This is a genomic window from Dactylosporangium sp. CA-233914, assembly GCF_050942935.1.
Taxonomy (GTDB): Bacteria; Actinomycetota; Actinomycetes; order Mycobacteriales; family Micromonosporaceae; genus Dactylosporangium.
In genome coordinates this window covers 3,122,852-3,236,278 of sequence record NZ_CP192030.1, presented here as the reverse complement: position 1 = coordinate 3,236,278, position 113,427 = coordinate 3,122,852, and the positions used below count along the sequence as shown (strand labels likewise).

Here is a 113,427-nt window from a genome sequence, read left to right as displayed (position 1 = left end):
GTGGAAGCCGATCGCGACGATGGCGAGGGCGTAGAACAGTGTCACGTACCAGCGCGACGCCGCGAAGTCGGCGACGACGTTGGCGTGCGGGTGCTGCTTGTCCCCGACCGGGTTCAGGGTCCCGGTGGTCAGGTCCAGGATGTGGAAGACGACGAAGAGCAGGATGATCACGCCGCCCCAGCGCATGGTGCGGGCCGCGTAGCTGCCCTGGACCTTGGGGCGGTGGGCGTAGCGGACCGGCCGGGCGGCGCGGGCCCGGCGGGCGAGCACGACCGCCGCGAAGATGTGCGCGAGGACGGCGACGGTGAGCCCGCCGCGCTGCAGCCACAGGAAGCCGGTGTGCGGCAGCAGCGGCGCGCCGAGGTCCCGCAGCCAGTGGCCGTAGTGGTCGAACGCCTCGGCCCCGACGAAGATCTTCAGGTTGCCGGCCATGTGTGCGAACAGGAACAGCACCAGCAGGATGCCGGTCGCCGCCATCAGGATCTTCAGGGCGACGGACGAGGCTCTTTTGTTCCGATTCTTCGGAATCGCCGGAGTCGCCCGTTCTGCCGTCATTACCGCCACTCCGCCGACGCTAAGGGCGACCTTTGCGATTCGTCCAATGCATGAGAGTCGCAGTGCTGATAGCCATAGGCTATGAGGGTGCAGCTACAGCAGCTTCGATACTTCGTAACCGTCGCCGAAGTACGACATTTCACCCGCGCGGCCGAGCGGCTCGGTGTGAGTCAGCCGACACTGAGTAAACAAATTCACACGCTGGAGTCAGCCCTCGGCGCACCCCTGTTCGACCGGTCCCGCGGCACTGTCGTGCTCACCACCGCCGGCGAGACGCTGCTGCCGCTCGCGCGCCGGGTCGTCGCCGACGCCGACACCGCGCGCGACGCGGTCCAGGAGGTCGTCGGCCTGCGGCGCGGCCGCGTCCGGCTGGGCGCGACGCCGAGCCTCTGCACGTCGCTGGTACCCCTCGTGCTGCGTGACTTCCACGCCGAGCACCCGGACATCGAGCTGCACGTCGACGAGGGCGGATCGCAGGACCTGGTCGCCGAGCTCGTGGCGCACACCCTGGACCTGGCCCTGATCGTGGAGCCGGCCCATGGCACCGACCCGGCGCTGGAGACAGTGGCGCTGCTGCGCGAGAGCCTGGTCGTGGCCTCGGTCGAGCCGCTGTCGGAGCGCATCACCCTGGCCGAGCTGCGCGACACCCCGCTGGTCATGTTCCGCACCGGCTACGACCTGCGCGACACGACCCTGGAGGCGTGCCGCCGGGCCGGGTTCGCGCCCCGCTACGCCGTCGAGGGCGGGGAGATGGATGCCGTACTCGCCTTCGTCGAGGCCGGCCTGGGCGTGGCCCTGGTGCCGAGCATGGCGCTGGTCAACCGCCCACTCCTGCACGCCGCGCCCCTGGTCGCCCCGGGCGTGCACCGCACGATCGCCCTGGCGCAGCGGCGCGAGTCGGTCCTGCCGCACGCCGCCCAGGCCATGCGCGCCACGCTCCTGACCCACGTGGCGCGCGGCCCCCTCCCCGTCGGCGTGCAGGCGCTGTGACGAGCCCCGGACCGGGGTCCCGCCGGCGGGGTGCCAGTCGATCTCGTGGGGCGCAGGTCACCAGGTGGATCCCACGGCGCGCGGGAACCGGGCGGACCGGCGATACTTGGCGATCGTGGAGACCGCACGGACTGAACGGACCCAGCAGTGGCTGGCCGCACACGACCTCGACACGGAGGGTGATCCCGAAGAGGCCGCCCGTGACCTGATGCCCGAGATTCTCCGGGACGAGGAGCTCGCCCCGGCCGACAAGCTCGAGCTCGGGCTGGGCCTGCTGGAGATCCTCGACACGTACTGGGCGACGGTGGAGCTGCGCTGGTTCGTCAACGCCGCGCAGGACGAGGCGCTGCCGGCCACGTTCTGGCAGGCGATCCGCGAGCACCTGGAGCAGCCGAAGGCCAGCGAGGCGGTGCTGCAGTCGCTGTGGGCCGACTGGTTCGAGGACATCACCACCGTCGAGCGCGCCTTCACCGAGGTCCTGGCCAAGGACACGGCGGCCCTCGGCGACGCCGGCGACGCACTGCTGCACCGGGCCGCCGCGGTGCTGAAGATCAGCGGGCCGGTGCCGTGGAAGCTCAAGTATCCGATCTACACCGCCGCGCTGGACGTCGAGCGCCTGCGCCCGTTCGTGTACTTCGGGGTGCTCTACAGCTTCCACGACGTGTACGGCTCGCTGGAGATCGCCCCGGCGCTGGAGTTGCTGGACCGCCTCGACCTGCCCGAGGACACCGAGCACCTGGCCGACCTGCGCACGGCGCTGCAGGAAGGGCACGCCAACCACCACCGACGCTAATTTCTCAGGTTTGATCCGGTAAGTTCGCCAGCGGCGTATCGGCCGCTGGCGAGGAGGAACGGGCGTTGCAGATCTGGGAAGCGATCGTGCTGGGGATCGTCGAGGGGGTCACCGAGTTCCTCCCGGTATCCTCGACGGGGCACCTGACCATCACCGAGAAGCTGATGGGCATCCCGATCGACGACAAGGGCGTCACGGCGTTCACCGCGGTCATCCAGGTCGGGGCGATCCTCGCCGCCGTCATCTACTTCCGCAAGGACATCGTCCGGTTCATCATCGCGCTGGCGAAGGGCCTGTTCAAGGCCGAGAACCGCAAGGGTGAGGACTGGCGGATGGCGATCAACGTCATCGTCGGCTCGGTCCCCATCATCATCGTGGGCCTGGCGTTCAAGGACGTCATCGAGGGCGCCCTGCGCAGCATGTGGTTCGTGGCCGGCGGCCTGGTGCTGTGGAGCCTGGTCATGGTCGCCGGCGACCACGTGGGCAAGCAGCGGCGCGGCGAGGCCGAGGTGACCTGGAAGGACTCGCTGCTCATCGGCCTGGCCCAGTGCATCGCGGTGATCCCGGGCGTGTCCCGCTCGGGCGCCACGATCAGCGCCTCGCTGTTCCGCGGCCTGGACCGGGTCACCGCGACCCGGCTGTCGTTCTTCCTGGGCATCCCGGCGCTGACCGGCGGCGGCGTGCTCGAGGGCGTCACGCAGTCGAAGGAGATCGCCAGCACCGTCGGCTGGACGCCCACCGCGATCGGAATCGTGATCAGCTTCGTCGTGGCGTACATCAGCATCGCGTGGCTGCTGCGCTACGTCGCCGGCCACACCTTCGCCGCGTTCGTGTACTACCGCGTGGCGGTCGGCGGCATCATCGTCGGCCTGCTGTCGGCCGGCGCGATCACGGCCACCTGAGCCGCCCGCCCCTGGTCCGCGCGACCATCTCGACGAGGACCAGGGGCACCACGCCGGCCGGATACCACCAGACGTCGATCCAGTCGAAGGCGTCACCGAGCACCAGGCGAATCAGGATGCTGTACTTGGACAGCTCGTGCGGTACACCCGTGAGCTGGAAGAACTCCAGCGCCCAGCAGGCACCGACGGCGATGAGGCCCGCCATGGCCGGCCGCATCCGGGGGGCGAGGAAGACCACGCTGGCGTAGACGGCCGACGCGTAGAGTGCGGTGCCGGTGTTCTGCTGCAGCGCGCCGTTGCTCATCAGGGTGCCGCCCGCGAGCGCCCGGATGCCCAGCGCGAGCCCGACCGCCGCGACCGCCGTCAGGACCGCGGCCACGCGTACCGCTCTCGTCGTCTCCAACACCCCGGCGATCGTAGGCGCTCGTGTCGAGCACCCGCGCTCGCGTGCGGTTCGTTCAGCGGCGGGCGGGCGCGCGGCTACGCTCCTGTCATGGCGTCGGAGCATGCGAGCCCGCACCGTGCGGCACTCGACCGGCTGGACCGGCGGGCCGATCACCGGGACGCGGAACGGGCACTGCGGGCCGCGGGGTGGACCCCGTGCGGCGCCGGCGACTGGGCGATCGCGCTTCGCTCGCCGGACGGCACCGCGGCCGCGCGGATCAGCCCGTTCGACCCGACCGGGCCGTACTCCGCGGCACTGTACCGGGAGGCCGCGCACACCCGGCAGGTCCCGGCGCTGTTCGCGTACCGTCGCCTGACCGGCGGCGGCGACCTGCAGGTGCTGGAATGGCTCCGGCCCGTCCCCGAGAACGAGGCCCACGCGTTCCACCGGGCGATCGCCACACGGGCCCCGGAGGTCGCCGACCTCGTCGACGTCGTGCGCCGCGTCCACGAACGGGCCCGGCGAGAGCTGCCCTGGTGCGGACCGCTGGACGACAACCCGGCCAATGTCATGCGCGCCGGGGACGGACGACTCGTCGTCGCCGACCTGTTCTACGCCGACGGCCCGAGCCTCTACGCAGCCGCGGCCGCGGCCCCCGATCGTGTCGTCGCGCTGATCCCGCGAGCCGAACGACAATTCATCACCGAGATACCCCTGGCCGTCTCCGGGCCGTGGGAGCCCGGGGCCCGGGAGGCGATACGCGCCGCGCTCGCGGCGGCCGACGCCCGCGCGGCGAGCGCCTGACCCGCTCTGCCCAGCCCGGACGGCTCGGATCAGAGGTAGATCTCGGCCAGGCGCGGGTAGCGGGCGCGCACCTCACTGTCATCGTCGTAGTCGAAGTCGTCGCCGAGCAGCGGCCCGTTGAACGTGTCCGCGGGCAGCTCGGCGCGCGCCGCGTCGAGCGCGGCGTAGAAGGCCTCGTCCTCGTCGAACGCCGCCCGCCCGACGCTGAGCATGTGCTGGCACCCGAGGAAGTCGTCGTCGGGATCGATGCCGAGTTCGGCGAGCGTGTCCGGGTCCCGCACGGCCCGCTCCCAGGTGCTGCGGCCCTGCGCGACGAGCCAGCCGCGGAAGTAGTCGAAGGCGTCGTCCGAGCAGCCCCCTCTCATGAGGTAGGCAGCACCCCAGAGGGTCGAGTCGTACGACTCCACCTCGAGCGCGTCATACCGCAGGCCGAACGCGACGGCCGCCTCCCCGCCCAACTCGGTGAGGCGATCCCCGATGCGCCCGGCCACCTCCTCGGCGCCTTCGCCGGTCCGGGTGTCGTCCACGCCCTCGCGGGCCCGGCCGACGATCGCCCAGAACTCGTCCCGATCCATGATCGCCATGCCCGCGATCCTGCCACGCGGACAAATCCGGGGGCCCGATGCGTCGGGGGGATGGCGTCGGGACTGGGGACTTTCCAGGGTTCGAAGGCAATGGCCGGCGTGGTGCCCTGGTGTGCGGCCGGCGGCGCGACCCGCGCCCGGCCCGATCGAGGAGGCGACCATGACCACGCACACTCCCGTCATCTTCATCCACGGGCTCTGGCTGCACGCCACGTCGTGGAACTCGTGGATCGAGGCGTTCGAGCAGGCCGGCTACGCGGCCTCGGCGCCCGGCTGGCCGGGCGACCCGGGCACCGTCGCCGAGGCGCGTGCCAACCCGCAGAGCATCGCCGACCACGGCATCGACGACGTCGTCGCCCACTACGCGAAGATCATCCAGGGCCTGGACACGAAGCCGATCCTGGTGGGCCACTCCTTCGGCGGCATGATCGCCCAGAAGCTGCTCGGGCAGGACCTCGCCGCCGCCGCGGTGGCCATCGACGCCGCGCAGATCAAGGGTGTACTGCCGCTGCCGCTGTCGGCACTGCGGGCCACGCTGCCGGTGTTCAGGAATCCCGCCAACCGGCACCGGTCCGTCTCGCTGACGGCCGAGCAGTTCCGGTACGCGTTCGGCAACGCGATCTCGCCGGAGGAGTCCGACGAGCTGTTCGAGCGGTGGGCGATCCCGGCGCCCGGCAAACCGCTGTTCGAGGCGGCCGCGGCCAACTTCGACCCGCACTCGCCGGCCGCGGTGAACACCGCCAACGAGATGCGCGGGCCGCTGCTGCTCATGATGGGCGGCCGCGACCACACCGTCCCCGAGGCGGTCACCCGGGCCACGCTCAAGCAGTACCGCCACTCCAGCGCGATCACCGAGATCATGGACTTCCCGGACCGCGCGCACTCCCTGACCATCGACCACGGCTGGCGCGAGGTGGCCGACGCCGCGCTGGCCTGGCTGCACACGCACGCCGACTCGATCGCACGGCCGGCGTCGTGACCGGCCGCACCCGCGCGGCGCGGCGCTGGTCGGCGGCCGCGGCCGTCGTGCTCGCGGCGCTGCTGCTGACCCCGCTGGCACCCGCCGCGGCCGGTCCGCCGAACGGCCGGCTCGTCGCGGACCGGCGTGTCCCGGCCGGGTTCACCGAGCGGCAGACGAGGGTCGGGCAGATCCGGATCAACTACGTCCGCGGCGGGCACGGCCCGACCCTCGTGCTCCTGCACGGTTTCCCCGAGACGTGGTACACGTGGCACGAGGTCATGCCGGAGCTCGCCCGGCACTACACGGTCATCGCGCCGGACCTGCGCGGCTCCGGCCGCAGCGACGCACCGCCGGGCGGCTACGACAAGGCGACGCTGGCCGCCGACGTGCACGGGCTGCTCGTCCAGCTCGGCCTGAACCACGGCATCCGCCTGGTCGGCCACGACATCGGCACGATGGTCGCCTACGCCTACGCGGCCGCTCACCCGGACGAGGTCACCCGGCTCGTGCTCAGCGAGGCACCCATCCCCGACCTGAGCATCTACACCTTCCCGTCGCTGTCCGCGGACGGCCCGAAGGCGTGGCACTTCGGGTTCTTCAACCTCACCAACGGCCTGCCCGAGGAGCTCATCCGGGGCCACGAGGAAGCCTGGGTGCGGCTGTTCGTCGACTCGCTCGAGGTGCGCAAGGGCAGCGTCGGCAAGGCCGATGTCGAGGAGTACGCACGGTACCTGCGCGACCCCGCGCACCTGCGGGCGGTCCTGACGTACTTCCGCACGTTCCCCCAGGACATCGCCGACAATGAACGCTACAGCGCGACGAAGCTGGCGATGCCCGTACTCGCGATCGGCGCCGCCGGCAGCCTGAAGGACTTCGTGCCGACGCAGGTCGCCGGGTACGCCACGAACGTCACCGGCGTCGTCGTCCCCGACTCCGGCCACTGGATGTACGAGGAGCGGCCGGCGGAGCTCACCGCCCTGCTGCTGCGCTTCCTGCACTGATTTGTGGAGGTCACCATTGGAACTGCACCTGAGCGGCAAGGTCGCGATCGTGACCGGCGCGAGCCGTGGCATCGGTCTGGCCGTCGTCCGGGCCCTGGCCGGCGAAGGCGTGCGCGTGGTGGCCGGCGCCCGGACCGTCACCGGCGAGCTGGCCCGGCTCGCCGGTGACGGCGCCGTGCGGCCCGTCGTCGTCGACCTGTCCACCGTCGACGGGCCGGGCCGGCTCGTGGACGCCGCCGTGGAGGCGTTCGGCCGCGTCGACCTGCTCGTCAACAACGTCGGCGCCGTCCGTCCGCGCCCGGCCGGCTTCCTGGCCGTGCCGGACGAGGACTGGATCGCCACGCTGAACGTCAACTTCCTCGCCCATGTCCGCACCGTGCGCGCGGCCCTGCCGCATCTCTACGCCGCCGGTACCGCGGCCATCGTCACGATCGCGTCGGTCAACGCGGCCCTGCCCGACCCGCTCGTCATCGACTACAGCGCGGCCAAGGCGGCGCTGGTCAACTTCTCGAAGGCGCTGTCGAAGGAGGCCGGGCCCAAGGGGGTGCGGGTCAACACGATCAGCCCCGGCCCGGTCAGCACCGACCTGTGGCTCGGCGCCGACGGCGTCGCGGCGACCCTCGCCCGCGTCGGCGGCGGCGACCCGGACGCGATCGCCGAGCGGGCGGCGCACGAGTCCGTCACCGGCCGGTTCACCGAGCCGGAGGAGGTCGCCGGCCTCGTGCTGTATCTCGCCGGCGACCTGGCCGCCAACGTGACCGGCGCCAACCTCGCCGTCGACGGGGGCCTCGTCACCAGCCTGTGAGGCCGCCGACGATCGAGTGCAGCTGCGCCCGCGCCGTGATCCCCAGTTTGGGGAAGATGTTGTGCAGATGGGTGCTGACGGTGCGGTGGGAGAGGTACAGGGCCTGGCCGATTTCCCGGTTGGTCAGGCCCTGGGCCGCCAGCTGGGCGATCTGCAGCTCCTGCGGGGTGAGCTCGTCGCGGCCGGTGGCGGGCCGGACCCGGCTGGCCTCACCGGCGGCGCGCAGCTCCTGCCGGGCCCGCTCCGCCCACGGCGCGGTGCCGAGCGCGTCGAAGGTGTTGCGGGCCGCCCGCAGCGGCGCCCGCGACTCGACGGGGCGGCGCTGCCGGCGCAGCCACTGGCCGTACGCGAGCTGGGTCCGGGCCCGCGAGAACGGCCACCGGCTCGTCTCGGCGCTCAGGGCCTCGCGGAACAGCGCCTCCGCTCCGGCGTCGTCGGCCAGCACCGCCCGCGCGTAGCGCAGCCCGGCGTGCAGGGCCGGCGACGACGTCCGGCGGCCCTGCGCCTCCAGTTCGGACACCACCTCGGCGACGGCGTCCCGGTGCCCGCTGTGCGCGGCCGCCTCCACCAGGTCGGTCAGGGCGAAGCAGCGCATCCCGGCGTGGAACGACGGGTCGCCCGGGTCGTGCATCCGGCGCAGCTCGCCGTACGCATCGGCGTGGCGACCCTCGGCCAGCGCGCTGCGCCCCCGGGACAGCTGGACGGTGGCCAGTACGGGCCGGACGGCGGCGGCGACGCCGCGCTGCTCCGCCTCGGCCGCCAGCGCCGCCGCCCGCTCCGGGTGGCCGCCCAGCGCGGCCATCACCGCGGCGGCCGCCCGGGCGATGCCGAAGAACAGTGGCTGCGACGTCTCCAGCGACAGCCGGGCGGCCTCCTCGGCGGCGGGAATGCCCGCGCTGAGGTCGCCCTGGTGGGCCGCGCACCAGGCCAGCGCGGCCAGCGCCCGGGTCAGCGAGCCGAGCCGGCCCTGGGCCCGCAGGCCGGGGACCGACGCCGTGCAGCCCGCCTCGGCCTGGTCGAAAGCGCCGATGATGAGCGCCGCGCTGCCGAGCAGGCGCAGCGTCTGCGCGTCCGCGCCGGCGCCGGCGGAGACCTCGCGCAGCCCGTTGATGACGGCCGAGCCCCGTCCAACCGGTGCCGCGAAGGCGAGGATGGCCAGTCGCTCGGGGTCGTTCGCCGCGGTGGGCAGCGACTCGGCCACGGCGACGACCCGGTGCCCGGCCTCTTCGTCGGCCTCGGACCAGAAGCAGCGCAGCGCAGCGCTGTTGAGCAGCCGCATGGCCAGCCGGATGTCACCGGCGCCGGCGACCCGCTCGGCGACCTCGGCCACGGCGACCGGCCCGGTCTTCGGGTCGCGCAGGCCGTCGCCGAAGCTCGACTCGATCCACAGCCGCTGCGCCTGCTGCACGAACGACAGGCCGCAGGCCTCCGCCTCCCGCAGCAGCCCGCCGACGACGTCGTGGCGGCCGAGCTCGACGGCGAGCTCGGCGGCTCGCAGCAGCCGGTCGGCCGAGCGCCCCGGGTCGACGGTGAGCTGCCCGGAGCGCTGCAGGGCGGCGACCGCGGTGACCATGGCGCCGCGGCGCCGCGCGTGGAGGGCCGCCGCCTCGAGCTCGTCGGCGACGTCGTCGTCGGACCCGAGGCACGCGCCGGCCCGGTGCCACACCCGCCGGTCGGCCTGCCCGCGCACGACGCCCGCCAGTGCGGCGTGGGCGGCGAGGCGCTGCGCCATGGTGGCCCGCTGCTGGATCGCCGAGCGCATCAGCGGGTGCCGGAAGCGGATGGTGGTGCGGCCGACGTCGACGAGCTGGGCGGCGACGGCCGGGGTCAGGTCGTCGACCGTCGCCGCGGCGCCGGCGACGGCCGCGGCGTCGAGGGCCTCGGCCAGCGCGTCGCCGTCGTTGACCGCCGCGACCAGCAACAGCGCCTGGGCCGGCTCCGGCAGCCCGGACACCCGCGCCGCGAACGCCTCCTCCAGGCGCGCGGTCAGGGGCCGCCACTGCGGCTCCAGCGGGTCGGGGCCGAGCCGCCAGGCCGCGGTCGGCAGCTCGACCAGCGCCAGGGGATTGCCGGCCGCCTCGGCGAGCAACCGCCGCCGCACCCCGTCGGCCAGGCCCGGCGCACGGGCGTCGAGCAGGGCGGCCGCCGACGCGTCGTCCAGCCGGTCCACGCGCAACTGTTCGATGGCGGCGCCGAACCCGTCGGCGTATCCGTCCCGGATCGCCGCCAGCAGCACGATCGGGTCGGAGTCCAGGCGTCGGGCGACGAACGCCAGCACGTCGGCGCTGGGCGGGTCCAGCCAGTGCGCGTCCTCGACGAGCAGCAGCGCGCCGGTCTCGGCGGCCGCCTCGGCCAGCAGGTTCAGCACCGCCAGCGCGATGAGGAACAGGTCCGGCGCGGCGCCCGGCGCCATCCCGAACGCCGCCAGCACGGCCGCGCGTTGCGGTCCAGGCAGCTCCTCGGCCCGGCCGAGGACGGGCCGCACGAGCTGATGCAGGCCCGCGAACGGCAGTCGCGCCTCCGCCTCGGTCCCGGTGGCCGTCAGCACCAGCAGGCCGTGGCCGGCCGCGACCCGGCGGGCCTGGCGCAGCAGCGCCGACTTGCCGATGCCGGCCTCGCCGCGCACCACGAGCGCGCCCCCGCGGTGGCGGGCCGATTCCACCAGCGCGGCCAAGCGCCGCGACTCGTGCTCACGCCCGAAGAGCGTCGTGCCGGTGCTGTCGACCGTCATCGCCCATCCGCCTTCCGCGGCAACCGGCACCATCCTGCCCAACCCGGCGGGCCGGCGCCAGGGCCCAGAACCGTCACGTGACGTATGGAGGCCGCCCGCCGCGCCGCCCTACGCTACGCAACGTGATCGCGCGGTCATTGGCACCGGCCGGTCCCCGGCCGCTGCCGCTGCACGGCCGGCACGACGAGCGCCTGGCCATCGATGAGTTCACGGCGACCGTCCGCACGGGCCTGAGCGCCACGCTCGTGCTCGTCGGCGAGGCCGGGATCGGCAAGACCCGGCTGCTGGAGCACGCGGCCGGCTCCGCCGCGGACCTGCGGGTCGCCCGGGTGGCCGGGGTGGAGCCGGAGCACCGGCTGGCCTACGCCGCCCTGCACCGGCTGCTCCGGCCGTTCCTGGACCGGCTCGATCGGCTGCCCGGCCCGCAGCGCGACGCCCTGGCCGGGGCGTTCGGCCTGCTCGCCGGCGCGGCGGCGGACCGCTTCCTGGTCGGCGTGGCCACCCTGACCCTGCTCGCCGACGTCGCCCGGATCCTGCCGCTGGTCTGCCTCGTCGACGACGCCCATTGGCTGGACCGGGAGACCGTGGCCGTGCTGGCCTTCGTCGCCCGGCGGCTGCACGCCGACAGCGTCGGCCTGCTGATCGCCGCGCGCGACGAGCCGGGCCTGGTGCCGGCGCTGGACGGCCTGCCGACGCTGCCCATCGCCGGCCTGCCCGACCAGGCCGCGCGCGACCTGCTGGCGCTGGCCGCCCCCGGCCGGATCGCACCGCTGGTCGCCACGCGGATGGTCGCCGAGACGCGGGGCAACCCGCTCGCGCTGATCGACCTGACGGCGCAGCTGTCGGCGGACCAGCTGGCCGGCGGGGGCTCGCTGCCCGACCGGCTTCCGCTGAGCCACCGCATGGAGGCGCACTTCCTGCGGCGCGTCCGTACGATGCCGGCCGCGACGCGGTCGCTGCTGCTCATCGCCTCGGTGGCACCTCCGGACGACGTCGCGGTCATCTGGCGTACCGCGGCGCTGCTCGGCCTACCGGCCGACGCGTCCGACCCGGCGGTCGCCGAGGGCATCCTCATGGCCGCGTCCGCGTTCGCCTTCCGGCACCCGCTGATCCGCTCGGCGGTCTACTGGGGTGCCCCGGCGGCCGACCGGCGCCGGGTGCACGCGGCGCTGGCCGAGGCGATCGACCGCGACGCCGACCCGGACCGCCGGGCCTGGCACCTGGCCGAGGCCACCGCCGGGCTCGACGAGGACGTCGCCGCCGAGCTGGAGCGCGCCTCGCCGCGGGCCCGCGCCCGCGGCGGGTACGCGACGCTGGCGATGTTCCTGTCCCGCGCGGCGGAGCTGACCCCGGATCCGCGGCACCGGGCCGGACGCCTGCTCGGCGCCGCCCGGGCGCACCTCGCCGCCGGCGACCCGGTCGCGGCCGGCCGGCGCCTCGAGCAGGCGACGTCGGGGCTCCACACGCCCACGATGCGGGCGGCCGCACAGCAGACGAGGGCCACCCTTGCCTGGTTCGGCGACGGGATGGCGACGGTGGTGCCGGCGATGATGCTCGAGGCCGCCACCGATCCCGACCTGCCCGCTGAGCTGAGCCACGGCCTGCTGTTCGAGGCCCTCACGGCCGCGATGCTGTCCCGGCAGCACACCGCCGGCACCACGATCGCCGACGTGGCGCGCGCGGCGCGGCGGGCACCCGGCCGCGGCCGGGCCCCGGCCTCCACGACGCAGCTGCTGCTGGACGCCTTCGCGACCCGGGTCCTCGACGGGTTCGCGGCGGCGGTACCGCACCTGCGCGCGGCCGCGGCGGCGCTGTGCACCGACCGGGAGCCGGCCCACGGGAGCATCCCGTACGCCATGATCGGCGGCTGGGTGGCGGAGGAGCTGCTCGACGACGAGGGACACGAGGCCATCCTGCGGCACGCCGCGTCATTGGCCCGCGAGCGAGGGGCACTCCACGCGCTCGATGCCGCGCTGCACGGCCTGGGGGCGTGGGCGACGTGGGTCGGCGACTTCGCGCAGGCCGATGCCGTCTACGCCGAGGCGGCCGGCATCGGCACCATGATCGGGACCGGCGACAACGGCGCGGCGGCACGGCAGATCGAGCTGCTGGCCTGGCGCGGCCGCGAGGCGCCGGCGCGGGCGGCCGCCGACTGCGCGTTCAACGACTGGGAAGCGCGACGCGGCTTCGCCGTCGTGGGCAGTCACGCCCGCTGTTCGCTGGCCATCCTGGAGCTCGGCCACGGCCGGTATCAGCAGGCGCTGGCCTGGACGCTGCCCGGCTTCCACGACGACGTGGTCGGCCAGGGCAACCGCATGCTTCCCAACCTCATCGAGGCGGCCGTGCGCGCCGGGGACCGGCGCAGCGCACAGGCCGCGCTCGCCCGGCTGGCCGAGCGGGCGAGCGCCAGTGGCACCGCGTGGGCGCTGGGGGTGCTGGCGCGCAGCCGCGCGCTGCTGGCCGGCGACGACGGGGCGGACGCCCTGTACCGGGAGGCGACCGAGCACCTCGCCGGCAGCCGGATGAGCACCGAACTCGCCCGCACCCACCTGCTGCACGGTGAATGGCTGCGCCGCCGGAAACGCCGGACGGAGGCGCGCGAACACCTGCGCCTCGCGCACAGCGCCTTCACCGACATGGGCGCGGCCGCGTTCGCCGAGCGCGCCCGGGTCGAGCTGCTGGCCACGGGTCAGCACGCTCGCCCCCGTGCCGTCCCGGCCGGTCACCACCTCACGTCCCAGGAGGCCCGGGTCGCCGCGCTCGCCGCGTCGGGGGCCACGAACACGGAGATCGCCACCCAGCTGTTCGTCACCGCCTCGACGGTCGAGTACCACCTCAACAAGATCTTCCGGAAGCTCGACATCACCTCCCGGCGGCAGCTCGCACGCGCGCTCCCGGCGCGGCCTGAGTGATCGCCTCGCCGGCCGCTCAGCAGGGCCGGTTGCCGGCGTTGGTGCTGCCCCAGATGCGGTAGTCGCCGGGCTTGGTCAGCGAGTACGTGACGTCCCAGCGGGTGCACGTCTCCTGCTCGCGCCCCTTCGGCCCCTTGCCGGCGCCCTGCTGGCTGCGGAACGTGACGCGGGCCTGCAGGATGCCCTTGCCGGTCGGGTCGGGGCCGAGCGCCAGCAGCAGGATGTCGTCGTCGGTGCTGGTGCTGATGCCGTCGCTGAACCGCTTCACGGCGGCGGCGTCGCCCTGGTTGATGGAGCCGTTGGGGTCCATGACGGCGAGCGCGGCGCCCGCGTTGCGGGCGTTGACGGCGGTGAAGTACTGATCGAAGACGGCGGCCACGGCCGGAGCCTGGGCCGGGTCGAGGCTCGGGTCCAGGCGGACGCTGCCGACCGATGCCGGCAGCGTCGGCGGGCCTTGCGTCGTCGGCGTCGGCTGGGCCGTCGTCGCGGTCGGGGCCGGGGCGGCCTTGGTCGTCTCGGGGGTGCCCGTCGTGGCAGTGACTGTGACCGGGGCCGGGCCGGGGCCTGCCGCGTCGCCGCCGGAGAGGATGCGGTCGCGCAGGACGAAGCCGACGGTGCCCAGCGCCAGCAGGATGACGGCCGCGACGATGGCGGGGAAGATCCAGACAGGGCGGCGGTGGCCGGATTCGATGATCGGCTGCGGGCCCTGCGGGTTCCAGGGTTGTGGCGACGCCGGCCATGACTGCGTCCCCGGCTGACCGGGCAGAAGCGGCTGCGCGGCGCCGGGTGGGCCGGGTTGAACCGGTTGGCTCGGGTGGCCCGAGCCGCTCTGGGGCGCGCCCGGGGGTGCCGGCACCGGGGGCCATTGGGCCGGGAGCGGCTGGAGGTCGGCACCCGGGCCGCCCGGCCACGGGACCGGCGGAATCACACTCGGCGGATTTATCGGATTTGCCGGATGTGTCGCGCCGGACGCCGGGGCAGCGGCCTCCGGCCCGGATACCGACCAGGCAACGCCGCCCTCAGGGGCCGGGGCGGGATTCTGCCCCCAGCTCGCGCCGGCACCAGGCGCGGCCGCGGCCGGGGACCAGGAGCCGAACTCGTCGGCGGGGGCGGAGGCGGGCCACGATACCGGCGGGTCGGCCGGCATGGCTCCCGGCGGGCGTCCGTCGCCCACGGGCATGCTGCCGCCGGCCTGGCCCTCCGCGGGCGCGGTGCCGGGCGGGGGCCACGCACCGAGGCCCTGGGCAGCCGGATCCGGCGACGGGCGCCGAGCACCGCAGGACGAGCACGCCACGCCGTCATCGGCGTTGCTCGCGCCGCAAACCCCACACTGCCACATGGACCTAGACCGAACCGTAGATCGACAGCGGATGCCATCGGCGCATCGCCCGACATCGTCCGCCGTTCGTGCCGGGCCACCTCGATCGACAGTAGCGCCCCCGCGCACACCCCCGCCGGCGGCGTCAGGCGGTCACGAGGTACGAGGCCGTGGCGCTCTTCTTGCTCGTCCTGCCCTGCAGCGTCACCACGACCTGGCCCGCCTTGGTGCCCGGCGCGGCCACCACCAGGTTCGTCTCGGCGCCGCCGTTGTCGTCGGCGGTCAACGTGGTCAGCTGCTTGGTGCCCGCCCGGACGTCGATGCGTTCCCCAGGGGCGAATCCGCGCGCGCTCAGCTTCACCGTCCCGCCCGCCCGGCCGCTCGGCGGCTGCAGCTGAACCGTTGCGGGTTGGGGGCTCGGGGACTGTGGCGTGGCCGGGGCGGACGCGCTCGGGCTCGGGCTCGGGCCGGCGCCGAACAGGGACTCGACCTTGGCCTTGCCGTCGTTGAACAGGCCACGACCCCACGGCGTGAGGGTCATGATGAGGACCCACGGCAGCAGGGGCAGGGCCGCGAAGCGCAGGCGGCGCAGCACTCCCCCGCCACCGCGCCGGCGGCGGGGACGCGGCGGCGGCTCGTCGGCGGCGGGCGCCCGGCGGGGCTCGTCGTCATCGTCGTCGGGCATGAGGGAGTCGTCGCCGTACACGGCCACGTTGCCTTGAATCGTCACGCCCGGGCCGATGATGACCGACGGGCGGCGGGGGCGCTGCGGTGGTACCGGCGCAGAGGCCTCGGGCGGAGCACTGACCGGCGCGCCCGGGTAGGCGCTCACCGGAGCCACGGGATGGCCGTGGCCGGGCGCGCCCGGGTAGCCGCTGGCGGGTGCGGCCGGGAAACCGCTCGTCGGGGCGGCGGCCGGGACCGGAACGGACGCGGTGCCCCCATACACAGCGCCGGTCGAGGTGCGATCGGACGGCATCGCCGACACGGGCGAAGCCGGGATCGCGGTGGATGTGGTGGGTGTGGGCTGCGGGGTGTCGTTGGCCAGGAGGAGGGCGCCGAAGGCCACCGGGAGCTCGGGCTGCTCCGGGACCACCGGGGCCAGGCCGAAGCGGGCGTGCAGGCGGCTGGCCACCAGGGGCAGGCGGCTCGAGCCGCCGACGAGGACGATCGCGTCCAGGACCGCCGGGGTCACACCCGAGCGTTGCAGCACCCGGCGGGTCTCGTCGACCGCGCGGTCGACGAGCGGGCCGGCGACGCGGTCCAGCTCCTCGCGGGTCAGGTGCGTCGCTCGGTCGCTGCCGGGGACGTGGACCGGGGCGGAGGCGGCGCGGGAGAGCATCTCCTTGGCCTGGCGTACCTCGGACCAGAACGTGCGGCGGTCGCGCAGCTCGGCCAGGGTCTGCGGGGCGGCCAGGCGGCGCCAGAGCTGCGGGTCGGCGGCGGCGACCAGGTGCCCCAGGTGGCCCACGAGCGCGTCGTCGACGTCCGTCCCGCCGAGGTCGGCCAGGCCGCCGGTGGCCAGCACGCGCAGCCCGGCGCCGGTGGCCTCGACAACCGTCACGTCCAGGGTGCCGCCGCCGAAGTCGAAGACCACCGCGCAGCGGCCCGCGGCCAGGCGGCCACCCAGGGCGCGGACGCAGTACGTCGCCGCGGAGACGGGCTCGTCCAGCAGTGTCACGCGGCCCAGGCCCGCCCGGGCGGCCGCCTCCAGCAAAACCCGGCGGCGGGTGTTGCCCCAGTCGACGGGGCAGGTCAGGACGGTGGCGTCGATGACCGGCACGCCGGTCTGCAGCGCCTCACCGGCGGCGCGGCGCAGGACCGCGGCCAGCAGTTCGGCGACGGGCACCTCACGGTCGCCGAGGAGGATGACGCCCTCGTCGACGCGGCCCTTCGGGTTGGGCTCGAAGCGGGCCGCGTCCGTCATCATGAGCCGCTCGGCGTCCCGGCCGACCAGCAGCGCGCCCGAGGCGTCGGCGAACACGGCCGAGGGCAGGACCGGGCTACCGTCGAACAGCAGCGGACGGGGCGTGCCGTCGCCGCGGTCGACGACCGCGACGGTGTTGGACGTCCCGAGGTCCACCGCGAACCGGAAAGGCATCGCGGAATCCTACAAGTGGCAGGCCGCTACACGTGCCAGCGGAGCGGCACGACCAGCTCCGCGGACAGGCCCGCGCCGATCTGGGCCGCCTCGCCCGGCTCGGCGTCGGGCAGCGCGACGAGCGGCACCTCGTCACGCTCGGGGCGGCGCACGACGGCGAACAGGCGGATGTACTCACCGACCTGGCGGGCCTCGATCGCCTCGATCGGCGCGGACATCAGCCGGGCCCGGGCCAGGACCGCGGGCAGGTCGGCCGCGGCGAAGGGCGGCAGGGAACCGTCGGATTCGAGCAGCTCGCGGCGCCACTGCACGGTCTGCCGGCACGCGGCCAGGTCCGGCTTCTCCTCCAGGTCGCAGTCGTCGCGCTTCAGCCGGATGCTGTCGCGGACCAGCTGGATCGGGCGCACCCCGTTGCCGGCCGCGAGCTCCTCGTCGACCCGGGCCCGCACGTCGTCCGGCAACAGCCCCCACAGATGATCCACTCGGACCACGGTACACGGTTGCGGATCGCCTACTTGGCGCTCGGCGTGCCATGGCAGGCGCACCGCATCACGTTGCGGGGTGACGTTCCCGCAGGCCCAAACGATTGAGCACGGCGTCCAGGCCGAGGCCGGCGGCGGAGGGCAGGACCAGATCGGCCGCGGTGAAGCGGGACGGGTCGGCGTACGGGTTGGGGATCGCCACGCACCGCAGACCCGCCGCCTTCGCCGCGGCCGTGCCGTGCGGGGTGTCCTCGAACGCGACTGCCCGCTGCGGCGGCAGGCCCAGGCGCGCCAGCGCCAGGCGGTAGACGGCCGGGTCGGGCTTGTACGCGGCCACCTCGTCGCCGAAGGCGCGCACCTCGAAGCGCTGGAGGTCGCCGGTGCGGCTCAGGTGCTCCTCGACCCAGGCGCGGGGCGAGCTGCTGGCCACCGCCATCCGCAGGCCCAGCGCCTCGGCCCGGTCGAGCCACTCGCGGATGCCGGGCGCCAGGCCGAGGCAGGCGAGCAGGGCGTCGCGGTACGCGATGCGGCGCGCGTGGCTCTCGGCGCGGTCGTAGCCGGGGCCGACGGCGGCGGCGAGCTCGGCGTAGCGGGCCGCGGTGATGTCGCCGCCGTGGTCGGCGAAGAAGCCGGACTCGTCCAGCCGCAGGCCGTGGTGGCGCCACTCGGCCCGCCAGCCCTCCAGCAGGGTGCTCTCGGTGTCCATGAGCAGGCCGTCGAAGTCGAACACCAGCGCGTCCACCATCGCGACGGTACGCGCCGCGACCACGCTGCGACAGGATGGACGTCACGTCCGGTGACGGGCCGGTCCGCCGATTCCCGAGAGTAGCTCGCATCCAGTACGGTTCCTGCGTGAACGACGGGGAGCAGCAGGTGGGGGCGCCGGTCGAGGAATCGGCCGCCTTCATTCCGCGGCAGCGGGGTCCGCAGATGTATGTGCCCGCGCAGCCGCTTCCCCCGCCGCTGCCGCCGGCCTACTGGCCCACCCCGTCCACCGGTCCGGTGCCGACGCCGATTCCGGCCCGGCGACGCCGCTGGCCGCTGGTCTCCGGCGTGGTCGTCGCCACACTGCTCGTGCTCGCGTTGCTGGTCTGGATCGCCTCGCTGGGGCCGGGTGGGCAGACCGTCACGCTGCCCGGCCACGGGTTGGCGGGGCGCTCGGGTGCGCCCGCCGGGGCCGCGGCGACCGCCAAGGGCGAGCCGACGGTCTCGGACAAGATCCTCGACGCGCTCGGGAAGCAGTCCAAGGCGCTGCTGGCGGGGGACAAGGACGGATACCTCAAGGGGCTCGGTGCCGGGCTGCAGGACGGGTTCGCCAGGCGATACGGCTCGCTGCACGCGATGGGCGTGCAGTCGTGGAAGCCGACGCTGGTCGACAAGCCGTCGCAGAACGCCGACGGCACCTGGTCGGTGCTGGTGCGCTTCGACTACTGCTTCGGGCAGGGCTGCACCCAGCTGTTCCCGCAGGTCGTGCAGACGTCGTGGACGATCGCCGGCGACACGGCGACCGTGGCGAAATACGAGCAGACCTCCGAGCCGTGGGATGCCTCCGCGCTGCAGGCCCTCGCCGGGCGGCGGGTCATCGTCGCGGGCTCGGCGGCCAACGCCGGCAAGCTGCAGCGGGTGCTGACCAAGGCCGACGCGGCCGCCGACGTCGCCGACCGCTATGCGCACTGGGACCCGGCGCCGAAGTGGTACATCGTGTACGTCGCCGGCGAGGGCGAGTGGAAGTCGTGGTGGGACAACGGCGACATCGGCGCCTCTTACGACGGCTACTCCACCGGCCCGCGCGGCATCGTCATGCAGTCCGCCGACGCGACCCAGAGCTGGCTGCAGACCCTGCTCACGCACGAGTTCGGCCACGTGGTGACCGTGGGCGAGGACTACGGCGGCGCCGAGGACTGGTGGCTCATCGAGGGCATCGCCGACTACATCGCCGACCGGGACGGCTCCACCACGCGCGGGCGCCTGCCCGACGTGCGGAAGTTCGTGAAGAACGGCTGGGACGGCAAGATCACCATGGGGCCGCCGCCGGAGAAGGCGTCCAGCGCGGAGATCGACGCGCGATACGGCATCGCCCTGCTCGCCGTCACGTGCCTGGCGAAGAAGTTCGGCGAGCCGAAGATGCTGGACTTCTTCGGCGCGGTGGTGCGCGAGAAGAAGCCGCTGGAGTCCTCGTCGAGCACGATCCTCGGCGCCGAGTGGTCCGGCGTCGCCAGCGGGTGCGCGACTCAGGTGCGCAACTCGTAGCCCTCGGCGAAGGTGTATGCCTCCTCGAGGTGCGGGTAGCCCGACAGGATGAACTCGGAGATACCGATCGCGCGATACTCCTCGATGCGTGCCCGCACTTCGGCGTGGCTGCCGACCAGGGCCGTGCCCGCGCCGCCGCGGACGAGGCCGATGCCGGCCCACAGGTTCGGGGCGACGACGAGGCGGTCGCGGTCGCCGTGGTGCAGGTCGAGCATCCGGCGCTGCCCCTCGGACTCGAGCGCCCGCAGGCTCGCCTGACGCTGGCGTACGACGTCATCGGAGAGCCCGGCGATCAGCCTCTCGGCGTCGTCCCACGCCCGGTCGGCGGTGTCGCGGGTAATCACGTGCAGGCGGATGCCGAAGCGCAGCTCCCGCCCGTGGCCGTCGGCCTCGGCGCGCACCTTGGCGATCTTCTCCGCGACCTGCTCGACCGGCTCGCCCCAGGTCAGGAACACGTCGGCGTGGCGGGCGGCCAGGCGCATCGCGGCGGGCGAGGAGCCGCCGAGGTACACCCGCGGGATCACCGACGGGGGCTCCCGCAGGAGTCCTCCGGTGATCTGGAAGTGCGGGCCGGTGTGGTCGAAGCGCTCGCCGCGCCAGGCCGCGCGGACCACGTCGAGGAACTCCCCGGCGCGCTCGTATCGGGCGTCGTGGCCGAGCGGGTCGCCGTAGCCGCGCTGCTCCTCGGCGCTGGAGCCGATGACGACGTTGAGCAGCAGCCGCCCGCCGGACAGACGCTGGAACGTCGAGGCCATCTGCGCGGCGAGCACCGGGGTGATCAGGCCGGGCCGGAACGCGACGAGGAAGCGCAGGCGGCGGGTGTGGGCGATGAGGGCGGCGGTGGTGAGCCAGGCGTCCTCGCAGTGCACGCCGGTCGGGGTGAGCACGCCGGCGTAGCCGAGGCGGTCGGCGGCGCGGGCGATCTCGGCGAGGTACTCGAGCGTCGGCGGGCGCCCGGCGGGCGGCGCGGACGCGGGCTCGTGGGCGCCGATGATCCCGCCGTGGCTGGCCGCGCTCACCGCCCGGTCGTCGCCGCCGGTGGGCAGGAACCAGTGGAAGACCGGGTCGCTCATAGGATCTAATCCTATGGGCAAACTATGTAATAGGCCAGGGCTCAGCGTTCGCCGGCGCCGCCGAGGACCGGTTTGACGTCCAGGACGGGAGTGCCGTGGATCGCCTCGATGCCGCCGACCCGCACGCGCAGCCCGTCGACCGCGAGGATCTCGACCCCGTGCAGGCCGATCGGGTTGGGCCGGTCGGGGGCGCGGGTGCTGAACACGCCGGTCTCGGGGCGAGCGAGGTCGCCGCGCGGGTGCACGGCGAGCACGCCCCGGTCGGCGCGGTGCAGCCAGGTCAGCAGCAGCACGCGGTCGCCGGGCCGCAGGTCCGCCAGCGCCGGCGCGACCCGCTCCTCGAACACGATCCACGCCTCCGGGGCGCCCTCGTCGCCCTGGCGCGGCGCGCCGGCCCGGTCCGTCAGCGGCGACTCGACCCGGCCGACGGGCCGGACCACGAACCCGTCATGCTCCACGAGCCCGGACCCTACACCAGGTGCCCTTTTCCGGAACTTGGCCCAACGAAGTTGCGCGGGAATTGGAACTTCCGAGGGCCAACACGCCCGGCTTGAATGGAGGGCGTGACGATCGTGGACATGTGGTTCGACCCGAAGTGCCCCTGGGCGTGGAACGCCTCGCGCTGGCTGCTGGAGGTGGAGCGGGTCCGCCCGGTGCGGGCCCGCTTCCACGTGATGAGCCTGTGGCTGCTCAACAAGAACCGGGAAAGCCTCGAGGATTGGTACCGCACGTGGCTCGCCGACACCCTGGGCCCCGTCCGCGTGCTGATCGCCGCCGAGCATCGCTACGGCACCGACTCCCTGCCCGACCTCTACACCGAGATGGGCAACCGCATCCACCACGACAGGATGCCGATCGGCCCGGACCTGTACCACGCCACACTGTCCACACTGGACCTCGACCCGTCCCTCGCCGCGGCCGCCGACACTGATCAGCACGACGAGGCCCTGCTGAAAAGCCACCACGCGGGCCTGGACCCGGTCGGCGACGACCTCGGCACCCCGGCCGTCCACATCGGGCAGACGGCGTTCTTCGGCCCGGTGGTGACCCCGGTCCCGCGAGGCGAGGCGGCGGGGAAGCTCTTCGACGGCATGCTGCTGATGGCGCAGACCCCGGGCTTCTACGAACTGAAACGCGGCAACCGCGTCTCCCCGACCGTCGACTAGGACCTTAAAAGCTTAAGCTCATCCACCGCGAAAGTTTCAGGCCTGACGCCATGTAAGCACGGCAGCGCGCACGCACGCCTTGACTTAAATGTTTAATCTCGTCACGTTCCTAGGCGCACCGTCCATCGACGATCACCTCAGGAACGAGGAACCGTATGAGTCATCGCAGAGCCGCGCTGGCGATCGGCGCCGTCGGCGTGCTCGCGGCCGCCGGGGTCGCGGCCGTGACGCTCCCGGCCGCGGCCGCCACCTCCGGCTGTTCGGTCACGTACAGCAATCTCAGCGCGTGGCAGTCCTCGCCGACCTCCGGCGGCTTCAACACGAGCCTGGCGATCACCAACCTCGGCGACCCGATCAGCCACTGGACCCTCACCTTCACCATGCCCAGCGGCCAGACCCGCTCCGGCGGCTGGAACGCCGGCTTCGCCGGCACCACCAGCGTCACCGCCACCGACAGCGGCTGGAACGGCTCGATCGGCACCGGCGCCACCAACACCACCGTCGGCCTGCAGGGCGAGTGGACCCGCTCGGCCTCCGGCAGCACCCCGCCGAGCCCGTTCCCGCAGCCCACGAACTTCGTGCTCAACGGCGTGGCCTGCACCGGCACCCCGACCAGCCCGAGCCCGTCGAGCAGTTCTCCCGGCCCGAACAAGCCCCCGACGGTCAGCCTGACCAGCCCCACCGCGAACCAGGCCTACACCGCCCCGGCGACAGTGAACTTCGCCGCGACCGCCGCGGACACCGACGGCAGCGTCGCCCGCGTCGACTTCCTGTCCGGCTCGACCGTCGTCGGCTCGGACACCACCGCGCCGTACACCTTCGCCTGGAGCGGCGTCGCGGCCGGCACCTACTCGCTCAGCGCCCGCGCCGTCGACAACGCCGGGGCGACGGCGACCACGACGCCGGTCTCGATCAAGGTCAACGGCAGCGGCACCGGGAGCGCGGCGCCGGCCCTGCACGTGTCCGGCAACAAGCTGCTCACGGCCGCCGGCACGCCGTACCGCCTGCTCGGGGTGAACCGCTCCAGCGGCGAGTTCGCCTGCATCCAGGGCAACGGGATGTGGGACGGCCCGGCCGACCAGGCCTCCATCGACGCGATGAAGACCTGGAACGTGCACGTGGTGCGCATCCCGCTCAACGAGGAGTGCTGGCTCGGCACCGCCGACGTGCCGTCGACCGGCACCAGCGGCGCGGCCTACCAGCAGGCGGTCAAGGACTACGTGAACCTGCTGGTCGCAAGCGGCATCACGCCGATCGTGGAGATGCACTGGAACTACGGCCAGTACTCCGGGGCCGGCGCCGGCTGCTCGGACGTCAAGGCGACCTGCCAGAAGCCGATGCCGGACGCGCAGTACGCGCCGACGTTCTGGACCCAGGTCGCCACCGCGTTCAAGGGCAACAACGCGGTCATGTTCGACCTGTTCAACGAGCCTTACCCGGACGCCGCGAACAACTGGACGGACGCGGCGGCGGCGTGGACGTGCCTGCGCGACGGCGGGACCTGCACGGGCATCGGGTACCAGGTCGCCGGCATGCAGAGCCTGGTCAACGCGGTGCGGGCGACCGGTGCCACGAACGTCATCATGACCGCCGGGCTGACCTGGACCAACGACCTGACCCAGTGGCTGACCTACAAGCCGTCGGACCCGACCGGCAACCTCATGGCGTCGTGGCACACGTACAACTTCAACGCCTGCGTCACCACGGCGTGCTGGGACACCCAGATCGGCACGGTCGCCGCCCAGGTGCCGGTGGTGGCCAGCGAGATCGGCCAGAACACCTGCGCCCACGACTACATCGACCAGGTGATGACCTGGGCCGACGCGCACAACGTGGGCTACCTGGCCTGGACGTGGAACCCGTGGGGCGTGTGCGGAAGCGTCGGCAACGTCCTCATCACCGACTGGAACGGCACCCCGACCAGCACGTTCGGCGAGGGCTTCAAGGCCCACCTGCTCACCCAGAACCCGTAATCACCCCCAGCGGAGCCGGGCTGAAGTTCAGCCCGGCTCCACTGAAACCTTCAGCTGGAGAGACCATGCGGGAGCTTTCGGCGGCGGTGCTCGTCGTGTTCCGCTCTCCGCAACGGTTCCTGTACAGCGGGCTCACTGCCGGCGCGACGAAATGAACGCACCGGGGCCGAGCGGCTACCGTGCACGCATGCCGGCGAAACGCCCCACCATCCAGCAGATCGCGGCCCGCGCCGGGGTGTCGATCGGCGCGGTGTCGTATGCGCTGAACGGCCGCCCAGGCGTCTCCCCGGAGACCCGGCGGCGGATCATCGACATCGCCAACGAGATCGGCTGGCGGCCGAGCGTCGCGGCCCGGTCGCTGTCCGGGTCCCGCGCGCACAGCGTCGGCCTGGCCCTGGCCCGGCCTGCAGACACCCTCGGCGTCGAGCCGTTCTTCATGCGCTTCATCGCCGGCCTGGAGCGCGAGCTGTCGACGCGGCGGGTCGGCCTGCTGCTGCAGATCGTCGAGGACCACCGGGCGGCGATCGCGGCGATGCGGCTGGCCTGGGCCGAGCGGCGGGTCGACGGGATGGTGCTGACCGACCTGTGGGAGCACGACATCCGGCTCGGGGTGATCGAGGAGCTGCAGATCCCGACGGTCGTGGCGGGCCGGCCCCGCCCCGATACGGGCCTGCCCGCGGTGTGGACGGACGACACGGCGGCGGTCAACTCGGTGGTGGATTACCTCTACGCGCTCGGGCACCGGCGCATCGCCCGGGTCGCCGGGCTGGCGGCGCTGGACCACACCCAGGTCCGCATCGCGGCGTTCCGGGAGGCGATGCGCGAGCACGGCCTCGTCGAGGACAGCGTCGTGGAGACCGACTACAGCTGGGAGGAGGGCGCCCGCGCGACCCGGGCGCTGCTGTCGCGCCGGGCCCGGCCGACCGCCGTCGTGTACGACAACGACCTCATGGCCGTCGCCGCGCTCAACGTGGCGGCCGAGATGGGCGTCGCGGTGCCGGAGCAGCTGTCCATTGTGGCCGGTGACGACTCACAGCTGTGTGTGCTGACCCGGCCGGCGCTGACCGCGTTGTCGTGGGACATCCAGGCCTACGGCGCGCACACCGCCGGGGTGCTGCTCGACCTCATCGACGGCGGGGCGCCCGAGTCGTTCCAGGAGCGCCCGGCCGGCCTGGTGGTGCGGGGCAGCACCGCGGCCGCCCCGCACTGAGCAGTTCACGCTGGACACCAGCATCGGCAGTCCGAACGGCGTCCCGGGACTCAGTTGATGTACCGGAACGCCTCCACCGTGTTCGTTCCGCGCAGGCCCGTCGCGGTGTTGTAACCGCCGGCCGCGTAGACGGTGCCCTCCGCGGCCGCGACCGCCATTCCGGCCCGCGGCGTCGACAGCTTGGGCAGCCTGCCGGTCTTCTCGCCCTGCTCGCACCACCAGTCGTAGACCTCGCCGCCGTTGTGCCCGCCGAGCACGCACAGCCCGATGCCGGAGATCACCAGCGCCGAGGGGCCCTCGCGCGGGTGGTCGAGCTTGAGGTTCGTCTTCGTGTCCATCTGGCGATGCGACATCACGTCGATGGTGTCGTACGTCTTACTCTGGTTCAGGTACGCCCCGCCGATGAACCAGACCGTCCCGGTCCGGTCGCTCGTCGCCGCGAGCTTCTCGCGCGGCACGGACAGCGTGCCGATCTGCGACCAGGTTCCGTTGCTCAGCGCCCAGACGTTGTCCGTGGGTGCGTTGGTGGCGGGGTCGGTGCCGCCGGCGTAGATGATGCCGCTGCCGTCGAAGGCCGCGGCGCCGGAGTTGCGCTTCACCGGCAGCTTCGGCCCCTCGACCCAAGCGTTGGCGCCCGCCTTGAGCGTGTAGACCTCGTCCGAGGCGCCCTTGTCGGTGAGCCCGCCGATGACCCAGATGGTCCTGTTGTTGTCGAGCACGACCCCCATGTGGCTTTTCGCCTTGGGCAGACTCGGCCCGCGGATATACGAGCCGGAGATCAGGTCGAGAATCCACACCGCGTCGGTCGCGCCGCGGGGGTCCTCGGCGGTGTAGCCGCCGATGATGTACAGCTGCCGGTCGAGCACGGCCGCCCCGGCGCCCTCGATGCCGACGCCACCCGGGATCTGGTTGAGCCGCTCCCACTTGCCGATCGGCGACTGGGCCTCGTTCTTGTACGCCTTCAGCGCGAAGAATCCGCCGGCGGCCAGCAGTACCACTGCCGCGATGCTCGCGATGAGCGCCGCGCGCCTCCTCCCGCCCGCTGGCGGCCCCTCCATCGTCGGCGGCTTCGGCGGGGCGACGACCGACATGCCCGCCACGGCCGGGGAGACCGGGGCCGCGGAGACCGGCGCGCCCGAGACCGGGGGCGCCGACATGGGCAGCCCGGAGACCGGGACCGGCATCGAGTCGGTGCGGTAGACCCCCGCGCCGCCGACCGGCGGGGCGCTGACCGAGGCGACGCCGGTGGCGACGGCGAAGCGGCCGTCGGCGGTGAGCTCCGCGGGGTGTACGACGGCGCCCTCGGCGACCGGGATCTCCGGCTGCTCCAGGACCGTCGGCACGACCTGCAGTTCGCGGTGCAGCATCCGGGCCACCAGCGGCACCCGGGACGAGCCGCCGACGAGCAGGATGCCGGCGAGCTTGTTCGGGGCCAGGCCGCAGTCGCGCACGACCCGGGCGGTCTCGGTCACGGTCCGCGTGATCATCGGCCCGATCGTGTGCTCGAGCTCCTCGCGGGTCACGTGTAGCGCGGCCTCGACGCCGGGCACGGTGACCGGGGCGACCGTGGTGCGCGAGAGCATCTCCTTGGCGCCGCGGATGTCCTCCCAGAACAGCCGCCGGTCGCGGCGATCCTGCGAGGTGCGCGGGTCCCGCAGGCGCCCCCACACCTCGGGCTGCGAGGTCTGCAGCACGCCGCCGAGCAGCTCGACGAGGGCCGCGTCGAGGTCGAGGCCGCCGACGTCCTCGAGGCCGCCGGAGCCGATGACGGTGAAGCCCTGCGGGTCGTTGCGGACCACGGCGATGTCGATGGTGCCGCCGCCGAAGTCGTAGACGACGACCGCCTCGCCGGGCGGCAGCGGGTGGTTGAGGGCGCTGATGAAGTACCGTGCCGCCGCCACCGGCTCCGGGATCATGCTGACGTCGGTCCAGCCGGCGGCGATCGCGGCGTCGTAGAGCATCTTGCGGCGGGTCTGGCCCCACGAGGCCGGGTACGTGAGCACGACCGGCGGCGCGTAGCGGGTCACCTCGGCGACGCCGACCGCGACCGCGCGCAGCACCGCGGCGAGCATGTGCACGGTGGTGATCTCGGCCGAGCCGAGCAGCACGGACTGCTCGTCGATGCGCCGCTTGGGGTTGGGCTCGTAGCGGCCCGGGTCGAGCTGCGCCAGCCGCTGCGCGTCGCGGCCGACCGCGAGCTGCCCGTTGTCGGTGAGGAACACCGCCGAGGGCATGAGCGGGGCGCCGTCGAACAGCACCGGGCGCCGCCGCCCGTCGGGCGAGCGGATCACCGCGACCGTGTTCGACGTGCCGAGGTCGATGCCGACGACGTAGCCGCCGGGCGTCGGGCTCACCACGACGACCTGCTCATGGATGCTCCTCAGTAGGTATCAGCCGCGCGGCGGCAATGCTAGTTCGGGGCCGTGGCGGGGGCACTAGTTCGATCGGGAGCCCGACGCAGCCGGGGTCGCGGCCGCCGTAGCCAGGGTCCGGCGGGGCACCGAGTCGGGCGTCCAGTGCGCGTCGAAGTACGGCTGGGCGATGCCCTTGGCGAACGCCGCCGAGGCGGCCGGGGAGGCCGCGATGCGCCAGTCGGTCTCCTTGACCGACTCGTACCACAGGAACCCGATGATCTCCGGATGCTTCGGCAGCGTCTGGAGCAGGTCCGTGATCCAGTCGGCCTTGCGCCCCCGCTCGTCGGTGGCCGCCGTCTCGGTGACGACGATCGGGCGCTTGCTGAGCGTCTTGAGCTCGGCGAGCGTCCCCCGGTAGATCTGCTCGAACGTCTGGTACGTCTCCATGCCCGCCGTGCCGTAGTAGCCGGACAGCCCGACCCAGTCGACGTAGTCGTCGCCGGGGTACAGCCGCGACAGCGGTGTGGCGTTCTCGTAGACGACGTTGGGGCTCCAGACCCAGATGACGTTGGTCGCGCCGAGCCCCTTGAACAGGTCGTGCACGTGGCGGTAGGCGGCCACGTAGTCGCCGCGCTGGTTGCCGTTGGCGGACTCGCACCACGGGTACCAGTAACCGTTCATCTCGTGCGCGAAGCGGATCGCCACCGGATAGCCCAGCTCCTTGATCCCCTTGGCCCACTCGGTGATGTACGCGTCGAAGTCCCCGCCGCTGATCCGCGCGAGCTGGTACTTCGGCTGCGTGCCCCGGTCCCGGTCCGTCTTGGACGCGGCGCGGTAGTCCCACGGCTCCCAGCCCAGCATCGGCAGCATGCCCCGGTTGACGATGCGGTCGAACGGCTGCCGGTCGAAGTGCGGCTGCGCGCCCCAGCCCGAGGCGAACATCATCACCTGCGGGTTCTTGCCCGCCGCCTGCACGAAGCCGTTGTAGTCGGTGAGGTCGCCGGGGCCCTTGTCGGTGAAGACGCCGAAGAAGCCGGTGCCCGCCGCGGGGAACGTCGGCGCCTTCCTGCCCGGCGCGCTCGGTGCCGGCGTGAAGCTGGGCCGGGGCTCGGCGAGCTTCTCCTGCCACTGCGCGCTCGGATTGACGTAGGCATCCACGCGCGGGGCGACGACGAAGACGTACCCGCCGATGATCACGAGCGCGGCGAGCATGATCCGGGGCAGCGTGATCATGCGTGGCTCCCCTGCCGCTGGGCCTGGTGCGGCATCGGGAACCCCGCGTGCGGCACGGCCGGGAACCCGCGCACCGTCGGCAGGTCGTCGATCGACATCGCGCTGGCGGCCGTCGCGCGGACGGTGACGACCAGCCCGGCGGTCACCGGGTCCTCCTCGGGCACCTCGGTGCCGCGGCTGCGCAGATGCGCCCCGTAGGCGATCAGGGGCGGCACGAGCCCGACGACCATACTGACCGCCGCCCAGAAGCGAAGGGCGATGGAGTCGTACCCCATGAGCGCGCTCGTCGCCAGCAGCGCCGTGCCGACCAGCGCCCACAGCAGGTGCGTGCGGAACGTCTTGGGCCCGTCCACGCTGCGCAGGCGCCCCTTCGCGGTCACCGCGTACGCCAGCGGCCGGCGCAGCAGCGCGGCGAACCCCGCCGCCACGTAGACCGGCACGGCGAACAGCGCGAGCAGCATGCCGTGCACGCCGATCTCCTTGCGCTCGTGCCGGGCCAGGTTGAACCTTCGCAGCCACAGCCACAGCACGACCCAGGTGCCCATGCTCGCCGACCACAGCGCGAGCCACCACTGCCACTGGATCGTCGCGGCGTTGATGCCCAGCCCCAAATACGTGCCGGTCGCCACCACACCGGAGACCGCCGACAGCGCCACACTCGGGTAGTACGACTGCACCAGCCCGTAGCACAGCCGCTGCCGGGCGCCGAGGTGCTTCAGGTGCGGGCGGGAGCGGCGCAGCAGGATCTCCCACACGCCGTACGCCCACCGCTTCTGCTGGTTGAAGTAGTCCGTCCAGCTTGTCGGCCCCTCGCCGACCGCGATCACGTCCGGCGTGTAGACGCCCTTCCACTTGCCGTCCGTCAGCGGGTTCTTCGCCCCCATCACGACCATGCTCGTCAGGTGGTCCTCGATGATCGAGTCCTGGTACCCGTCGATCAGCGCCCACGCCAGCGGCCGGTAGAGGTGGTTGGTGCCGATCAGCAGCGGCGCGTCGAGCCCGTTGCCGCCCCGCTCGATCAGCCCCGAGAACAGGTACTGTTGCACCGAGGCGCCGTGCACGACCCAGTTGTCGTACATGTTGCCGTACACCTGCGGCGCCACGACGAACGCCACGTCCGGGTCGCGGAAGTACCCCAGCGTGCGCTCCAGGAAGTCCGGCAGCGGCACGTGGTCGGGGTCCATCTGCGCCACGACGTCGTACACGTGCTCGTGCGTGGCCCGCCAGGCGTTGTGGTTGCCCGACTTGGTCTTGGCCCGGAACGCCCCGTGCTCCTGGTTGAACTCGGGCCGGCCCTTGCGGCTGAAGTGGTGCACGCCGAGCCGCTTGGCCATCGCCTTGACCCGCGGGTCGTCGCCCTCGTCGAGAATCCAGATGTCGACCCGCCCGTCGTGGCGCACCCGCTGCATCGCCCGCAGCGACCGCTCCACGACGTCGATCGGCTCCTTGGCCGGCACGATCGTGGTCAGCATCGCGATGCGCAGCCCGCGCCCGGGCACCATCGGCACCGGGTCGCGCGCCTTCCACGCGAACACCCACACCGCGAAGTTCTGCAGCATCCGCACAGCCTCGACCAGCACCACGAAGCAGAACGCGACCCGCGCCATGATCACGTGCCAGTCACCGGCCCCGAGGGTGTCTCCCCTGGCCCCCGGGATGTGCTCCGGCAGCAGCAGCCACCCGACGAACACCAGCCCGGTCAGAAAGTTCGCGGCGATCAGCAGCGACAGCATCACCCGCCGCCACGGCCCGCCCACATACCGGTACACCACCGGATGCTGCGCCTGCCCCGGCGTGGTCAGCGCCCCGGTGATCGCCTTGCAGTCCTCGTACGCGCGATGCGTCTCGGCGAGCTTCGCCCGCTGACGCTCCCGACGCCGCTCAAGACGCCGCCGACGGCGGCTCGAATCAACCCCGGCGCCGCCCGCAACGTTCGCGGCCGTCACCGATCGGGGCACGGCGGTGTCCAGCAACGACCCGGCCTCCGATCTTCCAGAACTCGTCGGGACGCCACCGTAGATGCCGTTCCCGCGCCGACTTCGACATTGCCGATCGTAGGCACAGAATGCGATCTTAAGGACCGCCCGAACGGCTGGCCATAAATCCTTCCTATTTGATCGTTCCCGCAGCTAAAAGCCGTGTTCAAACCCCTTCCGAACGCCGCCGGCCCACCCGGAATGTAACGGATCCGACAGCCCCAAGCCAGATCTCTTTCTTGAACAACTCCAATAGCGCCGGACCACGTTCACCAGAGCACTCAACAATACGTTTAATTCTGTCAACTAACCGACATCGAGCAACAGTTGTTTTTCAGTCCCCCGGTTCCAACTAACGCCAAATACACCCTTCTCCCAAAAACACCGCCCCGGTCCCACGCCACCCGCCCCACCCGAGCGACACATCAACGCGGACGCAAACCAGCCCAGCTCACCCCTCGCCGCTCCCACCCCGCCAAGCCACTCCCACCCGGCCACCCTCCCGCGCCCAGCGCCCTCCTCCGCCCAGCCCATCCCGCCCACCCCATCCCGCCCGACCCACGCTCACCCGGGCCGGTCCACTCAATTCGCCTCGCTTCCTCGACCCGGCCCAGTTCTCCCGTCTCCCTCCACTCCCCTCTGCCGGCACCCCAATCCGTCCACCGCGGCGGTCGCGGTCGTCGTCGAGGATCGCCGCCCAGATGCCGCGCATCCACGAGCCGACCGGCGTGCTCCATCCAGCCCAGCCCAGCCCCCGCCCGGCCGACGCTCCCACCTGAACCGCCTTCACACCTCCACGCCTCGCGCCTCGCGCCCTCACACCTCCGCACCCTTACGCCGTCGCACGGAGCCAGCTCACCTCAGGCTCAGGTGCCGCCGGGCCCTGCTGAAGCGCGCGGCGCGGCCGGGCGAGGCGGGGTTCGGCGAGCAGCAGCAGGACGGCGGCGGCCGTGATCGCCGCGCCGACCAGTGCCACGGACCGGACCCCAGCCTGATCGACGATGACGCCCCCCAGGAACGACCCGGAGGCGATGCCCACGTTGAACGCCGAACTGCCGCCGGCCGAGGCGAGGTCGGTGCTGCCCGGGGCGACGATGAGGATGCGGTTCTGCACGGCGGCGGCCATGGCGCTGTACGCGAAGCCATTGGCGGCCAGGGCCATGATCGCGACCGGCTTCAGGGTGCCGAGCGAGTAGAGCACCAGCAGCGTCACGACGATGAGTGCCAGCGGGGTGACGAGCGCCAGCCACGGGCGCCGATCGAGGAAGCGCCCGACCACGACAGTGCCCAGGAATCCGGCCGCGCCGGTCACCAGCAGCAGCGGGCTGAGCGTGGCGGCGGCGAAGCCGGTCACGTCCAGCAGAAAGGGCGTCACGTAGGTCTGGGCGGTCAGCGCGCCGGTCACGCCGATCGCAGTGCAGAGCACCAGCAGAACGTATCGCCGCCGGTCCGGGGCCGCGCCGCGCGACGCGGCTTCAGCCTCCGGCGTGGCGCCCGGGACCAGGGCCACGACGACGGCACAGGTGGCGACGCCGATGACGGCCATGACCAGGAACGCGAAGCGCCAGCCCACCTGCTGACCGAGCCAGGTGCCCAGCGGCACGCCGAGCACTGGGGCCAGGGCGGCGCCGATGGACATGCGAGCCACCGTGCGGCCGCGCTGAGACGGCGGGAAGAGGCCGGTGGCGCTCGAGGCGACGATGGACCAGAACAGTGCCTGCGTGAGGCCGACGACCAACCGCGCACCGAGCAACACCCCGTAGCCGGGTGCGAGGGCGGTGACCAGCGTCGCGGCGGAGAAGACGCCGAGCGTCAGGCCGAGCAGGAGCCGGCGCGGGACCCGCTGGGTGAGGCGTGCCAGCGGGAACGACATGAGCACGACCACGACGGCGTAACCCGTCATCAGCAGCCCGATCTGCGATCTGGACCGGTTCAGGTCGTCGGCCATGAGGGTGAGCAGCCCGACCGGGAGGATCTCGGTGGTGACGAACGTGAACGTCGAGATGGATAGGGCAGCCAGGGCCAGGTTCGCGCGTCGGTGTTCGAGCATAAGGGCTCTCCCATCCCGATGATTCCGGTTAAAGCGAGTACGGTGGTAGCATCGCACACATGGAGTCGACGGACAACCCGGTTCTCCGCCTCGTCGGCGGGCACACCGGGCTCGACCTGGTCAACACCGTCGAGCCGCGGGTGCCCGGCGGCACGCCGGAGAAGGAGCACCTGGGCACTCCACAGGAGTTGCTCGACTGGGCCGTGCGCACCGGCGTCGTGGAGCCCCACGAGGCACCCGATATCCAACTGACCTGGTCCGGGGAGCAGGCCCTGGCGGCGGCGCTGGCCCTGCGGGAGGCCCTCTACACGGTGCTCGCCGTGCGCCTGGACGAGGAACTGAAGCCGAAGCTGCCGTATCAGTCGGCGCTGGAGCAGTTGGGCACGCGCTACTCCGCCGCGGTGGCCAGAGCGGGCGTCACGCTGGCGTTCGACAGCCCGACCGCCGGGCGACTGCAGATCGGCGACGTCGCCCCGTTCGCCATTCAGGACCGCCTCGCCGCCATCGCCGTCGACCTGCTGACGACCGAGAACGTCGCGGACCTACGCGTCTGCCCCCTGGAGGAAGGCGGCTGCGGCTGGCTGTTCCTCGACCGCAGCCGCAACCACTCACGACGGTGGTGCGCGATGGCTGACTGCGGGGCGCGCGTGAAAGCCCGCCGGCTCAACGACCGCCGACGGGGCAGACAGCTACCACCGAACAGCATTACGATGGGAGCATGAGCATGGCACTCGTCCGCTGCAACTTCTCCTCCGAGACCCTCGGGTTCGGCACGTCGATGACCGTGCTGCTGCCCGAGCAGACGCCCGGCCCGCTCCGCGGGTTCCCGACCCTCTATCTCCTGCACGGCCTCAGCGACGACGACACCGCCTGGACCCGCCAGACCTCCCTGGAGCGGTACGCCGAGGAGGCCGGACTCGCCGTCGTCATGCCGCAAGTCCACCGCAGCTTCTACACCGACGAGGCATGGGGCCGTCCATATTGGACGTTCGTGTCCGAGGAGTTGCCACGGATCGCCCGCCATCTCTTCCGCCTCACCGACGACCCGGCGAAGACGTTCGTCGCGGGTCTGTCCATGGGCGGATACGGCGCGTTCAAGCTCGCCCTGCGCCACCCCGGCCGGTTCGCCGCCGCGGCCAGCCTCTCCGGCGTGCTGGACATCGCCGAGAGGACCCACACGATGTCCACGCCCGAGGATCCCCGGATGTGGCAGCGCATCTTCGGCGACCCGCCCACCGTCGAGGGCACCGAGGACGACCTGCTGCACCTGCTCGGCAAGGTCGAGAGCCCGCCGCCGCTGTATGTCGCCTGCGGCACCGAGGATGTGCTCTACGAGTCGAACGTGCGCTTCCGCGAGGCGTGCGCGCAGCGCGGCATCCCGCTCACGACGGACTTCTCCCCCGGCGATCACGACTGGGCCTTCTGGGACGCCCAAATTCGCAAGGTGCTCGCATGGCTGCCGTTGCCATGATCCCCGACACCGCGATCGGGCGACGCCGACCATGGCTGGGGTCATTCCGCTGGCGCCGCGCGAGCGGCAAAGTCGCCAATCGGCACGATTTCTGGGCACTCGGCGGTGCTGTCGGCAACCTGAGGCGTGTGGTCCTGCGAGCACTCCGCACTGGCCTGATGAAGGGTGGCCCAGCGACACAGACCGGGCGCTACGCACGTGCGAATGATCTTGACTCGTGGCGGCGGAACCACCGCATCGCCGAACGGGGCTTGACCCATGCCTGGGTTTCGCGGGTCGGTGATGGGAGCGGAGAGGACTTCTTCCTGGATACCGTCGGCCGGCCCGTAGGGGCCCAGCCCGAGAGGGGCGAGCCGCCCGGGAGGGGCGATCGCCTGGCGCCACGCGCTCGTGGTCGGGCACTGGGTCAGGGGACGGACTGAGCCGCCAGGTTCAGGGCGGCCGCGACGGTGAAGTTCTCCATTTCCTGCAGCAGGCGGTGGAGACCCTCGATCGGGAGGTAGGCGGTGTCGATCTCGGTCGTGATCTGGATGGTGTCCGGGACGTCGTCGATGTTGATCATCAGCTTTTCGTTGAAGTACGGCAGCGGGGTCTCGCGGATCAGGGTCGTCGCCGGCAGGAGGGAGCGGATGGCCGCCTCGTCGGGCGTGCTGGCCGGAGGGCGGAGGGTCATGCGGCGCTCGTTGTAGAAGACCTGCAGGTCCAGTGGTTCGCCGCGGTCCTTGCCGATCTGGTCGATCAGGGCCTGGCGGGTCGCCGGGTCGTAGTAGGCGTACTTGGAGGCGCTCATCGACGACTGGCGGGCCCTTGACACCGCCTCCGCGGCCGTGGTGTCGCGGGCCTCGAAGACGACCAGGCCGTTCTGGGCCAGCGGGGAGACCACGTCGGCCAGGCCGGGGCGGAAGCGGTTGCTGACGATGACCTGGGTGGCGAAGGGGCCATCGCCGACGACGCGGGTGAAGGCCACGCCGTAGGCGGCCAGGAGGATGGGGGCGGAGTCGATGGAGAGCAGGGCCGCCAGGCGTTCGCCGGCGGCGTGCAGCGCCGGGGACTGCCAGACGAGCTGGCGGAATCGAGGGGCGGGGGGCTCGTTGAAGCCGGCCGGGAAGCGTTGGGGAGCGATGGCGCGCAGCTGAGTTTCCCAGTAACGCATGGCGTTGTCGGTTTGGCGGGTCGAGGCCTGCTGCAGGGCCACGAGGTCCAGGTGGGACGTGGCGGCGTGGGGGCCGATCGCGTCGCGCTGGGCGAGCTCGCGGACCATGGTGGCCAGGCCGCTGCCGTCCGCGGCGATGTGGCAGACCATGACGACGACGTGGATGACCGGGCCGCCGGGGCCCGCTTGGACCACGGCCATGCGGATGGGCCACTCGGTGGTGTAGTCGAAGTTGCGGGCCTTCCAGCCGGCGTACACCTCGGCGGCCAGTGTGCCGGCGGCCTCCAGCAGCGGTGCGGGCAAGGAGTCCTGGGAAGGGGCAGGCGCGGTGCCCACGGAAGACGCGGGCGCGGGGTCAGGGGAAAGAGCAGACGCGGGGTCCGGGGAAGGAGCAAGCGTGGGGTCCGGGGACGACGGTGAGACGGCGGGGGCGGAGGACTGGGGGCCGGGAAAGCGGACCGTGTGGACCTCGAGGAAGGCGTCGCCGGAGGGGAAGGTCTCCTGGGTGGTGGTGCCGTCCTCGGCGATGCGGAGCAGGGTGCGCATCGACGGGTAGCGGGTCATGAAGAAGCGGAGCTCTTCGGCGAAGTCGGACACGGTGCGGGCGTCGTGGACGGGGACCACGCCGCCCATGCTCATGGAGGTGCCCACCTCGATCATCGCCTGCCAGACCTGGTGCTGGCCCCACGTCAAGACACCAGCGCCGGCGCCTTCGCCCTCGAAGGGCACCCTGATCCGCTCCATGGGAGCTGATCGTGCCTCGCGGAGATCGACGAAGGCAAGGAGGCCGATGGAATGCGAATACGAAGGTTGGAGCCATATATCGGCCGTCAGGATGAGTGCTGGACCGCCAGGGCTGCGAAGGCGGGGAGCCGATCGCCCGGGTCGCGATGGCGTCGGCAGTGGCGCGCAGAGCTGGATGGCCACGAGGCCGGCGACGAACTGCTACAGGCGGTCGCGGGGCGGCTCACGCACTGCGTGCGGACCGAGGACACCGTCGGCCGGCTCGGCGGGGACGAGTCATGGTCGTCAGCTGGGCCAGGTCGTCGCGCTGACGGGCCCGGAGCTGTCCGACGAGTGGGTCGTGGTCCGGTTCGCCGAGGGATCCCGAACCTGGCGGCGGCGGTACGCGTCGCCCGACGGACCGTGCGAGCGGTCGACACGCCGATCGTGGTGGACGGCCGGTTGCCGCCGGCGAGCGCGAGCGTCGGAGTGGCGCTGTCCGATGACGCGTCGCTGCCCGACGAACTGCTGCGGCAGGCGGACAGCGCGATGTACACCGCAAGAAGGGCGCGTATCACGTCCACCACGCGGCGTGATCGCCCGAATTCAACAGGACTACAGCACGGCGGCGACCTGCTTTACGTGGCGCAGCGCCGGGACCGACTCAAGGCGCTCCACGCCCGGCAGCGGGCCGATGCGGTGGGTCACGTAGTCGTACAGTGACGCCACGTCCCGGCAGATCACCGTGGCGAGCAGGTTCGTCTCCCCCGTCGTCGCGGCCACGAACACCACCTCCTCGTGCCGTGCCACCTGCGTCCCCACCGCCTCCAGGTGCGCCGGCGCGACCGACAGCCACAGCAGGAACCGGGCGGTGTAGCCGAGCAGCGACGGGTCCATCTCCACGTCGAAGAAGATGGCCCCGGTCGCGCGCAGGTGCTCCAGGCGCCGGCGGACCGTCGACTCCGACATTCCCGTGGCGGAGGCGAGCTGCGGGTACCCGAGCCGGCCGTCCCGGTTGAGCGCGGCCAGCAGCGGCCGGTCCTCGTCGGTGAGCACGGCCACGGTGCCGGGGGCCGGCGGGGGCGGGCGCAGCCGCGCGGCCTGTTCCTGGCTCAACTGCGTGGCGCGGGCCTCGCCGCCGACCGGGCCACCGGCGAAGTGGTGCATCAGGCAGAACGCGCGCACGGAGACCAGGCGCGGCGTGCGGGGCAGCTTCTGCAGCAGGAGTGACTCGCGGTCGGCGGTGCCCGGATTCTGTACGACGCAGGTGACCTCGGTGCCGCCCGAGCCCAGCGTGACCCAGGTGGTGTCGGGGCGGCGAGCCAGGGCGTCGGCGATCGCGCCGGCGCTGTCCGGCGTGGTCTGCAGGCGGATGAGCCACATGTCGTAGCCGAGGCGGACGCCGTCGGGCAGGGCCGCGACCCGCAGGCCGCCGACTCGCAGCCTGCGGTATCGGCGCGCCACCGTCTGGTCGGAGACACCCAGGACCTCGGCGAGGGTGCTGAACGGGACGCGGCCGTCGAGGCGCAGCGCATCGACGATCGAGTGGTCCAGCGCGTCGATTTCCACCATCCCACGGTAAACCGTGTCGAAATCCGCCGCCATGACGGTGGCGAGTACCTGAAAGCCGACGGCGACCAGACATTGGACCGCATGCGCAAATGGTCCGCACTCACCGCCGTCTCCATCGGCACGTTCATGCTGCTCGTCGACGTCACCATCGTGACGGTCGCGCTGCCGGCCATCGCCCGGGACCTCGGGGCCACGCTCGGCGGGCTGCAGTGGGTCCTCGACGGGTACGCCCTCGCCCTCGCCGCCGTCCTGCTCGCCTCGGGCGCGCTCGCCGATCGGCACGGGCGCCGCCGGGTGTACCTCGCCGGTACCGGCGTCTTTGCCGCCGCATCGCTGCTGTGCGCGGTGGCACCCAACGCCGCGTTCCTCGTCGCCGCCCGGCTCCTGCAGGGTATCGGGGGCGCGGCGATGTTCGCCACGACAGTGGCGATCCTCAGCGTCGCCTACACCGGACGCGACCGCGGCGTCGCGTTCGGTGTCTGGGGCGCGGTCAACGGCGCCGCGGCCGCCGCCGGGCCGATCGTCGGCGGGCTGCTCACGGAGCACTTCGGCTGGCGCTGGATCTTCCTGGTCAACCTGCCGGCCAGCCTGGTGGCGGTGTGGTTCACCGTGCGCGGCGTGACCGAGTCGCACGGCCGCCGCGACGCCCGGCTCGACCTGCCCGGCACCGTCACGTTCACGCTCAGTGCCGCCGCCGTCACGTTCGCCCTGATCCGCGGCGGCGACGCCGGCTGGACCGCGCCGAGCACTCTGGGCGCGTTCGCGCTCGCCGCGCTCGCCCTGGTCGCGTTCATCGTTATCGAGCGGCGCACCGATCACCCCATGCTCGACCTGCACCTGTTCGCCAAGCCGTCGTTCGGCGCGCTCATGGTCGCGGCCGTACTCGCCCAGGCCGCCGCCTTCGCCTACCTGCCCTTCACCACCGTGTGGCTGCAGCAGTTCCGCGGGCTCGGCCCGGTCGACGCCGGCCTGCTCGGCGCCCTGCCGCTCAGCGCCGCCTCGTTCGTGGCGGGCGCGTTCGCGGGCCGGTTCCTGCAGAAGGTGCCGCCGCGCTGGACGATCGGCGTGGGGATGCTGCTCATCGGCGCCGGCGCGCTGATCCAGGCCCGGCTCACGCCCGCCTCGAAGGACACCGCGCTCATCCCCGGCCTGATCGTGGTCGGCCTGGGCGTCGCCGCCGTCCTGCCGACGATGGCCTCGGCGGCCCTGGCAGCAGTACCGCACGAGCGCAGCGGCATGGCCGGCGGCGCGGTCAACACCTTCCGCCAGCTCGGGTTCGCGCTCGGCGTGGCGATCTTCGGCGCCATCTTCTCCGACCGCCTGGCCGCCCACCACCCGCCGACGGACGCGGTGAACCACGTGGTCGCCCTGGCCGGCTGGATCGCGCTCGCCGGCGCGGTGCTGGTGCTGCTGGTGGTACGGACGGGCCGCCCGGCCTGGGAGGCGCCGAAGCAGCCCGCCGACCAGCCCGCCGTGACCGAGCCCGTATAGAGCGGCCGGGCGACCCACGGCCGGGCGACCTGGCCGGACAGCCTACGGCCGGGCAGCCCACGGACGGGCGCCCACGGCCGGAAGGCACTCGGCGGCCGGGCGGCCTACAACCGTGACGCCTACGACCGGAAGGCACTCGGCGGCCGAGCGGTCCGGCGGGCGAGGCCGTCCGAGCGGTCCGGCGGGGCGAGGCCGTCCGAGCGGCGGCCGGGCCGGGCGTGCCCATAATGGCTGGGTGGACATCACCTGGTGGGGGCACGCGACTGTGGCCATCCGCGAGCGCGGGGTCACGATCCTGACCGATCCGGTGCTGCGCAACCGGCTCGCGCACCTGCACCGGCGGCGCGGGCCGCTGCCCCGGCTCGCCCACGCGCCCGACGCCGTGGTCGTCTCCCACCTGCACTCCGACCACTGCGACCTGCCGTCGCTGCGCGGCCTGCCCCGGTCGACCCGGCTGATCGTGCCCCACGGAGCGGCCTCCTTCCTGCGCTCGCGGCTCGGTGAGCGGGACTTCACCGAGCTGCGGGCCGGGCAGGAGACGCGGGTCGGGGACGTGACGGTCCGCGCGGTGCCGGCCGCGCACGACGGCGGCCGGACCCCGAAGTCGCGCATCCGGGCGGTGGCGCTCGGCTACGTCGTCGCCGGCGACACGTCGGCCTGGTTCGGCGGCGACACGGGGCTGTTCGACGAGATGAAGGAGATCGGGCCGGTGGATCTCGCGCTCGTACCCGTCTGGGGCTGGGGCTGGACGCTCGGCCCCGGGCACCTGGACCCGGCCCGGGCCGCCGAGGCGATGCGGCTGGTCGAGCCCGCGCACGCCGTGCCGATCCACTGGGGCACGCTGTGGCCGGTCGGCTGCGGGCGGGTGCGCCCGGACCGGTTCCACCGCCCGGGCGACGAGTTCGCCGAGCATACCCGCGGCGCCGCCCCGCAGACCGACGTGCGCGTGCTCGCGCCCGGCGAGAGCCTGACGATTTCGTGACCACGTTCGCAAGCCTGGTCGCCGCGCTGGCGATCACGTTCGGGATCGTCGCGCTCGGCTCGACCGTGCCGGTCCTGCCGACCGGGGCGGCCGTCAGCGCCACCGCGGTCCTCGCCGCGCATTACAACCCGCTCGCGGTGCCGGCGGTGATCGCGGCCGGCGGGCTCGGGGCGTACAGCGGCGACGCCGTCACCTTCGCGATCTGCCGGGCCGGCGGCGAGGCGCTGACGCGACGGCTGCGGCTGTTGCGCCGGCCGTGGCGGCTGGCGGAGACGGTACGGCAGCGGCTGCAACGGCGCCCGGTGATTGCGCTGCTGGTGTCACGCCTGGTGCCCGGCGGGCGAATCCCGGTGCTGCTCACGGCCGCGATCGTCGGGCTGTCGTGGCGGACGTTCATCGTCTCCAACATCGCCGCCTGCCTGCTGTGGTCGGCCACGTACTCCGCGATCGGCCTGCTCAGCCGCAACGTCTTCCCGCAGCCGTGGCAGGGCGTGGTCTGCGCGATCGTCATCGTGCTCGCCGCCGGGCAGATCGCCGGCTGGATCGAGCGGCGCCGGGAGGACAAGACACAGGACGGCGCCGAGATCCGGACCATGCCGTAGCAGTGCGAGCCCCGGACCGCGCCGAAGCAGCCCGAGTCTCGGACCGCGCCGTAGCAGCCGCCCGAGCCCGGACCGCGCCGAACGCAGCGCGGGATCCCGCTGCGTTCGGCGGGCGGCCGGTGCGCCGGGCTACGCCGTGGCCTCGACGTAGATCGTCTCGTCGTTGCGCAGGACCTGGTCGAGATCGGCCACATCCTGGCGGGCGCCCTCGCGGTAGGCCCGCACGACGATCGCCTCCTCGGCGAAGCCCGCCGACGTCAGCGCGTAGGTGAGCTCCTCGAGGTCGTAAAGCCAGCGGTGGCCGTACACGTAGAAGAGCTGGTTGAACATGAACGCCCCGCGCGCGGGCATGGCGGGCGCGACGCCGGTGAGGGCGCGGTTCATCCGGCGGCGGTGCTTGGCGAAGAAGCCGTCACCCTTGACGTAGCTCTCGGCGTACACCTTGAGGTCCGGCGTGGTGAGCCGGAGCAGACCGCCGGGGCGAAGGATCCGCTTGACCTCGCTCAACCAGGCGATCCCGGCTCGCAGGGTGACATGCTCGATGAGATGCTCGGCGAAGACCCAGTCGACGGTGTCGTCGGCGACCGGCAGCGCGCCGGTGATGTCCATCTCGGCGAAGCGGGCGGTGCCGTCGACGAGGTACACCCGGCCGCGCTCGGTCGTGGTGCCGTCGGCGGCGACGAGCGAGACGAGGTCGGTGCCGAGGGCCTGCGGGTGGCTGGTCTTGAACGCGGCGAACTCGACGCCGGTCAGGCCGAGCCCGTCGAAGTGCGAGCGGTCCAGCACCGCCGCGCTGAGCTCGGGCTCGAGCGTCTCGACGCGGGCCAGGTCCTCGGTGAAGGAGTCCACCGTGGCGGCCAGCTCCTGGGGGTCCTCCCAGTTCCAGGGGCGTAACGCGTCGTCGGCCATCTCGCGCGGCTCCTCGTCCTGCGGCATGCGAAATCCTGCGGGCGTGCGAAATCTTGCGGGCGTGCGAAATCTTGCGGGCGTGCGAAATCTTGCGGGCGTACGAAATCTTGCGGGCGTACGAAATCCGGCGGCGTGCGAAATCAGGTAGTCGTGCCAGCCGCCAACGCCATGACCGCAATCAACCCACGTTGACGCTGATCAACGTGGGTCGAGAACACGGTCAGGCTAGTTGATCTAAACACCTCGAACTCTCGCCGACAAGGGAAGATCGTCATCGCGCGGCGCGGGCACCGCCGCGGGCGCGCGCAGGCCCAACTCGTCGAGCCAGGCGACCAGCTGGCGGTGCACGTCGACCGGCCCGCGCGGCTCGGCACTGAGCACCGGCCACTCAGCCGGATGCACCAGCACCGCCTCGGTCTGCCAGCCGCCGATCCCGCCGTGCGAGCCGACCAGTTCCTCGAACGCGGCGACCTCGTCCGTGCCCGGGTCGACCCGGCTCACCACGACCAGGTCGCCGACGTGCGCCATCTCGGAGTGGGCGAGCAGGTCGGCGGCGGCGAGCGGGCCGTACGGCGGCAGCGGGTCCTCGCCCTCCACCCGGCCGTCGCGCAGGTGGTGCCGCCCGGCCGGGCCGATCGCCACCGGACCGTCGGGGCCCTCCACGACGACCAGGCCGATGCCCGGGTGCTTGGCGAGGCCGTCGACCAGGCCGGGGCGCAGCTGCTCGATCATCGCGAGGCCGGCGCGGCCGGGCACGTCGGTGAGGTACAGCATGGCGAGGTTCCCCGAGGCGATGGTCACCACCTCGCCGCGGGGGCGGTGGGTCTCGGGGCCGCACGAGCGCGTCTGGTGCGACACGCCGGCGAGCAGGGTGTTGGCCCGGCCCCAGTCCTCGTCGTCGGGGCCGCCGCTCGCGCTCTCGCTGCCGTTGCCGGCCAGATCGCCGACGAGGCGCTCCAGCGTCACGCCGTACCGCTGCGAAAATGTCGCCCCCTGGCTCTGCCCGTGATCGGACAGGACCACGATCTGATAGTCGCGGCCGGCGACCCGGGCGAGCTTGTGCAGGGTCCCCAGCACCCGGTCGAGCCCCTCCAGGGTCTGCAGGGCCTCGGGGCGCAGCGGCCCGGCGTGGTGGGCGACCTCGTCGTAGTCGACGAAGTCGCAGAAGATCACCGGGGCGCCCCGGCTCATCTGCTCGGCGATGAGGGAGACGTTGAGGTCCCGTAACAGCACGTTGGTGACCGCGCGCAGGGCGACGTAGGCGGCCGTGCGCGGCACCCGCGGGAACACGTCGCGAAACCGCTGCCGGCGGGCCTGCTGGATCTCCTTGAGCATCTCGCCGACGGAGAGCACCAGCGCCCGGGCGAAGCCGTAGGGGCTGGCGACGAAGGCGAGGTAGCCGCGGGCGGAGCGGCCGGGCAGGGCGGCGTTGCTGAACGTGAGCAGACTGGTGGGCGCATCACCGGAGAAGACGTTGCTGATGCTCACACCGCCGTCGGCGAGCAGACCGCGGCCGGTGGAGACGCGGGCCTCGACGTCGGCGGCGTCGCGGGGCCGGTTGGTCACCACGAGCCGGCCCGACTCCTTCTCGTACCACCGGAAGGCCGGGATCTGCGAGAAGTCGCCGTGCAGGATGCCGGCCTGGCTCGCCGGGGTGGTCGCCGGCATGCCCGTGTGCCAGGGGATCATCGCGTGCGTCCCGGTCCGCAGCCACTTGCCGAGGTTGGGCAGGTTGCCGGCCTTGACCGCCCACGACAGCAGCGGCGAGGAGAGCCCGTCGAGCTGCACGACGAGCACGCCCGGCTCGGTCGCCGGGGTGCCGCGGTGGCGGCGGGCCATCTGCCGCAGCGCCTGGCCCAGGAACACGTCCTCGCTGCCGGCGTCAGCGAGCCAGTTGATGAGCGCGGTGAGCACCGCGGCGAGCCAGCTGGCCACCCACGCGTCGGCGAACGAGTCGACGCTGACGCCGTTGGCCAGGCGCAGCGCGGTGAACATCACCAGGGCCTGGATGACCACGCCGAGGGCGAGCACGCCGACCCCGCCGACGATGACCGCGACGCCGAGCAGCACCAGGCGCATCAGGGTGCCGATGGCGGCGAGCAGGATCGTGAGCTCCACCAGGGCGACGGGCCCGCCGCTGGCGCGCACGCCGGGCAGCACCCAGAACACCACGGCCAGGACGACGACGCTCGTCACGCCCGAACGCAGCAGTGACTTGCCCCACGCGACGGTGAGCCGCCAGTCCCGCAACAGCCGGATCGCGAAGCGTACCCGCTGCCTGACGACCCTCACGGCACAAGGTTACGGGTGCCCGGAAGCCCAGGTCACACCGGCGCGGGCTCGAGCAGGGCCCCGGCGGCCCGCCCGTACCGGTCCGCGGCGCGGACCGTCTCCTCGGCCGCGGCACGGCGCTCGCCGGGGTACACCGGGCGGGGCGCGGAGAGGACGTGACGGAGGGCGGTCAGCTCGGCCAGGTGCGCGTCGAGCAGCGCGAGCAGGTCGTGGTGCACTTCTCGTTTATCCCACGTTCATCTTCGCGAGGTGACCCGTTCACTGCGAGAATGGAGTACATGGCAGGAAAGTTGGAGATCGAACGCAAATACGAGCTGCCGGACGGCTTCGCACTGCCCGACCTGGCCGGGATCGGCGCCGTGGCGAGCGTCGGCGACCCCGACGACCAGCGGCTCGACGCCGTCTACTACGACACCGTCGGGCTGCGCCTGGCCCGCGGCCGGGTGACACTACGCCGGCGCACCGGTGGCAACGACGCCGGGTGGCACCTCAAGCGCCCCACCGGCGGCGAGCGCAGCGAGCTGCAGATACCCGCCAACGCCCGGCAGCGCACCCCGCCCCGGGCCGTCGCCGACCAGGTCCGCGCCCTCACCCGCGGCGAGAAGCTCGCCCCGGTGGCCCGCATCCGCACCCACCGCGTCGAGCGGGCCCTGCGCGCCGCCGACGGCACCACCGTCGCACTCCTCGCCGACGACCACGTCAGCACCGAGTCGCTGCGCGGCGGCGCCGCCCGCGAGTGGCACGAGCTGGAGGTCGAGCTCGTCGACGGCGCCGGCGAGGACCTCGCCCGCCTCGACGCCGCCCTGCGCAAGGCCGGCGCCCGCCCCGCCGCGAGCCCGTCGAAGCTCGCCCAGGCCCTCGGCGAGGACTACCCGCCGCCCGCCGCCGACACCCCGCGCGGCTCCACGGCCCGCCGGGCGCTGGCCGCGTACCTGTCCGAGCAGCGCGACGCCCTCGTCGAGCACGACCCGCAGGTGCGCGAGGGCGACGCCGAGGCGGTGCACAAGATGCGGGTGGCGACCCGGCGCCTGCGCTCCACGCTGCGCTCGTTCGCCCCGCTGCTGCCCGAGAGCGCACCCGGCGACCTCGACCGCCTGCACGAGGAGGTGAAGTGGGCCACCGGGCTGCTGGGCGAGGTGCGCGACTGCGACGTGATGAGCGAACGCCTGGCCGGCCTCGTCGCGGCGGAGCCGGTGGAGCTGGTGCTCGGCCCGGTCGCGGCGCGCATCACCTCGCTGCTGGCCGCCCGCGCCGCCGAGGCCCGGGAGGCGCTCATCGCGGGCCTGGACAGTCCGCGGTACACCTCCGTGCTCAACGACCTCGACGCGCTGGTCGCGGCCGCCTCCGCCCCCGGCCGCATCCCCCGCCGCGACCTTCTGCGCCGGGCCGGCAAGGCGCTGGACCGCGCCGACGCGCGCATGGCCGCCGCGACGACCGACGAGCAGCGCCACGAGGCGCGCAAGGCCTACAAGCGGGCGCGATACGCCGCCGAGCTGGTCGCCCCGGTGGCCGGCAAGCCCGCCACGCGCCTGGCCGCGCGGGTCACCGACCTGCAGGACGTGCTCGGCGCCCACCAGGACGCCCTGGTCACGTGCGACCTGCTGCGGCAGTACGGCATCAGCGCGCACGGCGCCGGCGAGAACGGCTTCACGTTCGGGCTGCTGCACGCCCGCACCGACGAGCACGGCCGCCGCGCCCTGGACGCCCTGCCCAAGGCCCGCCGCAAGGCGAGGAGGGCGGGCCGCGCGCTGTTCGGGTGAGCGCCGGGTGACAGGGGATGCGGCGGTTCGATAAGGTTCGAAGTCCGCATCCCCTAGCATCCCGGGTTGACCAGTGCAGCTGCAGATCCACCTCGAGCCCCTCGGGGACGGCACCGCGCCCGACGTCGACACGCTGCTCGGCCTGCAGCGCTGGCTGCTGGGCGAGCCCGGCGTCGTGCAGTCCGAGATCGGGCTGTCGACCGCGGCGCTCCCCGGTGAACTCTCGGGTGCCGTCGAGATCATCAGCCTGGTGCTCGGCACCGGGCTGTCGGTCGGGCAGCTGCTGCTGGCGATCTCCAACTGGCGCCGGACCCGGCCCGAGGCGCCCGCGGTCATCCTGACCCGCACCGACCCCGACGGCGTGTCGGTGCGCATCGAGTCCTCCGACCCGGCGGCCGTCGCCGCCGCGGCGCGGGCGCTCACCGGCTGAGCCCCGGGGCCGGTCAGGTGGCGGAGCTTTCCGACCCGCGCGCGTCGCGGGCAGTGCTCGTGGGCGGGGCGCGCTACTCGCAGCTGCCCGAGGTACCAGCGATCACCCGCAACCTCAACGGGCTCGCCGGGGTGCTGCAGGACCCGGACCTGTGGGGGCTCGCGCCCGAGCACTGCACGGTGCTGCACGACCCCGACGACGCCCGCGAGGTCAGCCGGGTGCTGCGGCGCGCCGCGGACGAGACCGCCCCGGAGGGCATGCTCGTCGTCTACTACGCCGGCCACGGGCTGGTGGACCCGGTCGACAGCAGCCTCGTGCTGGGGCTACGGGGCACCGATCCGGCCGTACCGTACGAGGCCGGTCTGCCCTTCGAGCACATCCGCCGCGCCGTGGCCGGCAGCCGCGCGCACCGCCGCCTGGTGATCCTCGACTGCTGCTACGCCGGGCGGGCCAGCGGCCACCTCGCGGCGGGCGAGTCCGGCACCCAGGCCGTGGCCGACCAGGCCGGGACGGACGAGACGTGCCTGCTGGTCTCCGCGCCGCGCAACCGCACCGCGCAGGCCCCGCCCGGCGAGCCGTACACCGCCTTCACCGGCGAGCTGCTGCGCGTGCTGCGCGGCGGCCTGCCCGACCGCTCCGCGGTGCTCGACGTGCGCACCATCTGGCGGGAGGTCACGCTGCGGCTGCGCGAGCGCGGCTTCGAGCTGCCCGAACTGCGCTCCGCCGGGGATGAGCTGCCGCTGGTGCACAACGCGGCCCGCCACCACCGCGACCTCGTCGGGCGGATCGTCGTGGCCACCGCCGCCGTCGAGGACCGCGACCTGCGCCAGGCGGCGGTGCTCGTCCTGCGCCACGACCGCGCGCGCGGCGCCGTCGGCGTGCGGATCAACCGCCCCACCCACGACCCGCTGCCCGCCGACATCCCGCCGGGCTGGCGGCGGCTGCTGACCACGCCCGCGGTGCTGTTCGACGCCGGGCCGCTGAGCCGGTACGAGGGCTTCATCGCCGTCGCCCGGCTGCGCCCGGACGTCGAGCCGCCGCTGCGTTTCCGGCCCGTCCGCGACCGGCTCGGGGTGATCCCGCTGTCGGCCGACCCACAGCCGCTGGCGCCGGTGATCGCCGGGCTGCGGCTGTTCTCCGGGTACATCGGGTGGGGCCCCGACCAGCTGGAGGCCGACATCGACGGGGGCCTGCTCCTGCTCAGCGACGCCGACGTGCGCGAGGCGCTGTCCAGCCGCCCGCGCGACCTGTGGACGACCCTGCACGCCCGGGCCGCGGGAGAGTGAGAATGGAGCTCAGGCTCATCGAGGAGGTCGTGTCCGCGATCCGCCACGGCGGCACGGTCACGCTCATCCTCGGCGCCGGCATGACCATGCCCGCCGTGCCCGGCCTCGAGGAGCTGGTGGAGCTGGCCGACCGCTACGCGGCCGGGCTCGGCGACGACGGGGAGCTGATCCAGGCGCTGCACCAGGCCCGCGCGGCGCTCGGCCCGCACGCGCTGCCGATCGAGGTGTACCTCGCCTACCGGCGCGTCTTCACCGCCCGCCGCTCCCCCGGCGAGTTCGACGTGGTCGTCCAGCAGGCGGTGCTGGCCGGCTACCGGGCGCCGGACCTCGCCTCCTCGCCGCTGGCGACCCACGGCATCTGGCAGCGCGTCGACCTGCGCCTCGGCGAGCGGGTCGAGAACAGCCTCGACTGGTGGGAGCTGCCGGCCGGGGTCCGTGCCGTGGGCCGTCTGCTGGCGGGGCGGCCGGACGAGTTCGGCAACTGCATCCTCACCACGAACTTCGATCCGCTGTTCGAGGTCGCGGTCCGCCAGACCGGCCGCCAGGCGCTCAGCGTGCCGGTCGCGCCCGACGGCCGCCCGGACCGCCGGCCCGAGGGTGAGGGCGCGGTGCAGGTCTTCCACCTGCACGGGTTCTGGCGGCCGGTGAGCGAGGAGGCCCGCTCGCCGCTGCTGCACGACCCGGCCCCGGACGCCACCGCCCCGGAGTCCTCCCGCGCCCTCGCCGAACTGATCACCGGGGATGTCGTGGTCGTCGTGGGGTACACCGGCTGGGACGACATCGTCACCGGCGCCCTGCGCGAGGTCGGCGCCGCCCGCCCGGTCCGGGTGCTCTGGGCGCTGCACGACGCCGCGCCGCTGCGCCTGCCCGACCGCCTCGAGGGGCTGGTCGAGTTCTTCACCGACATCGACGGCGACGACCTGTTCACCGGGCTGGCCGACCGCCTCGAGGTCCCGCCGGCCGGCCCGCGGGTCGACCCCCGCCGCCGGGTCCGGCACCTGGAATGGGAGCGCGAGCTGTTCTCCCAGCCCGGCAACACCGCCCCGGAAGGTGTACTGCCCCTGCTTCGCCAACTGGAGCGGCGCTACGGCTGGGGCGTGGACTGGGCCGGCGAGCCCCAGCGGCCGAGACTGCTGTTCTGGCCGGTGCGGCTGCGCTCCCGCGCGTCGCTCATCAACGCCGTCCAGGCCCTCACCGCGGCCGCCCTCAGCGCCCGCGGCGTGCGCGTGGCCGTGTGCCTCGACGACTTCGGCGTCACCGGCCGCGAGCAGCTCAGCGCCGCGTTCGTCGAGGACCTGCGCCGGTGGATGCGCCGGGTCGACCCGGCCGCGGACCCGCAGGTGGCGTCGCTGCAGGACTATGTGACGTCGGCGCCGGCGCACTCGCCCGAGTCGCTGCTGCGCCCGACGGACCCGTGGTCGGTGGCGCGGATCTTCTACGGGGAGCGCAACCCGTCGCTGTACAGCGTGCTGGCCGCGATCAAGGTCGTGCCGCACCTGGCCCTGCACGACCTGGAGCGCAACGCCGGGGCGATCGTGCAGACGCTGCTGTCCAAGGACGCCAACCGGCTGCTGACCCCGCTGACGACGTGGTCGTACCTGCACCACCTGCTGCAGACCGAGCCGGCGGCCGAGGTGATGGCGTACGCGGGCAGCGACGAGCGGCTGCTGTGGGAGCAGTTCCGGGAGCATTTCGGCCTCGGCGGGACGCTGCTGTACAACCCCTACATCCGGCACCTGACGAACGAGTCGCGGATGGTGCGCTGGTCGAGCCCGGCGGAGCTGCGGGCCTACCTGAACTCGACCCGGGGCCTGCCGGGGTGGGGCGAGGAGGGCGGCTACGTGCACTGGCTGGTGCAAAATGCCTTCCTGCTTCCCCGGTACCTCACCGGCGCCGACTTCCCCGAGGCCGGCGGCTACCACCTGGACTCGTGGCCGGCGTTCGCGGCCGCCCTGGACGGCGGGGTGCCGGTCCTGGACCTGCTGGCCGAGGACGTCTCCGCCTTCTACCTGCCGCCGCCGGCCTGATCGGGGCTCGCCGGGCTGGCTGGCAGCGGGTAGCGTTTGATCCATGACGGTGGGGGTCCTGTCGGCGAGCGGCGTCGATCGCTGCGTCGCGTTGCTGGGTGAGGAGCTGACCGCGTACATCGCGGGCGCTTCCACCGTGGGCGAGTTTCAGCGCTGGCGCGGCGACCGGCGGCGGTGGGCCGAGTTCGCCGGGCGGGTCCAGGGCGCCGTCGAGGTGGCCGACGCGTTCGCGCGGGCCAACCGGCTCGGCGCGGCGGCGGGGTGGCTGCGCGAGGTCGGCGCGGCCGGGATCGCCGGACGCTCGCCGGCCCGGATGCTGCGCGAGGCGACCGGGGACACGCTCAAGCGGGTGATCGAGGCGGCCGATCGGTTCATCCGGCGGCCGGCCGCGCGGTAAAGGCCGGACGAAACGCCGGGGTTGGCGCATGCCGCCCCGGGCGGCTGTGGCACGCTCTGTGGTGTCGGCGGCGCGCGGCGCCGCGCACTCCACCGCGAACACACACAGGGATGCGCCGTGGGTGACACCTCGCTGCTGCAGCGCCTCGACATCGCCGAGACCCTCGACCGGGTCACCGCTGGGGTGCGGGCCGGGCACATCCGCCCCTACCGGCACGTGAACGGATTCACCAAGATCGTCGTGGCCGGATACGCGGACGGCAGCCGGCTCACACTGCACTACTGGCCGGCCGACCCGCAGCGGGGCGAGCACGTCTCGCGGCCGCACGACCACCGCTTCCCGTTCCGCTCGATCCTGCTCGGCGGGCGGCAGCACTTCGTCGAGCTGGAGGAGGCCCCGGGCGGCGCGCCGTGGCGGCGGTTCACCTACCGGCCGTACCTGAGCGGACGCCTCGCCCGTGTCGTCTTCGACGGCAGCGTGGAACTGGCCCCGGTCCGCCGGGTCGATCGGGCGCCGCTGCGGGGGCAGTACGAGACGACGTCGAGCATCATCCATCAGGCCGTCACCGACCGGGGGCAGGCGTGCGCGACACTGGTATTGCGCGGACCCCGGGAGCGGCTGCGCTCGCAGGTGTACTACCGCCCGGACGAGCCGCCGCCGCGGGGCGGGGTGCAGCTGGGCCGCCGCCTCGAGCGCGCCGAGGTGCTCCGCCAGCTCGACGACGTGGCGGCAATGATCAGCCATTAGCGCGATCGGCCGGTAGGGAGGTGCGGCATCCTGTCGCCGCGGTTCACCGACGCGCTGGCGTTCGCCGCGTCGCGCCACGGCGGGCAGGTGCGGCACAACACCGGCACGCCGTACGTCTCCCATCTGCTGGCGACGTGCGCGATCGTGCTCGAGGAGGGCGGCGGCGAGACGGCCGCGATCGGCGCACTGCTGCACGACGTGCTCGAGGACTCCCCGACGGACCGCGGGGCGCTGCGGGAGCGCTTCGGCGACGAGGTGTACCGCATCGTGCACGACTGCACCGACGCCGACGCCGCCCGGCGCGAGCGGATGACCTGGTGGGAGCGCAAGCGCGAGCACCTCGGGCGGATGCGCGACGAGGCGGGACCGCAGTCGCTGCTGGTCATCGCCGCCGACAAGGTGTGCAGCCTGCAGTCGCTGGTCGACGACCTGCACCGGTTCGGCCCCGGGCTGTTCGAGCGCAGCGCCCGCACCGCCACCGAGCTGCTGTGGAACTACCGCGAGGTGCTGGGCGTGCTGGAGCGGCGCCTCGGCGGCCGGCCGGTCGTGGTGCGGCTGCGCCGGCTCGTCGGCGAGTTCGAGACGCTTGCCGTCGATCAGTGACGATGACAAGATCGGCCGGGTGCGACTGGACCTCGGGCCGCTGGAGGCCTTCCGCGGCGAGCTCATCACCCCCTACGACCCCGCCTACGAGGGCGCCCGGGTGCTGTTCAACACCCGCGTGCGGACCCGGCCGGCGCTGATCGCGCGCTGCGCCGACGCCGGCGACGTGTCCGCGGCGATCCGCTTCGCCCGCGACCGGGGCCTGCCCCTGTCCGTACGCGGCGGCGGCCACCACGCCAGCGGCCTGTCCCTGGTGGAGGGCGGCGTCGTGGTCGACGTCGGCGGGATGCGGGACGTGGCGTTCGACCCGGACGCGCGGATCGTCACCGTCGGCCCCGGCATCGGCTGGCGCGACATCGACCAGGTGACGTACGCCGGGCACACGTTCACCGGTGCCGACGGGCTGGAGTACGGGCTGGCCGGGCCCGGCGGGGAGTGCCCGACGGTGAGCAACGCCGGCTACAGCCTCGGCGGCGGCTACGGCCCGCTCGGGCGCACCTACGGCCTCGGCTGCGACCACCTGCTCGCCGCCGAGGTCGTCAACGCCGGCGGCGAGGTGCTGCGGGCGAGCCAGGACGAGCACCCGGACCTGTTCTGGGCGCTGCGCGGGGCCGGCGGGGCCGGATTCGGGGTGGTCACCAGCCTGACGTACCGGCTCAACCCGCTGCCGAAGACCGTCGTGGGCGGGATCATCGCCTGGCCGTTCGAGCGGGCCCGCGAGATCTTCGCCGCCTACCGGGACCTCTACGCCGGGCGCGCCGACGAGCGACTGGCGCTGTGCCTGCTGCTGACCACCGAGCCGTACCCGGACGGCGAGCCGGTCATCGCGATGTACGGCATGTACGTCGGCCCGCCCGCCGAGGCGCAGGAGGCGTTCGCCCCCGTGCTGGCGCTCGGCGAGCCGCTGTTCAGCACGATCGGCGAAACGGACTACCTCGACATGATGACGGTCATGGGCGAGGAGATCGTGTACGGCCTGCAGTCGAAGTGGCTCGGCGGGTACTTCTCCCCCGAGGGCTTCGACGAGGCCGCGTTCGACGTGATGGCCGAGCACTTCAAGCGGTCCCCGTCGGGCTTCTCGATGGTGCGCTTCGACCTGCTCGCCGGGGGCGCGATCGCGCGGGTGCCCAAGGACGCCACGGCGTTCGTGCACCGCGATGCCCTGCACTACGTGTCGGTCATCGCGCAGTGGCCGGGCGACGAGGAGACGGACGCGAACGTAGCCTGGATCGACGACTTCGCCGAGGCGCTGCGGCCGCACCTGACCGGCGAGGTGTACCAGAACTACGCCGACCGCGACCTGCGGCAGTGGCCCGCCGCCTACTACGGCGCCAACTATCCGCGGCTGCAGCAGGTGAAGGCGGCGTACGACCCGCAAGACGTCTTCCGCACCCCCCAGTCCATCAGGCTGCCGTGATCAGGCGGCCGTGACGGCGGCCGCCTCCAGCTCGCGGGCGAAGCGCTCGACCGCGGCGGGGGCGATCGCGTGGGTGTCGGCCCAGATGCCCAGCTGGACCGCGCCGCCGTCGGAGTCGACCTGCACGTAGAGGCTGCCGTCGTAGGTGGGCAGCTCCCGCTCCCACCGCAGCGTGCTCTGCCCGAGCGCGGCCCGGGCCGCCTCGCCCGTCGGGGCGGCCCCGGACGTTGACTGGCCACGTCGATCGTTGACGAAGCACGACAGGTCGACTGGCTCACCTCGCTCGGCGGCAAGCTGGTCCAGCATCGCGCGGTGCGCCCGCGGGTCGTAGTAGCCGTGCAGGTACGCCGCCGTCGCCGCCGTCCACACCCGCGCGACGAGCTCGTCGAACGGCACCGGCGCCGACGGCGGGCCGGGGTCGGCCACGACGATCCCGGGCTGGGTCAGGTGGCACACCGCGTCGGCGCAGCCGGGCCGGAAGCGGTTGCTCACCAGCACCTGCGCGACAACGGGCCGCAGCCCGGTGACGCGGGCCAGGGCCACCGCGTAGGCGGCCAGCAGCACGTGCCCGGTCTCGGCCCGGGTCCGCGCGGCGACGGCGGCCAGGGCCAGGTGCAGCGCCGGGGAGCGGAAGACGAGCTCGCGGAAGCGGGGCGTGCGCGGGTCGGCGGAGCCGGCGAGCCGGGCGGCCGGGACCCCGGCGAGCTGGGTCCGCCAGTACCGCAGCGCCTTCTCGCTCTGCCGCCGCCCCGCCGGGGAGTGCTGGCGCGCGGCGAGCTCGAGCGGGCTCAGCCCGGACGGCGGCGGTGGGTGCTCCGCGCCGTGGTGGGCGAGGTCTCGCACGATCGCCTCGATGCCGGCCCCGTCCACCGCCAGGTGGCTGTACTGCACGACGAGGTGCGTCAGCGCCCCGCCGCGCCCGACCACGCCCCACCGCACCGGGTGCTCGCGGGCCAGGTCGAACGGCGTGAACTCGTACCGGCTGCGCAGCGCCTCGGCGTCCGCGTCGGTGTCGCCCTCCACAACCTCCAGGTGCACCTCGCCCGCGGCGTCGACGACCTGGCGGACGGGCTCGCCGCGCTCGTCGAACGCGAAGCGGGTGCGCAGCGCCGGGTGGCGGCCGACGAGGTAGGCGAGCATCGACGCGTATTGCTCCGCCGTCGCGCCCGGCGGCACGGCGACGGCGCCGCCGATGTTGAGCGTCCGCCCGGTGCGGCGCATCGTGTGCCAGATCTCGTGCTGCCCCCAGGTCAATTCCCCCGTGCCGCTCCCATCGCCGTGAAAGCGGATCGGAAGGCGCGTTACGACGACGTTGCGCATTGACGCTCTCCAACTTTACCGACGATTGTGAGGGTCGCTGAAAGGGTGCCCGAGCATTTGTCCGTTTGGACCCTGATGACCGTGTGGCGGGCACATCCCGGGCGTCCGCAACGAAGCCTAGCGACCCCAGGCCACCGGGAGAAGTGCAGGGCATCGATCCACTCCAATGATCATCTCCGATGGTTTCGGATATGCCCGGTTCTCGCCGAACCGCCGCGAATGCACTCTGGTTGACACGCCCCCGACCTCGGGTGAAGCTGTTTTCCGGCCATCAACTACGGACGATCCGTGAATGGCCGAATCCCCGGCGTTCCACGCCCTTTCGCCGCCCGGTCCGGTCGGCCGGCGCAGGGCGTCGCCGGCGTGCGCACCAACCGTAGGAGGTGAGAATCCATGGCGAACATCTCGAGCCGCAAGAACATCTCCAGCCGCAGCATCTCCGGCTGACCCCGGCGAACGTTCCACGGGCGGCCCGGCGAGCCGGGCCACCCGCTCACCCCTGGACCCGTGGAGGGCAGCGCGTGGAGACGTACCCCGCGACCGTCGGCCAGCTGTCGGTCTGGCGCGACCTGGAGAAGATTCCCGACGAGCGCCGGTGGGAGGCCAACCTGCAGTTCCTGTGGGACCTCCCGGCCGGCACCACGGCCGAGCACGTCTGGGACGCCCTGGCCCGGCTGGCGAACCGGCACGGCTCGCTGCGCACCCGGTACGTCGTCGACGAGCAGGGGTTCCCCCGCCAGTGGCCGCTGAAGGACGCCGGGGACACCGAGGCCGCCGTCCACGACCAGGTCCGGGCGGGCACCGCCGGCCTGGACGAGCAGGCCGAGGCGCAGCAGCGCGAGCTCAGGACCGCCATCAACGTGACCGAGCGGCTGCCGTGGCGGGCGCTGCTGCTGCTCGACGACGGCCGCCCGGCGCGGCTCGTGGTCACCGTGCAGCACATGGCCGCCGACGGGGCCGCGGCCCTCATCATGCGCGAGGACTTCCTGCGCCTGCTGGCCGGCGAGGAGCTGCCGGCGGCCCGGGGCCCGCTGGAGGTGGCCCTGGAGCAGCAGGGCGCGGGCGGCAGCCGGCTGCGCAACGCCGAGCGCCACTGGCGGCGCACGCTCGCCGCCGCGCCCCGGCTCGCGGCCGACGACCCGGCCGGGGTGGAACGCGAGCGCGTCGGCGCGACCCTGCGCACCGGCATCCCCATGCCACGGGCACACGCCGCGGCCGCCGTGACCGGGGCCAGCCTGTCCAGCGTGCTGCTCGCCGTCTACCACCGGGCGCTGTGCACGGTGACCGCCGAGCCGGTCCACCTGATGTTCTCGATGTCGAACAACCGCTACGACGACGGCCAGGCGACCGTCGTCACCAGCCTCAACCAGTGGGTGCCGCTGCTACTGGACGCCGAGGTGTCCGATCCCGCCGCCCCGCTCGTCGAGGTGGCCGGCAAGGTGCACTGGAAGCACTTCAGCGCCCTCAAGCACGGCGTGTGCTCCCCCGACGCCATCGTGGCCGCCCGCGCGGAGCACGCCGACGCCGACCCCGGTTACTACTACAACCCGATGCTCGCCCCGCCGGGCTTCCCGTCGCTGGACGCCCCAGCACCGTCCACTGTGGAGTTCTACGAGCCCGCCCGGGTGACCGGCCCCGGCTTCTACCTCATCGCCCGCGGCCTGACCTCGCTGGAGCTCGAGCTCCGGGTCAACCGCCCCGGCTGGAACCGCGCCCGACTGGAAGCCTTCCTGGACAAGCTGACCAGCGAGCTGACGACCACAGTTAAGTCAACTACCCGGCCCTAAGGGCCAGGCTTGCAGGTCTCTTCCTCGCTGGCTGCGAGGTTAGGCCGCGTGCGGGCGGGTTGACTGCGCCCCAGTCCTCGACGCCGCGCCGGGCGATGTTGAGGGCTGCATTGTGGTCGGCGTGGGCAACGACCCCGCACGACCGACAGGCGAATGTTCCCTGGTCGGGGCGGTTCCGCTTGTCGCGGTGCCCGCACCGGTGGCAGGTCTGGGAGGTGTACCGCGGGTCGACTTCAACCAGCGGTACACCCGCCCGGCGAGCCTTGTAGGCCAGGAACGCGCCGAGTTGGTGGAAAGACCACGAGGAGAGAGTGACCCGTTGGGGCTTTCGGAGCCGGACCCGGTCGCGGATGCCCGTCAGGTCTTCGACGGCGACTCCGCGGCCGGTGCGTGCCGCCTCGGTCACGATGGTCTTGGCGATGATGTGGTTGACGTTCGCGGCGTGCCGCGCTTCCTTACATCGGCGCCGGGCCAGCAGCCGCCGAGCCGACTTGGTGTTCCTCTGCTGCAATCGCCGGCGCAGCCGCACTTGCCTGCGGCGGTAGCCGTTGAGCCGGGTTCCGGCATGCCGGTTGCCGTCGGAGTCGTAGGCGATGTTGGCGATGCCCATGTCCACGCCGAGAAACCCGGCCGGGCCGATCAACTCAGGTTCGGGCACCTCGACGGTGGCGTAGAGGAACCACATGCCGTCGCGGTGCACCAGGTCGGATTCACCGACCGGCATGGTCGCGACGGCCTTGATCTGGTCGGACGAGCCAGTGAACGCGACACCCTTCAGCCGGCCGGACACCGTCCAGATCGACACGGTCCGGGCGTCGTGCTGCCAGGACAGCATCCGCGCGTCGTACGGCTGGGCGGCGTCCCAGCGGAACGAGACCGGGTTGGTCTCGGCGTTGCGGCGGCGTTTCGAGCCCGGCTTACCGAGGTTCCCGGCACGAATGTTCGCCGCCAGGGTCTTGTAGGCGTCGCAGACCTTCTTGATGACGTGCTGCGCGGCCTGCGCCCCGAGCCGATGGTCGTCCTTGATGCCCTGGTAGATATGCCTGCGCAGGTCGTAGTTGCGGTAGCAGCCGATCTCGCGGGCCGTCGCGGCGACGTCCGAAGCGGCCGTGTTGCAGGCGCGCAGGGTGGCCTCCAGCGCCGATGCCTGCTCGGCCGTCGGCAGGAGCTTCACCTGCACGACCAGGTTCACGTGATCACTGTAGACTCGCTGCGAAGAGATCATGCGGGCGGTGTGCGGACTTCGGCGCCAACTGCGCGAGTTCAACGGCGAGACCAACCACGTCCACCTGCTCGTGCACTACCGGCCCGCTGTCGCCCCGTCAAAGCTGGTCAACAGCCTCAAGGGCGCCTCATCCCGCTACCTACGCCAGGAACACGGCTCTCACCTACGCCGGTATCTGTGGGGCGGGCACCTGTGGTCGTCGTCGTACTTCGCAGGATCATGCGGCGGAGCACCACCCACCGTGGTCAAGGAGTACATCGAAACCAGAAACGTCCCGCTGGGTGAAGGCTCTCCTCCCGGCCCTGAAGGGCCAGGGTTCCATAAACTCCTTTGTTAACTGAAAATTCCGCTGTTGACACCCCCGCGCCACGCGACGATGCTCGTTTGCGAACGGCCCGGCAGCCGGGCGCGCCAAGGTTTTCACGTTCCGCGCTTCGCGCGGGCGCGGGCCTGGCGCGGTTCGGACCGGCCGCCGGCCGGAAACCCCGCACCGAAGCCGGGATCGCCGCGCTCCCTCGAGCGGCGGACCTCCTCCGTGCCGCGTCACGGACGACGGGCGGCCCCCACGACCGGGCTCGAAGGGCCGCCCGCCCGGGGTTCACGCCGCCAGGGACCGTGCCCAGACCCGGCGAAAGGCCGCCCGCAGCCGTCAGGTCGCGGCCGGCACGAAGAGGGACCGGGCCGGCCGGGCGCACGCTGAGGTGGCGCAACAACGCGTACGTGCTCAGCAGCGCAGCGACCCGGGTCTTCTTCGGCGGGGAGATCCAGGACGTGGGGCTGCTGCACGACTATCGTGCCCGCCGGGACCGGGCCGACGTGGCCCTGCTGCCGACCAACGGGTTGCGGCCGCTGATCGGCCCGCCCCTGGTCATGGGGCCGCGGGAGGCGGTGGCGGGCGCGGTCGCCCTGGGCGCGCGAGTCCTCGTGCCGGTGCACGACGCCCACGCCGACGACCTGCTGTCGCTGTTCTTCCGGCGTCACGGGTCGGCGGCCGATGCCGAGGCGACGGCGCCGGACGGGCTCGACGTGGTCCGCCTGCCGCCAGGCCGGCGCTGGGAGTACCCGCGGTGAGGCCGAAGCGTGCGGCGAGGCAAGGCTTTCATGCAGCCGGGCCCCGCAGCACGCTACGCCGGGACACGTCGGGGACGATCCCCCTGGGCGACGCTCAGTCGCGCAGGGAGCGGCCCGTCTTGGTGAGGAATACGTCGTCGAGGGTCGGGCGGTGCAGCTCGATCGTGGACAGGGGTACGCCCGCGCCCTCCAGGGCCCGCATGATCTGCGGGATCGCGGTGTCGCCGGCCTCCACGTTCAGCCGCAGTTCGCCGTCGTCGCGGGCCTCGACGCCCTTGGCGAACGGCTGGTCCTTGAGCACCTCGGCGGCCTTCTCCGACAGCTCACCGACCCCGATGGTCACCACGTCGCCGGAGATCTCGCGCTTGAGCGCCTCCGGGGTGCCCTCGGCGACGATCTCGCCGTGGTCGATGATGCAGATGCGGTCGCACAGGGCGTCGGCCTCGTCGAGGTAGTGCGTGGTGATGAAGACCGTCATGCCCTCCGAGCGCAGCCGCCGGACCTCGTCCCACATGTGGGCACGGCTCTGCGGGTCCAGGCCCGTGGTCGGCTCGTCGAGGAACAGCACCTGCGGGCGGTGGATGACGCCGAGCGCGATGTCGACCCGGCGGCGCTGGCCGCCGGAGTACGTCTTGCATTTGCGGTCGGCGAAGTCGCCCAGGTCGAACCCGGCGATGACCTCCTCGGCGCGCTGGGCGGCGTCGGTGCGGCTCATGCCGTACATCCGCGCCTGCAGGATCAGCTCCTCCCGCGCGGTGACGTCGTCGCTGGTGCCGCCGCCCTGTGCGACGAAGCCGATCGCGCGGCGCACCGCGCCCTGCTCGGTGCGCAGGTTCGCCCCGGCGATGGTGGCCTCGCCGTCGTCGGGCGGGATCAGCGTGGCGAGCATCCGCAGCGTCGTGGTCTTGCCGGCGCCGTTCGGGCCGAGGAAGCCGAAGATCTCGCCCTCGGCGACGTCCAGGTCGACGCCCTTGACCGCCGCGACCTCGGTCGTCGTGCGCTTGTGCTTGGTCTTGTAGGACTTCTTGAGCCCCTTGACCTTGATCATCGAAAGTCCCCTAACCTACTTGACCGAGCGCGCGAAGAGGCTGGCCGACCAGGCGACCGCGACGACGACGAGCGCACCGCAGAAGACGATGGAGCCCCACACGTGGACGTCGCCGGGGTGGCCGGCGTAGAGGGCGCGCATGCCGGTGACGGCCCAGTTGAACGGGTTGTAGTCGGCGACGGTGCGCAGCCACAGCGGCGCCAGCGCGAGCGGCAGCAGCGTGCCGGACAGCAGCATCAGCGGCTGGGCCACGTTGTTGATGACCTGGCCGAGCACGTTGGGGTTGTTCACCTTGATGGCGATGCCGTAGGAGATCGCCGCCGCCGAGAGGCTGATCAGCGCCAGGATCGCGTAGCCGAGCAGGATGTTGCCGATGTTGAGGATCAGCCCGAACGGCAGCGACAGGATGGTGATGATCACCGACTGGACCAGGACCGTGACCGTGTCGCGCAGCGCCCGGCCGAGCAGCAGAGCGACCCGGCTGACGGTGGTCACCCGGGAGCGCTCGATGACGCCGTTGGCGAGGTCGCCGAGCAGGCCGAAGCCGACGTAGAGGCCGCCGCCGATGGCCAGGGCGACGAGCATGCCGGGGACGTAGACGCGGTAGGCGTCGAGCATCGTCGAGCTGCCCAGCGCGGGCTTGAGCAGCGGGGCGAACAGGATGAGGTACACCACCGGCTGCGCGATGCCGAGGAAGACCCACAGCGGCGAGCGGATCATGAGCAGCATGTGGCGCTGGAAGATGAGCCAGGTGTCGCGCAGTACTTTCACGGGTATCGCCTCAATCGTTGTGATGGTTCTCGAGGATCTGGGCCGCCGCCTCGGCTCCCCCGCCGGCCTGCAACCGGTCGCCCTCGGCCCGGGCCGCCGCGGCGTAGGCCGGCTCGTCGAGCAGGCGCAGCAGCCGCTCGCGCAGGGCATCGGGCCGGATGTGGTCGAAGGAGACGCGCATCCCGGCGCCGGCCGCCTGGATGGCCTCGGCGTTGAGCGCCTGATCGCCCTTGATCGGCGCGACGAGGAGCGGGACGCCGTGCACGAGCGCCTCGGAGACCGTGTTGAGCCCGCCGTGCGCGACGACGGCGTGCAGGTGCGGCAGCAGGTCGAGCACCGGCACGCGGCGGCGGACGAGGACGTGGCCGGCGGGCTCGGCGAGGGTGCCCTCGGGCGCGACGACGATCGCCTGCAGCCGGTCGCCCAGCGGCGCCAGGGCCGCCTCGACGCGCTGGTAGAAGCCCTTGGCCAGGTCCATCGACAGGGTTCCCATGGTGACCAGCACGTGCCGGCGGCCCGGGTCGAGCCAGTCGAAGGGGAAGTCCGGGTCGGGCGTGCGCTCCGCGAGGCAGGGGCCGACGAGGTCCACATTGGACGGAAGATCGGCCGGGTCGCCGGCGAGCGCGCCGGCGGTGAAGGCGATCACCCCGTGCGGGGAGAAGCGCAGGTCGTACGGCGGCTCGCCGGGCTGCCCGGCCGCGCTCCACGCCGCCGCCAGCTGCGCGCCGATCCACGCCTCGACGTTGGGCAGGCCGCGGCGGAACGGGCGGGTGAGCTCCATGGTGGTGGGCGCGACGCTGACCCAGCGCAGCCCGTGCGCGTGCGCGACGATGGCGCCCGCGATCGCGTGCTGGTCGACGACGAGCACGTCGGGGGCGAACTCGGCGACCGCCGCCTCCACGCCTTTTCGGGTGCTCTTCGCGTGCGGGACGATGTAGCCCTCCCACCGCGAGCGGGTCGCGTCCAGCCCGCGCTCCGCCTGGCCGCGGTGGGCCCGCAGCGGGATCGGGTGGATGCTCGCGTCCTCGCCCAGCAGCGGGCGCAGGAACGACTCCGAGCCGGCCCACAGCACCTCGTGGCCGCGCCGGCGCAGGGCCGCCGCGACCGCCGCCATCGGGTTGACGTGCCCGGTGAGCGGCAGGGACAGGAACAGAAAACGACTCATGGCGTACCGCGAGTGCTGTCCACATAGGACGATACGTCGGCGACGCTGAGGCCCAGCAGCGCCTCCAGCTCCAGGCCGGCGATGTGCCCGGCGAGGTCGACGCCGGGCCCGAACCGCGCGGCCAGGCGCTCGCTCAGCGCGGCCAGCTCCAGGCTGTCCAGGAACAGGTCGCCGTCGAGCCGGGTCGCCGGTCCGAGGCCGGCGAGCCACTCGGCGTCCTCGCCGGTCACCTCGCGCAGCAGCTCGACGACGGCCAGCTGCGTCGGCGTCGTCATCGCTTCAGTCCCCACCCGCTGAGCCGGCGGACATGACCGCTGAGCCGGCGGGCTGGACCGCTGAGCCGGCGGGCTTGACCGCTGAGCCGGCGGGCTTGACCGCGCGGACCGCGCCGTAGGTCACCGCGCCGGTGCTGAAGCCCTTGAGCATCAGCGGGCCGGCGTAGAAGAAGCCCAGCACGTCCACACCGCGGTCGCGGGCCAGGTCGCGCATCATGGCGCGGCCGTTGTCCAGCTCGCGGACCTGCGCGAAGGTCGGCTCCCAGGAGTTGGCGACGTTGGCGCTCCAGTCCACAGAGGACACCCCGGTGAAGCCGGCCGCGGTGGCGAGCCGCTCGTGCTCCTCCAGCGAGGAGAAGCTCGGCATCACCTGGTGACGCAGGATCTGTTCGACGACGCGGTGCTCGTCGGGCGTCAGCTCGCCGTCGCGCACCGACCAGGTGGCGATGGCCAGGATGCCGCCCGGGCGCAGCAGGCGCATCGCCTCGGCGAAGAACGCGGTGCGGTCGGCGATGTGCATGAGGCTCTCCACGGCCCACAGCGCGTCGAAGGACGCGTCGGGGTAGCCGTTGGCGAGCGCGTCGCGCTGGTGGAAGCTCGCGCGCTCGGCGAGGCCGGCCGCGGCCGCCTTCTCGTTGGCGCGGGCCGCCTGCGCGGCACTGAGCGTGATGCCCTCGACGGTGCAGCCGAGCGGGCCGGCCAGGTGCAGCGCCGGGCCGCCGATGCCGCAGCCGACGTCGAGGACGCGGGCGCCCGAGGGGATGCCGGCGTACGCGACGAGCTCCCGGACCAGCCGGTCGGTCGCGGCGTGCCGCTCCTCGTCGTTGCCGGGGCGCTCGCCGGCGTCCCAGAACCCGTGGTGGACGTGTTCGCCCCACAGGTCCTCGTACAGGTCGAGCGTGGTGTCGTAATAGCGCTCGACCGCGGCGTTGAGCCCCGGTCCGGCGGGTGCGGACGGGTATGCAGAACCGGTATCGGCTTTCACAGGCGCAAATCTCCGAAAGGGCACTACCGGGGAATGGGGACGCGACCATAAAGGCGGCGCAAGCCCGGTCATTGTATGAACGCAGCGCCGACGCTTGTCAATGACCCGCGTAGGTTCCGGAACAAGGTCTTACGCGTGGGCAACCGCTGTACCGGCCGTACCGGGATACCCGCCCAGTCGGTATATCCGCGGCGCACGTACTGAACGCGCGTTCGTTGATCCCGTTGCTGCGCATACCGAATAGCTCGACCCGGACTGGGCGAACCTGCGGCGAATGTCCGGTTGTGCGCCGGATGCGCGGGGCCGCAACCGGCCCTGACCAGGGAGTCTTCCGAAACGGGGACCGTATCGATCCAAACGATTTTTCCCGGGGCGTGGTGTGACAGAACGGACATCCCGTCACATGCTCATGCAGCCCACTCTTGTAAAACGAGTTCGATTGCGTAAGGTCTATGCCTAGTCGAGGTGCCCATTTTTTGCTGCAATGCAGCTCGCGGCGCTTGAGTTCCGACAACGTCGACGGACTTCGGGTGCCACACACCCTCGGCACTTCGCAGTGTGTTCATCCGGGGGTTGTGCACGCTGATCGGCGACAGTCGGCCCGGTCAGCCGTTCAACCCTGCGCACGGTGTGCCCCAGCGGCCCCGGCGCGCCGCTTCCGCCATGGCCGGCGGCCGCGGCGCCCCCGGCTGCGGGCTCGTCGTGCCGAAACGAGGAAAGGGGTGTCGCGGTGAGCGCACCGGCCCTCGACCCGAGCTGGGTCGACGAGGTCCTGCTGGCGGACGGCCCGGACCGCCCGGCCGGTCGGCCCGCCCTCGTCCTCGACGCCCCGGTGACCCGCGCGGAGCTGCGCCGCCTGGTCGAGCAGAAGCAGGCCGTCCTCGCCGCCGCCGGCATCGGGCGCGACGGCCCCGGCGACTCGGTCGCGATCTGCCTGGCCCCGTCCCTGGCCTTCGTGGCGAACCTGCTGGCCTGCTGGCGCCTCGGCGCGCGGGCGGCGCTGCTGGACCACCGCCTGACCCCCTACGAGATCGACAACGCCCTGCAGCGCCTGGCCCCGCAGGCGGTCGTGTCCGCCAAACACGCCACCGGCGGCCCGCTGCGCGGCTTCGCCGACGTGCAGGAGCGCGTCGCCACCTACCCCGGCCGACCGGCCGACACCCCGCACGCGCTGGTCCAGCTCAGCTCCGGCTCGACCGGGCCCTCGAAGGTCATCGCGCGCACCGCCGCGAACCTCGTCGAGGAGCTGGAGCGCTACGTGGCCATCGGCGCCGGCGTCCCCCAGCCCGGCGAGCGCATCGTCTGCCTCGCCTCGATGGTCCACGTGCTCGGGCTCGTCGGCGGCCTGCTCTACGGGCTGCACGCCGGCGCCGAGCTGGTCATTCCGGCCCGAATGACCGCGGACGGCATCCTGGCCGCGGTCGCCGCCGGCCCCGAGCCCACCACGCTGCTGGGCGTCCCCTTCCACATCGAGCTGCTGTCCTCGGGGCCGACGCCGCCGCGCCTGCCCCAGCTGACCGGAATGACCACCGGCGGGGAGCTGGTGCGCGCGGCCGTCCATGAAACTTTCACGGATCGCTTCGGCATCCGCCTGGGCAACATGTACGGCATGACCGAGGTCGGGGTCATCGCGACCGACCTCTTCGGCGAGCACCGCCCCGCCCTGACCGCGGCGCCCGGCCTGCGGGTGCGCGAGGAGAACGGCGAGCTGCTGGTGTCGCTGGCCGCGTCGCCGTACCTGGGCCTGTCCGACCCGACCCGCTGGGCCGACGGCTGGCTGCACACCCGCGACGCGGGCACCGTCGATCCCGGGACCGGGCGGTTGCGCATCCTCGGGCGCAACGACTCCCAGGTCTCCGTCGGCGGGCTGAAGGTCGACCTCACCGAGGTCGAGCACACCCTCGCCGCGCTACCCGGCGTCGTGTCGGCCGTCGTGACCCACGACAAGGCGATCGAGGCGTACGTGATGCTGCGTGCGGACGCCACCGCGGAGCAGGTGCAGGCCGAGCTCGCGCAGCGGCTGGCCGCCTTCAAGCGCCCGCGCGTGCTGCACGTCGTCGAGCAGCTGCCCCGAACGGCCACCGGCAAGCTCGTCCGCGACCGCGCCCTGCTGGTCGCGGCGTCCGTGAAGGAAGGAAACGCCTGAGCATGAGCGACGAAACCAACGAGATCCGGCAGTTCTTACTGGACTCGCTGACCGAGATGAACTACAGCACCGACGACATCGACGACGACACCGCGCTCGGCCCGGCCGGCGCCGACCTCGAGTCGCTGTCCCTGGCCGAGCTCGCGGTCCGCGTCGAGGACCGCTTCGGGGTGCGCTTCGACGACGACGAGGCCGAGAAGCTCGCGGGCATGACCGTGGGCGAGTTCATCGCCGCCGTCGCCGAGCGCCGGGCCGCCGCGGCGACCGCGGGCAGCTGAGCGTGACGCAGGCAACGGGGGCGTCGCCGGCGCCCGGCCTGGGCCGGTCCGCGCCGGGCATCCCGAGCCAGACCGGGCCGAGGACCGCGGCGGAGGCGGGTCCCCCGGCCGCCCCGACCCGTGACGAGGTCGTCGCGATGCTGGCCACCTACGGTGACCGGCGGCCCGAGGACGTCGCGGAGGGGATCGACTCGCTGGAGCTGGCGTGGCTCATCCACCAGCTGGAGCAGCACTACGGCACCGCGCTGGACCTCTCCGACGAGGAGCTGGCCCACATGTCCACGGTCGCCGGTGCCGTCGAGGTCCTGGCCGGGCTGAAGGTCGAGACGGGCTCCCGGTGACGTCGTGAACAACAGTGGTACCCCCGGCGTGCTGATCACCGGCCTGGCCGTGCTCAGCGCGTTCGGCCGGGGCATGGGCGCGCTCGCCGCCGGCCTGGACGCCGGCCGGCCGGCGTTCGCGCCCGTCACCCGCTTCGACGTCAGCGCCCGCCGGGTCGGCGTCGCCGCCACGGTGCCCGGCGACCCCGACCTGCCCGGCGAGCTGCACTCGCTCGCCGTCGAGGCGTGCGACGAGGCGAAGCTGAGCACGGCCGAGCGGGCCGGCGCGCCGCTGTTCCTGGCGGTGCACGGCGACCCGCGGCTGGCCCGCTCGGCGCCGGCGGAGCGGGCCACCCACGGCGGCTCGGCCTTCGCGGCCGCGCTGAGCGAGCAGACCGGGCTCGGCACGCCGCGCGCCTACACGTCCGCGTGCGTCGCGGCCAGCACCGCGATCGCCGACGCCGCCGGGCTCATCGCCCGGGGCGAGGCCGAGCGGGTCGTCGTCGCCGGCGGCTACCTCGTCGAGGCCGACCAGTACGCCCTCTTCGACGCCGGCCGCGCGTTCGCCACCGACGGGCAGGTCCGCCCGTTCAGCGCCCACCGCCGCGGCCTGCTGCTCGGCGACGGCGCCGGTGCCGTGGTGCTGGAGTCCGCGGACTCGGCCCGGGCCCGGGGCGTCGAGCCCGTGGCCCGCCTGGCCGGCTGGGGCCGCGCCGGCGACGCCTACCACCCGTGCCAGCCGCACCCGCAGGGGCGCGGGATGGCCCGGGCCATCGCGGGGGCGCTGCGCCGGGCCGGGCTCACGCCGGAAGCCCTCGGCTACGTCAACGCGCACGGCTCCGGCACCGCCCAGAGCGACGCGGCCGAGGCCCTCGCCCTGCGCGCCGCGCTCGGCGAGCACGCGGTGAGCGTGCCGGTCTCCTCCACCAAGGCCCTGCACGGGCAGGCCCTGGAGGCCTCCGGCGTGCTGGAGCTCGCGGTCACCGTGCACGCGCTGCGCGGCGGGCGGCTGCCGGTCAACGCCGGCTTCCTGGAGCCCGACGAGCAGTGCGCGCTCGACCTCGTGCTCGGCGAGGCCCGCCCGGCCTGCCCCGCGCACGTGATGACCCTCAACGCCGCGTTCGGCGGCGCCAACACCGCTTTAGTACTGAGCGCGCCTCAATGAACGGCTGCGGAGCATGACGGACTTGGCGTTACGAGCGGCGGCGACGGGCCTGGAGGTGCTCGCCGAGGCCGACTGGCCGGGCGGCGAGACTCCGCCGCGCCTGGCCGGGTTCGTGCACTCCGACTTCAACCCCCTCGTCGCCGCCGTCGCCGGTCGCTGCCTGGACGGAGTGTCCACAAGCGACACCGACACCGCCGTGGTGCTCGTCAGCGACCTCGGCGACGTCGGCAGCGCCGCCCACGTGGCCAAGGCCGTGGACGACGGCGCCCGGGTCGGGCCCCTGTTCTTCTTCCAGTCCGTACCCAACGCGGTGCTCGGGCACATCGCGGCGAAGTGGGCGCTGACCGGGCCGGTGAGCTGCGTGTGCGACGCCGCCGCGGGCCTTTCCACCGCCCGCGGCCTGCTCGCCGACGGCGACGCGGACCGGGTCCTGCTCATCGAGATCGACCACGACAGCAACGGCGACGCCGCGGCAGCGGTACTCGTTTCAGAAGGAGCATCATGAGCGCGCACGCGGCGGTCGTCGGGATCGGACTCGTCACGCCTGTAGGGAGTACGGGCGCCGAGGTCTTCGACGCGATGTGCGAGGGCCGTTCGGGGCTGTCCAGCCCGCCGGAGGGGCATCCGCTGGCCGGCTCCGTGGACGTGGCCGCGTTCGGGCCCGCGATCGACCCGCTCGAGGTGCTGCCCGGCCCCGACGCGCGCCTCGTCGACCGGTACATCGTGATGGCGCTGCGGGCCGCCGAGCTCGCCCTCGCCGACGCCGGGATCGTCGCCGGCCGGGACGTGGACCCGTATCGCGTCGCCGTCATCGTCTCCGGCACCGGGGGCCTGGCCACCCTCGACGCCCAGGCCGTCCAGCGCGACAAGCGCGGCCGCGCCGGCGTCAGCCCCTACCTGCTGCCCGGGATGCTGCCGAACATGGGCGCGGCCCGGGTGGCGATGAAGTACGGGCTGCAGGGGTACAGCTCCTCGATCGGCACCGCGTGCGCGGCCGGCGCCCAGTCCATCGGCGAGGGCCTGCGGCTGCTGCGCGCGGGCGAGGCCGACGTGGTCGTCTGCGGCTGCAGCGAGGCCCCGCTGTTCCCGACCCTGGCCGACACCTTCGGCAACGCCCGCGCCCTGGCCCGCGGCTGGGCGAACCCGGCCGAGGCGAGCCGCCCGTTCGACCGGCGCCGCAACGGCCTGGTGCTGGGCGAGGGCGCCGGCGTGCTCGTCCTGGAGCGGCCCGAGCACGCCGACGCCCGCGGCGCCCGCCGCCACGCCGACCTGCTCGGCTGGGGCGCCACGAACGACGCGCACCATCCGACGACGCCGCGCCCCGACGGCTCCGCCGCCGCCGAGTGCATGCGCCGCGCCATCGTGGACGCCGGGCTTTCCCCCGCCGACATCGGGTACGTCAACGCGCACGGCACGTCAACGAAGCTCGGCGACGTCGCCGAGTCCCTCGCGATCCGCGCCGTGTTCGGACCGCACCAGCCGCCGGTCAGCTCCACCAAGGGCGTCACCGGGCACATGCTCGGCGCCTCCGGGGTGGCCGAGGCGGCGGTGACGGTGGAGGCGCTGCGCCGCGGCGTGCTGCCGCCGACGCACAACCTCGACGAGCCCGACCCGGCCTGCGACCTGGACCACCTGCGTGCACCCCGCACCGCGCCGGTGACCCGTGCGCTGTCCAACTCCTTCGGCTTCGGCGGGCACAACGTGAGCCTCGTCTTCGCCCCACCGGCCGGGGAACGGGCCAAGGCAGGCTGACCCGCCCGAAACACAACCCGAAAGGGAAGCAGGCAATGGAGATCCTCGACACCGACCACATCGAACTGTACGTCGGCGACGCGCGCGCGGCGGCCGCTGCTCTCTGCGCGCAGTACGGCTTCCACGTCTACGGGCAGGGCGGCCCGGAGACCGGCCTGGCCGGCCAGCGCAGCGTGCTGCTGGGGCAGCGCGACATCCGGATCCTGCTCACGTCCGGCCTCAGCGGCGGGCACCGGGCCAGCCGGTACGTGGCCCAGCACGGCGACGGCGTGGCGATCGTCGCCTTCGGCTGCACCGACGCCGAGGCGGCCTTCGCCGAGGCGGTCGCGGCCGGCGCGACCCCGGTCGAAGCGCCGCGGCGCGTCGAGCACGACGGCTCGTGCGTCGTCATCGCGGAGGTCTCCGGCTTCGGCGACGTGACCCACCGGCTCATCCAGCGCGACCACGCAGACCCGCAGTTCCTCCCCGGCCTGATCGACATGGGCGACGCGCTGAACAGCCCAGCCGGGATGGGCCCGGCGACTGACGATCTGCTGTACGAGATCGACCACGCGGCGGTGTGCCTGGCGGCCGGCGAGCTGGACAACACGGTCGCCTACTACGAGCGGGTCTTCGGCTTCGAGATGATCTTCCAGGAGTACATCGAGGTCGGCGAGCAGGGCATGCAGTCCAAGGTGGTGCAGAGCCCGTCCGGTGGGGTGACCTTCACGCTCATCCAGCCCGACATCAGCCGCCGAGCCGGGCAGATCGACGACTTCCTCGCCTGGCACGAGGGCGCCGGGGTGCAGCACATCGCTCTGAGCACCACCGACATCGTCCGCGCGGTGCGCACGCTGGGCGAGCGGGGCGTCGACTTCGCGCAGACCCCCGGCTCGTACTACGACATGCTCGCATCGCGCCTCGGCGAGGAGACCGAAGTGCCGGTCGAGGACCTGCGCCCGCTGGGCATCCTCGTCGACCGCGACCACTGGGGCCAGATGTACCAGATCTTCGCGAAGTCGACGCACATCCGGCGGACGTACTTCAACGAGCTCATCGACCGCCACGGCGCGCGGACGTTCGGCACGAGCAACATCCCCGCGCTGTACGCGGCGAAGGAGCGCGAGCTGGCGGCGGTGCGTGACACCACTCTCTCGGAAGGAACCGCACTGTGACCATCTCCGTGACTCCGGAATCCGCGCTGTCGGAGGAGGACCTCGCGCTGCTGCCGACCGACGAGGAGGTCGAGCAGTACGCGCGCACCGGGTACTACCTGACCCGCAAGCTCTTCACCGACGGGGAGGTCGACGAGCTGGTCGCGGCCAGCGAGCGCTTCTACGCCGGCGAGCGCTCGCGGACGTTACCGGTCCGCCCGTCGCGGCTTGCGTACTGGACGCCGGAGAACGGCCCGGTCCAGCGGCACAACGACTACATCCACTACGAGAGCGACGACATCGCGAAGATCCTGCACAAGCCGATCGTCGGCGCTGTCGCGGCCCGGCTCGCCCAGGCCGGCGAGATCCGCATCTTCCAGTCGACGCTCATCTACAAGCCGCCGATCGCCGGCGAGCCGTCGAACATCGTGCCGTGGCACTTCGACCGCCACTACTGGCAGTCGTGCTCGTCCGACGACATGCTCACCGCGTTCATCCCGTTCCACGACTGCGGCACCGAGATGGGCACCATCACCATGGTCGAGGGCAGCCACCGCTGGTCGGAGATCGGCGCGGACGACTCGACCACGAGGCACTTCGCCGATCGCGACAACGACGACCTGGAGCAGATGCTCGCGCGGAACGCGGCGCACAACAACGTCGAGATCCGCAAGGTGCCCATGATCATCCCCAAGGGACACATGAGCTTCCACCACTGCCGGACGTACCACGGCAGCGGGGCCAACGTCAGCGATCGTCCCCGCCGGGCGATCTCGTTCCACCTGCAGCCGGGCTCGAACGAGTACCGGGCCTACCAGCTCTCCACCGGGGACGTCGTGACCTACAACCACGACGTGCTGGTCCGCCGCACCGCCGACGGCCGCCCCGACTACGCGGACCCCGAGTTCTGCCCCGTGCTGTGGCGGAACGCTTAACACCGAAGGAGTTCAGATGTCCCGTTACGACTGGGGCCAGCGACACCCGGGGATCGACCGCCTCGAGGAGCTCATCGCGCAGGCCCGCACCGAGGTCGTCACCCACCCCATCTACGCCCGGCTCGACGACCTGCCGGCCGTCAGGACGTTCCTGGAGCACCACGTCTTCGCGGTGTGGGACTTCATGTCGCTGCTCAAGTCGCTGCAGCGCAACCTCACCTGCGTCGACGTGCCGTGGATCCCGACCGGCCCGACCGGCAGCCGCCGTCTCATCAACGACATCGTGCTGGTCGAGGAGTCCGACGAGCTGCGCGGCGGCTTCATCAGCCACTTCGAGCTGTACCTCGAGGGCATGAGCGAGGCCGGCGCCGAACGCGGCGTCATCGACGGCTTCATCGACCTGCTGCGCGCGGGCACCCCGGTGCCGGCCGCGATGGAGCGGGCCGGGGTGCCGGCGCCGGCGGCCGAGTTCGTCGCGCTCACCTGGCACCTCATCGACACCGCGCCGATCCACTGCCAGGCGGCCGCGTTCGCCTTCGGCCGCGAGGACCTGATCCCGGACATGTTCCAGCAGGTCGTCAAGGTCAACGAGCAGGTCGGGCAGCTCGACACGTTCGTGGACTACCTGGCCCGGCACATCGAGGTCGACGGCGAGGAGCACACGCCGATGGCCATGCAGATGGTCACCGACCTGTGCGGCGACGACGAGAACAAGTGGAGCGAGTGCGCCGAGACGATCAACCTCGCGCTCGCGGCGCGGGCGAAGCTGTGGAGCGGCATCCTCGCCGAGATCGAGGCCCGCGCCGCCGCCGAAGCCGTCCCGGCCTGAGCAAGCAAGCAAGGGAGCAGCAACGTGACTGACGCCGCCGGGCTGTACCGGACGGTCCGCCTGATCCGCCGCTTCGAGGAGCGGGCCATCGAGCTCGTGCGCGACGGCACGATCGTCGGCGGGATCCACCCGTACCTCGGGCAGGAGGCCATCGCGGCCGGCACCTGCGCCGCGCTGCGGCCCGGCGACGTCATCACCAGCACCCACCGCGGGCACGGACACGTGCTGGCCAAGGGCGCCGACCCGGCGCGGATGATGGCCGAGCTGGCCGGGCGCGCCACGGGGCTCAACCGCGGCCGCGGCGGGTCCATGCACGCGGCGGACTTCTCGCTGGGCATTCTCGGGGCCAACGCGATCGTCGGCGCCGCCGTGCCGATCGCGACCGGGGCCGCCTGGGCCGCCACCCGCGCCGGGCTCGACCGGGTCGCCGTGACCTACTTCGGCGACGGCGCGATCAGCCAGGGCGTGGTGCTCGAGGCGTTCAACCTGGCCGCGCTGTGGCGCCTGCCGGTCGTGTTCGTGTGCGAGAACAACGGCTTCGCGACCACCACCCGCATCGCCGACGCCCAGGCGGGCACCGTCACCGGGCGGGCCGCCGCGTTCGGCATCCCCGCGGTGACCGTCGACGCCACAGATCCGCAAGTTGTACTGCATGAGGCGCGCCGAGCCGTCGAGCGCGCCCGGTCCGGTGGCGGACCATCCCTGGTGGAGTGTGTGGCGTACCGCTTCGACGCCCACCACACCTGGGAGCACGCCGCCCGGCCCCGCTACCGCACCGACGCCGAGGTCGCCGCGGGCATGTCCCGCGACCCGGTGGAGATTCAGGGCGCGCGGCTGGACCCGGCCGAGCGGGCCGCCGTCGACGCCGAGATCGAGGACCGGCTGGAGGCCGCCGTGCGCTTCGCGAAGGACAGCCCGATGCCGGACGCGGCCGGGGCCCTCGAGCACCTCTACGCGGACGGCCTGCGGGCCCGGGCGGGGGCCTGATGACGATCCTTTCCTACCTCAAGGCGCTCAACCGGGCGATCGCGGCCGAGATGGAGCGCGACCCGGCCGTGTGCGTGTTCGGCGAGGACGTGCGGGTCGCGGTGAGCAACGTGACCACCGGCCTGGTCAAGAAGTTCGGCCCCGAACGGGTCATCGACATGCCGATCTCCGAGCAGGCGTTCACGAGCTTCGCCACCGGCGCGGCGATGAGCGGCCAGCGCCCGCTGATCGAGTTCCAGATCCCGGCGCTGCTGTTCCTGGCCTTCGAGCAGATCGCCAACCAGGCGCACAAGTTCTCGCTGATGACCGGCGGGCAGACCAGCGTGCCGGTGACGTACCTGCTGCCCAGCTCCGGCTCCCGGGGCGGCTGGGCCGGCCAGCACTCCGACCACCCGTACAGCCTCTTCGCCCACGTCGGCGTGAAGACCGTCGTGCCGGCCACCCCCGAGGACGCCTACGGCCTGCTGGTCACCGCGATCCGCGACGACGACCCGGTCGTGGTCTTCGCCCCCGCGGGCGCGGTCGGGGTGCGCGCCGACGTCGACCTGAGCGCCCTCGCCCCGATCCCGTTCGGCTCCGGCCGGGTGCACCGCGCGGGCGAGGACGTGACCGTGGTCGCCGTCGGCCACCTGGTCCACGACGCGCTCGCCGTCGCCGAGGAGCTCGCCGGCACCGTCTCCGTGGAGGTCTTCGACCCGCGGACCCTGCACCCGTTCGACTGGGACGGCCTGGCCGCGTCGCTCGCGCGCACCGGCCGGCTCGTGGTCGTCGACGACTCGAACCGCTCCTGCGGCATCGCCGGGGAGATCCTCGCCTCCGCGGCCGAGGGGATGCACCTTCTCGCGCCGCCGCGGCGGGTGACCCGACCGGACGGGGCGGTGCTCCCGTTCGCCCGCGAGCTCGACCTGGCGCTGCAGCCGACGCGCGCGCAGATCCGGGCCGCGATCGAGGACGTCGCCAAGCTCGGACAGGAGGCCTGAACATGGTCGCTCTCGTCACGGGCGGTGGCGGCGGGATCGGGGCCGCCATCTGCGCGCGCCTGGCCGCGAACGGGCACGCGGTCGTGGTGGCCGATCTGGATCCGGACGCCGCCGAGCGGGTCGCCAAGGAGGTCGGCGGGACCGCGGTGCGGGCCGACGTCGCCGATCCGGCCGGCAACGCCGACATGGTCGCCCGGGCCCTGGACACGTACGGCTCGCTGGACCTGCTCGTGCTCGCCGCCGGCATCCAGTCCGACGTGCCGCCCGACCCCGGCGTCGACCTGGTGCGCTACCGCCGCGCGCTGGGCGTGAACCTCGACGGGGTCGTCTTCGGCATCGACGCGGCGCTGCCCGCGCTGCGCAGCGCCGGCGGCCAGGTCGTCGCGGTCGCGTCCCTGGCCGCGCTCGGCCCCGAGCAGGCCAATCCCGTGTACGCGCTGACGAAGGCCGCCGTCGTCGGGTACGTGCGCGCCCTGTCCACGCCCCTCGCCGCGCGCGGGGTGCGCATCAACGCCGTCTGCCCCGGCTTCACCGACACCCCGTTCCTCGGCATCACCGGGCGGCTGCTGCGCAAGCAGAAGATCCCGCTGCTCAGCCCGGACGACGTGGCCGCCGCCGTCGAGGCGGTCGCGGCCGGGGACGGCACCGGCGAGGCCTGGGCGCTGGTCCCCGGGCGCCCGCCGGCCCGCTACGAGTTTCCCGAAGTGCCGGCCGGCCTGCGCGCCGACGGCACCGAGGTGGTCCTGAAGCCCTTCCTGTCGGCGAAATAAGGAGACACCATGGCGTCGAAGAACATCCGGGCGGTGCTGGCCGCCGACCCGACCGTCGGGGCCGGCAACGTGCTGCACAAGCTCGTCGAGCACGGCGCGCCGCTGGACGGGCCCGGCATGGCCTTCGACACGCCCGTCGACGGCATCCCGGCGTGGCAGGGGCTCACCCTCGGCGAGCTGTACACCCGCGCCGCGGCCCGCGCCGCGTGGCTGCACGCGGCCGGCATCCGCCGCCGCGACCCGGTCGCCGTCTACGTGACCACGGCCGCCGACTGCTTCCTCAACTGGATGGGCCTGACCTGGCTCGGCGCCGTCCCGGCGCTGATGAACCCGAACATCCCCGGCGAGATCGCGGCCGAGTACATCCGCAAGCTGCGCGGGGTCGCGCTGCTCACCGACGAGGCCCACCGCGAGCGCCTGGCCGGGCAGGACCTCGGCGGGATCGCCGTGCACGACGTGGCCGAGACCGGCACCGCCGACCCGGCCCAGGCGCCGGTCGCGTTCAAGCACGCCCCGGACGACCCGATCGCGATCACCCACTCCTCCGGCACCACCCGGATGCCGACCGCGGTCGTGCACTCGCACGCCAGCCTCTTCCACGCCACCCGGAAGATCCGGCTCAGCGGCCCGCGCGCCCAGGGCACCGAGCGCATCCTCAGCGCCCTGCCCGCGCCGCACGCGGCCGGCATCATGACCATCAACCACGCCCTGAGTAACCGCTCCGAGCTGCTGTTCCTGTCCCGGCAGGACGACGGCGGGGCGGTACTGGAGGCCATCAAGCAGTGGAAGCCCACCGGCGTGTTCGGCTTCGCCGTCACCTGGGCGGAGCTGGCCCGCTACGACCTGCCGGCGCAGGACATCGACTCGGTGTCGCTGTGGTTCAACACCGGTGACTGCGCGCACGAGCCGCACATCCGCAACCTCGTCAACGCCGGCAGCCGCAACGTCGTCACCCGCGAGGGCGTCACCCGGGTCAAGGGCTCCAGCTTCGTCGACGGCCTCGGCTCGACCGAGATGGGCCACTCCGCCTTCCACATCACGCACCGCGCCGACACCGAGCGGTACGGCCGGTGCGTGGGCGTGCCGCACGTCTTCGCCGACGTGGCGCTGCTGAACACCGAGACCGGCGAGGAGGTCCCGGTCGGCCAGGTGGGGCACTTCGGCCTCAAGTCGCCGACGCTGGCACCGGGCTACTGGAACGACCACGTCAACACCTACCGCAACCGCCTCGGCGGCTACTACCTGACCGGCGACCTCATGTACCGCGACGAGGAGGGCTACTTCTACCACGTCGACCGGGCCGTGGACTCCATCGACCTCGGCGGTGGCGAGTTCCTCTACACCGCCATGTCCGAGGAGCGGATCCTGCGGGCGGTGCCGCAGGTGCGCGACTGCACGGTCGTGTCGGCCCGCACGCCCGAGGGCGAGGTCGTCACCGACGTGCTGCTGTCCCTGCACGCCGGGGCCGACCCCGCGGCCGACCACACCGAGGCGGTGCGCGGCGCGCTGACCCCGGCCGCCGGCGCCACGCTGCGCAAGGTCGTGGTCTTCGGTGAGGACGACATCGTGGTGGGCCCGACCGGCAAGGTCCGCAAGTTCCTCATGCGCCAGCGGCACCTCGCCGCGATGGCGAATGCCTGAGCTGACCAACCCGCCCCTCGCGCTGCGCCCCGCCCTCCGCCTCCCGGTGCGGTTCGCCGGGGCGGGGGCGGGCCTCGGCGAACTGTCGTGGGGTCAGCGCGAGATCTGGCTGACGATGCTGCGGCAGCGCTCCTGGCTGCCCATCGGCGGCTGGTCGCGGCTGGCCCCGGGCACCACCCTGGCCGACGTCGCCGGCGAGCTGCGCTGGGCCGTGGAGCGCTACCAGCCCATGCGCACCCGGCTGCGGCTCGACCACGGTGGACGGCCGCTGCAGAGTGTCGCGGACCGGGGGACGGTCGGGCTGGACGTGTACGACTGCCCGGACGGCGAGGACCCCGAGGCGTTCGTCATCGCGCTGGACGCCCGCGACCGGGCCCGCCCCTACGACTTCGTCGAGGAGTGGCCGGTGCGCATGGGCGTGGTCCGGCACCGTGGCGCGCCCACGCACCTGTCCACGGTCATGACGCACCTGGTCACCGACGGGCTCGGCGGCCGCATCTTCCTGGCCGAGATCGCCGACCGTCGCAGTGCCCCCGCCGCGACGGGGACGCCGCCGCTGGAGCAGGCGCGCTGGCAGGCGGGGCCGGCCGGGCAGCGCCAGAACGCCTCGGCGCTGCGGCACTGGGCCCGCGTGATCGCCCTCCTGCCGGCCCGGTCCACTATGGACGAGGGGCCGTTCCTGCGCGGGGAGTTCCGGACCACCGCGCTGCCGCTCGCCGTACACGTGCTGTCCGAGCGCGCCGACGTCGACTCCTCGCAGGTGCTCATGGCCCTCGTCGCGGCCGCACTGCCCGGGGACTCCCCGGCGGTGCTGCGGCCCATGGTCAGCAACCGGTTCCGCCGCGGGTTCGAGCGGGTCGTGGCGATGGTGGCGCAGCGCGGGATCTGCGCGGCCGACGTCGCCGGGGTACCGTTCGCCGAGGCGCTGCGCCGGGTCGGAGCGGCGGCGATGGCGGCCTACAAGTACGCCTACGTCGACCCCGACGCCGTCGGCGAGCTGTTCGCCGCGGCCGGCGCCGACCCGCACGCCGGGGTGTGGTTCAACGACCGCCGGGTCGCCAGCCGCCAGGGCTTCGCCGGGCCGGTGCCCGCTGACGAGGCCCTGCGGTCGGCGCCGCCGGGATCGCTGCGGTGGACGGTGGCCCAGGAAGACCCGTTCGACCCGCTGAGCATCGACATCGATGACGACCATGACGGTCTACTGCTCACCGTGTTCACCGACGCGGCGCGCCTGCCGGCGGCCGGGGCCGAGGCGCTGGTGCGCCGGGTCGAGGAGCTGGCGGTGCGGGAGGCCGTGGCGATGCTGGAGGAGGAGCCATGACGACGCTGGCCGCCGTGGGAACGTTCGTGCCCACCGACCGGGTGCCGATCGAGTCCTACGCCGAGGCGTTCGACCTGACCCCGATGCAGGTGCGGGTCTTCCGCCGCTACCACAAGCTCGGCTCCGCGGCGCGCTCCGCCGAGACGCTGACCGGGCTGCTGCGCCTGGCCCTGGCCGACCTGGCGCTCAGCGACGAGCAGCGGGCCCGGGTGCGCTACGTGCTCTACGCGCGCACGTTCCCGGTCGTCGTGCCGTACCCGCACAATCCCCTGCACCAGGCCCTGCAGGACGCCGGGCTCGGGCACGCCCAGGCGTTCGGCGTCGGGCAGCAGGCGTGCGCGTCCGGGCTGCTCGCCGTCGACCTGGCCGGGCGGCTGCTGGAAGCCGACGGCGACGACGGGCTCGCGATCGTCCTGGCCGGGGAGAAGGCGTTCACCGGCGAGGCCCAGTTCGTACCGGAGACGTCCATGTTCGGCGAGGGCGCCTCGGCGTGCCTGGTCGCCGCGTCCGGCGAGCGGGACCGGCTGCTGTCCTACGTGGCCCGGCTGCGCGGCGAGTTCGACGGCGACCTGGAGGAGGTCGCCGCGGAGTTCCAGCGCATCTACCACGACGCGCTCGGCGAGGCCGTCACCGCCGCCGTCGCCAAGGCCGGCCTGGCCCTCGACGACATCGCGGTCGTCCTGCCCCACAACGTCAACCAGGTCGCGTGGCAGCGCACCTGCAAGCGGATCGGCTACCCGCTCGAGCGGGTGCTGCTGTCGCACGTCGCCGACTTCGGGCACGTGTTCTGCGCCGACGCGTTCATCAACCACCGGACCGCGGTCGAGCGCGGCCTGCTGCGGCCCGGGGACCGCTACGTGATCGCCGCCGCCGGGGCCGGCCGCGGCGCCGCGTTCTCCGCCATGGTCCTCGAGCACTGAATTCATTGGAGGGTTCCCGTGACCGATACCGCCACCATCGACCCGGCGCTGCGCACGCACGTCGTGGAGACGATCTGCGCCCTGCTGCCCCGCGTGCTCAAGCGGGAGGTGCCCGACGCGTCCGAGGGCACCACGCTGATGGACGACCTGGGCATGAGCTCGACCACCGGCCTGGAGCTGGTGCTGGAGCTGGAGGACCGTCTGGAGCGCGAGATCAGCGTCGAGGACCTGGGCCGCGACGACTTCGAGACGGTCGGCACCCTCGCCAGCTACGTCGCCGGCAACCTGCTGCCGGAGGAGTGACGGTGCCGTGGGGCCTGCGCCGCGCGGTGGCGCGGCGGTTCGCGGACCCGGCCGAGCAGGCGGCCGACCCCGCGCACGCCGCTCGCCTGGCCACGTACCTGACCGATCTGCTGGCGCCCTACGGGCTGGGTGAGCCGGCGGCGATGCCGGGCGGGCAGTCGTACGGCGAGATGGCCGCCGCCCTGCTGCCGGACGAGCCCGTCGACGCGCTCGTGCTCGCCTACGACATCCCGGACATCGCGCCCGGGCGGGCGACGGCGACGTGGCTGAGCCACGTGTGCCCCGGCGGCCCGATGGCGTTCGCGGTGTCGGACCAGGGGCGGGCGGGGGCGCACACGGCGCTGCGGCTGCTGCGCGACTACGCCCGCGCCGGTGTGTACGAACGGGCGCTGCTGGTCGTGGCCGAGCAGTCCGTCCTGCCGTACGACCCGGGCGTGCCGGTCGAGGTGCCGGCCGCGCACTGCGCCGTCGCCGTCCACCTGGGACCGTCCACGATGGAGGCCTCGGTGCCGCGGATCGTGCGCGGCGCGGCCCCGCAGGACGTCGTGGACCTGCTCGGCGACGTGGGCCCGGCCACGGTCGTGCTCGGCGGGCATCTCGCGGGCATCGACGTGAAGGCCGATACCGTGGTGCTGGCCGACCCGGCGCAGCCGATGACGGGCGTCTGGGCGGCCCTGTCCACCGTGGACGGTCCGGTCGTGCTGGCCGACTACGACCCGCTGCTGCGGTACCTCTGCGTCAGTTCGTTCGGATGGTGAACGGTTCCGGGCCGGCCAGCGCGACAGCGGCCCGGAACCCCTCCGGCGCCGGCAGGTCGGCGACCGTGTAGACGGTGGCGTCGTGCACGACCGGCGGCGGCGGGTCACCGGCCACGGGCAGCGGCAGGCCGCGGGTGAGCCGGCTGCCGGCCGCCTTCACCACCGCCTCCTTGCGCGCCCACAGCGCCGCGAACTCCCCCGCCCCGTGCTCGGCGACCAGGTCGGCCTCGGCGGGCGGGAACCAGCGGCGGGCCATCGCCAGGTGGTCGAGCCCGGCCACCAGGTCCTGCAGGTCCACCCCGACCGGCCGGGCGTCGGTGACCGCGATCGCCGCCCAGTCCCCGGCGTGGGAGAGGTTCACCTGCAGGGCGTGGCCGCGCAGCGCCGGCTTGCCGTTCGGGCCGCGCACCCAGACGACGTCGGCGAACCGCTCCAGCAGCACCCGGCGCAGCGCCGAGTGCGCGGAGGCGAACCGCCGCCGGTCGCCGGGGTTTCGCAGCGTGTCGCGGCGCCGGACCTCCTCGGCGTCGAGCAGCTCGGCGAAGGGCTCCCGGGTGTCGACGAACCAGACGTCGACGATGCTCACCGCAGCAGGAGGGCCGCCAGCCGGCGCACGCCCTCGTCGATGCGGTCCGGCTCCAGGGCGCTGCACGACAGGCGGATCGCGTGCGTGCCGCCGCCGACGACGTAGAAGAAGCGCATCGGGGTCCACAGCACGCCGTATTCGCGGGCGGAGACCTCCAGCAGCTCCTCGCTCGCGTCGACGGGCACGTCGGCCACGACGAAGAAGCCGCCGCTGGGGCTGTTCCAGCGCACCGGGGTGCCCGTGAAGTGCCGGCGCAGCGCGGCCAGCAGCGTGGTGAGGTTCTGCCGGTAGAAGGCGATCTTCGCCTGGTTGACGGCGCGCAGGCTGAAGCCGGAGTCGATGAGCATGCCGCCGACGACCGCCTGGGACAGCGCCGAGGTGTTGACGGTGAGCATGCTCTTGACCGTGGACAGCTCCTCGGCGAGCAGCGTGTGGCGGCCCGCGGCGTCGACGACGGGCTGGTCGGCGACGAGGTAGCCGACGCGGGCGCCGGGGAAGTACGACTTGGCGAACGAGCCGAGGTAGATGACCCGCTGGTCGCCGTCGAGCGCCTTGAGCGTGGGGCGGGGCTCGTCGTCGAGGCCGAAGAGGCCGTACGGGTCGTCCTCGAGGATCAGCAGGTCCTCGTCGGCGGCCGCGGCGAGCAGGGCCCGGCGCACGGGGACCGGCAGGGAGACGCCGGAGGGGTTGGCGAAGTTCGGCACGAGGTAGAGCGCCCGCGGCCGTTTCCCGCGCGCCCGCACGGCGGCGGCGACCTCGCGGACCGTCTCGGGGCGCAGCCCGTCTTCGGACTCGGGCACCCCGACGACCTCGACGCCGAGGATCCGCGCGGCGCCGGTGAGCCCGACGTAGCAGGGCTCGGCGGCCAGCACCACGTCGTCGGGGCCGGCGCACAGGCCGCGCAGCGCGATGACCATCGCCTCCTGGCAGCCGGTCGTCACCATCACCGCGGCCGCCGGGACCTGGATGTTCTCGTCGACGTCGAGCATCCGGGCGATGAGGTCGCCGATGTGGCCGTTGGTCCGGCCGTACTGGGTGAGTAGCTGCCGGCTCGCGGCCGCGCTCAGGCCCCGCTCGCGCAGGTGGTTGAGGTACGCCTGGATATGCTTGTCGATGTCGCTGACCTCGTGGAACTCGTCGAACGGGCGCCCGGCGGCCAGCGAGATCGCGTCCGGGAACCGCCCGGCGACCTCGTTGAGGAAGTTCATCGACGCCGACACCGGGTCCACGACGGACGCGTGCAGCTCCTCGCGTTTCAGGGCCACCATCAGGCATCGCCTCCAGACAACGACGACAGGCGTACGGCGCTGCGGTCCAGCGCGGCCAGCGTCGGCCGCCCGGCGAGCACCATGGCGTGGGCCAGCTCCTCGGTCGCGGCCCGCAGCACCCCGGCCACACCGTCGGCGCCGCCGGCGGCGAGCCCCCACAGCGGCGGCCGGCCGGCCAGCACCATCCGGGCGCCGAGGGCGATGGCGGCCAGGGCGTCGACGCCGCGGCGCACCCCGCCGTCGAGGAGCACCGGGACCTTCCCGCCGGCCGCGTCGACGACCTCGACGAGCGCGTCGAGGCTGGCCACGGCCCCGTCGAGCTGCCGGCCGCCGTGGTTGGAGACCACGATCGCGTCGGCGCCGTGCTCGACGGCGAGGGCCGCGTCCTCGGCGGTGAGGATGCCTTTGAGCACCAGCGGCAGCCGGGTGATCGAGCGCAGCCAGGCCAGGTCGGCCCAGGTCAGCGACGGGTCGAACGAGTCGGCGGTGTGCCGGGCGATCGCCGAGGATCCCTCGTCGCGCCGGTGCGCCGAGGCCATCACGGCCGGGTCGATGTTCACGGCCGCGACGCCGCCGCCGATCGCGAAGCCGTTGCGCATGTCGCGCCAGCGCCGCCCCATGCGGGGCACGTCGACCGTGAGCATGATGGCGCCGTACCCGGCCGCCTCGGCCCGCTCGACGAGATTGCGCATGACGTCGCGGCGCCGCAGCCAGTACAGCTGCAGCCAAAGGCTCGAAGCGGACGCCTCGGCGATGTCCTCGATGGTGCGGCTGGCGAACATGGCCACGACGAAGAGCGCGCCGGCCTGGCCCGCGCCGCGCGCGGTGGCGACCTCGCCCTCGTCGTCGATGAGACGGTGGTAGGCGACGGGCGCGATGGCGATCGGGGTCGTGAACCACGTGCCGAAGAGTGAGACGTTCGTGTCGGCATCCGGGACGCCGGCGAGCACCCGCGGGCGCAGCCGGACGCGCTCGAACGCGCGCAGGTTGGCCGCCAGGGTGCGCTCGTCCTCGGCGCCGCCCTCGATGAAGTCCCACACGTCCGGTTCGACGAGATTGTGCGCGCTGTGCCGGTAATCCGATGCGGTGAGGAGCGGCGGGCCGGTTCGCAGTTGTGTCACCGACGGATCCCCATAGGCGTTAGCCTATCGGTACACCACCCGCCGCCACATGAGCCGAAAGGTCTACATGCCAACGGAGTATGCGCACCCGTGGCGGCGCTACGCGGTTCTGGGCGACAGCGTGGCCGAGGAGCCCGGTGGCTTCGCCGAACTGGTACGCGACGAACTGGCGCCGGAGGCGTTCGTCAACCTGGGCCGGCGCAACCTGCGCGCCGCCGAGGTCCGCGATCTGCAACTTTCAGCGGCGCTTGCGTTCCGGCCCGACCTCGCGATGGTGGTGTGCGGGGCCAACGACGCCATGCGGCCCGGCTACGAGGCGCGGGCCGACGCGGTCGACGAGGTCATGGCCGGCATCATCCGCCCGCTGCAGGAGGCCGGTGCCTGTGTCATCACGGTCTCCGTGTTCGTGATGCCGCAGTACCCACTGATGCCCGCCTGGCTCGGCGCGGGCTTCTCGCACCGGATGGCCCTGCTCGCCCGGCACACCAACACGCTCGCGGCCCGGCTCGGCACCATCCACGTCGATCTGTCCGAGCACCCCGCCATCGCCGCCGGGGAGGCCCTCACGGGGAAGGACGGGCTGCACGGCAACGCTCACAGCCATAGGATCGCCGCGACGGCCGTGCTTCAGCGGCTGTCGGCTCTGGTTTAGAGGGAGGCGCGTTCGATGCCGCTCGACCCGCAGGTGCAACAGATGCGCGACGCCAAGGAGCGCGACGGGGTCGCCCCGCTCTACACGATGACCCTCGATGCGGCCCGCGCCGCCGACCTCGCCTCGATCCGGGCCGCCGGCGGCAGCCCCGAGAAGGTCCACGACGTCAGCGAGCACTGGCTGCCCGGCCCCGGCGGCAAGGTGCTCCTGCGCGTCTACCGCCCCAGCGCCGAGGCGAACCTGCCCGTGCTCATGTACTTCTTCGGCGGCGGCTGGGTGCTGGGAACCGTCGACACCGCCGACGCCCTCGCCCGCGCCCTCGCCAACGCCGCCGGCTGCATCGTCGCCGTGCCCGGCTACCGCCTCGCCCCCGAGCACCCGTTCCCGGCCGCGGTCGAGGACTGCTGGGCCGCCACCGAGTGGGTCATCGCCAACGCCGCCGACCTCGGCGCCGACCCGGCGCGGGTCGCCGTCGGCGGCGACAGTGCCGGCGGCAACCTCGCCGCGGGCATCACCCTCATGGCCCAGGAGGCCGGCGGCCCCGCCCTGCTCGGCCAGCTGCTGATCTACCCCAACACCGACCAGGTCGCCGACGACGAGTCGATGCGCGCCAACGACGACCCGTACCTGTTCAACCACCACTCCGTGGCCTGGTACCGCTCGCACTACTTCGTCGACCCCGACGACGCCTACAACCCGCTCGCCTCCCCGCTGCAGGCCGAGAGCCTCGCCGGCCTGCCGCCGGCGCTGGTCATCACCGCCGAGTACGACCCGCTGCGCGACCAGGGCGAGCGCTACGCCGCCCGCCTGGCGCAGGAGGGCGTGCCGGTGGCGGCGACCCGCTACGAGGGCATGATCCACGGGTTCTTCGCCATGGCCGGCACGCTGGAGGCCGGCAAGCTCGCCCAGGCCCAGGCGGCCAAGCAGCTGCGGGAGTGGTTCGGCGGGTGACCTCGCCGGGGCCGTCAGCCGCGGGGCGGCCCAGTGGCACAGCCGCATCCCCTCGGCGAGCGCTGCAGGCCCCCGTCCTCGGCGCGCAACTGCTCCAGCCGCAGCAGCAACCAGCTGGAATATCCGTTCCGGACCTCCATGATCGCCGTGGCCGCACTGTAGCGGTGGCGTTGCTGACATCACCGGCCAGCTCGAGAAGGCAGCGCGCATCACCGCAGATCGGTGCCTCCGCGCGCTGTTCAGGTCGGCTGGTAAGGCGATGGCCGTGGACGGGCCACCGGCCATAGAGTGCTGTCGTGCGCAAGGTGCTGCCGCTGTCAGTGTGCGGCCTGGTGTTCAACGTGGCCGTGCTGGCTGCGCTGTTCGTTCCGGGCGCGTCGTACGCCCACGCGGTCTCCTGGCTGCCGTTCATCCCCGCGTTCCTGACGTTCGGCTCCGCGCTCTTCGTCATCAACGGAGGGCGGCTGGGGCAGCTGGGGTGGGACCGGCTCTGGGACGCGCTCGTCACACTGCCGCGCTGGATCCAGGCCGGGCTGGGGCTGCTGTTCGTGGCCGCCGTCGCGTCCATGCTCACCTCGCAGGTCGGCACGCAGACCGAGCTGAGCTTCGAGCGCACGTTCACCGTCGCCGCGGTGTGGATCACGGCCGTGGGGACGGCGCTGCACTACGGCATCCAGCAGGGGCAGGAGCCGGGAGCGGGCCGCCGGTCTTACCGGATCGCACTGGTGATCTTCTTCGTCGTCGGCGCGGCCCTGGCCGCCGCCTCGTTCCTGCTCGGCAACGACCCCATCAACGACGAGACGGCGACGCACGACCGGCTGGCTTCGCAGTTCGGCGACGCCTCGTGGTACCCGCACCTGGTCGCCGCGAACACCTATCACGGGGCGTTCATCGTGTACCTCGACACCCGGGACGCCGCGGTCCAGGCCAACACCTGCACCGACCTGAAGCCGGTCGCGGCCGGGCTCGGCCGCGTCCCCGACCTGTACTACGCCACTGGCGGCCACGGCCGATTCGCGCGGTCCTGTTGACCCGCGCCGCCGGAACGTCTCCGAGATGAGCGAGTAGCTGTGGCTTGATCTTGGCGCTGTCGCGGGCCACTTTGCCGGTGGAGAACCGGGGAACCCCGTGCGGCCGGGCTGGGGGGCTTACTCACGACGGGATGGATGACAACCGGCACGGCTGCCAGGAAGGTCAGCCGCGTGAGCGCGGCCAAGCGGCGGTGCGGCAACTTCGGGAGCAGGGACTGGATGCGGCGTTCCTGCCGCTGGATGTCACCGATCAGTCGAGCATCGATGCGGCGGCGTCTGCCGTCGAAGTTCGGCCGGCCGACGGCTTCGTCGACGAGAACGGCATCGTTGCCTGGTGAGGGCCCAACGCTTACGCAACGGCGTTGCAGCAGGTGCCCTCCCCGGCAACCACCGAGGCGCACCCCCGAAAGGGTCTCCTCGTGGCGGCCGTGACAGGTCCATTTCGAGCCGGCGCCAGGGGTGGTTGGCGACTTGGTGGCACGGAAGGTGAGGACGGCGACCGTCTGGGCCCTGCGGGTGGCGAGGGCCGTGGTGGTTGTGCGGCACCCGGGTCACCGTCCGGGGTCTCGACCTCCGCCTCGACGGAGCCGGGCGCGGCCGAACACACCTCTCCCGGCCGCCGCAGCGCCGCCTCGTGCCGATGGGACCGACCACTCGCCCACCGGCCGCGTCACAGCGCGGACCGTCGACACAGCACCCGCAAACAACCAGACCAAGCCCCCGCCTACACGACCACCCGCTCCCCCACCGGCCGCGTCACAGCGCGGACCGTCGACACGGCACCCGCGAACAACCGGACCAAGCCCCGCCTACACGACCACCCGCTCGCCCGCTGGGCGCGTCGTGGCGTGGGCTGTCGAGGCGGCGACCGTGGTCAGCAGGGTCAGGGTCAGCAGCCAGGTCAGGGGCACGGCCGGGCCGGTTGGCCAGTGCGGCAGGGGCAGGGCGGGCATGGGTTCGCCGAAGACCGGCAGGGCCCAGCCGGTCAGGCGCCAGGCGATCAGGGCCGTGGCCAGGCCCGGCGGGGCGGAGGCCAGCACCAGGGCCGGATACGTCCACAGCGCGACCCGCGCGGCCGCCCGGCGCGGCAGGCCCTGGGTGCGCAGCGCCGCCAGGTCGGCGCGGCGGTCGCGGCGGTCCACGGCGATGACCAGGGCCAGGCCGCCCGCGGCGAGCAGGACCGCCAGGGCGCCGGCCAGCACGTGGAACCACAGCGACAGCGCCGGGCCCTGGGCGGCCAGGCGGGCGCGGGTGTCGGCGATGCCGGTGTCGCCCACGACGACCAGGCCCTGGGCGGCCAGCCGGTTGAGCACGTCCGGCGGGGTAGCCGGGCCGAGCCAGACCTCCGGCTCGCGGTCGATGCCGGAGTCGGTGGCGACGCGCTCGGCGTATTCGAGGTCGACGAGCGTCCCGTCGGTGCCCAGCCGCGGCAGGGCGCCGAGGCGCGCGGTGACGGAGACGGGCAGGTCCAGGCCGTCGAGTCCGGAGATCGACGCGGCGGGGGCGGGCGAGGCCGCGGACAGGGTGCGGGAGGTCGTCGCCACGGGCAGCGGCAGCGGTACGTCCGCCGGCTGCACCCACACCCCGTGCGGCAGCCCGTCGGGGGCGTCGACGCCGATCCGCAGCCCGTCCGGCGCGGCGGTCAGCGTGGCCTCGGCCGAGCGCCACCGGGCCGGGTCGGCCAGCTGCGGGCCGGTGGCGGCGGTGGCGGGCGGGTTGATCGTGCGCACGGCGTTGAGGACCACGGTGATCCGGGTCGCGGTCGCCGCCGGCTCCTGGTTGCGCAGGTGGACGCCGACGAGCCGGCAGCCGGTCCGGCAGTCGGCGACGCGCTGCTGGTAGGTCCCGGGGCCGTTGTGCACGTCGCCGAGGTCGATGACGGCGCGGCCGGTCGGGGTGGAGAACACGAGGCTGAGCCCGATCGGGTTGTCGCTGCGGGCGCCGGTGACGGTGGCGTCCACGGCCAGGTCCTGGCCCGGGATCGTGAGCCCGGCGTCGCGCACCGGCGGGCGCAGCAGCTCGGCGAGGCGGGCGGGGTCGGCGTCGCCGTAGGCCGGCAGCCACGCCGAGGCCGCCGCGAGCCGCGTGGTGTCGACGGCGAGCCGCGGCGACTCCCGGGCCGGCCCGGGGCAGCTCGACGACGGCCATCGCGTATTCGCCCCGCGGGTCGGCGGCGCGCACGGCCCGCAGCAGCTGCTCGCGCCCGACGGAGGCGACGGTGAGCACGCGCGGCGCGCCGGTGGCGATCTGCGCGGCGAGGGCACGGTCGCGGGCGGCGAGGTCGGTGGCGCTGACCGCGTAGCCGAGCACGCCCACGGCCGCCACCAGCAGCAGGATCAGCCGCTGCGCCCCGGGCCGGCGGGAGAGCTGGAACGCGGCGAGCGCGGTGGCGAGCCGGCCCCGCCGCAGCGCCCGGGCCCCCACGAGCCGGGCCAGCGGCGTGACCGCTTTCGCGGTGGCGAGCGCCAGCGCGAGGATGACCAGGGCCGGGGCGACGATCGCGACGCCGGTGAGCGAGCCGCCGGTGAGGAAGAGCTGCGCGGTCGCGGCCGCGGCGAGCACGGCGACGACAGCCTCCGCCGCCCGCACCCGCCAGCCGGTCGCCCGCCCGGTGATGCGGCGCAGTAGCCCGGCGACCGGCGCGGCGAGGTGGCGCCGCTGCGCCACGAGCACGGCGACGACGGCCCCGAGCAGCGCGGCCGGCGCATACTGCACCGCGTCCACTGTGAACACCGGCGCCCCCACCCCGGGGAACCGCCAGGCCACGACCGCGGCGACGAGCAGCTGCCCGGCCACGCACCCGGCCAGGCCGCCGGCGACGACCGCGGCCAGGCCCTCGCCGAGGGTGAGCCACCACCGCGTCCACCACCGGGTGCCGCGCAGCGCGACGACCGCGAGCTCGGGTCGCCGGCCTTGGGTGGCGTAGTCGGCGGCGATGAACAGCACCGCGTAGGCGAGCAGCAGCAGCGGCGCCGCGCCCGCGGGGACGCTTCGCCGCGCGAGTTCCCGGCTGCGGTCGATCCGCTCGAACAGCTGCGGCATCTGGGTGGTGACGACGATCGCGACCCCGAGCCGGGTGCCGCGGGACTTCAGCTCGGCCAGGCGCCGGCGGGTGTCGGGCAGCCCGGCGGCGGACAGGGCCCCGGGCCCGGCGGTCAGATCGATCGAGACCGCGGTGGACCCGTGGTCCACCGCGGCCATCGTCGCGGCCCCGGCGAAGACCGGCTCCTCGGCCCGCCCGCCCGTGCCGGGGTCGAAGAAGCCGTGCCCGCCCCAGTACGTCTCGGCGGGGTCGGCCGCCCGGTAGGTCCCGGCGACGGTGAGCCGGGCCGGCACGCCGTCGGCGACATACACCGGCTGCGAGTTGCTCCCGCCGAGGGCCGCGAACGTGAGCACGATCGGGTCCCCGGGCGCGAGCCCGAGCCGCGCGGCGGTCTGCTCGCCGAGCACGACGTCGCCGGCCCCGGCCAGGCACCGCCCGGCCACGACGACGAGGTGGGCGCAGACGTCCTGCCGATAGGTCACCCGGGTCGCGTGCACCACGTCGGGCTCGATGCCGATGGCGAGGAACTCGCTGCCGTAGACCTGGTCGAACCCCGGCAGGTCCACCAGCCCGCCCGCGACGTCGCCGAAGTCGAACCCGTCGTCCTTGCGCGGGTCCACGGTGGCGCTGACGGTCAGTGACCGCTCCCGGGCCGAGGCCGTCGCGACCTGCCCAGCCACGATCGACCGGTCCACCGCCCGCAGATAGGCCGGCGCGGCCACGGCCGCCGCCACCGCGAACAGCGACAGCAGCGCGAGCACGACCGCCTGCCCCCGCCGGGCCCGTAGCATCGCCAGCAGCAGCGAGATCATCGCGCTCCTCCCGTGGTGGTGGACGACCGGCCGCCGGCGGTGGCCAGCCGCCAGACGAGCGCCAGCAGGAGCAGGGACACGAGCGCGGTGGCCAGCAAGGGCAGCGCGGGCAGCGGATCGGGTGGGGTGGGCGGGCTCCAGCCGTCCGCGAAGTACGGCAGCGGCGGTCCGGACGCGAACCGCGCGACGATCGCGGCCAGCAGGCCGGTCAGCGCGCCCGCCAGGACGACGGCACCGGAGCCGGCGCGGGCCGCCGAGGTCGCGACGCGCGCCGGGAGGCCCTGGTGGCGCAGCGCGCGCAGGTCGGCGGCACGCTGGCGGCGCTCCGCGGCGACCGCGACGGCCAATGCGGCCGCGGCGGCCAGCAGGCCCACGACCGCCGAGAAGAGGCGGAAGCGCTCGGCCATCGCGGGGCCGCGGGCGGCGAAGCCGGCGGCGCGGGCCGCGGGGCTGTCGGCGCCGAGGACGATGAGGCCGGCCTCGCGCAGGCGCTCCTCGATGGCGGGGCCGGCGCTCTTCGACAGCCACACCTGGCCGGCGCCGGTCGCCGAGCCCATGGCGGCGAGGCGCTGGGCCGCGTCGAGGTCGACCAGGACGCCGGCGGTGCCGAGGACCGGCAGCAGCGGGGCGGTGCCGGCGACGCGGACCGGGACGGGGCCGCCGCCGAAGAGGTCGAGCGTGGGGTCGCCGAGGCGCCACGCCGGCGGGGCCGGGCCGGCGAGGACGGCCGGCAGCGGCAGCGCGGCGGACGTGAGGAAGACCCGGTCGTCGAAGTTCCACGAGGCATCCGGCAGGGACAACGTCAGCGCGCCCCGGCGGGCGTTGACCTGCATCGCCGGGCCCCTCACCCCGGTCCGCCACTGCCGCGGATCGCCCAGCCGCGCGGCATCGAGCACCGCGGCGGCCGGCCCCTCCTGCCGCAGTTCGGTGATGGTGAGCGAGGCAGCCACCGCGTCGCTGCCCGGGGCGTCCGCGCCCGGCCCGCCGCCCGCGCCGCCGCTGCCCGTGGACCCACCGTTGCCGGTGGACGCGCCGCCGGAGCCGGTGCCGGCGGGGCGGGGCTGGAGCAGGTCGAGGCGCACGAGGCGGCAGCCCTCGGCGCAGCCGGTGACCGGGGCGGCGGCCTCCTGCTCGCCGGGCGGGAGCGGGCCGAGGCTCAGCGTGACGCGGCGGCCGGTGACCGTGTTCTGCAGGACGACGGCGAGGCTCACCGGCTGCGCGCCGCCGTTGCTGGCCCGCAGCACCAGGCTCCCGCCGGTGATCGCGGGCGCGTCGGCACCGGTCGCGGCGGGGATCAGCGACGGGCGCGGCCCGTATTCCGCCCGCCACCCCGCCACGGCGCCGAGCCGGGCCGCGTCGACGGCGAGCACCGGCGGGGTCGCGGTGCGGTCGACCACGGCGGCCATGGCGTCGCGGCCGCCGGGGTCGGCCCACCGGACCGCCGCCAGCAACGCGGTCGGGTTGGCGACCCGGACGGTGAGGACCCGGGGCGCGCCGACCTCTTGCGCGGCGCGGGCGTCGCGGGCCTCGAAGCCGGCGAGCCATCCGCCGGTCGCGGCGCACACCCCGGCGACCGCGACGGCGACGAGGGCCATGAGCCGGTCGGCGCCGGGCTGCCGGGAGAGCTGGACGGCGGCGAGCCCGGCGCGCAGCCGGCCGGCCCGCAGCGCCCCCGAACCGGCCCGGGACGCCGCGGTGGCCAGCACCCGCGCGGCCACGACGGCGACCACGACCGCGACGAGTGCGGTCACCGCCGTGCGCAGCCCTGTGCCCCACAGCTGGGCCGCCGCGAACACCGCGAGCACGACCAGGACCACGTCGGTGACCGTGCGCCGGGCCCGGCCGGGCCCGGGGACCCGCCGCAGCAGCGCCGCGACCGGCGCCCGCAGCACCGCGAGCTTCCCCGGCGGCCAGGGCGGCCAGCCCGCCCAGCACGGCGGCGGCCGCCGCGAGCGCGGCCGCCCACCAGGTGCCGGCGGGGGCGCCCGGACCGCCGAGCAGCCGGCCGGCGAGCCACCCGAGCGCGAGGCCGGCGGGCAGGCCCGCCGCGAGCGGCACGGCCAGCTGCCCCATCCCCAGCCGCAGCGCCCGCCGCCGCGTCCCGCCGCGCAGCTTCAGCAGCGCCGCGTCCGCGCGCCGCTCGCGGGCGGTCTGCCGCCCGGCCAGCGCGAGGGCGAACCAGCCCAGCACGACGGCGCCGAGCGTCCCGGCGAGGGCGCCGCCGCGGATCGCGGCCCGGTCGGCGGCGATCCGGTCGACCAGGGCCTGGCCCGGCGCGACGAGGGTCAGGCCGGCGCGACCGAGCGAGTGCTCGGCCCGGCGCAGCACACCGGCGAGCGGCGAGCCCGGATCGGTGAAGGCGTCGGCGGGCAGCTCGGTGGTGTAGGCGAACGTGGTGCCGCTCAGCTGCGGGTTCTCGAACGTCTCGACGGCCGTGAACACGAGGTCGGGGCCGCCGCCCGCGGTGTCGGCGCGGAAGAGCGAATCGCCCCAGTACGCCCCCGCGGGATCGGCGAGCTCGTAGCGCCCGACGACGGTGGCCGGCACCGCCTTGGACCGGGGCTGGTTGCGCAGCACGAGGGCGTCGCCGACATGAACGCCGAGCTCGTCGGCCGCCTCGGCGCTGAGCAGAACCTCGCCGGCGGCCCGCGGGCAGCGCCCGTCGAGCCGCAGGTGCTCGCAGGCGTCGTCACGGTAGGCGATCGGGAACTTCGCCGCGCTCTCCCCCGTGCCGCCGGGAAGCTCCATCAGCATGTCGGCGGTGATCCCGAGGAGGCCGGGTGTGCCCGGGTCGCGCAGCGGCAGGAGCCGCTCGACGGTGTCCCGGAACGCGGCCAGCGCCGGCTCGGGGTCACCGTCGGCGTTGGTCTGGCGGCGCACGGAGATCGTCCGCTCGGCGGCCGGCGCGGCGGCGACGTCGGCCGCGGCGGCCCGGCGCCCGGCCCCGGCGGCGAACCACGGTCCGGCGGCCGCGGCCGTCACCAGCAGCACGGCCAGCGCGAGCACCGCCCACGCCTGCCCCGCCCGGGCCCGCAGCGCGCTGAGCACCAGTCCGAACACGGGCAGCACCTCCACTGGCTCGATCGCAAGGGGGACCTTACGCGCCGGGTCCGACAGTTTCGGATGGCGCCGATTGCCCGATCACCCGATCGCCACCGGTCGCAGCTGATCTTTATGCTTCCCGGGTGCCGGACGCCGCCCTGGGAATCGACTACGGAACGTCGAGCACGGTGGCCGTGCTGCGCCACCCCGGCGGCAGGGTCCGCCCGCTGCTGTTCGACTCCTCGCCGCTGCTGCCCTCCGCGGTCTTCCGCAACGACTCCGGCCGCCTGCTGGTCGGACGCGACGCCGAGCATGCTGCGCGCCTGGACCCGGCCCGGTACGAGCCCCACCCCAAGCGCCGCGTCGACGACCTGGAGGTCCTGCTCGGCGACCACGCCCTGCCCGTGAGCGAACTCGTCGCCGCGGCCCTGACCCGCATCCGCGAGGAGGCGCTGCGCACGCTCGGCGAGCCCCCGGCGACGGTGACCATGACCTGCCCCGCGACCTGGGGTTCAGCCCGCCGTCAGGTGCTGCTCGACGCGGCCGCCGCAGCCGGGCTGCCGGTGCCGGCGCTGGTCGCCGAGCCGGTCGCCGCCGCGACGTACTTCGCCGCCGTGCTCGGCCACGCGGTGCGGCCCGGGCAGTGCGTGATCGTGTACGACCTCGGTGCCGGCACGTTCGACGTCAGCGTGGTGCAGCGGACCGAGGACGGGTTCCGCGACCTGGCCTGCCGCGGCCTCGACGACGTCGGCGGGCTGGACCTCGACGCGCTGGTGGTCGCCCACGCGCGGACCCTGGTCGAGCCGAAGGGCGACGGCACCTGGCAGCGCCTCGCCGCCCCGCAGTCCGCGGCCGACCTGCGCCACGCGACCATGCTGTGGACCGACGCCCGGCACCTGCGCGAGGCCCTCTCCCGCGAGTCGTCGGCCAGCATGTTCATCCCGGTCGCGGACACCGAGGTCCTGTTCACGCGCCAGCAGTTCGAGGCGGTCGCCGAGCCGGTCCTGCGGCGCACGGTGGACCTGGCCCTGGCCACGCTCAAGGAGGCGCGCGTCCGCCCGGAGTCGGTCGCCGGCTGGTTCCTGGTCGGCGGCGGCACGCGCACGCCCCTGATCGCCACCATGCTGCACCGGGCGACGGGCGTCGCCCCGACGGTCCTCGAGGAGCCCCAGCTCGTGGTCGCCGAGGGTGCCCTGCACCTGGCAACGACGGCAGCTGTACCCACAGAGGCGCCCGAACCCGCCGCCGCGCCACCGGTCACCGCCACGCCGTTCGCCCAGCCCTTCGCCATACCACCGGCCAGCGCCACACCACCCGCCGACGCCACACCACCGATCGTCGCCACACCACCGGCCCCCGTCGCGAAGCCGGCCCCCGTCGCGAAGCCGGTCGTCGCCGCGAAGCCGATCGTCGCCGCGAAGCCGATCGTCGCCGCGACGCCGGCCCCGCAGCCCAAGCCGGCAACGGCCGCCGGGGTGGGCACGAGCTTCGGCGAGCTCTTCGCGCTGGTGGGCGCCGGCTTCGCGGCCGTGCTGCTGCTCCTGCCCGTCCTGAACGGCGAAACGGTCGGATGGTGGTGGATCGGCGGGGGCGGCCTCGCGCTCGGGACGGCGTGGCGGGCCTGGCGGCTGCGGCGGCCGGGTCCCCGGGCCGTCGACTGGGCGGCGATCGTGGCCGCCGCGCTCGGCGCCGTCGCGCTCGTTGTGTTCACCATCCTCGACATGCCCGGGATCTGACGATGGCCGACGTCTCGTACTACCTCTCCGGCACCGCCTCGACCGGCGCCGCCCTCGCGCTGGGCGCCGGCGCGGTCGTGCTGTGGGTGTCCCGGACCAGACGCCCCGAGCCGGCCCCGGCCGAGCCCCCCACCGCGCCGAAGCTGACCGCGGGCGGCGCCGAGATCGCCGGCCTGGCCGCGGTTCTCGTCGCCGCGGTCCTGGCCGTGGCCGCCCCGGTGTCACTGGACCCCGGCCCCTTCGGCTGGCTCTCCGTGCTGGCCCTGGTGGCCGCCGCGGCACTGCGCTGGTATCGCCTGGCCCGCCCCGCCCCGCCCGTCCTGGACCGCCTGACCGCGGTCCTCGCCCTCGTGCCGGCCTGCGCCCTCCTGGTCGGCGCGATCTTCATCGAGTTCTCGTCCTACCCCATCGAGCGCTGGGTGATCTGCGACGCGGTGGGCGGAGCGCTCGCCCTCGCCGCGGGGCTGCGCTGGCGGCGCACGGCCGGACCGGCCGCCTGAGCGAGGCAAGTGGCGCGGCAAGAATCCAGCTGACCGCAAAATTTCGGCACCGTCCAGCACCGCCAGATGCATCGCTGGCGGGCCGGGACGAGGCCAGTCGATCCATCGCCGCCACTGCGGTGCTCGCGCTCGCGCTGGGCGCGCGAGCGCGTGCGAGCCCGAGAATGGCCGGTCGGGGGCCGTTCCTGGCTGCGCGACAACCGTTCGGTCACCGCCCGACGCGCACACCATCTCGCGCGGCGGCCGCACGATCTCGGCCCCCGCGTCACGGACAGCCTCGCCAAGGGTGCCACCGTTGCCGACGGCGGCGTCGAGGTCGTCACCGCGCCGACCGTGCCGGTGCGGAGGCCGGCTTGCACGGCGGGCCGCTCGGGCTCCACCGCGGTGACGATCAGCAATCGCTCGAAGCCGGGCAGGGACGCCAGCGCCGAGCCGCTCAGCGAGGGCCGATCAGGTCGAGGACGGGCCGCAGGCCGCGCTCGCCGGTGCGGTGCTCGGCGGGCAGGATGTAGCAGCGCAGCCCGGCGGCCGCCGCCCCGCCGTCGCGGGCCGGGTTGTCGCCGACCATGAGCGTGGCGCGCGGGTCGGCGCCGAGGTCGGCGCAGGCCTTGCGGAACATCTCGGGGTCGGGCTTCTCCCGGCCGAGCTCGAACGACAGCGCCCACGCGTCGACGAGCCCGCCGAGGCCGTGGTGGTCGGCGTGCGCGCGGATGTCCCAGGCGATGTCGCTGACGATTCCGACCCGGATGCCGAGCTCGCGCAGCCGGCGCAGGACGGGGGCGGTGTCGGGGTACGGCCGCCAGGAACCGGCGTCGATCAGCCGGGCGTGCGCGGCCGCCTCGTGGCCGTGCAGGAACTCCACGGCGGCGAACCAGGCGAGCATGGCGTCGCGGTGCGCGGTCGCCGAGAGGTCCCGGCCGTGCTGGGCGGCGAGCACCTCGGGAAGCTGGTAGGCGGCGGCGAGCGCGGCCACCACGGCCTGAGCCGCGGCCGGATCGTCGAGCGCGCCGGCCCGGCCGGTGTCGGCCGCGACCAGCCGCACCCAGTCGACGGCGTCGATCATCTGGAACAGCGTGTTGACGAAGTCGAAGAGCACGGCCTGGACCGGCGGCGGGGCCGCGGCCGACTCCTCGCCGGTGATCCGGTAGGCCGACGCCGAGTCGAACAGCGTGTGGATCGGGGGCAGGGCGCCGGGGCTCACCACGCCTTGGGCCCGCCGTCGGACAGCAGCTCCCGGCTGCGGCGGCGCTGGACCTTGCCGCTCGTCGTGCGGGGCAGCGCACCGGGGCGCGGCAGGATCAGGGTCTCGACGTGGAGCTGGTGCTCCTCGGCGACGGCACGGCGCACGGCAGACACCACGTCAGCGTAGCGAACGCGCCCGCGCGCACCGGCCGCCGCCTCGTCGCGGGTGACCCTCACCGCACGGCCGGTCTCGGCGACGAGGAAGGCGGCGACGGGTTCGTCGCGATGGCCGGGTGGCCGGCCGAGACCGTCGCCTCGAACAGCTGGTCGGCGGGGAGGAAGCCGAGGTCGCCGGTGCGCAGGTAGGCGCCCACGAACCGGGCGGCCATGACCTCGGGCTGGCGCCAGTACCCCGCCGAAACGCTGGCGCCGCTGACCGGATCTCGCCGGTGGCCGGGTCGACGATGGCGACGTCGAGGTTCTCGGGGGATCCGCCCGCACGCGGTGAGACGCCGGTGTGCCCGCCTCGGCGTCGACGTCGAGACCGGCGACGCCGGTCGGCGCCCGCTCCGCGGAGCCGGCCCGGTGAGATCTCTGGTGTCATGCCACACATTCGTCGCTTCACGGCCCGCGCAGTTGCCGGGCACAGCTACGCTCCGGCACGTGCCGACCCTCATCAGACGCCCCGCCGGCGGCGCCCGCCTGCTCAGTGTCGGTGCCTACCGCCCGGAGCGGGTGGTGTCCAACGACGAGATCTGCGGAGCGATCGACTCCAGCGACGCCTGGATCCGCCAGCGCTCCGGCATCGTCACCCGCCGGCACGCCGCCGCCGACGAGACCGTCGCCGGCATGGCCGCCGCCGCGGGCCGCGACGCGCTCGCCGCGGCGGGCGTGGCCGCCGAGCGGGTCGACGCCGTCGTCATCGCCTCGATGTCCAACCTGCAGCAGTCCCCGCCGATCGGCCCGCAGATCGCCACCCGCGTCGGGGCCGGCGGCGCGGCCGCGTTCGACCTCGGCGCGGCCTGCGCCGGGTTCTGCCACGCCCTCGCGGTCGCCGACGGGCTCATCTGCGCCGGCTCCGCGGAGTATGTCCTGGTCATCGGGGCCGAGCGGATGACCGACATCATCGACCCGGCGGACCGCTCGACCGCGTTCCTGTTCGGCGACGGCGCCGGCGCGGTCCTGGTCGGGGCGTGCGACCGGCCGGGCATCGGGCCGGTGGTGTGGGGCTCCGACGGCGGCCGGGCCGGGTTCATCGGGCACCCGGAGACGTGGCTGGCCGTGCGCGACAAGCCGGACTTCTGGCCGACCATGCGGATGATGGGCCAGGAGGTGTTCCGCTGGGCGATCCAGGAGGTGGCCCCGGTGACCCGCCGCGCCGTCGACGAGGCCGGCCTGAGCGTGGCGGACCTGGCCGCGTTCGTGCCGCACCAGGCCAACCTGCGTATCGTCGACAAGCTCGCGGCCGCGCTCGGCCTGCCGCCCGGGGTGCAGATCGCCCGCGACGTCGTGTCGGCCGGCAACACGTCGGCGGCGTCGGTACCGCTGGCGATGCACGCCCTGCTGAGCGGCGACGACCCGCCGCGGGGCCACGCCCTGCTCGCCGGGTTCGGCGCCGGCCTGTCCTACGCGGCGCTCGTCGTCGAGCTGCCGACCTGAATCCCTCGAGCCATGGAGACAGCATGAGCAGACGCCTCTTCACGTCCGAGTCGGTGACCGAGGGCCACCCGGACAAGATCGCCGACCAGATCAGCGACGCGGTGCTGGACGCGCTGCTCGCCCAGGACCCGCGCAGCCGGGTCGCGGTCGAGACGCTCATCACCACCGGCCAAGTACACCTGGCCGGCGAGGTGACGACGAGCGCGTACGCCGACATCCCGGCGATCGTCCGCGACGTCATCCTCGGCATCGGCTACGACGCGTCGCAGAAGGGCTTCGACGGCGCGTCCTGCGGCGTGAGCGTGTCGCTGGGCTCCCAGTCGCCCGACATCGCGCAGGGCGTCGACACCGCGCTGGAGCACCGCTCCGGCGGCACCGGCGACGAGCTCGACGGCCAGGGCGCCGGCGACCAGGGCATGATGTTCGGCTACGCCTGCACCGAGACGCCCGAGCTCATGCCGCTGCCGATCGCGCTGGCCCACCGGCTGGCCCGCCGGCTCGCCGCGGTGCGCAAGGACGGCACCGTGCCGTACCTGCGCCCGGACGGCAAGACGCAGGTGACGGTCGAGTACGAGGGCGGCCGCCCGGTGCGGATCGACACGGTCGTGGTGTCCAGCCAGCACGCCGGCGACGTCGACATCTCCTCGCTGCTCACGCCCGAGATCCGCGCGCACGTCGTCGAGCCGGAGCTGCGGCTGCTCGGCCTGCCCAGCGACGAGTTCCGCCTGCTGGTGAACCCGACCGGCCGCTTCGAGGTCGGCGGCCCGATGGGCGACGCCGGCCTGACCGGCCGCAAGATCATCGTCGACACGTACGGCGGCTACGCGCGCCACGGCGGCGGCGCCTTCTCCGGCAAGGACCCGTCCAAGGTCGACCGCTCCGCGGCCTACGCGATGCGCTGGGTCGCCAAGACCGTCGTCGCGGCCGGGCTGGCCGAGCGCTGCGAGGTGCAGGTCGCCTACGCCATCGGCACCGCCCAGCCGGTCTCGCTGTTCGTGGAGACCTTCGGCACCGAGACGCTGCCGGCCGAGCGTATCGAGCGGGCCATCCGCGAGGTGTTCGACCTGCGCCCGGCCGCTATCGTGCGCGACCTGGACCTGCTGCGCCCGATCTACCGCGAGACCGCCGCCTACGGGCACTTCGGCCGGGAGCTGCCGCAGTTCACGTGGGAGAGCACCGCCCGCGCCGGCGACCTCAAGTCCGCCGCGACCGCCTGATTCCGGGGATTGGTAATGACCGAAGACTTCAAGGTGGCTGATCTGTCCCTCGCCGCGTTCGGGCGTAAGGAGATTCAGCTCGCTGAGCATGAGATGCCGGGCCTGATGGCGATCCGGCGTGAGTTCGCGGCTGTGCAGCCGTTGCGGGGTGCGCGGATCACGGGTTCGTTGCACATGACGGTGCAGACCGCGGTGTTGATCGAGACGCTGGTGGCGTTGGGTGCGCAGGTTCGGTGGGCGTCGTGCAACATTTTCTCGACCCAGGATCATGCTGCCGCGGCGATCGCGGTCGGGCCGCAGGGCACGCCGGAGCGGCCGGCGGGGGTGCCGGTGTATGCCTGGAAGGGGGAGACCCTGCAGGAGTACTGGTGGTGCACGGAGCGGGTGCTGTTGTGGCCGGACGGGCAGGGCCCGAACATGATCCTCGACGACGGTGGTGACGCCACGCTGCTGGTGCACAAGGGTGCGGAGTTCGAGGGGGCGGGGGCGGTGCCGTCGCCGGAGACCGCGGACTCGGAGGAGTATGCGGTCATTCTGGGGTTGTTGCGGCGTTCGCTGGGGGAGGACAACCGGCGGTGGACCCGGGTCGCGGCCGGGATCAAGGGCGTGACCGAGGAGACCACGACCGGGGTGCACCGGTTGTATGAGATGCAGCAGGCCGGGACGCTGCTGTTCCCGGCGATCAATGTCAACGACTCGGTGACGAAGTCGAAGTTCGACAACAAGTACGGCTGCCGGCATTCGCTCATCGACGGGATCAACCGGGCCACCGACGTGCTCATCGGCGGGAAGGTCGCCGTGGTGTTCGGTTACGGTGACGTCGGGAAGGGCTGTGCGGAGTCGCTGCGCGGGCAGGGCGCGCGGGTGATCGTCACCGAGGTCGACCCGATCTGCGCGCTGCAGGCCGCGATGGACGGCTACCAGGTCGCCACCATCGACGACGTGGTGGAGACCGCGGACATCTTCGTCACCGCCACCGGCTGCCTCGACGTGATCACCGCCGAGCACATGGCCAGGATGAAGCACCAGGCCATCGTCGGCAACATCGGGCACTTCGACAACGAGATCGACATGGCCGGCCTGGCCCGCCGCGGTGACGTCACCCGGATCACCATCAAGCCGCAGGTCGACGAGTGGAAGTTCGACGACGGGCACTCCATCATCGTGCTGTCCGAGGGTCGCCTGCTCAACCTCGGCAACGCCACCGGGCACCCGTCGTTCGTGATGTCGAACAGCTTCGCCAACCAGAGCATCGCCCAGATCGAGCTGTTCACCAAGACCGACCAGTACCCGATCGGTGTCTATACCCTGCCCAAACACCTCGACGAGAAGGTCGCCCGGCTCCACCTCGACGCCCTCGGCGTCAAACTCACCGAACTGACCAAGAAGCAGGCCGAATACCTCGGCATCCCGGTCGAAGGCCCCTACAAGGCCGACCACTACCGCTACTGATCGTTCGGGTGCGGTTCACCGGCCACGGCCAGGATGTGGTCGTGGCCGGTGACGCGTACGAGGAACTGCGGCGACTCTTCGAGGGTGAGGAGGCCCGGGACTATCTCGGGGAGCCCGTCACGCAGGCCGAGCACATGCTGCAGGCGGCGGCGCTGGCCGTGCGCGACGGGGCGCCCGACAGCCTCGTCGCCGCGGCGCTGCTGCACGACGTCGGGCACTTCCACGGGGTGGTCACCGGGGCCGAGCTGATGGCCGGCACCGACAACCGGCACAGCGACACGGGGGCCGACTGGCTCGCGCGGTGGTTCGGCCCGGCGGTGTGCGAGCCGGTGCGGCTGCACGTCGCGGCGAAGCGATACCTGTGCGCGGTCGAGCCGGGCTACTTCGCGCGACTCTCCGCGGCCTCGCGGTTCACCCTGGCGGTCCAGGGCGGCCCGATGACGCCGGACGAGGCGGCGCGCTTCGCCGGCCTGCAGTTCGCCGCCGCCGCGGTGCGGCTGCGCCGCTGGGACGAGCGGGCCAAGGACCCCTCCGCCGTGGTGCCGCCCTTCCAGTCGTACCGCGAAATGCTCGCCCGCCTGATGTCGGATTGACGATCCGGAACGGGGCATCCCATCCGCCCCGCGCCGCGCCAGACTGGCGGGATGGCCCCCGACGACCCCTCCACGGACCTGGGCCGCGCCGCCTCCCCGGCCGGCCGGCCCATCGGCGCGCTGGAGCTCACGGCCGCCAACCCGGAGCTGCAGCGGGTCCGCGAGGTGGCCTTCGCCGCGCTGCACCCGGAGCCCGGCCAGCGCATCCTCGACGCGGGCTCCGGCACCGGCGAGGCCGCCCGCCTGCTGGCCACCCGCCTGTGCGGCACCGGCTCGATCGTGGCCCTGGACTCCTCGCCGGCCGCCCTGGCCGCGGCGCGCGCCCGGGACGAGGGCAGCTGCGTGCAGTACCACCACGGCGACGTGACCGCCCTGGACTTCCCGGACGGCCACTTCGACGCGGTGCGCTGCGAGCGGGTCCTGCAGCACCTCGCGTCCCCCGACACCGCCGTCGCCGAACTGGCCCGCGTCACCCGCCCCGGCGGCCGCGTCTGCCTGATCGACACCGACTGGGAATCCGTCGCCGTCGACGGCCTCCCCCGCCACCTGGTGACGGCCGTGCGCGAGCACCTGCTGGCCACGGTGGTCGGCCAGCACCTCGACATGGGCCGCACGCTGCGCCGCCGCCTGGTGCACGCGGGCCTGCCCGACGTGACGGCGGTGCCGGTCGCCCTGTACTTCCCCGACCCGATCGCCGCCGCCGCGGTCCTGCCGATGGTCAACCCGATGGTCCCGCCCGACGCCGGCCTGGTCCCGGACCGCCTGCGGGAGGAGTGGTTCGGCGCCCTGAGCGAGTCCGCCGAGCGCGGCGACTTCCTGGCCACCCTGACGATGTGGGTCGCCACCGCGACAACCGGGCCGTGACCGGGTCTCACCCCGCGGCGGGCTGCTCGGAGACCTGCCCCTTCGGAGCCCACGGGTCGACCAGCGCCGGGAGCGCGATCGGGATGTCCCGATAGGCCTCCGACAGCGCGAGCACGTCGTCGAGGTGGGCCCTGATCTCCTCCTTCATCCGCTCGAACTGCTCGTTGACGACGCCGCGGTAGTCCGGGAACTCGGCTTCCAGGAAGGCGAGCGCTCCGCCCTCGTCGCTCGCCTCGATGAAGACCTCGAACCGGGTCAGCTGCGCGTCGCTCATCGCGGTCGCGAGCGTGTAGCCGGTGCGTATCTCCAACTCCTCGTAGATCAGCTGCAGTACGGCCCGCCGATGGCTTTCCGGGATGCCGTCGAGCCCGAGCTCGGCGAGCAGCGCGTCATCGAGCTTGATCATGTTCCGTCCTCACCTCGTCGAACGCCGCCACGCCCGACTCCCGCCAGATGCGCACCAACCGGCCGGCCGCCTCGGCCCGACCGGCCGCGCCGAGCAGGTCGTACAGGCATACCTGGAACGGATCGCTCCTCGTCCACGCCGCCAGCGCGGCGCGAAGCTCACGTTCCGCCTCCTCGGTCCGGTCGAGCATCGCGTACGCGAGCGCCCGCAGCTCGGCCCGCCGGCACTCGGACAGGCTGAGATCGGGCAGGTGCAGGGCCGCCCGGGACAGCCGGTCCCGCTCGCGCGCATCGGCCGCCCCGATGATGAGGGCCAGGTGAACCGTCGACTCGAGGTGCTCGGTGAGGTCGAGCGAGGCCCGGAACGCCTCGGCCGCCTCGGCGTCGCGGCGCATCAGCATCAGGCACTCGCCGCGGTTGTTGAGCAGGGTCGCGGACCCGGGTGAGATCCGCACCGCCTCGTCGATGGCCGCGAGCGACTCCTCGTAGCGACGCATCCGCGCCAGGGCGATTCCCCGGTTGGAGGGCCACCGCGAGTCGCCGGGCTCGCAGCGCGCGGCCGTCGCGTACGCCTCGAGCATCTCCTCGTCACGTCCGAGCCGGTCCAGGACGGACGCCCGCCCGCCGTGAAACTGGCCGTTGTCCGGGGCGATCCGGCACGCCTCGTCGTAGGCCTCCAGCGCTTCCTCGTCACGGCCCAGCCGCCCCAGCGCGAAGCCGCGATTCGCGGCCCAGCCCCCGTTGTCCGGCTCGAGCCGGCAGGCCTGCTCGTAGGCCTTCAGCGCCTCCTCGTCGCGGCCCAGCCGGCCCAGGACAAAGGCCCGTCCGCCGTGGGATTGGGCGTTGTCCGGGGCGATCCGGCAGGCCTCCTCGTACGCCTCCAGCGCCTCCTCGTCGCGCTCCAGCCGCCCCAGCGCCCAGCCCCGGTTGCTGTGCCACCGCGCGTTGCCGGGCTCCAGACGGCGAAGCTCGTCGAAGGCGAGCAGCGACTTGGCGGGCTGGTCCAGCCGGCTCAGGGCCATCGCCCAGTTGACGTGCCAGTCGACGTTGTCCGGGGCGAGGCGGCAGGCCCGCGCGAATGCGTCCGCCGCCGCTTCGGGCCGGTTGAGCCGGGTCAGCGCCACGGCCCGGTTGACGTGCCAGGACGGGCTGCCGGGTTCGAGCCGGCACGCCTCCTCGAACGCCTCCAGCGCCTCGGCGTGAGCCTGCGCGCGGACGAGCGCGGCGCCCCGCAGGACGTGCCAGCGGACGTTACCGGGTTCGATGCGGCAGGCCTCCTCGAAGGCGGCCAGCGCCTCGGCCGGTCGGCCGAGCCGGTCCAGGACCACGGCTCGGTCGGCGTGCCAGCCGGCGTTGCCGGGTGCGAGACGGCAGGCCTCCTCGCAGGCGGCCAGCGCCTCCTCGTCCCGATCGAGCCGCTTCAGGGCCACCGCCCGGTTCAGCTGCCACTGTCCGACCTCCGGCGCGGCGCGGCAGGCCGCCTCGCGCGCGGAGAGGGCCTCCTCGTGCCGGCCCAGCGCCGCCAGCTCGATCGCGCGGCGGGTGTGCCACTCCGCGTTGTCCGGACCCAGGCGGCACGCCTCTTCGCAGGCGGCCAGCACCTCCTCGGCACGGTCCAGGCGTTTCAGGGCCACCGCCCGGTTCACGTGCCACAGGCCGTTGCCCGGCTCCAGGCGGCACGCCTCCTCGCAGGCGGTGAGCGCCTCCTCGGCCCGATCCAGCTGCAGCAGCGCGACCGCACGGTTGATCTGCCAGCGAGGATCGTCGGGGTCGAGGCGGCAGACCTCCTCGCACAGGACCAGGGCCTCGGCGAAGCGCTGCAGTCGCGCCAGGATCTCGACCTGGCTGACCCGCCACCGCGGCCGGTCCGGATCGAGCCGGCCGGCCTGCGCGTACGCGGCCAGCGCCTCCTCCGGCCGGTCCAGCCGCAGGAGGATGTCGGCCCGGTCCGCGTGCCGTTGAGGGTTGTCCGGCTCGGCCCGGCCGGCCTGCTCATATGCCGCCAGCGCCTCGTCGGCCCGGCCCAGCAGCTGAAGCACCACCGCCCGGTTGCCGTGCCAGTTCGGGTTCGCCGGGTCCAGCCGGACGGCCTCGCTGAAGGCGGCCAGCACCTCCTCGTGCCGATCCAGGTCCGCCAGCGCGAGGGCCCGGTCCACGTGTCGCTCCACGACGTCGGGCTGCAGGCGGCATACCTCCTCGTAGGCGGCCAAGACGTCCTCCAGCCGGCCCAGCCGGCGCAGCGCGATCGCCCGGTTGACGTGCCAGTTGGGGTTACGCGGCTGCAGCCGGCAGGCCTCCTCGTAGGCGGCGAGGCACTCCTCGTGGCGGCCCAGGTCGCGCAGGATCAGGCCGCAGGCGATGCGCAGCTCGGCCTTGTCCGGGTCCAGGCGGCACGCCTCCTCGGCGGTGCTCAGCGCCGCTTCGAGGTCGCCGGCCTCCTGCAGGGCCTCGGCCAGCAGGGCGTGCAGGGCGGGGCTGCCGGGCACCACCCGGATCGCCGCCTGCCGGACGCTCACCGCCAGTTCCCGGTCCTCCGGCCGGGAGACGGTGTCCCGGGCGACGGCCTCCACCCGGGTGGCGACGGCCTGGCGCAGCCGCGGGACACCGGCGGCCGGCAGGGTCTGCGCCATCTCCTCCAGAACCGCGACCAGGCCGGCGTCCCGGCCGCCGGTCGGGGTCTCCAGGCGCAGGAGGAGCACGAACACCACCGGCGGGACGTCCGTCGCGAGGATGTTCGAGGTCGCGCCGGCGGCCTCGGCGATGACCTCCATCGCGGTGGTACTCACGGTCGGGGCCCTGTTCAGGCGCTCCGCGGCGCGGCGGAACTCCGCGCCCATACGCTGCACGAAGGTGCTGCCGCTCGGCAACAGGACGCGGGTGCCGGCCATGATCGCGCGCTGCTCCGCGGTGAAGACCGGCTCGAACCAGCGTGCGGTGCGCAGCAGGTCGGCCGCGAGGGCCGGGGCCAGGGTGTGTGCCGCCGGCATGAGCTCCGCCAGCAGGCGCATCCCGTCGCGGATGCTGACCCAGAACGTGTGCCACAGCAGCTGATCCGCCGCGGCCCGCCACTCCTCGTCGGCGAGCTGGGCTTCGACCGTCGGCGTGCGGACGAGCTTGGCCATGCGCTCCTGCAGGGCCTTGACCGCCCGCTCGTTGGCGGCCCGCACCTCCGGACGCCGCACCGGGTCGAGCAGGAACAGCCGGATCGTGCGGCGGATCTCCTGGTGCATCCGGCGCCGGCCGCTGAGGACGAAATCGTGCCGGGCGGCGAGCGCGTCCAGGCGGGCGGCGACCTCGGCCGCCGGGATCTGCCAGAGCGCGGCGAGCAGGTCCGGGTCGTTGACCGGACCGTTGACCAGGGCCAAACCGTAGATGAGCCCGAGATCGGCCTGCATCTGCGGGCTGCCCGCCCGGGTGAGATGGATGAGGTACCGCCGGGCCAGCCCGCCGATGACCTCCGAGACCTCGCCGGTGGCGGAGATCTCCCGCAGCGCCTCCTCGGGCGGGACGCCGTTACCGAGCAGGTTGGTCGCGAGGCGGACGGCCAGCGGGATGCCCCGGGTCAGCGCCACGACGGCGGTCACCAGTTCCGGGGTGACGGGCCGGCCGCTGAGGCGCGACTCGAGGTATCGCCGGATGGTCTTGTCGTCGAAACGCGACAGCGGCACGAGCCGCAGGCGGGCGTTGTCCACCTGCCGCCGCAGCAGCATGGTCTCGCTGTCCTCGGCGGCGTTCGCCTCGTCCTCCAGGCGGATGCCCCACACCCAGACGGTGCGCTGACCGCTGCGGCGGGCCACGTCGCGTACGTATCGGCGGGCCTCACCCAGGATCTCCGCGGTGTCGAGGATGAACACCATCGGGCGATGGCCGCTCATCGCCCGCACGCCCGCGGCGAACGCGCGGACCAGGGCATCCTCGGCGGACGCGTCGTAGTCGCGGTCGCCGGCCCGCCGCCGGGCGTCCTGGACCGCCTGGGTCACGCCCGCGGCGACCTTCTCCGAGGCGGCGGGGAGGCCCGGCACCCCGACGAGACCGCTGACCGCCCCGACCGTCGCGCCGACGATCTCGGGCAGGCGGCCGGGCGAGGCGGTCGCGGGCTGGGCCTGCTTCATCTTCAGCGCCTGAGCCCGGTACGCGGCGAACCCACGCTTGAACCCGCGCTGGGCCCACCAGCCGGTGGCCCCGTCGCGAAGCTGCTCGTAGAGCGTGTCGAGCACGACCAGGATCGGCGGGCCGGCCCAGGACGCGTACTCGCTCGGCCGCTTCGAGCGCTCGTCGCTCCAGTCGACGGTGCTCAGCGTGAACCGGTTGCTGACGCCGGCGCGTCTCACCTTGCCGCGCACGATCGCGGCGAAGCGGGTGAGCAGCTCGGTCTTGCCGATGCCGCCGTGTCCCTGGACGATGATCAGAAAGCCCTCGTCGGGCTCCCCTTTGCCCTCCAGGGCGTGCTGCAGGACGATGACGAACCGGTCCTGCTCCTCGTCGCGTGCGAAGAACTGCTCCATCTCGTCGCTCCCCGGCGATCGCTGGAGGACCGAGGGTAGCGGAGCCGTTGACGGACTGCCCTAGTACGAATCGTCAGGGATGTGTCCCGGGGCAGGTCGCCATGACCACCGAACTGCTGCCCGCCGGAACGCTCCGGGCGCCCTGGTCACCGAGGGCGTGCCGCCGGTCCTGAGCCGGGTCTCGGACAGCTCGCGCTGATCGGCACCGCCGGGGCACACCTGCTGCAGTTCCGCGGCGTCATCACGCTCCCGCCGGCCCGGGTCACCTGCTCAGCCCCGTCGTCACGGCCGCCCTGGGACGGCTCGTGCCGGCCAGGCGCTGGGCGCGGCGATCGTGCCGGGCCTCGCGGCCGCCCGGACCCAGGTCGGCAAGCCGACACTGCTGAAGGCCATGGCCGCGCCGTAGCCTTGGTCCACATGGTGTCGCTCAGCCCCTGGACCCGCCGCGCCGGCATCGCCGCGCTCGTGGTCGCGGTCCTGGCGGGGCTGGCGGCGCTCGCGATGCCCCGCGGGGGCGAGCCCGCGCTGGGGCGCACGCTGACGCGCACCTCCTCGACGCAGATCACCGCCGGGGTCGGCTGGACGCACCGGTGGACCGCCGCGCCCGACGGGGTCACCGACGCGGCCGGCAACCGGTGGGACCCCGACGGCGCTGTCGTGCGGGGCGGCGACGCGCCCCGGGCGGTGGGAGCCGGGAGCCCGGAGCCGTATCGCTTCGCCCGCGCCGGCACGCCCGCGTTCACCCTGCCGGTGCCGCAGCCGGGCACCTACGCCGTGACCCTCTCCCTCGCCGCACCCGAGCGCGGCGCCGCCCCCGAGGCCGGCCTCACCGTGGCCCTGGACAACGGCAGCGCGCCGAGCGTACGGCTCGCCGCCACCGGCAACGGGCGGGTCCGCCACGCCGTCGTGCTCGTCCCCGTCACCGGCGACGCCGCGCGCCTGAGCGTCACCGCCTCCAGTCACCTCGCCGGGGTCGCCGCGGTCACCGTCACCATGGCGCGCACCGCCACCGACTCGCTGCGGGCCGCGCTCGCGGAGGAGTTCGACGGGCCGGCCGGCACCGCGCTGCAGCCCGGCTGGCGGCACGAGACCGGCGGGGGCGGCTGGGGCAACGGGGAGCTGCAGGAGTACACCCAGGATTCCCGCAACGGCGCCCTCACCGGCGACGGCCGGCTCGCGATCACGGCCCGCGCCGACGGCGGCAAGTACACCTCCGCCCGGATCCGCACGGGCTTCGAGGGGCTCTACGGCCGCATCGAGGGCGTGCTGCAGGTGCCGTCCGGGCGCGGCCTGCTGCCCGCGTTCTGGATGCTCGGCGCGGACGTCGCCACCGCCGGCTGGCCGCAGGCGGGCGAGGTCGACCTGATGGAGTCGCTGGGCGCCGCCGAGCCCGGGCTCGTCCACGGCACCTTCCACGGCCCGGACGGCTCGCCGCGCGGCTGGGAACGGCCGTTCACCGCGCGCCCCGCCGGCGGCCCGGACACGGGCATGCACCGGTATGCCCTGGAGTGGTGGCCCGGCGTGCTGCAGTGGTCGGTCGACGGCGTGGTCCAGGCGACCCTGCGCCGGGAGGACCTCGGCGCGCGGCAGCAGTGGGTGTTCGAACGCCCCGCGTTCCTGCTCCTCAACGTGGCGGTCGGCGGCCGGTGGCCCGGCACTCCGCCGTCCGCGACGGTCTTTCCCCAGACGATGTACGTCGAGAGCGTCCACTGGTGGCGTTAGGGTCACCAGCATGAGCTTGCACAACCTGAGCTTCGATGCCATCGTCGTCGGCGCGCGCGTCGCCGGCTCCCCGACCGCCATGCTCCTGGCCCGCGCCGGGCACCGTGTGCTGGTGCTGGACCGTGCCACGTTCCCCAGCGACGTGCTCTCCACGCACCTGCTGCACGTGCCGGCGATGGCGCACCTGAAGCGCTGGGGCCTCCACGACGCCGTCGCGGGCGCGGGCGCGCCGCCGCACGAGCGCTTCACGATGGACTTCGGCCCGTTCGCCGTCCAGGGCCGGCCGCCCGCCGTGGACGGCGCCGGGCACCCGTACTGCGTCCGCCGCACCGTCCTCGACCGGATCCTCGTCGAGGCCGCCCGCGAGGCCGGCGCCGAGGTCCGCGAGGGCGTCACCGTCGAGGGCCTGCTGCGCGACGACGACGGCCGCGTGGCCGGCGTGCGCGGCGAGGACTTCGAGGAGCGCGCGGCGATCGTCGTCGGCGCGGACGGCCTGCGCTCGATCGTAGCCCGCGAGGCCGGCGCCGAGGCCTACCACGACACGCCCGCGCGGACGGCGTGCTACTACACGTACTATCGCGGCGTCGCGGCCCCGGACGGCGTCATCGGCGCCGAGATCTACCAGCTGGGCGACCGCGCCGTGGTCCTCTTCCCCACCAACGACGACACGACCTGCGTCTTCGTCGCGTGCCCGATCGCGCAGTTCCACGGCTTCCGCACCGACGTGGAGGCCAACTACCTGGAGGCGATTTCGCGTGTACCGCACGTGGCCGCCCGGATCGCGGCGGCCGAGCGGGTCGAGCGTATCCGCGGCACGGCGGACGTGCCCAACTTCTTCCGCCGCTCGGCCGGCCCCGGCTGGGCCCTGGTCGGCGACGCCGGCTACCACAAGGACCCCTGCATGGCCTCGGGCATCACGGACGCGTTCACCTGCGCCCAGCTCCTGGCCGACGCCATCCACAGTGGACTGACCGGCGAGCGCGACCTCGACGCGGCCGTACGGTCCTATGTGGACGAACGCGACACGCGTTTCCTTCCGGCCCTGCAGCTGACCTGCCAGCTGGCCTCGATGGAGCCCCCGCCCCCGGACCAGGCGGCGCTGTTCGCCACGATCGCGGCCAGCCCCGAGGAGACGACCCGCTTCCTCGGCGTGCTGCAGGGCAGCGCCTCCATCCCCGAGTTCTTCAGCCCCGCCAACATCGGCCGCATCATGTCCGCCCCCGCCTGAGGTCGGCCGCGCCCGCAGACTCTCCAGCGGCGCGAAGTACGGCATTGGAAATGATGGCCGCCACGCCGATGGCGGCCATCATGTATACGTGGCCGGCGGTGCCGCTGCGTCGGCGTCGTAGTAGAGCACACCCGAGCGGGGATTCTGCGAGAGTCGCGCGAGCACCTCATTGACCTCGAGGGCATACCACTCCGTGTATCCGCACGCGGTGCAGATCCATGCCTCGAAGTGCCCCGCCTCAAGGCGCCTGCGAAACTCCGCACCGACCGCCGATCCAGAACCCAGCCGGGTGACCGCCGGCAGCGGCACGACGACGTTGCTGCTGTCACCGTCGGGAATCATGAAGGGGTTGACCTGCCACAGGCGCGGGCACCGACATTTGACACAACGACGACTCGCACGCATGAGCGCCAGGGTAGACGCCGTCCCGCCGAACGCGGCGCCCCGACCATGTCGGTGATCGGTCAGGCTTTCCGGGCCTGGGAACTCGGGCTTGAGCTCACGTGCGCCTGGCCGCCAGGATGATCGAGATGCGACGCGGCATGTGTCGCCGGTACGACCGCTGGTTGCCGCGATTGCGCTCGGCCGTGTTGAGGCCCTCCGCCTCATGGAAACGCAGCGCGGACGGTGAGCAGGTCATTCGGGTGCGCGATCGGCTCCGGTCGGGCTGCGGCTACTGATCGCCGCGCAGGTAGCGGGTCACCATGGCGACCAGCTCGTTCTCGAACGTCTCGACGGGGGTGGTCCGAGGAGCGGCCATGAACTTGTGGGTGTTCATTTCCACGGTGAACAGGATGATCTCCGCGGCGACGCCGGGGTCGCCCACGCGTATGTCGGGGTGCCGGACGATGACGTCGCGGACCTGGGCTGTGCGTAGCTTCCCGTGCCGGTCGATCGCGTCGAGCAGTTCCTGCGAGACCGGCGCTTCCTCGATCATCACCCGGAGCAGCTGGGGATCGTCGCTGTGGTTGTCGATCGCGTCGCGGATGAGCGCCCGGACCGTCGCCTCCAGCGTCCCGGGCGAAAGGTCGAGTTCGTCGGCGTCGATCCAGGTGCCGCGGTCGATGTGCTGGATCAGGAGCTCGGCGAGAATGGCGTCCTTGTTCGGGAAGTACTGGTACAGCGAGCCGATGGAGATGCGGGCGCGTTCGGCGATGCGGTTGGTGGTCCCGGCGGCGTAGCCGTGCTCGGCGAAAACCTGAGCAGCCGCGGTGAGGATGCGCTCGCGGGTGAGCTCGGCGCGCACCTGGCGGGGCTTCCGACGTGGCTCTAAGCGGCGGTCTGCCGACGGCATCCTGGTCCTCTCCGAGGGCGGCAAAAGCGAGTAGCAAGTACCTGAGCTAATGCTCATAATAGTGCTGTGAGCTGCAAAAACAAGGCCTTGGACGGCACCTGGTGATCCCGAGGACGCGCCTGCCGGAGTCACGCACGATGATCACGCTGGAGGTGCGCCACCGCGAGCCGCTGACGCCGGGCTTCGCGAGCGTCACCCTCGGCGGCCCGGCGCTGCGGGACCTGATCGTGGCCGGTGGCGACCAGGCCGTGCGGCTGTTCTTCCCGCGCGAGGGCCAGACCGCGCTGCGTATGCCGACCGCGTCGAGCGAGGCGTGGCTGGCCCAGGTGCTGCTGATGCCGAAGTCGGTCCGCCCGCAGGTCCGAAACCTGACGATCCGCCGGGCCCGGCCCGCCGAAGACGAGATCGACATCGAGTTCGCCCTGCACGGCGACTCCCCCATGTCGTCGTGGGTGCGCCGGGTGCGGCCCGGGGACCCCGCAGGCATCTTCGACATGGGCACCACGTACCGACCGCCGGAGCATGCGCGGTCACAACTGCTCGTCGGCGACGAGACTGCACTGCCGGCCATCCTGGCGATCCTCGACCAGGCGCCGCCGTCACTGTCCGCAGAGGTCTACCTCGAAGTGCGGAGCGCGGCCGACATACGTAATGTGGCGGCGCCGCCCGGGACGCGAATCCACTGGTTCAGCCGCGACGACGTCCCGGAGCACCGACCGGGAGCCGTCGCGCTGGAAGCGGTTCGCCGCGCCGCGATGCCGCCCGGCCGCGTCTACGCGTGGGTCGCGGGCGAGTCCCGGCTGGCCACGTCGGTGCGGCGGCACCTCGTCAACGACCGCGGCATGCCGAAGGCGGACATCTCGTTCGCGGGTTACTGGCGGCACGGCTGGTCCGCTCCGGGCTGAGGGGAATTTCGATGCAGTTGAGCACACTCCACCGCATGACGACGGCCGACGAGGTCGAGGCGACCCTGGGGCAGCCGCCGTCGATGATCATGCTGAAGCAGATCAGTGCCCTCGACGAGGGCTGCCGGATCGTCCTGGCACACTGCCCACTCGCGGGTTTCGGCTACCGCGACGCCGGCGGCGCCAGCCGCACGACATTCATCGGCGGTACACCGGGATTCGTGCGCGTCCACTCCCCCACGCGCATGTCGTTCACCCTGCCCGATGGCGAGGCGCACGGCCCGGTGTCGTTCGTCTTTCTCCTGCCAGGCGTCGGGGAGACGTTGCGCGTCAACGGTTCCGTGGCCAAGCGGAAGGGCGCCGAGACGTTCGTCGACGTCGAAGAGGCGTACGTGCACTGCGCGCAGGCCGTCATCCGCTCGCGCCTGTGGCAGCCGCCCGCTCCCGCCGAGCCGGCGCCCGAGGTCGATGTCAGGGGCGAGGGCCCGCTGTACGGTCCTGGCGTCGCCGAGTTCCTCGCCGCCGCCCCGTTCCTCGCCCTGTCCACTTGGGACACCTCGGGCGGCAGTGACACCAGTCCGCGCGGGGACCGGCAGACCGTCGCGCGGATCCTCGACAGCCGGACGCTCGTCATCCCGGACCGCAAGGGCAACAAGCGCGCGGACAGTCTCCACAACCTGCTCCAGGACGACCGGCTCTCGTTCGCTGCCCTCGTCCCGGGCCGGACCGGCGTGCTGCACGTCAGCGGCCGGGGCTCGATCACCGACGATCCGGCGTTGCTGGAGACGATGGCGTTGCGTGGGACGCCCCCGCACGCGGCGCTGCTCATCGACGTCGAACACGCCGAGGTGACCGCCAGCGACGCCTTGACGCGCTCGCGGGTGTGGACCGCGGCCACGCACCTCGAGCGCGGCACGGTGCCGGACCTGATGGCGCTGGCCGGGGACCACCTCGCCGCAAACCTGGCCGAGGCCGAGAAAGGCCTGCTCGCTCGCGTGCTCAAGGTCCTCGCAGGGTTCCCCGCGACCAGCCGGGTGCTGCGGCTGGTGATGAACCGTGCCTACCGGTCCGGGCTGCAGAAGGAGGGGTACGAGGACGTCGAGGTCGGCTCACGGCGAGACGGGCGGCGGCGGCGTCCCGCCGTCGATCCCGCAGCGGAGAAGCTGTTGCGGGAGGTGCGCATCGCTGAGGTACGCCGGGAGACGCCCAGCGTGGTCACTCTCGTGCTCGAAGACGCCGAGCGCCCGGGTTCCTTCGACTTCCGACCCGGGCAGTTCTTCACGCTGGTCACGGACATCGACGGCCGACCGGTACGGCGCGCCTACTCCGCGTCGTCGGCGCCCGGGGCGTCGCGGCTGGAGGTCACGGTCAAGCACGTCGAGGGCGGCCGGTTCTCGACCCACGTCCACCGGAACCTGCGCCCTGGGGACCGGCTGTCGGTGCGCGGTCCGTCCGGGGCGTTCCACGCCGATCCGGCGGCGGCGCACGAGGTCGTCCTGGTCGCCGGGGGCAGCGGTGTCACCCCGATGATGAGCATGATCCGCACCCTGCTCGCGGCACCGGCGGCCGGCCGGATCACACTGCTCTACAGCAGCCGCAGCGAGGAGGAGGTCATCTTCGCCGAGGAGTTCCTCCGGCTGGAAAGACAGCACCCCGAGCGGCTGTCGGTCACACACGTCCTGACCCAGGAGCACGGACGGCTCGACGCTGCGGGTGTGCACAGCTGGCTCACCGAGCTGCGGCCGCCGAAAGACGCACGGTACTACATGTGCGGGCCCGAGGCCCTGATGGACACGGTCCGGGGCGTCCTGGCCGAGCTCGGCGTCCCGGACGATCGCGTGCACCAGGAGTGCTACGTCAGCGGGGCGGACACGACCGCCACGGCCGCCGCGCCGCAGCAGATGATCGTCGAGGACGGGGCGCACGTCGTCGGCTCCACAGTGGCCGAGCCCGGCCAGACGCTGCTCGACGCCGGGCTCGCGGCGGGGCTGCCGATGCCGTACTCGTGCACGGTCGGCAATTGCGGCGACTGCATGGTGAAGCTGCGTGGCGGCGAGGTTACGATGAACGGGCCGAACTGCCTGACGCCACAACAGAAGGCCGACGGCTACGTCCTGACGTGCGTGGGCCACCCACTGTCCAAGGTCACCCTGGACATCGCCGAGCCCTAGGACCACGTCGGCGCCGGCGCGGCGACTGGCGACCGAGTCTGCTACGACTCGCGACCCCGGAGTCGCGGCGGTGCCCGGCGCTGATGCGATCATCGCCAGGTTATCTCTACGAGATTGCCGGAGGCACGCATGGGCACGTGGGACGTCGAGCCATTCAACAATTACACTGCCGCCGACTGGAGCGGTAATCTGCACGATGCCGTCGAGGACCAGCGTCTGCCGCTCATTCGCGCCACGTTGAGTGCTGTTGCGGACAATAACGACAGATACCTCGACAACAGCCTGGCAGACCAGGCGATCGCCGCAGCTGCAGTGGTTGCCTCCCAACTGCCGGGCGGGGAACCGCTCGTCACGCCGTACGCACCGGACTTCCTGCTGGAAGGCGGAACGCTTGACATTTCCGGCGATATCTCGCTCCTGGCACTGCGTGCGCTGGACCGAATCTTCGGTGACGGCTCGGAATGGCGTGACCTGTGGGAAGACGTCGGCAAATATGCGGACGCAGTCGGCGCACTGCAGACCGTACGCGCCACGCTGGAGCGGGCCACAGCCTGACGGAATTTACACAGGGCTGCGCGAGGATGTGCGTCGTGGTCATGGAACCTCTCCCGAGCTTCGAGGACCTGGTCCGGCTGTTTGGAGCTGAGCCGACCTACGCGGACGGCGGACCTCCGGCTGAGGGTGCGTACGGGTGGCGCTATCCGTGGCCGTACACCTCGGTGAAGTTCGAGGCTGTCCTTGTGCGTCTTCAACTGACTGGCGTTCGTACCGTCGGGGTCGACCGCGCAAAGGGTCGGGAACTGCTTCGGGTTGAGTTTCCGGACGAAGCGTCGGCAGCCACGCTGTGGCTACGTATGAAGCCCGACGTCGCCCTGCGGTGGGCGTACGACTCAACAAGCTGACCTCATGCGCACGGACATCGGCACGCCAGACAGCTGGCAGCGCGTCGCCGGGAAGGTGACTCGCCCGGCCTCGGGGCAGGTCGTCGCCCCCTCAGCGGCCCATCGGCTGGCCGGCCAGGCGAGTCCGTCGCACGAAGGCCCGGTCCCCTCCAGCCGGTCACCGGCCAGCCGCACCACGCCGCTGCACAGCTGCGTCGACACCGTCGCATGAGTGCATACGGAGTGGTTGA

General features: G+C 73.4%; 104 protein-coding genes (1 of these 104 running past the window's edge). 66 read left to right on the top strand and 38 right to left on the bottom strand.

All coding sequences use genetic code 11. The features are described from left to right. Positions 1–477: the 5' portion of a succinate dehydrogenase cytochrome b subunit gene (locus tag ACQPY0_RS14995; protein WP_432995241.1), read on the bottom strand. Its footprint begins 156 nt before the window's first position; only the first 477 of its 633 coding nucleotides appear in the window; the start codon lies at positions 475–477; its stop codon lies off the left edge, out of view. A 159-nt stretch (positions 478–636) separates the two neighbouring features. On the opposite strand from ACQPY0_RS14995, the gene ACQPY0_RS14990 reads away from it, so the two are divergent. From ACQPY0_RS14990 to ACQPY0_RS14980, 3 genes are all read left to right on the top strand, one after another. Further along, complete coding sequence (locus tag ACQPY0_RS14990) at positions 637–1,545, top strand: LysR family transcriptional regulator (RefSeq protein ID WP_432989084.1); 909 nt, start codon at positions 637–639, stop codon at positions 1,543–1,545. 115 nt (positions 1,546–1,660) lie between these two features. Beyond that, entirely contained in the window at positions 1,661–2,338 is a 678-nt protein-coding gene (locus tag ACQPY0_RS14985) for a hypothetical protein (RefSeq protein ID WP_432989082.1), read from the top strand. Positions 2,339–2,403: 65 nt separating this feature from the next. Continuing rightward, positions 2,404–3,240: an undecaprenyl-diphosphate phosphatase gene (locus tag ACQPY0_RS14980; RefSeq protein ID WP_432989080.1), complete on the top strand. Its 837-nt coding sequence runs from the start codon at positions 2,404–2,406 to the stop codon at positions 3,238–3,240. On the opposite strand, the gene ACQPY0_RS14975 is transcribed toward ACQPY0_RS14980, so the two are convergent. After that, a complete protein-coding gene (locus tag ACQPY0_RS14975; protein ID WP_432989078.1) occupies positions 3,227–3,646 on the bottom strand; it encodes a DUF2809 domain-containing protein in 420 nt (139 codons plus the stop codon). The two genes, ACQPY0_RS14980 and ACQPY0_RS14975, sit on opposite strands and share 14 nt — an antisense overlap. 87 nt (positions 3,647–3,733) lie before the next feature. On the opposite strand from ACQPY0_RS14975, the gene ACQPY0_RS14970 reads away from it, so the two are divergent. Next, entirely contained in the window at positions 3,734–4,429 is a 696-nt protein-coding gene (locus tag ACQPY0_RS14970; protein WP_432989076.1) for a hypothetical protein, read from the top strand. A gap of 29 nt (positions 4,430–4,458) precedes the next feature. On the opposite strand, the gene ACQPY0_RS14965 is transcribed toward ACQPY0_RS14970, so the two are convergent. Next, complete coding sequence (locus ACQPY0_RS14965) at positions 4,459–5,013, bottom strand: DUF4240 domain-containing protein (protein WP_432989074.1); 555 nt, start codon at positions 5,011–5,013, stop codon at positions 4,459–4,461. 160 nt (positions 5,014–5,173) lie between these two features. Between ACQPY0_RS14965 and ACQPY0_RS14960 the strand changes: the two genes are divergently transcribed. The 3 genes from ACQPY0_RS14960 to ACQPY0_RS14950 are packed head-to-tail and all read left to right on the top strand — an operon-like array spanning position 5,174 to position 7,780. After that, a complete protein-coding gene (locus ACQPY0_RS14960; protein WP_432989071.1) occupies positions 5,174–5,992 on the top strand; it encodes an alpha/beta hydrolase in 819 nt (272 codons plus the stop codon). Further along, on the top strand, positions 5,989–6,975 hold the full coding sequence (locus ACQPY0_RS14955; protein ID WP_432989068.1) for an alpha/beta fold hydrolase: 987 nt from the start codon (positions 5,989–5,991) through the stop codon (positions 6,973–6,975). Before ACQPY0_RS14960 ends, ACQPY0_RS14955 begins: the two co-directional genes overlap by 4 nt. 16 nt (positions 6,976–6,991) lie before the next feature. After that, on the top strand, positions 6,992–7,780 hold the full coding sequence (locus ACQPY0_RS14950; protein WP_432989066.1) for an SDR family NAD(P)-dependent oxidoreductase: 789 nt from the start codon (positions 6,992–6,994) through the stop codon (positions 7,778–7,780). Here ACQPY0_RS14950 and ACQPY0_RS14945 read toward each other — a convergent pair. After that, the gene (locus tag ACQPY0_RS14945) at positions 7,767–10,511 is read right to left on the bottom strand and encodes an ATP-binding protein (protein WP_432989064.1); all 2,745 of its coding nucleotides are present in this window, start codon (positions 10,509–10,511) and stop codon (positions 7,767–7,769) included. The two genes, ACQPY0_RS14950 and ACQPY0_RS14945, sit on opposite strands and share 14 nt — an antisense overlap. 122 nt (positions 10,512–10,633) lie before the next feature. Between ACQPY0_RS14945 and ACQPY0_RS14940 the strand changes: the two genes are divergently transcribed. After that, positions 10,634–13,423 (top strand): helix-turn-helix transcriptional regulator, encoded by a 2,790-nt coding sequence (locus tag ACQPY0_RS14940; RefSeq protein ID WP_432989061.1) that lies wholly within the window; start codon positions 10,634–10,636, stop codon positions 13,421–13,423. Between the two features lie 16 nt (positions 13,424–13,439). On the opposite strand, the gene ACQPY0_RS14935 is transcribed toward ACQPY0_RS14940, so the two are convergent. The 4 genes from ACQPY0_RS14935 to ACQPY0_RS14920 all read right to left on the bottom strand — a co-directional run bounded on the left by ACQPY0_RS14935 (position 13,440) and on the right by ACQPY0_RS14920 (position 18,093). Then, positions 13,440–14,279: a hypothetical protein gene (locus tag ACQPY0_RS14935; protein WP_432989059.1), complete on the bottom strand. Its 840-nt coding sequence runs from the start codon at positions 14,277–14,279 to the stop codon at positions 13,440–13,442. A gap of 607 nt (positions 14,280–14,886) precedes the next feature. Then, positions 14,887–16,842: an Hsp70 family protein gene (locus ACQPY0_RS14930; protein ID WP_432989057.1), complete on the bottom strand. Its 1,956-nt coding sequence runs from the start codon at positions 16,840–16,842 to the stop codon at positions 14,887–14,889. A gap of 26 nt (positions 16,843–16,868) precedes the next feature. Beyond that, the gene (locus tag ACQPY0_RS14925; RefSeq protein WP_432989054.1) at positions 16,869–17,324 is read right to left on the bottom strand and encodes a hypothetical protein; all 456 of its coding nucleotides are present in this window, start codon (positions 17,322–17,324) and stop codon (positions 16,869–16,871) included. A 67-nt stretch (positions 17,325–17,391) separates the two neighbouring features. Next, entirely contained in the window at positions 17,392–18,093 is a 702-nt protein-coding gene (locus ACQPY0_RS14920) for an HAD family hydrolase (RefSeq protein ID WP_432989051.1), read from the bottom strand. Positions 18,094–18,176: 83 nt separating this feature from the next. On the opposite strand from ACQPY0_RS14920, the gene ACQPY0_RS14915 reads away from it, so the two are divergent. Next, positions 18,177–19,574 carry a hypothetical protein gene (locus ACQPY0_RS14915; RefSeq protein WP_432989049.1) on the top strand — a complete coding sequence of 466 codons (1,398 nt, stop codon included), beginning with the start codon at positions 18,177–18,179 and terminating at the stop codon, positions 19,572–19,574. Here ACQPY0_RS14915 and ACQPY0_RS14910 read toward each other — a convergent pair. Further along, positions 19,556–20,647, bottom strand: coding sequence for an LLM class flavin-dependent oxidoreductase (locus tag ACQPY0_RS14910; RefSeq protein ID WP_432989047.1), 1,092 nt, complete (start codon positions 20,645–20,647; stop codon positions 19,556–19,558). The genes ACQPY0_RS14915 and ACQPY0_RS14910 overlap by 19 nt on opposite strands. 41 nt (positions 20,648–20,688) lie before the next feature. Further along, the gene (gene tsaA / locus ACQPY0_RS14905; RefSeq protein ID WP_432989045.1) at positions 20,689–21,105 is read right to left on the bottom strand and encodes a tRNA (N6-threonylcarbamoyladenosine(37)-N6)-methyltransferase TrmO; all 417 of its coding nucleotides are present in this window, start codon (positions 21,103–21,105) and stop codon (positions 20,689–20,691) included. A gap of 120 nt (positions 21,106–21,225) precedes the next feature. Between tsaA and ACQPY0_RS14900 the strand changes: the two genes are divergently transcribed. The 3 genes from ACQPY0_RS14900 to ACQPY0_RS14890 all read left to right on the top strand — a co-directional run bounded on the left by ACQPY0_RS14900 (position 21,226) and on the right by ACQPY0_RS14890 (position 24,996). Beyond that, a complete protein-coding gene (locus ACQPY0_RS14900; protein WP_432995239.1) occupies positions 21,226–21,813 on the top strand; it encodes a mycothiol-dependent nitroreductase Rv2466c family protein in 588 nt (195 codons plus the stop codon). 155 nt (positions 21,814–21,968) lie between these two features. Beyond that, the gene (locus ACQPY0_RS14895; RefSeq protein ID WP_432989043.1) at positions 21,969–23,786 is read left to right on the top strand and encodes a cellulase family glycosylhydrolase; all 1,818 of its coding nucleotides are present in this window, start codon (positions 21,969–21,971) and stop codon (positions 23,784–23,786) included. Positions 23,787–23,973: 187 nt separating this feature from the next. Then, entirely contained in the window at positions 23,974–24,996 is a 1,023-nt protein-coding gene (locus ACQPY0_RS14890) for a LacI family DNA-binding transcriptional regulator (RefSeq protein WP_432989041.1), read from the top strand. Positions 24,997–25,046: 50 nt separating this feature from the next. Here ACQPY0_RS14890 and ACQPY0_RS14885 read toward each other — a convergent pair whose 3' ends face one another. The 4 genes from ACQPY0_RS14885 to ACQPY0_RS14870 form a co-directional block, all read right to left on the bottom strand. Next, positions 25,047–27,353 carry an Hsp70 family protein gene (locus ACQPY0_RS14885; protein WP_432989039.1) on the bottom strand — a complete coding sequence of 769 codons (2,307 nt, stop codon included), beginning with the start codon at positions 27,351–27,353 and terminating at the stop codon, positions 25,047–25,049. Between the two features lie 78 nt (positions 27,354–27,431). Continuing rightward, a complete protein-coding gene (locus ACQPY0_RS14880) occupies positions 27,432–28,583 on the bottom strand; it encodes a glycoside hydrolase family 26 protein (protein WP_432989037.1) in 1,152 nt (383 codons plus the stop codon). Beyond that, the gene (locus ACQPY0_RS14875) at positions 28,580–30,541 is read right to left on the bottom strand and encodes a glycosyltransferase family 2 protein (protein ID WP_432989035.1); all 1,962 of its coding nucleotides are present in this window, start codon (positions 30,539–30,541) and stop codon (positions 28,580–28,582) included. Before ACQPY0_RS14875 ends, ACQPY0_RS14880 begins: the two co-directional genes overlap by 4 nt. An 850-nt stretch (positions 30,542–31,391) precedes the next feature. Next, positions 31,392–32,609, bottom strand: a complete 1,218-nt coding sequence (locus ACQPY0_RS14870; RefSeq protein WP_432989033.1) for an MFS transporter — start codon at positions 32,607–32,609, stop codon at positions 31,392–31,394. A 59-nt stretch (positions 32,610–32,668) separates the two neighbouring features. Here ACQPY0_RS14870 and ACQPY0_RS14865 point away from each other — a divergent pair, with 59 nt between their 5' ends. Together ACQPY0_RS14865 and ACQPY0_RS14860 are read left to right on the top strand one after the other, a co-directional pair. Continuing rightward, on the top strand, positions 32,669–33,331 hold the full coding sequence (locus tag ACQPY0_RS14865; RefSeq protein WP_432989031.1) for a CGNR zinc finger domain-containing protein: 663 nt from the start codon (positions 32,669–32,671) through the stop codon (positions 33,329–33,331). A 2-nt stretch (positions 33,332–33,333) separates the two neighbouring features. Further along, the gene (locus tag ACQPY0_RS14860) at positions 33,334–34,080 is read left to right on the top strand and encodes an alpha/beta hydrolase (protein WP_432995237.1); all 747 of its coding nucleotides are present in this window, start codon (positions 33,334–33,336) and stop codon (positions 34,078–34,080) included. Between the two features lie 406 nt (positions 34,081–34,486). Here ACQPY0_RS14860 and ACQPY0_RS14855 read toward each other — a convergent pair whose 3' ends face one another. Further along, positions 34,487–35,977, bottom strand: coding sequence for a condensation domain-containing protein (locus ACQPY0_RS14855; protein WP_432989029.1), 1,491 nt, complete (start codon positions 35,975–35,977; stop codon positions 34,487–34,489). Positions 35,978–36,028: 51 nt separating this feature from the next. Between ACQPY0_RS14855 and ACQPY0_RS14850 the strand changes: the two genes are divergently transcribed. After that, entirely contained in the window at positions 36,029–36,679 is a 651-nt protein-coding gene (locus ACQPY0_RS14850) for a diguanylate cyclase domain-containing protein (RefSeq protein ID WP_432989027.1), read from the top strand. Here ACQPY0_RS14850 and ACQPY0_RS14845 read toward each other — a convergent pair. Next, positions 36,572–37,525 carry an Lrp/AsnC family transcriptional regulator gene (locus ACQPY0_RS14845; RefSeq protein ID WP_432989025.1) on the bottom strand — a complete coding sequence of 318 codons (954 nt, stop codon included), beginning with the start codon at positions 37,523–37,525 and terminating at the stop codon, positions 36,572–36,574. The two genes, ACQPY0_RS14850 and ACQPY0_RS14845, sit on opposite strands and share 108 nt — an antisense overlap. A gap of 84 nt (positions 37,526–37,609) precedes the next feature. Here ACQPY0_RS14845 and ACQPY0_RS14840 point away from each other — a divergent pair, with 84 nt between their 5' ends. From ACQPY0_RS14840 to ACQPY0_RS14830, 3 genes are all read left to right on the top strand, one after another. Continuing rightward, positions 37,610–39,019 carry an MFS transporter gene (locus ACQPY0_RS14840; protein WP_432989023.1) on the top strand — a complete coding sequence of 470 codons (1,410 nt, stop codon included), beginning with the start codon at positions 37,610–37,612 and terminating at the stop codon, positions 39,017–39,019. Between the two features lie 235 nt (positions 39,020–39,254). After that, positions 39,255–40,001 carry an MBL fold metallo-hydrolase gene (locus ACQPY0_RS14835; protein ID WP_432989021.1) on the top strand — a complete coding sequence of 249 codons (747 nt, stop codon included), beginning with the start codon at positions 39,255–39,257 and terminating at the stop codon, positions 39,999–40,001. Beyond that, positions 39,998–40,603: a DedA family protein gene (locus tag ACQPY0_RS14830; RefSeq protein WP_432989019.1), complete on the top strand. Its 606-nt coding sequence runs from the start codon at positions 39,998–40,000 to the stop codon at positions 40,601–40,603. The genes ACQPY0_RS14835 and ACQPY0_RS14830 overlap by 4 nt, the downstream gene beginning before the upstream one ends. A gap of 129 nt (positions 40,604–40,732) precedes the next feature. On the opposite strand, the gene ACQPY0_RS14825 is transcribed toward ACQPY0_RS14830, so the two are convergent. The 3 genes from ACQPY0_RS14825 to ACQPY0_RS14815 form a co-directional block, all read right to left on the bottom strand. Continuing rightward, positions 40,733–41,539 (bottom strand): class I SAM-dependent methyltransferase, encoded by an 807-nt coding sequence (locus ACQPY0_RS14825; protein ID WP_432989017.1) that lies wholly within the window; start codon positions 41,537–41,539, stop codon positions 40,733–40,735. A 207-nt stretch (positions 41,540–41,746) separates the two neighbouring features. Then, a complete protein-coding gene (locus ACQPY0_RS14820) occupies positions 41,747–43,804 on the bottom strand; it encodes an alkaline phosphatase family protein (RefSeq protein ID WP_432989015.1) in 2,058 nt (685 codons plus the stop codon). Between the two features lie 32 nt (positions 43,805–43,836). Further along, positions 43,837–44,022, bottom strand: coding sequence for a hypothetical protein (locus tag ACQPY0_RS14815; protein ID WP_432989013.1), 186 nt, complete (start codon positions 44,020–44,022; stop codon positions 43,837–43,839). Positions 44,023–44,082: 60 nt separating this feature from the next. On the opposite strand from ACQPY0_RS14815, the gene ACQPY0_RS14810 reads away from it, so the two are divergent. The 8 genes from ACQPY0_RS14810 to ACQPY0_RS14775 all read left to right on the top strand — a co-directional run bounded on the left by ACQPY0_RS14810 (position 44,083) and on the right by ACQPY0_RS14775 (position 52,471). Continuing rightward, positions 44,083–45,564, top strand: a complete 1,482-nt coding sequence (locus ACQPY0_RS14810) for a CHAD domain-containing protein (protein ID WP_432989010.1) — start codon at positions 44,083–44,085, stop codon at positions 45,562–45,564. Positions 45,565–45,637: 73 nt separating this feature from the next. Continuing rightward, positions 45,638–45,994 carry an effector-associated constant component EACC1 gene (locus ACQPY0_RS14805; RefSeq protein ID WP_432989008.1) on the top strand — a complete coding sequence of 119 codons (357 nt, stop codon included), beginning with the start codon at positions 45,638–45,640 and terminating at the stop codon, positions 45,992–45,994. Between the two features lie 17 nt (positions 45,995–46,011). After that, positions 46,012–47,280, top strand: coding sequence for a YqgE/AlgH family protein (locus ACQPY0_RS14800; protein ID WP_432989006.1), 1,269 nt, complete (start codon positions 46,012–46,014; stop codon positions 47,278–47,280). A gap of 2 nt (positions 47,281–47,282) precedes the next feature. Further along, positions 47,283–49,307 (top strand): SIR2 family protein, encoded by a 2,025-nt coding sequence (locus ACQPY0_RS14795; protein ID WP_432989004.1) that lies wholly within the window; start codon positions 47,283–47,285, stop codon positions 49,305–49,307. A 43-nt stretch (positions 49,308–49,350) separates the two neighbouring features. Then, positions 49,351–49,704 carry a hypothetical protein gene (locus tag ACQPY0_RS14790; RefSeq protein ID WP_432989001.1) on the top strand — a complete coding sequence of 118 codons (354 nt, stop codon included), beginning with the start codon at positions 49,351–49,353 and terminating at the stop codon, positions 49,702–49,704. A gap of 117 nt (positions 49,705–49,821) precedes the next feature. Further along, on the top strand, positions 49,822–50,451 hold the full coding sequence (locus ACQPY0_RS14785; protein ID WP_432988999.1) for a hypothetical protein: 630 nt from the start codon (positions 49,822–49,824) through the stop codon (positions 50,449–50,451). Positions 50,452–50,538: 87 nt separating this feature from the next. After that, positions 50,539–51,054 carry an HD domain-containing protein gene (locus ACQPY0_RS14780; protein WP_432988997.1) on the top strand — a complete coding sequence of 172 codons (516 nt, stop codon included), beginning with the start codon at positions 50,539–50,541 and terminating at the stop codon, positions 51,052–51,054. A 19-nt stretch (positions 51,055–51,073) separates the two neighbouring features. Next, positions 51,074–52,471, top strand: a complete 1,398-nt coding sequence (locus ACQPY0_RS14775) for an FAD-binding oxidoreductase (protein ID WP_432988995.1) — start codon at positions 51,074–51,076, stop codon at positions 52,469–52,471. On the opposite strand, the gene ACQPY0_RS14770 is transcribed toward ACQPY0_RS14775, so the two are convergent. Further along, the gene (locus ACQPY0_RS14770) at positions 52,472–53,725 is read right to left on the bottom strand and encodes a condensation domain-containing protein (RefSeq protein ID WP_432988992.1); all 1,254 of its coding nucleotides are present in this window, start codon (positions 53,723–53,725) and stop codon (positions 52,472–52,474) included. Positions 53,726–54,312: 587 nt separating this feature from the next. On the opposite strand from ACQPY0_RS14770, the gene ACQPY0_RS14765 reads away from it, so the two are divergent. After that, positions 54,313–55,578 (top strand): condensation domain-containing protein, encoded by a 1,266-nt coding sequence (locus ACQPY0_RS14765; RefSeq protein ID WP_432988990.1) that lies wholly within the window; start codon positions 54,313–54,315, stop codon positions 55,576–55,578. Here the strand turns inward: ACQPY0_RS14765 and ACQPY0_RS14760 are convergent. Then, entirely contained in the window at positions 55,565–56,770 is a 1,206-nt protein-coding gene (locus tag ACQPY0_RS14760) for an RNA-guided endonuclease InsQ/TnpB family protein (RefSeq protein ID WP_432988988.1), read from the bottom strand. The genes ACQPY0_RS14765 and ACQPY0_RS14760 overlap by 14 nt on opposite strands. Before the next feature lie 31 nt (positions 56,771–56,801). On the opposite strand from ACQPY0_RS14760, the gene tnpA reads away from it, so the two are divergent. Further along, entirely contained in the window at positions 56,802–57,140 is a 339-nt protein-coding gene (gene tnpA / locus ACQPY0_RS14755) for an IS200/IS605 family transposase (protein WP_432988985.1), read from the top strand. Positions 57,141–57,523: 383 nt separating this feature from the next. Beyond that, on the top strand, positions 57,524–57,874 hold the full coding sequence (locus tag ACQPY0_RS14750; RefSeq protein WP_432988983.1) for a hypothetical protein: 351 nt from the start codon (positions 57,524–57,526) through the stop codon (positions 57,872–57,874). A 94-nt stretch (positions 57,875–57,968) separates the two neighbouring features. Here the strand turns inward: ACQPY0_RS14750 and ACQPY0_RS14745 are convergent, their stop codons facing one another. From ACQPY0_RS14745 to ACQPY0_RS14725, 5 genes are read right to left on the bottom strand one after another with little or no spacing between them, the layout of a single operon-like run. After that, a complete protein-coding gene (locus tag ACQPY0_RS14745; RefSeq protein ID WP_432988981.1) occupies positions 57,969–58,922 on the bottom strand; it encodes an ATP-binding cassette domain-containing protein in 954 nt (317 codons plus the stop codon). A 15-nt stretch (positions 58,923–58,937) separates the two neighbouring features. Further along, on the bottom strand, positions 58,938–59,693 hold the full coding sequence (locus ACQPY0_RS14740; RefSeq protein ID WP_432988978.1) for an ABC transporter permease: 756 nt from the start codon (positions 59,691–59,693) through the stop codon (positions 58,938–58,940). 10 nt (positions 59,694–59,703) lie between these two features. Further along, positions 59,704–60,858: a glycosyltransferase gene (locus ACQPY0_RS14735; RefSeq protein WP_432988976.1), complete on the bottom strand. Its 1,155-nt coding sequence runs from the start codon at positions 60,856–60,858 to the stop codon at positions 59,704–59,706. After that, a complete protein-coding gene (locus ACQPY0_RS14730; RefSeq protein WP_432988973.1) occupies positions 60,855–61,133 on the bottom strand; it encodes a phosphopantetheine-binding protein in 279 nt (92 codons plus the stop codon). Before ACQPY0_RS14730 ends, ACQPY0_RS14735 begins: the two co-directional genes overlap by 4 nt. A 4-nt stretch (positions 61,134–61,137) precedes the next feature. Then, positions 61,138–62,118, bottom strand: coding sequence for a methyltransferase domain-containing protein (locus ACQPY0_RS14725; protein ID WP_432988971.1), 981 nt, complete (start codon positions 62,116–62,118; stop codon positions 61,138–61,140). A gap of 730 nt (positions 62,119–62,848) precedes the next feature. Here ACQPY0_RS14725 and ACQPY0_RS14720 point away from each other — a divergent pair. The 17 genes from ACQPY0_RS14720 to ACQPY0_RS14640 all read left to right on the top strand — a co-directional run bounded on the left by ACQPY0_RS14720 (position 62,849) and on the right by ACQPY0_RS14640 (position 78,356). Further along, positions 62,849–64,264: a class I adenylate-forming enzyme family protein gene (locus tag ACQPY0_RS14720; RefSeq protein WP_432988969.1), complete on the top strand. Its 1,416-nt coding sequence runs from the start codon at positions 62,849–62,851 to the stop codon at positions 64,262–64,264. Positions 64,265–64,266: 2 nt separating this feature from the next. Continuing rightward, positions 64,267–64,542, top strand: coding sequence for an acyl carrier protein (locus ACQPY0_RS14715; protein ID WP_432988966.1), 276 nt, complete (start codon positions 64,267–64,269; stop codon positions 64,540–64,542). A 137-nt stretch (positions 64,543–64,679) separates the two neighbouring features. Beyond that, a complete protein-coding gene (locus ACQPY0_RS14710) occupies positions 64,680–64,883 on the top strand; it encodes a phosphopantetheine-binding protein (RefSeq protein WP_432995235.1) in 204 nt (67 codons plus the stop codon). Between the two features lie 73 nt (positions 64,884–64,956). Continuing rightward, positions 64,957–66,027: a beta-ketoacyl-[acyl-carrier-protein] synthase family protein gene (locus ACQPY0_RS14705; RefSeq protein ID WP_432995233.1), complete on the top strand. Its 1,071-nt coding sequence runs from the start codon at positions 64,957–64,959 to the stop codon at positions 66,025–66,027. Positions 66,028–66,040: 13 nt separating this feature from the next. Beyond that, entirely contained in the window at positions 66,041–66,532 is a 492-nt protein-coding gene (locus ACQPY0_RS14700; RefSeq protein WP_432988963.1) for a beta-ketoacyl synthase chain length factor, read from the top strand. After that, positions 66,529–67,779: a beta-ketoacyl-[acyl-carrier-protein] synthase family protein gene (locus ACQPY0_RS14695; RefSeq protein ID WP_432988960.1), complete on the top strand. Its 1,251-nt coding sequence runs from the start codon at positions 66,529–66,531 to the stop codon at positions 67,777–67,779. Before ACQPY0_RS14700 ends, ACQPY0_RS14695 begins: the two co-directional genes overlap by 4 nt. 35 nt (positions 67,780–67,814) lie before the next feature. Then, a complete protein-coding gene (hppD, locus tag ACQPY0_RS14690) occupies positions 67,815–68,933 on the top strand; it encodes a 4-hydroxyphenylpyruvate dioxygenase (protein ID WP_432988957.1) in 1,119 nt (372 codons plus the stop codon). 2 nt (positions 68,934–68,935) lie between these two features. After that, positions 68,936–69,847 (top strand): phytanoyl-CoA dioxygenase family protein, encoded by a 912-nt coding sequence (locus ACQPY0_RS14685; RefSeq protein WP_432995231.1) that lies wholly within the window; start codon positions 68,936–68,938, stop codon positions 69,845–69,847. Between the two features lie 16 nt (positions 69,848–69,863). Then, the gene (locus ACQPY0_RS14680) at positions 69,864–70,676 is read left to right on the top strand and encodes a DUF3050 domain-containing protein (protein WP_432988955.1); all 813 of its coding nucleotides are present in this window, start codon (positions 69,864–69,866) and stop codon (positions 70,674–70,676) included. Between the two features lie 24 nt (positions 70,677–70,700). Beyond that, positions 70,701–71,663: a thiamine pyrophosphate-dependent dehydrogenase E1 component subunit alpha gene (locus tag ACQPY0_RS14675; protein WP_432988953.1), complete on the top strand. Its 963-nt coding sequence runs from the start codon at positions 70,701–70,703 to the stop codon at positions 71,661–71,663. After that, positions 71,663–72,643, top strand: coding sequence for an alpha-ketoacid dehydrogenase subunit beta (locus tag ACQPY0_RS14670; RefSeq protein WP_432988951.1), 981 nt, complete (start codon positions 71,663–71,665; stop codon positions 72,641–72,643). The genes ACQPY0_RS14675 and ACQPY0_RS14670 overlap by 1 nt, the downstream gene beginning before the upstream one ends. A gap of 2 nt (positions 72,644–72,645) precedes the next feature. Continuing rightward, positions 72,646–73,413, top strand: coding sequence for an SDR family NAD(P)-dependent oxidoreductase (locus ACQPY0_RS14665; protein WP_432988950.1), 768 nt, complete (start codon positions 72,646–72,648; stop codon positions 73,411–73,413). 9 nt (positions 73,414–73,422) lie between these two features. Further along, positions 73,423–75,054 carry an AMP-binding protein gene (locus tag ACQPY0_RS14660; protein WP_432988948.1) on the top strand — a complete coding sequence of 544 codons (1,632 nt, stop codon included), beginning with the start codon at positions 73,423–73,425 and terminating at the stop codon, positions 75,052–75,054. Continuing rightward, the gene (locus ACQPY0_RS14655) at positions 75,047–76,375 is read left to right on the top strand and encodes a condensation domain-containing protein (RefSeq protein WP_432988946.1); all 1,329 of its coding nucleotides are present in this window, start codon (positions 75,047–75,049) and stop codon (positions 76,373–76,375) included. The genes ACQPY0_RS14660 and ACQPY0_RS14655 overlap by 8 nt, the downstream gene beginning before the upstream one ends. Further along, the gene (locus tag ACQPY0_RS14650; RefSeq protein WP_432988943.1) at positions 76,372–77,295 is read left to right on the top strand and encodes a 3-oxoacyl-[acyl-carrier-protein] synthase III C-terminal domain-containing protein; all 924 of its coding nucleotides are present in this window, start codon (positions 76,372–76,374) and stop codon (positions 77,293–77,295) included. The genes ACQPY0_RS14655 and ACQPY0_RS14650 overlap by 4 nt, the downstream gene beginning before the upstream one ends. An 18-nt stretch (positions 77,296–77,313) precedes the next feature. Beyond that, the gene (locus ACQPY0_RS14645) at positions 77,314–77,598 is read left to right on the top strand and encodes an acyl carrier protein (RefSeq protein ID WP_432988941.1); all 285 of its coding nucleotides are present in this window, start codon (positions 77,314–77,316) and stop codon (positions 77,596–77,598) included. Positions 77,599–77,600: 2 nt separating this feature from the next. Beyond that, positions 77,601–78,356: a 2-hydroxy-acid oxidase gene (locus tag ACQPY0_RS14640; RefSeq protein ID WP_432988940.1), complete on the top strand. Its 756-nt coding sequence runs from the start codon at positions 77,601–77,603 to the stop codon at positions 78,354–78,356. On the opposite strand, the gene ACQPY0_RS14635 is transcribed toward ACQPY0_RS14640, so the two are convergent. Genes ACQPY0_RS14635 through ACQPY0_RS14625 form a run of 3 tightly spaced genes read right to left on the bottom strand, consistent with a single transcriptional unit; the run spans position 78,337 to position 81,331 of the window. Then, positions 78,337–78,942 carry a 4'-phosphopantetheinyl transferase family protein gene (locus ACQPY0_RS14635; protein ID WP_432988938.1) on the bottom strand — a complete coding sequence of 202 codons (606 nt, stop codon included), beginning with the start codon at positions 78,940–78,942 and terminating at the stop codon, positions 78,337–78,339. The genes ACQPY0_RS14640 and ACQPY0_RS14635 overlap by 20 nt on opposite strands. Further along, complete coding sequence (locus ACQPY0_RS14630) at positions 78,939–80,210, bottom strand: PLP-dependent aminotransferase family protein (RefSeq protein ID WP_432988936.1); 1,272 nt, start codon at positions 80,208–80,210, stop codon at positions 78,939–78,941. The genes ACQPY0_RS14635 and ACQPY0_RS14630 overlap by 4 nt, the downstream gene beginning before the upstream one ends. Then, entirely contained in the window at positions 80,210–81,331 is a 1,122-nt protein-coding gene (locus ACQPY0_RS14625) for an alpha-hydroxy acid oxidase (RefSeq protein WP_432988935.1), read from the bottom strand. Before ACQPY0_RS14625 ends, ACQPY0_RS14630 begins: the two co-directional genes overlap by 1 nt. Before the next feature lie 49 nt (positions 81,332–81,380). Here ACQPY0_RS14625 and ACQPY0_RS14620 point away from each other — a divergent pair, with 49 nt between their 5' ends. The 4 genes from ACQPY0_RS14620 (at position 81,381) to ACQPY0_RS14605 (ending at position 84,303) form a co-directional block, all read left to right on the top strand. Further along, complete coding sequence (locus tag ACQPY0_RS14620) at positions 81,381–81,983, top strand: GDSL-type esterase/lipase family protein (RefSeq protein ID WP_432988932.1); 603 nt, start codon at positions 81,381–81,383, stop codon at positions 81,981–81,983. Between the two features lie 15 nt (positions 81,984–81,998). Beyond that, positions 81,999–82,934 (top strand): alpha/beta hydrolase, encoded by a 936-nt coding sequence (locus ACQPY0_RS14615; protein ID WP_432988929.1) that lies wholly within the window; start codon positions 81,999–82,001, stop codon positions 82,932–82,934. Between the two features lie 296 nt (positions 82,935–83,230). Then, positions 83,231–83,965, top strand: a complete 735-nt coding sequence (locus tag ACQPY0_RS14610) for a hypothetical protein (protein WP_432988926.1) — start codon at positions 83,231–83,233, stop codon at positions 83,963–83,965. Between the two features lie 131 nt (positions 83,966–84,096). Continuing rightward, positions 84,097–84,303, top strand: a complete 207-nt coding sequence (locus tag ACQPY0_RS14605) for a hypothetical protein (RefSeq protein ID WP_432988923.1) — start codon at positions 84,097–84,099, stop codon at positions 84,301–84,303. Between the two features lie 471 nt (positions 84,304–84,774). Here ACQPY0_RS14605 and ACQPY0_RS14600 read toward each other — a convergent pair whose 3' ends face one another. Next, a complete protein-coding gene (locus tag ACQPY0_RS14600) occupies positions 84,775–85,968 on the bottom strand; it encodes a hypothetical protein (RefSeq protein WP_432988921.1) in 1,194 nt (397 codons plus the stop codon). A gap of 85 nt (positions 85,969–86,053) precedes the next feature. On the opposite strand from ACQPY0_RS14600, the gene ACQPY0_RS14595 reads away from it, so the two are divergent. Together ACQPY0_RS14595 and ACQPY0_RS14590 are read left to right on the top strand one after the other, a co-directional pair. Beyond that, a complete protein-coding gene (locus ACQPY0_RS14595; protein WP_432988919.1) occupies positions 86,054–86,593 on the top strand; it encodes a hypothetical protein in 540 nt (179 codons plus the stop codon). A gap of 21 nt (positions 86,594–86,614) precedes the next feature. Beyond that, the gene (locus ACQPY0_RS14590; RefSeq protein ID WP_432988917.1) at positions 86,615–87,649 is read left to right on the top strand and encodes a hypothetical protein; all 1,035 of its coding nucleotides are present in this window, start codon (positions 86,615–86,617) and stop codon (positions 87,647–87,649) included. 167 nt (positions 87,650–87,816) lie between these two features. Here ACQPY0_RS14590 and ACQPY0_RS14585 read toward each other — a convergent pair whose 3' ends face one another. Beyond that, entirely contained in the window at positions 87,817–89,712 is a 1,896-nt protein-coding gene (locus ACQPY0_RS14585; RefSeq protein ID WP_432988915.1) for a hypothetical protein, read from the bottom strand. Positions 89,713–91,005: 1,293 nt separating this feature from the next. On the opposite strand from ACQPY0_RS14585, the gene ACQPY0_RS14580 reads away from it, so the two are divergent. Both ACQPY0_RS14580 and ACQPY0_RS14575 read left to right on the top strand, forming a co-directional pair. After that, positions 91,006–92,598 carry an Hsp70 family protein gene (locus ACQPY0_RS14580; RefSeq protein ID WP_432988913.1) on the top strand — a complete coding sequence of 531 codons (1,593 nt, stop codon included), beginning with the start codon at positions 91,006–91,008 and terminating at the stop codon, positions 92,596–92,598. Between the two features lie 2 nt (positions 92,599–92,600). Next, complete coding sequence (locus ACQPY0_RS14575) at positions 92,601–93,098, top strand: hypothetical protein (RefSeq protein WP_432988911.1); 498 nt, start codon at positions 92,601–92,603, stop codon at positions 93,096–93,098. Between the two features lie 436 nt (positions 93,099–93,534). Here ACQPY0_RS14575 and ACQPY0_RS14570 read toward each other — a convergent pair whose 3' ends face one another. From ACQPY0_RS14570 to ACQPY0_RS14560, 3 genes are read right to left on the bottom strand one after another with little or no spacing between them, the layout of a single operon-like run. Beyond that, complete coding sequence (locus ACQPY0_RS14570; protein ID WP_432988909.1) at positions 93,535–94,299, bottom strand: HAD family hydrolase; 765 nt, start codon at positions 94,297–94,299, stop codon at positions 93,535–93,537. Further along, on the bottom strand, positions 94,296–94,454 hold the full coding sequence (locus ACQPY0_RS14565) for a hypothetical protein (RefSeq protein WP_432988907.1): 159 nt from the start codon (positions 94,452–94,454) through the stop codon (positions 94,296–94,298). Before ACQPY0_RS14565 ends, ACQPY0_RS14570 begins: the two co-directional genes overlap by 4 nt. Positions 94,455–94,513: 59 nt before the next feature. After that, the gene (locus tag ACQPY0_RS14560) at positions 94,514–94,669 is read right to left on the bottom strand and encodes a hypothetical protein (RefSeq protein WP_432988904.1); all 156 of its coding nucleotides are present in this window, start codon (positions 94,667–94,669) and stop codon (positions 94,514–94,516) included. Between the two features lie 274 nt (positions 94,670–94,943). On the opposite strand from ACQPY0_RS14560, the gene ACQPY0_RS14555 reads away from it, so the two are divergent. Genes ACQPY0_RS14555 through ACQPY0_RS14535 form a run of 5 tightly spaced genes read left to right on the top strand, consistent with a single transcriptional unit; the run spans position 94,944 to position 100,065 of the window. Then, the gene (locus ACQPY0_RS14555) at positions 94,944–95,939 is read left to right on the top strand and encodes a beta-ketoacyl-ACP synthase 3 (protein ID WP_432988901.1); all 996 of its coding nucleotides are present in this window, start codon (positions 94,944–94,946) and stop codon (positions 95,937–95,939) included. 23 nt (positions 95,940–95,962) lie between these two features. Further along, a complete protein-coding gene (gene metK / locus ACQPY0_RS14550; protein ID WP_432988899.1) occupies positions 95,963–97,156 on the top strand; it encodes a methionine adenosyltransferase in 1,194 nt (397 codons plus the stop codon). A gap of 15 nt (positions 97,157–97,171) precedes the next feature. Then, positions 97,172–98,608 (top strand): adenosylhomocysteinase, encoded by a 1,437-nt coding sequence (gene ahcY / locus ACQPY0_RS14545; protein ID WP_432988897.1) that lies wholly within the window; start codon positions 97,172–97,174, stop codon positions 98,606–98,608. Between the two features lie 41 nt (positions 98,609–98,649). Continuing rightward, entirely contained in the window at positions 98,650–99,201 is a 552-nt protein-coding gene (locus tag ACQPY0_RS14540) for a phosphonate degradation HD-domain oxygenase (RefSeq protein WP_432988895.1), read from the top strand. A 51-nt stretch (positions 99,202–99,252) separates the two neighbouring features. Next, positions 99,253–100,065 (top strand): methyltransferase domain-containing protein, encoded by an 813-nt coding sequence (locus ACQPY0_RS14535; RefSeq protein ID WP_432988893.1) that lies wholly within the window; start codon positions 99,253–99,255, stop codon positions 100,063–100,065. 7 nt (positions 100,066–100,072) lie between these two features. On the opposite strand, the gene ACQPY0_RS14530 is transcribed toward ACQPY0_RS14535, so the two are convergent. Continuing rightward, complete coding sequence (locus ACQPY0_RS14530) at positions 100,073–100,471, bottom strand: DUF5663 domain-containing protein (protein ID WP_432988891.1); 399 nt, start codon at positions 100,469–100,471, stop codon at positions 100,073–100,075. Further along, positions 100,455–104,975: a tetratricopeptide repeat protein gene (locus ACQPY0_RS14525; protein WP_432988888.1), complete on the bottom strand. Its 4,521-nt coding sequence runs from the start codon at positions 104,973–104,975 to the stop codon at positions 100,455–100,457. The genes ACQPY0_RS14530 and ACQPY0_RS14525 overlap by 17 nt, the downstream gene beginning before the upstream one ends. A 417-nt stretch (positions 104,976–105,392) precedes the next feature. Between ACQPY0_RS14525 and ACQPY0_RS14520 the strand changes: the two genes are divergently transcribed. Both ACQPY0_RS14520 and ACQPY0_RS14515 read left to right on the top strand, forming a co-directional pair. Further along, entirely contained in the window at positions 105,393–106,697 is a 1,305-nt protein-coding gene (locus ACQPY0_RS14520) for a glycoside hydrolase family 16 protein (protein WP_432988886.1), read from the top strand. A gap of 10 nt (positions 106,698–106,707) precedes the next feature. Continuing rightward, positions 106,708–107,925 (top strand): NAD(P)/FAD-dependent oxidoreductase, encoded by a 1,218-nt coding sequence (locus ACQPY0_RS14515; protein ID WP_432988883.1) that lies wholly within the window; start codon positions 106,708–106,710, stop codon positions 107,923–107,925. 78 nt (positions 107,926–108,003) lie between these two features. Here ACQPY0_RS14515 and ACQPY0_RS14510 read toward each other — a convergent pair whose 3' ends face one another. Continuing rightward, entirely contained in the window at positions 108,004–108,267 is a 264-nt protein-coding gene (locus ACQPY0_RS14510) for a hypothetical protein (protein WP_432988882.1), read from the bottom strand. A gap of 331 nt (positions 108,268–108,598) precedes the next feature. Next, a complete protein-coding gene (locus ACQPY0_RS14505; RefSeq protein WP_432988880.1) occupies positions 108,599–109,171 on the bottom strand; it encodes a TetR/AcrR family transcriptional regulator in 573 nt (190 codons plus the stop codon). A 185-nt stretch (positions 109,172–109,356) separates the two neighbouring features. Here ACQPY0_RS14505 and ACQPY0_RS14500 point away from each other — a divergent pair, with 185 nt between their 5' ends. The 5 genes from ACQPY0_RS14500 (at position 109,357) to ACQPY0_RS14480 (ending at position 113,408) form a co-directional block, all read left to right on the top strand. Then, a complete protein-coding gene (locus tag ACQPY0_RS14500) occupies positions 109,357–110,124 on the top strand; it encodes a siderophore-interacting protein (RefSeq protein ID WP_432988877.1) in 768 nt (255 codons plus the stop codon). 35 nt (positions 110,125–110,159) lie between these two features. Continuing rightward, the gene (locus ACQPY0_RS14495; protein ID WP_432988875.1) at positions 110,160–112,295 is read left to right on the top strand and encodes a 2Fe-2S iron-sulfur cluster-binding protein; all 2,136 of its coding nucleotides are present in this window, start codon (positions 110,160–110,162) and stop codon (positions 112,293–112,295) included. A 129-nt stretch (positions 112,296–112,424) separates the two neighbouring features. After that, positions 112,425–112,850, top strand: a complete 426-nt coding sequence (locus tag ACQPY0_RS14490) for a DUF4259 domain-containing protein (protein ID WP_432988873.1) — start codon at positions 112,425–112,427, stop codon at positions 112,848–112,850. A 35-nt stretch (positions 112,851–112,885) separates the two neighbouring features. Continuing rightward, a complete protein-coding gene (locus ACQPY0_RS14485) occupies positions 112,886–113,197 on the top strand; it encodes a hypothetical protein (protein ID WP_432988872.1) in 312 nt (103 codons plus the stop codon). 4 nt (positions 113,198–113,201) lie between these two features. Continuing rightward, the gene (locus ACQPY0_RS14480; RefSeq protein ID WP_432988871.1) at positions 113,202–113,408 is read left to right on the top strand and encodes a hypothetical protein; all 207 of its coding nucleotides are present in this window, start codon (positions 113,202–113,204) and stop codon (positions 113,406–113,408) included. The last annotated feature ends 19 nt before the right edge of the window (positions 113,409–113,427 follow it).

What these genes read in the sequence shown, in the direction of transcription:
- hppD (WP_432988957.1), top strand. Translation starts at nt 67,815, where the DNA reads ATGGAGATCCTCGACACCGACCACATCGAACTGTACGTCGGCGACGCG.
- ACQPY0_RS14520 (WP_432988886.1), top strand. Translation starts at nt 105,393, where the DNA reads ATGGTGTCGCTCAGCCCCTGGACCCGCCGCGCCGGCATCGCCGCGCTC.
- ACQPY0_RS14560 (WP_432988904.1), bottom strand. Translation starts at nt 94,669, where the DNA reads ATGGCCGCCCGGTTCGTGGGCGCCTACCTGCGCACCGGCGACCTCGGC.
- ACQPY0_RS14870 (WP_432989033.1), bottom strand. Translation starts at nt 32,609, where the DNA reads ATGCTCGAACACCGACGCGCGAACCTGGCCCTGGCTGCCCTATCCATC.
- ACQPY0_RS14865 (WP_432989031.1), top strand. Translation starts at nt 32,669, where the DNA reads ATGGAGTCGACGGACAACCCGGTTCTCCGCCTCGTCGGCGGGCACACC.
- ACQPY0_RS14900 (WP_432995239.1), top strand. Translation starts at nt 21,226, where the DNA reads ATGTGGTTCGACCCGAAGTGCCCCTGGGCGTGGAACGCCTCGCGCTGG.
- ACQPY0_RS14970 (WP_432989076.1), top strand. Translation starts at nt 3,734, where the DNA reads ATGGCGTCGGAGCATGCGAGCCCGCACCGTGCGGCACTCGACCGGCTG.
- ACQPY0_RS14945 (WP_432989064.1), bottom strand. Translation starts at nt 10,511, where the DNA reads ATGACGGTCGACAGCACCGGCACGACGCTCTTCGGGCGTGAGCACGAG.
- ACQPY0_RS14960 (WP_432989071.1), top strand. Translation starts at nt 5,174, where the DNA reads ATGACCACGCACACTCCCGTCATCTTCATCCACGGGCTCTGGCTGCAC.
- ACQPY0_RS14790 (WP_432989001.1), top strand. Translation starts at nt 49,351, where the DNA reads ATGACGGTGGGGGTCCTGTCGGCGAGCGGCGTCGATCGCTGCGTCGCG.
- ACQPY0_RS14735 (WP_432988976.1), bottom strand. Translation starts at nt 60,858, where the DNA reads ATGAGTCGTTTTCTGTTCCTGTCCCTGCCGCTCACCGGGCACGTCAAC.
- ACQPY0_RS14660 (WP_432988948.1), top strand. Translation starts at nt 73,423, where the DNA reads ATGGCGTCGAAGAACATCCGGGCGGTGCTGGCCGCCGACCCGACCGTC.
- ACQPY0_RS14630 (WP_432988936.1), bottom strand. Translation starts at nt 80,210, where the DNA reads ATGGTGGCCCTGAAACGCGAGGAGCTGCACGCGTCCGTCGTGGACCCG.
- ahcY (WP_432988897.1), top strand. Translation starts at nt 97,172, where the DNA reads ATGACCGAAGACTTCAAGGTGGCTGATCTGTCCCTCGCCGCGTTCGGG.
- ACQPY0_RS14655 (WP_432988946.1), top strand. Translation starts at nt 75,047, where the DNA reads ATGCCTGAGCTGACCAACCCGCCCCTCGCGCTGCGCCCCGCCCTCCGC.
- ACQPY0_RS14745 (WP_432988981.1), bottom strand. Translation starts at nt 58,922, where the DNA reads ATGATCAAGGTCAAGGGGCTCAAGAAGTCCTACAAGACCAAGCACAAG.
- ACQPY0_RS14895 (WP_432989043.1), top strand. Translation starts at nt 21,969, where the DNA reads ATGAGTCATCGCAGAGCCGCGCTGGCGATCGGCGCCGTCGGCGTGCTC.
- ACQPY0_RS14890 (WP_432989041.1), top strand. Translation starts at nt 23,974, where the DNA reads ATGCCGGCGAAACGCCCCACCATCCAGCAGATCGCGGCCCGCGCCGGG.
- ACQPY0_RS14680 (WP_432988955.1), top strand. Translation starts at nt 69,864, where the DNA reads ATGTCCCGTTACGACTGGGGCCAGCGACACCCGGGGATCGACCGCCTC.
- ACQPY0_RS14615 (WP_432988929.1), top strand. Translation starts at nt 81,999, where the DNA reads ATGCCGCTCGACCCGCAGGTGCAACAGATGCGCGACGCCAAGGAGCGC.
- ACQPY0_RS14525 (WP_432988888.1), bottom strand. Translation starts at nt 104,975, where the DNA reads ATGGAGCAGTTCTTCGCACGCGACGAGGAGCAGGACCGGTTCGTCATC.
- ACQPY0_RS14515 (WP_432988883.1), top strand. Translation starts at nt 106,708, where the DNA reads ATGAGCTTGCACAACCTGAGCTTCGATGCCATCGTCGTCGGCGCGCGC.
- ACQPY0_RS14650 (WP_432988943.1), top strand. Translation starts at nt 76,372, where the DNA reads ATGACGACGCTGGCCGCCGTGGGAACGTTCGTGCCCACCGACCGGGTG.
- ACQPY0_RS14605 (WP_432988923.1), top strand. Translation starts at nt 84,097, where the DNA reads ATGGATGACAACCGGCACGGCTGCCAGGAAGGTCAGCCGCGTGAGCGC.
- ACQPY0_RS14715 (WP_432988966.1), top strand. Translation starts at nt 64,267, where the DNA reads ATGAGCGACGAAACCAACGAGATCCGGCAGTTCTTACTGGACTCGCTG.
- tnpA (WP_432988985.1), top strand. Translation starts at nt 56,802, where the DNA reads ATGCGGGCGGTGTGCGGACTTCGGCGCCAACTGCGCGAGTTCAACGGC.
- ACQPY0_RS14670 (WP_432988951.1), top strand. Translation starts at nt 71,663, where the DNA reads ATGACGATCCTTTCCTACCTCAAGGCGCTCAACCGGGCGATCGCGGCC.
- ACQPY0_RS14840 (WP_432989023.1), top strand. Translation starts at nt 37,610, where the DNA reads ATGCGCAAATGGTCCGCACTCACCGCCGTCTCCATCGGCACGTTCATG.
- ACQPY0_RS14490 (WP_432988873.1), top strand. Translation starts at nt 112,425, where the DNA reads ATGGGCACGTGGGACGTCGAGCCATTCAACAATTACACTGCCGCCGAC.
- ACQPY0_RS14850 (WP_432989027.1), top strand. Translation starts at nt 36,029, where the DNA reads ATGCGAATACGAAGGTTGGAGCCATATATCGGCCGTCAGGATGAGTGC.
- ACQPY0_RS14880 (WP_432989037.1), bottom strand. Translation starts at nt 28,583, where the DNA reads ATGATCACGCTGCCCCGGATCATGCTCGCCGCGCTCGTGATCATCGGC.
- ACQPY0_RS14575 (WP_432988911.1), top strand. Translation starts at nt 92,601, where the DNA reads ATGGCCGACGTCTCGTACTACCTCTCCGGCACCGCCTCGACCGGCGCC.
- ACQPY0_RS14965 (WP_432989074.1), bottom strand. Translation starts at nt 5,013, where the DNA reads ATGGCGATCATGGATCGGGACGAGTTCTGGGCGATCGTCGGCCGGGCC.
- ACQPY0_RS14510 (WP_432988882.1), bottom strand. Translation starts at nt 108,267, where the DNA reads ATGATTCCCGACGGTGACAGCAGCAACGTCGTCGTGCCGCTGCCGGCG.
- ACQPY0_RS14910 (WP_432989047.1), bottom strand. Translation starts at nt 20,647, where the DNA reads ATGAGCGACCCGGTCTTCCACTGGTTCCTGCCCACCGGCGGCGACGAC.
- ACQPY0_RS14860 (WP_432995237.1), top strand. Translation starts at nt 33,334, where the DNA reads ATGGCACTCGTCCGCTGCAACTTCTCCTCCGAGACCCTCGGGTTCGGC.
- ACQPY0_RS14665 (WP_432988950.1), top strand. Translation starts at nt 72,646, where the DNA reads ATGGTCGCTCTCGTCACGGGCGGTGGCGGCGGGATCGGGGCCGCCATC.
- ACQPY0_RS14855 (WP_432989029.1), bottom strand. Translation starts at nt 35,977, where the DNA reads ATGGAGCGGATCAGGGTGCCCTTCGAGGGCGAAGGCGCCGGCGCTGGT.
- ACQPY0_RS14705 (WP_432995233.1), top strand. Translation starts at nt 64,957, where the DNA reads ATGGGCGCGCTCGCCGCCGGCCTGGACGCCGGCCGGCCGGCGTTCGCG.
- ACQPY0_RS14710 (WP_432995235.1), top strand. Translation starts at nt 64,680, where the DNA reads ATGCTGGCCACCTACGGTGACCGGCGGCCCGAGGACGTCGCGGAGGGG.
- ACQPY0_RS14930 (WP_432989057.1), bottom strand. Translation starts at nt 16,842, where the DNA reads ATGCCTTTCCGGTTCGCGGTGGACCTCGGGACGTCCAACACCGTCGCG.
- ACQPY0_RS14620 (WP_432988932.1), top strand. Translation starts at nt 81,381, where the DNA reads ATGAGCCGAAAGGTCTACATGCCAACGGAGTATGCGCACCCGTGGCGG.
- ACQPY0_RS14730 (WP_432988973.1), bottom strand. Translation starts at nt 61,133, where the DNA reads ATGACGACGCCGACGCAGCTGGCCGTCGTCGAGCTGCTGCGCGAGGTG.
- ACQPY0_RS14795 (WP_432989004.1), top strand. Translation starts at nt 47,283, where the DNA reads ATGGAGCTCAGGCTCATCGAGGAGGTCGTGTCCGCGATCCGCCACGGC.
- ACQPY0_RS14495 (WP_432988875.1), top strand. Translation starts at nt 110,160, where the DNA reads ATGACGACGGCCGACGAGGTCGAGGCGACCCTGGGGCAGCCGCCGTCG.
- ACQPY0_RS14810 (WP_432989010.1), top strand. Translation starts at nt 44,083, where the DNA reads ATGGCAGGAAAGTTGGAGATCGAACGCAAATACGAGCTGCCGGACGGC.
- metK (WP_432988899.1), top strand. Translation starts at nt 95,963, where the DNA reads ATGAGCAGACGCCTCTTCACGTCCGAGTCGGTGACCGAGGGCCACCCG.
- ACQPY0_RS14990 (WP_432989084.1), top strand. Translation starts at nt 637, where the DNA reads ATGAGGGTGCAGCTACAGCAGCTTCGATACTTCGTAACCGTCGCCGAA.
- ACQPY0_RS14530 (WP_432988891.1), bottom strand. Translation starts at nt 100,471, where the DNA reads ATGATCAAGCTCGATGACGCGCTGCTCGCCGAGCTCGGGCTCGACGGC.
- ACQPY0_RS14700 (WP_432988963.1), top strand. Translation starts at nt 66,041, where the DNA reads ATGACGGACTTGGCGTTACGAGCGGCGGCGACGGGCCTGGAGGTGCTC.
- ACQPY0_RS14825 (WP_432989017.1), bottom strand. Translation starts at nt 41,539, where the DNA reads ATGCCGCAGGACGAGGAGCCGCGCGAGATGGCCGACGACGCGTTACGC.
- ACQPY0_RS14695 (WP_432988960.1), top strand. Translation starts at nt 66,529, where the DNA reads ATGAGCGCGCACGCGGCGGTCGTCGGGATCGGACTCGTCACGCCTGTA.
- ACQPY0_RS14535 (WP_432988893.1), top strand. Translation starts at nt 99,253, where the DNA reads ATGGCCCCCGACGACCCCTCCACGGACCTGGGCCGCGCCGCCTCCCCG.
- ACQPY0_RS14500 (WP_432988877.1), top strand. Translation starts at nt 109,357, where the DNA reads ATGATCACGCTGGAGGTGCGCCACCGCGAGCCGCTGACGCCGGGCTTC.
- ACQPY0_RS14480 (WP_432988871.1), top strand. Translation starts at nt 113,202, where the DNA reads ATGCGCACGGACATCGGCACGCCAGACAGCTGGCAGCGCGTCGCCGGG.